This window comes from Flavobacterium riviphilum (assembly GCF_055231795.1).
In genome coordinates this window covers 1-92,596 of the sequence record NZ_JBUYSY010000012.1, presented here as the reverse complement: position 1 = coordinate 92,596, position 92,596 = coordinate 1, and the positions used below count along the sequence as shown (strand labels likewise).

The window sequence follows — 92,596 nt, the reverse complement described above, 5'->3', positions numbered from 1 at the left end:
AAAACTTTTGAAAAGGAATGGGGAAAAACAAAAAAACGATACTAAAAAATTAGTATCGTTTTAAGTGAACGCAGAAGGAACCCTAAAACAACGCCAAAGGCACGTGTTTATTGACTTTATTTTTTATTCGTGGCTTTTTTGTGCCAAATATTCCTTGATATTTCGTAATTTCTCTTCTATTATTTCTATATCTGCCAGTACATTGTGATTAGCAGCGTATGATGATTCTGGTTCTTTGAGTATATCTCCTGTATTGCTTTCTTCGCTAAAAATGTACTGTAGGTCTATTTCTGGGAATTTCTTCACCAACACAGTTATAAAATCTGAATTTACTTTATCGGATCCTTTTAAATATCTGCTAATCATATTAGGGCTATAACCTAATATTTCTGCTATTTCTTTCTGTTTTAAGTCCTTACTCTTGAAAAATAAACGCAACCTTTCGTTATACATAAATTAGAATCGTTATAAATTAATACTTAAAATACATTTTTGTATTTCAAAATGTACTACGAGTACATTTTTATACTACATTTGTGACATAAATACCGAAGTTATGACAAATATACCGAAAAAAGGCAAACACGATGATGTGCATTCGCATATCACTCAGGCAAGGGAAATTATAGAACGATACTTGCCAAAATTCTATGGAGAATTGGTGATAAATAAATTACCAAATACTGGAGTAACTCGCGGAACTATCAGAAACGTTCGAAGAGGATTCTCTGATAGACTAGATGTTCTTAATGCAATGGTCGAAGTAGCATTAGAGAACAAACAAGTAATTGAAAACCTAAAAAAGAAAATTCAAGAAAACTAAATCACAACTACCATGACAACCAATGTAATGCACAACAACCTTTATCCCGGTATGGCTTGTAACGCCATCGAATTCTTCTTGCAAAACAATGAACTAAGGATTATTCAAAACGCAAGAATATTACCCTTTTGCGAAATATCATTTGCAACTCAACAAATACTTCAAGAAGCCATAGATCAAGACCTAGAAGTCAAACTAGCTCTTCATGACATGCACCCTACTTCCAATGTTAGACGTTTGGAACAATTTGCAAAATGCCGATTTGGTGGGCTGGACTTTCAAGGCGATATCAAAGACGGAAAATTACAAGAAGGAGAATATTGGCCTTGCCCCAATCGAGGGAAATGCCAAGCCGAAGGTGTTCTTTGTAAGCTCCCTAGCTTCAACAATCAACAATTATCCAACCAAGACATTCAATTATTGCAGCTTATGGCTACCAACAAAAAAAACGAAGTCATTGCTGGTGATCTTCAAGTTTCTTTTGGCACGCTACACAAGCTCAAGAAAAATCTATACGAAAAACTAGGAATCCAAACCAAACAAGAAGGCGTTTTGATTTCGATGTTTCTCAACCTTATCCAGTTGTAAGCTGGTATCACGTTCTTACCAATTTTATGTGCACAAAACCATCCGCTTTGGGTGGATGGTTTTTTCTCTAATCTAATCAACCATTACCATGTCAAAAGATATTCTCCAAAACAAAATCGCACTACTCGAAGAGCAAATCGAGAACCTAGAGCGAAGCGGTTTTTTTACCGAAAAAGAAATAGACAAATACAGTGTGTTTTATCGCAATGAATTAGAACTTTTAAAATCAGCTCTTGCAGTGACTGTTTTTTGCGAAAGCATTGAAAACGCAGCAAATAAATTCAAAGAAACTTCCAACGCTTTTAATTTCTTAAAAGAAGCAAAAGCCCTTAGCATCAATGTTCACGAACCAAATATATTAACCCAAAACAATAGGAGGTCATCTTTATGAGCTATGTAAAAGACACTGATATTTTCGATGCTACCGACGGTGGACTGGATGTAATCAAAGCTTACTATCCAAACTGCTTAGATGTATTCGAAAAAAGAGAAAAACAATTCAAAATTAGAGGAACAGAAAAAACAGCCTCGGCATCATTAAAAAAACTAGAAAACGGAGTATGGGTTGTTACTGATTTTGGTGGCGATCAAAAATCACGCAACTGTATACAGATCTGTATGGAAGAAGAGTCAGTTTCTTATGGTGAAGCTTGCTCCATATTAGGTGCAAGATACCAGATAAAAGGAGCAGCACTACAAGTGCATAAACCTGTGATTCAAAAAAGAGCCTTAGCCAAAAATGAAACGCCCAATTCCTACCACTTTGTTTACAAAGAATTTACAGAAAAAGAACTGTTTATTCTAGGCCCTAGAGTAAACAAATTGCATTGCGAGGCCTTTCATTTACGCTCTTGTCAATCGTTTACCTATTGCAAAGAAAACGAAACAATTGTGACTGAATCAACAGAGGACTATCCAATATTTGTTTTCGACTTTGGCACATGGCAAAAGATTTATCAACCCAATTCCTATGATAAACAATTCCGTTTTCGATATGCTGGCGAAAAACCAAAACGCTACGTGTTTGGAATGGACCTTTTGCAAAAAGAGTTTGAATTGAAAAAGAAAGCACAGGAGAAAGACGATTATCCAGATATGGATATGGATTACGATGAAGACGAAAAACCAGCCAAAAAATATGACCCAAGAGTAGATGCTGCTTTTATCATATCAGGTGGAACCGACGGTCTTAATCTGTACAGCTTTGGAAAATTTCCATTGTTTACCAATTCAGAAAGTGATCAGTTAGATTTTGATGAAATTAAAAAAATAAAGATGTGGGCAAAAGAAATTTATTACGTAGCCGATTTAGATGCTACAGGAGTGAAACAAGCCTTAGCTATGGGATTGAAATTTCTAGACATCAAATTGCTTTGGTTGCCAGAAAAATTAAAACTATACCGCGACAAGCGTGGCAATCCGTGCAAGGATTTTAAAGATTATGTAGAAAAGTTCTATCATCCAAAAACAAGTACTGCATTCACCAACGGACTCGACAAACTCATCGCCAACGCATTGCCTTTACAGTTCTGGACGGAATGGTTCTCAAACAAAAAAATGAATTACAATTTGTCTAATACAAGGCTGTATCATTTTTTGAAGCTCATGGGTTTTGGCCGATACGAAAGCGAAAATCTAAAAGAAGGTTTCCTGTACATCCGAAAAGTGGGTTCTATTATCAAGATTTTGCACCCCTATGAGATTGAAAACTTTGTTCACGGATTTTTGGAAGAGCGCCAAATGAATCCAGACTTGAGAGATTACATCTACAACTCACCAAGGTTAAAAGAAAACTCATTGTCTAAGCTACCCAAATTAGATATTGATTTTACCGATGCCGACAAGCACACGCAGTATTTATTCTTCTCCAAAAAAGTATGGAAAATAACAGGAGAAGAAATCGTAGAGTTCAAACAAGGAGAGGTTGAAAAATATGTTTGGGAAGACAAAATAATCGATTTTGACATCAAAAAAGAAGACGATCATTTCAAGATAACAACCGATGCCGATGGCGATTTGGATATTGAAGTAGTTAATAAAAACAATCCGTTTTTCAATTATTTGATCAATGCTTCTCGAGTACACTGGCGTAGAGAGTTAGAAGAATCTTTTGAAGGAGGTCTTGAAAAAGAAGCCGAAGAATACTTTCAGAAAAACAAATTCAATATAGCTGGTAGTCGATTGACGGATGATGAAGTGTATGAACAAAAACTACACTTGATTAATAAAATATATGCCATAGGCTATTTGTTGCACAAATACAAAGACGATGCAAAACCATGGTGTTTGTTTGTGATGGACAACAAAATATCCGAAACAGGAGAAAGCCACGGAGGGAGTGGGAAATCAGTAGGATTTGGAAACATGAATCACATTCTGAAAAGAAGATTCTACATCAAAGGGAGAGATCCAAAAGTAACCCAAAACGACTTCATTTACCATGGAGTTACAGAGGACACAGATTTTATCCTTATTGACGATGCCAATCAATATTTAGATTTTGGGTTTTTCTATTCCGAAATCACAGGTTCTTTGAAAGTAAACCCAAAAAATGGGCAACCGTATGAAATACCGTTTAGCAAATCGCCAAAGTTTGTAATTACCTCAAACTTTACCATAAAAGATGATGGCCCATCAACAGCAAGAAGGCTCTTGTTTTGTTCCTTCTCAGATTATTATCATGAGAATAAAGATGGCGAATATCGCGAAGCCAGAACAATATCTGATGATTTTGGAGGGCGCAACTTGTTTCGAGATTTCACTCCAGAGGAATGGAACGCCTTTTACAACTTTTGCGCACAGTGCTTGAAGTTTTATTTGTCGCATCCAGCCAAAATAAACCCGCCAATGGATAACGTGACCAAGCGAAGTTTGAGAGCCGAAATGGGCGATGCGTTTGAAGGATGGGCCGATGCGTTCTTTGCAACGCGAGAAACTAATCCAGGCACATTAGAAGAAGGAGATAAGAAATACTTAGACCAGTATTTTCCAAAAGATTACGCTTTTGATGAGTTTATGAAAGCCACCAAGTCAAACAAGTGGAGTTCTCAAAAGTTTAAAAAAGCGATGAAAGCCTACTGTAGTTTAAATGGGTACCTATTTAATCCAAAGGACCTTCATAATACCGGAGGAAGGATCATTCAAAAGTTTGACGGAAAAGCACAAGAAATGTTTTTTGTAAGAACGATAGAGAATCCAGAAGTATTCAAAACAGTAGACGTACAAGTATACAACAACGAAGAAGATATTTTTAAATAAGAGATAATTATGAAAAAAACATTGATAATAACAGGTAAAAATAAAAGTGGAAAAACAACTGTAGCAGGTGCGCTAATATCTTCTTTGAAAGAAGAAGAAAAAACAGTAGTAAAAGTAGATAGTTTAAGATCAAAATTTTCATTTGCTCAATGCACTGACAAAACAAAAATAATTGTTGTGGATGAAGTTAAGGACATTAAAGATTTAATACCATTAATCTACCATGCAACAGAAGGGGTTGACGTTGAAAAACAAGGGCATAAACCTTTTACGATTTATCCAAAAGTATTAGTTGTATGTGATGAATGCATTACAAGAACCAAAATTGAAGAACTCGGCAACTGTATTTTAAGAAGATTAGAAATAATAGAAACCATTAGTTAATCTGTCAAAACCACACAGCTATGATCATAGAATTTTGGACACAACAATTAAATCCTATCACCTGTTATCAGGCGACCAAGGATTTCAAGAAAAAAGAAAAGGCAGAAGTGAAAGCGCCTACTTTGAACGAGAAAATACAAAAGGAAAGAAGTACTAAAGCTACTAATAAGCAAGCCGTAACTATAGAAGATGACTCCGGTCAGAAAATAGAGTTTGACACCGTAATTGAAGCCGCTGATTTTTTGCAGCTCAAAAAAATACAACTCTATAACATCTTGAATAATCGCATGAAAAACAAAACCAAATACAAAATTTATAAATCTTAAATACTTTAATCAAAATGGAAATCACAGCAGTAGTAAAAAGAGTAACCGAGACCAAAACCGTAGGAACTAACGGATTTGAAGTAAGAGAAGCCGTAGTAACCACCGAGGAACAATACCCACAAACCCTCGAAATCAAATTCACACAAGGGCGTGTCAACCTCCTTGATGGAATTGTACCAGGGCAAAGAGTGAAAATAGCCGTGAACCTAAAAGGGCGCGAGGTGACAAAAGAAGACAAAGTAATGGTGTACAACTCCATCGAAGGATGGAAAGTAGAAAAGCTTGCGTAATGAAACCGCAAACCAAAACGCTCTCGGTAATAGAGAGCGTTGCTAACACCCTGATAGGCTTAGCCACAAGCTTCGGTATACAGTTGTTTATTTTTCCCTACTTCGGAATCATCATCAGCCACACGACCAACGCCAAAATAACACTCCTGTTCTTTGTCGTTTCCTTCCTTAGAAGTTATCTCATTCGTCGATTTTTTAACCAAATAAGAGCGTAGTTATGTATACCGACAAAGAAATCATAACCATTTTCCAGAACTGTAATAATTGGGAAGAGTTACAAGGTGTATGTCATTGTTTTTTGTTCCTGATGGATATTAACGAACTTACTATTTCTCAGCGTTTGTTTATTCCTGTGCTCTCTACCATAAGATTTCGTGAAATAGAAAAACTATAGTGCATGTCTACTCGATATTTAGAAGTCCGTACCGCTTTGCGTAGCGCCTCCAAGAGCGATTTGTTTACTGGTGATGTAAACGACATGCACAGCAAACAAGCTGTAAAAGAAAATGTAGTGGTGTTTTATTTGGATCAAAACACAAAGCAAATAGCAGGGCCGTTTTACACACATTCGGGTTCCGACTTTTTGCAGCTTTACACCCGTTACGCTTTCAACTTGGTTGGAACCGTGCAACCGATAAGCAACACCCTCGGCAACGAATTTATATTCGATATGGTACTCAGAGAAGCCACCGCCGATGATGTAAAAGAAGCAGTGAAATTCATCAAGCTGCATCAGATATACTACGTTTTTGATGGGCACAGCATTACAGGGCCGCTTTATATCGACAATAGTGTAACGGTTTTATATCTCGACAATCTTTTGGCCAAAAAACAATTATTTGTACCCAATGAGCGTCAACATTTCAGAAAAAAAGAACACCAAAAATCAGCCTAAAAACTTAGTTATGAAAAAATATGTAGCCTATAAGTACGTCTCGGCATCCACCAACGAAGACATTACAGCACCAGATAAAACCGATTTGAGAGTAACCCGCATGTTGTGGTTTATTCTTGGGTTTTGTAGCTGCTTAGTCATTGTATACCTCCATCTTTTATTTTGTTAAGTATGAAAAATAATTATAAACCCATATTGTTTAGCACCCCAATGGTGCAAGCAATTCAAAACGGAACCAAAACACAAACGCGCAGAACCAAAGGATTGGAATTTGTAAATGAAAATCCTGACAACTATCGTTATGGAATCGTTGATGATGAAAACGACTCTTGTTATGGGCTTCGTTTTTTCGAGAACTTAAATAAACAAGTCCATCCTAAAGAAAAATACACTTTTGAAGAAGGCCCTTATAACATTGGTGATATTCTTTGGGTGAGAGAAAGCTTTTACACAGCCGAAAACTTTGATCACTTCAAACCTAGAGATTTGCCTTTTTACGGTATCAAGGTTTATTATTTGGCCGATGATGACAACGACTATATTCCTAAGCCATTGTATCGAAGTAAAATAAAGCCTAGTATTTTTTTACCAAAAGAATACGCAAGGATATTTTTAAAAATAACCAACATTCGAGCGGAAAGGCTTACAGACATAAGCGAAGAAGATGCAGTTTGTGAAGGCGTTGAACAACAATTTAGCAATTTATTCAACGAGAAAAGATATAAAGACTATGCTAATGTAAAAAGCGATTGGCGTTCGGCGATTAGTTCTTTTCAATCCTTATGGGCAAGTATAAACGGCTTTGATTCCTGGAGCAAAAACCCTTGGGTTTGGGTAATAGAATTTGAAAAAGTAGAACGACCAAATGATTTTATACCATGATTACCATAGTAGAAAAATGGGGAGCGATGTACCTATGTTTTGACCAAAAGGTAAAAATCAGCAAGGCAACGCTCACCACTACCGCAGGAACCACGATTGCTCCAGGGGAGAAAATCACCAAGATAGGGAGTAAAAAAAGAACCTCGTTTGCTTTACAAGAAGGCGTTTACATGGAATACGAAGGCATTTACAAAGAAGGCAATGTGAAGTATGCCGTTTTCAATTGTCCTGACCACGATGACAAACCCAATGTGCAGCTCGAGTTGTTCTCTGCTCCTAAGAAAGAAATGCAATACCGCTATGTTTTTAGCTGTGTCATTGTCAAAAAGAAGCTACATGCTTTTTTGATCCACACCAAAAACGGCAGCAGAGACATTGATATATCAACGATAAGCAAAATCAACTAAAAAAACAGGAGAAAATGAGAGTATATATTAACGGAATATGGTATGATGCAGAGCAAACACCTATTCAAATTGAGTTGTCAAATGCAGATAAAAAGAATATTGCAAATATGCATGAAGACGCATACAATTACATATGTTTTCCAGACAACATGGAATGGGAGGCAGTCAAAACACAATTAAGTGACACTCCTGTTGATGGAGGAAGTTCTTTTAAGACATAAAAAAAATCATGCTCTTAACGTTCCAGTATAGCGAGTAATGCAAAACCGATATTTAATTAAAAACAAAAGCCATGAAAAGAATACCAATAGAAAAAGCAAATGAACATAGGTTTGATATGGAAGAATTAGCCTGTGTTATCCTAGGAATAGATTATGACGAAATAGATGCCGATTCGGAAACAATAGAAGATGAATTGTTAGATCAAATTGGAGTTGATTTAGAACAATTTGGAGAAATTGTAAACCGATTGTTGCCGCTTATTGATATTGGAGAAAGCCCATTAACAAAAGAAAGATTTAAAGGTTTTTCAACAGGTCAAATGTGGTTAGCAAAGATTCCAGTCTAATTGCTGATAACGTCCGTCAGCCTAGCTAGATTGAGGACAATTCAAGACCCAAACACGCAAACAAAAAATTAACTTTAAATTTAAAAACAATGATTTCAAACACAAAATTATCCCGCAATCTTGCCAAAATAATGTTAGTGACTGTTTTATTTGTTGGTTGCAAAAAAGACACTAGTATTAAATATCCTATTTACTCTAAAGTGCAAGTAAAATATATTCCTGATAGTCTAAAAGTAAAACATAGAGAATGGATAAAAGAAACCGTTAGAGCTTCCAACCAACATTTATCAGCAGGAGATTATGAGGACGTTGACCAAACTATTATTCAAGCTAAATGGACGGCTAACGAATTGTTTGAAGTTAGAACTTGGGGACTTAGAGTGCAGTTAAGTGATCGTAATTTTGATCATATAGACTTAAATCCAAATGAGCTTAATTATTATGAAAAGAAGATTCTTGATAGTTTGGTTAATAACCACTAACCGTTGCGTGTTGCTTTTCGGCTGAACTAAGAAAGCCGATTCACATCCGCCACAAAACAATGACAACAAACACAAACAAATAAAACGATTAATAACCAATGCCGAAATACCCTAGTGCTTTGTACTAGATGTTATGAGATGGCTTTATAAACACAAACAAAATGGACTTAGAAAATTTTATGAATGAAAAATACGTGACTCATTGGGCAGAAAAATTACAATTAGGCGATAGATGCTTAGCCACAATAAGACACGAAACAATAGGAGAGTTAAACAGGCATAACGTTCCTGTTATTGTTATAGAAAACATTATCTCTGAAAAAAAGATTAAAGGTTCTTTTTTTGATGAAGTAGGATTTATCAATTATTGCGAATTGACAGCTATTGGTTAAGCTATCTCATAACGTTTGTGCTATGAGAGGATTTTCGGATTAGCGCAAAACCTTGCTTCCAACTTGTAAAAAATCTTTACAAGTACAAAACAATAAAACGATTAATAACCAATGCCGAAAATCTCTTATAGCACTTGTTAGGCAATCGGTTATTTTTTCACAACATTAATTAAAAAATAAAAAAATGATACAAATTAATGAATTAAGAATAGGTAACCTTATTTCTCTAATTGGAAAAATAGTTACAAAAGTAGAAGGATTTGATATTTACGATAATATGATTTTAACTTCTGATTTTGCTGAAAGAGAAAATGATTATTTTGAGGGAATACCAATAACTCAAGAATGGTTATTGAAGTTAGGATTTGAAAAAATAGGCTCATTTTATAGAATTAGAAACAGTAGATTTGTAGAAATTCTTACACACGATAGTGGAATAGATGTGTGTAATCATTCGGTTTGTTTGCCACATATAAAATATGTTCATCAACTTCAGAATTTATACTTCTGTTTAACGGGTGCTGAGTTAACTGTTGCCTAACTCACCGCTACAAGTAAACTAACTTATGCAAAACATTGAAAACAAGATACTTATAAAATTTAAAATATACGATCATATCGTGTGTTTGAACGATGGTTTATTGTATCAATTGGAGCATTGTCCGCGCAAGAGAACCAAAGTGTTCCGGAAACTCACCTACAACGAGAAACGAAAGGCCTATTACATCAATGGAACCTTGGTCACCAAGAAACGTCTACATCAACTAAAACTCCCGTAAATGGACAAACAACAAAAAGAAAACAAGCTCAGAGCCATCAAAAACGCTATTTGGTTTTGGCAAATGCGTTATAATGGCCATCAATTTTGGTATGACAAGAAAACCTACACCAAAGAATGGTGCCTTAAACAGATCCAGTATTTCGAGCAAATGCAACAAGCTGCCGAAAAAGAATAACCACTCCTTCCCGAGTGGTTTTTTTGTTTTCCTAACGCCTGAGAATCGCGTATATGAAAACGAAATGCATATTGGGCCAAATAAGCAAAAAAATACACAACACCACTACCCTTTTCATTTCCTACAAAAAACAAGCGCACTACACTACCTCAAATTACAATTATTGCACAGGCTAAAAATGAAAAGCGCGAAATGTATTACACGATACTACACCCCACACCCCAATAATATAAAACCCTGTAAAATTTTGTAACTTTGTAACAATATGCTCAAAGGTCAGGAAAATGGGCAAAAAAACGTTACAATTCTATTTTTTTTTTGTAACACTTGTTACAAAAAAATTGTAACAAAAAAAAGGGTTACAAAAATGGTTTTTTCTTTCATCTTCTCGTTACAAAATGGTTGTAAATAAAAAACCCTTATTCTATAAGGGTTTAAAGCTTGTTTTTGGGGTCGGTTACAATGTTACAAAAATTTCTAGGTTTTTTGGGATTTTTAGAAAATACTAGAAAAAAGAAATACTTTACTTTTTACATAAAAATATACTTTAAATACATTTTTATTCTTACAAAATATACTATTAATACATTTTTTTGAGTATATTCGTAGAAACAAAAAATAGTATGCAACTGCTTGATAAAGTATCGTTTAACCCAAACATTTGCGGGGTCGAATTGGCCTTTCGTGGTGAGTTATCCCCGTCCAGTATTCCGGAATGGCAGCCGTTTTATGATTCGGCTATGTTTGCTGTTGATTTTACCAAAACATATATAGGCTTAGGATCTGTGGCTTTTGCCGAGGAATCTAAAGAGAATCCAGCAGGAACCTCATACAAACAAAGCCTTACCATACGTTTTCCTGCATCCGATGCAAAACGTTCTGAAAGAATAGCCTTGATGAACCAGGTGCGTTTTATCAAAATAAAACTCACCTCGGGCAAAAACATAGTAATAGGGCGTAACGATATGCAGCAAAATGCCCGCCCGAAAATTAATATAAAAACAAATATTAAATCCGCCGAAGTAGAATTTGAAACCGTATCAATATTTCCTTCAGGATTTGTCTCAGACGAAAACGCAATTGGCTTACCTACATTAATTCCTATATCCTTATACTTATGAGCGCAGATTTACCAATAGAATGGGCAGACAAAAAAAACAGCCCATTACTAGCAGATTTTATAGAAAAATACGGAGCCGAATATTGTATGACGGCCGAGGAAATTAACCAATTAAAACGAGCGGTTAATGAAATGGCTACCATACAACAATCCGTTTACCTAGGTGCCATAGAACCCACCTCGACACCCACAGGAAACGGGCGCGCCTATTGGACCGCTATTGCTCCCGGTACTTATACAAATTTTGGTGGCGTTGTGGTAAATAGTAACTCATTTGCTGTCATTTCTAGAAATGCTGCGGGTGCGTTTAGTGTGAGCCAGACGGCGTTGGATTTTACAAATTTAGTAACTAAAAAAGAATTCAAAGATATAGGCAAACAATTGTCTGTTGGAGGGTCTGTTTCTTTTTTTTATGAAGGCGGGTACGTTAATACTAGTGGAGGAATTAATCCTGCGGATATTAATGATTATAAATTAGTTGTTTTTCCTGTTCATCCTGGGGAGGAATATATAGTCTATAGTGATATATCAAACGAGTTATGTGCTTACATGTCTTCTGATTCTGTTCAGCAGTCTAGATTTACATTGAAGTTAGGCAGGAATGATATTAAGATACCTGTAGGGTGTAATTTTTTGGCTATTACATTGGAATTTACAACTGGTGGCGTTAAATATGGAGATTGGAAAAATGTAAAGGTTGATTTAAAAACGCCTCTTGTTTCTGAATTTATTGGAGCAGCGAGTAAGGCTAGTGACGCTTTTAGTGTTGTTGAGGAGGGGAAAAATTTGTTCAATCCTTTGTCTGTTTTAAATGGGTACTATATATCTACTACAGAAGGGTTTTTAGTTGCTGAAAGTTCGTGTGCAGTATCATCTATGATACCTGTAGTTGGAGGAGAGATGTATTATTTGTCGGGTAGAAATAATGGAGGCTTGACTGAAATTAGATTTGTTAATGCATTAGGCGTCAATTTGAAGCCTTTGAATCCAGATACTGGAGTCGAGTTGTCTAATTACTCTCTTGGTTATATGAATGGAAGGGTGTTGGCTCCTTCTGAAGCTGTGTATTGTCAGTTTACAATAAAATTTTTAGGCGTTGGTGTTTTTAATAATATTCAATTCGAAAAAGGTAGTGTTGGTACATTTTTCGAAAGTTTTGGTTTTAAAATTAAGCGAGAAGCTTTAGAACCATTTTTGTTGGATAAAGGAGTTCGTTTGAAAAAAGATGGGGACATGGTGTATATCGCTTCTTCGTGGGACTCTAATTTTGATTTAGTCAAGTCTGTACATGTAAGAAATATGTCTACTTATCTTAATAATCCAAATGTTAATTTTATCAATGAGTATTTGTGTGAAAAAGGCGGGGATCCTTCTGTGGTTTCTTTATTTTTAAAAGGTTCTGGTGATGATATCTGTCCTGCATATGTCAATGGTTCGTATGTAGGAGGAAATCATTCTTGGACGCAAGGTTACAATGTGTCTATGATTGGTCATGGTAAGGTTTTGTCAGATGTGGGAAGTGTTTATAAAAATGCGTCTAACGTGGAATTTGTAATTGCAAGAATTGTCGATGTTGATAATATCTGGATGATTTCTAAAAATCAAGCAGTTGATGGTTATAGTTATTCGTTTGCTCAACCTCTAGGTGTCTTGACTTATTATAGTAACGGTGCCAACACTGGAAATATAGTGGTATCAGCTTCTTTTGGGTTAGGTAATACTTATACAACAGTTGCTCCTTCTGCTGTCAATATTCTAATTGATGGAAAAAAAGAAATCTCCGAGGATGGTACTTATTATGGCAAATTTATTGATATAATAGAATCTTATGATGTGTTGGATCTTCCGAGTATTGTGCAACAGTTAATTGCTAATAGACCTGTTGGAGGGTATTCTTCCAGTCCACAGCTTAATAGTCTGCCTGGCACGCAAAAAATATTTAATCATTCTCTTAATTACAGGTTTACAAGAAACGGAAATACGGTTGTGAATACTACTTTTCGAGCGTATAAAAAATTAGTTTTTAATTTTCATGGCTTTGTTCAATCTGGTCCATTGGCTAATGGTTATCTGTACGTTCCAAAATCTCTTCCTATTTCAGATAGTTCTACTGTATATGACCTGCGTAAAATTTGTAATTGGACTAATCCACCCGCTTCTCCTTTGAATTTAACCCCGTCATATTGGGAAAATCCTACTAGTCCTCCTGATAGAGTGGTGAATTTTAACTCAAAAGTTTCAGTTATGCTTGGATATTTGACTGATAGAGGTGTGCATTCTGATAGAAAAAATGTCGTTCATAATTCCATGTTTCTGTATACTTCTAGAAAACTATATCCTATGGGTGTAAGTAGTCAGAACCCTGTTGTTATAGAGCCAAACTCATTTTATTCAAGCGTTGCTTACAGGGCTTATACAAATCCGGAGAATAATCCTTCTGGACGAACAAATTATGTATTTGTTGAAGTCGGCAGTGATGTTTTTCTATTCTTAGATTATCATGGTTCATTGAGTGACGTAATAAATGTTGAATCTGAATGGATAGGTAGATCTATCAAGGTATATGAAAAAAATAGTAAGTGTGTACTTATAGGTGATGTTATTAATGGTAAGATAGAAGTTGTTAGTACAGCTAGTGAAAATGAGCCGGGTTACATCGTTTTGAAAATTTCGTAAAAGAAATGGAATCCCTAAGAGTCCTCTTCGCAATAGTCTTCCTGATGACGGCAGTGATGTACGTGAATCGGGTGGTGTCGCAAATCCTTAGCGAGCGGCTTGTGTTGTTGCGCATAGTGATTCTTTTCGTCACCACGCTGTTGTGCTTGTACGTGGTAGATATTGTCATCTACTTTGAGCGGCCACTCCTGCGTGTAGAATCCAGAGATAAGATTATTGAAATGATCAAATATCTTCTTGCTGGGATGGGGGCGCTGTTTTTTTATAATAATCAAAAGAAGTAAACCAATAAAACCAAAAACTATGTCAGTAGTTCCAATAGCCATTCGTCCGCACTTGATTCCTTTTTTCTTCAAAGAATGCGAAGGGAAAGAGGTGAGTTATGGTAACCGTAAGGTAAAAGCGGTCTTGTTCTCTCCTCAGTTTTCATCCCTGGGGCGCATGATCCGTTTGTTGATGGTGAAAGCGGGTCGCCCGCTTAACGTGGATCACTTTAATTTATACATGAGTGTGGTAGACGAAGGTGGTTCTAAGCGTTATCAAGGTAATTTTTATAAATACGAAAACGGGCGCAATTCCTTTTTGCAGCTTCCTAAAGAAACAACAGAGGATATTAACGACTTGATGGAGGATTTATTCCGAATGTCTTTTGTTTCATATGTAAACGGTTGTGTAGAGAATAATTGCGATGGTGTTATTGTGTCTGCTATAGATAAGTTTATCGATAAATATGATTTGTTAGAATGTGGATTTTCTAACGAAACGCTGCGAAGATTGTACTATAGAGAACGAAAAACAGATAAGATAGCGTGTCGGTTTCAAAATAAAAAATCGCCAAACGTGGTGCGTTTCAACGCGTAAATACATGTCACATTAAAGTTTAGGGTTGTAGGCTATTTTTGATTAAATCAAACCCTAAATCATGAAAACACTCAATTACTTACTCAAAGGCTTTGGTTATGATAATCTACAGGATTTCAAAACCACCATGTTCAAAATTTTCTATCAAGACAAAGCAGGTTTGTATCTAGCCATGAGCTGGATACTTGGAACCATTAAGACTTTTATCGAAACCTCTACAGGATTAGATATTGCCATCTATGTGGCTTTTGTGTTCTTGATCGTGGCCGAAGTGCAAACAGGCATAAAAGCCTCGGTAAAAGTGAATAAAGAACGCATTAAGTCTAGAAAAATAGGGCGAATGATACTGAAAATAGGCGTGTATAGTGCTATTCTTTATGTGTTGTTCACCTTTTCATCAGGTATGCCTGCTCCTGTGGTTCTTGGATTAGAGGTAAATCCGTTTGTGTGGTTGTACTATGTGGTGTTTACCGCTATAGTAATGCAATTGCTGATTTCATGGTTAGAAAACTTAGGTACATTGGGGTATAAAGAAGCTGGTGGTGTGGTTGGTATTATACTAAGAAAATACAACCGCTGGTTTGAGTTTGATGGGAGTAAAAACGCTGATGCTGTATAGATATGAACAGAGCTAAAAACATTCGCTACATCGTGGTGCATTGCCAAGCAGGACACGGAACGTTAGAAAGCATGAAAGCTTTCTGGAAAAACAGTTTAGGTTGGAAGTCTCCAGGTTATGCCACATGGATAGACTATGACGGTACGGCTCATAAACTAGCCAACTACAATACACCTACCAATGGTGTACAAGGGTTTAATTCGCAATGTTTGCACCTGTGTTATCGTGGTGGCGTATTACATGAAGATGTAAAAAAAGCAGCCGATACCAGAACGCAAGCGCAAAAGAATGGATTGCTTCAAGAGATCCTATCAATGATGAACTGGCTGCACGACAACGGCAATGATTTGCAGAACGTGATGATTGTGGGCCATTATCATTTCTCGAATGATAAAAACAAAAACGGAGCGATTGAACCTTGGGAGCGTATAAAGGAATGTCCTTCGTTCGATGCGTACAAAGAATACGAGGATTTGATGTTGAAAGAGAATCCGATGTATCACAAACTAAAACTGCCTAGAAACCGATAGTTATGGATCCAGAAGAAATGATTTGTTATTATTCCGGTAATGAGACTTTAGAAAAAGCCAAAGCATTTGCCGAAAACCTAGACGAAAAAATTTTAGAGAGAGGTATTAAAATACGTTTTGTGCCTATGGAAAGTATAGAAAAGGGCCGAATCGTGCTGAAGGGGGATAAAGAAACTATGAAACAAATGGGATTGCGACTACTTAACACAAAAAAACGATGAGAAACGAAACATTAAAAGCGTTATTGTTTTGGTTTGTGGTTCTTGCCTTTGCTATTATGGTCAATAGCTGCGGCAGTACCAAAAAACGCCTGCAGGAACAAAGCTCACTGATACAAAACGAATCGCTTGTGCGCAAAGAACAGTCGGAGCAGCAAGAACTCAATGTGAAAATTGAAACATCAAAGGTTACTGATGCTGTTGCTAATACCATAAAGATCAAGAAAACCTACACTCCTATCCTACCCGACAAAAAAGCAGTAGCAATAGACAGTCAAGGCAAGCGTGTGGAATTGGAGAATGCTTCGCTAGTAGAGGAAACCACGCTTCATCAGGATAAAGAGCAAGTGCGTCAGGCAGGAAAGTCAGAAGCGGTGGAAACCAAAGGGAAACAAGCTAAAGAGGTCGGTAAATCCAAAGCTATCGAAAAAGCCAATGCACAGGATAAAATCATAGATAGAAAAGCAATTCATTTTTCAGTTTGGATTTGGTTAATACTCGTTGCTTTTGTTGTCTTGGTAGTAACTTACTTAAAGTATCGCTTTAAGTGGATTTTTAATGTCACAGGCTTATTAAATAAATAAAATCAACTTCGTAAAAAATATACACCATGAGAGTAGACAGAATGTTAATGGATATGATGCGCTCCGATTGGCTTATGAGTCAAGAGGGTATTTTGTCCTATGCGCCCATAGCTCATAAAATCATTACCGGTAATGCTGTGGACATGGCGCCCAAAACGCACGCTATTATGAGTGTGATCAATGAAAACGGCAAAAAGGTACAGCCTGACGAAAACGGAATGATTACCGCTCCCAAAGGATCGGTAGCCGTTATTGATATGATAGGACCCGTAATGAAATACGGCGACTGGTGTACCTATGGTGCTGACGAAATTGTGGGAGCTCTTAAAGCCGCCGACAAAAATCCAAACATTGTAGGAACGATTTTTAATATCGATGGTCCAGGGGGAAGCGTATCGGCAATTGGTGGATTCTTAGATTTTGCTAAAGTAAAAACCAAGCCTGTAGTAGCTATTGCAGATCAATGTGCCTCGTTGCACTATTGGGCTATGTGCGCTGTAGCTGATTTAAAAATGGCCGATAATGATGTGTCTGCGCTTTTCGGTTCTGTGGGCGTTACGACTTCCTTTGCGGACAATCGTAAGTATTTGGAAAAACTAGGTTATGAGTTCCATGACATCTATCCTGACGAAAGTGAGCATAAGAACTTAGCGTGGCGAATGGCTTTGGAAGGTAAATATGATATGATCAAAGAAGAGCATTTGTCTCCTTTGGCTATCAAGTTCCAAGAGGCGGTGCGTGCCGCTTGCCCTAATTTGAAAGAAGAAGTAGGCGTATTGACCGGTAAAACTTTTGGGGCCGACAAGGCTTTGGAGTACGGCATGATCGATGCCATTGGTACGCTAGACCAAGCCATTCAACGGTTACATGTATTGAGTGAAACGAAACACTATATCTAATTTTTAACCCCTAAAATCATTTATTATGAAATGGAAATTAATGGCTAAGACGGTCGCAATGTTTACGGCGCTGCTTGGTTTGAAAGAAATTCCGATTGATGGCGAAGCACAGCAAGTCAATTTGGATGATGCGCAACGACAAAAAATTGTCGATGCCCTCGGCGAAGATTTGGCCGAAAAAGCGATTAACGGTATCAATTCCGAGATTAAAAACATGGCGCAGCACAATCTGGACTTGAAAGCCATTCAAGATGAAGTGGATGCCTTGGTGCAAGAATCGAATCTTACTGAAGAGGAGATTAAAAACATTGCTAAAGACGAAAAAGGCGACTCTGCTACTTTAGCTTCTTTAAAAGCCATTGGAGAAAAGCAAAAAGAAATGGCACAAACGATTGCAAAATTAATTAATGATCCCGAAGGTGATGCTCCGCTAGCGGTAATCCACGGCAATAACAAAAACATGAAACACTCAGCAACACACTTGTTTGGTAGCGGAAAAAGCTATGATGCCTTTGAAGGTGGCCGTTCTTGGAATGCTCGTATGAGAGATGGAGGCGTGAAAGCTACAGACTTTAATCAAAGTGGTGTCATTCCGTTATTGCAAAGCGATATGGAGCATTTTGTGGAAGAAAACAACGGAGTATTATCTTCTTTGTTCAATGACTTCCGTGATTTGCCAAGCCAATGGAGCCGTAAAACGGGCGTTTTGGATCGTGTGAGTGATGGTTATATCATTCCTGCCGAAATCGTGCAAGGAAGAGCCAAAGGATGGTCTCCTAAGAACAAATTCAAAATTGCTTCCGAAGAAGGTAGAGTGTATCGCAAGAAAATAGATATCACTTTTGATGGTTACGAATTGCAAGAAATTGAAAACACTTGGATCAGACAATACAACGCCAACGATGGTTCTCATCCTTGGAAAATGTCGTTCATTGGGTTCTTGTTGTCTGAAATTGTAAAACGTCAAATGCTGGATGATCGCAATGCGCAAATCAATGGTATTTTCGTAGAGTCTCCAGAAGGTGATGGCAAACCAGGTGCAGCAGTGAACTCGCAAAACGGGTTACGTTTCTTGTACTGGTACCACAAAGAAATCTCTAAAAAATTCCGTCCGTTTGACATTGGAGCGCCAACCGATGCGAATATCGTGGACCACATCAATACCTTAATCGAGTTGATACCTGAGATTGAAAGAAAAGAGCAAGGATTAGAAATTCAATTGTCCTCTAGATGGTTGAAAGCGTATATGAAACGTGCGGGCGAATTGTACCCAAAATTATACAGCACTGATCAAGGGAAAATGAATTACTCATTGATGAGTCCGATTGATTACCCGAACATCATTTTCCAAGAAATCATTGACCAAACCAAATCAGATTTTATTGCGATCACGCAATCTAAAAACATTGAAATCTTGGATTACAATGTGTCTGAAAAAGGGAAGTTTACGATTGTTCACGACAAGAGAGATACCAACATTTTTGCAGATTACCGTTTGGGAATCCGTATCAAATTTGTGGGAACTAAGTTAGAAGCGGGTGACCCAAGAGAATTTGAAATGCAAAAAGTATGGTCGAACAACATGCCTGTATTTGGAAACGATGTTTTTGCCCCAACCTTTGACATTGACAATTCTGGAATTGTAAAAACAGCTTTCTCAAACATCGAGGTGGATGCTGCTTGGAAAACTGATATTGTTAATATCGAGTATGCAGGAAAAGGAACAGTAGTGCGTATCAAAGGAAACACAGGATTGGCAGCCGCCAAAGCGGTGAAAAGCAACGCTAACTTATTGTTGACTGCTGATTTCCCATTAAATTCAGGTGGAACCTTGGTATTGTTTGCGCAAGAAGACGGAAAATTCAAAGAATTATCTCGTACTACTACGCCTCCGGTTGTGCCAACGGCTGATGTTAATTTCACTTCAGGAATTATTGATTCTAAAGGGGGAACAGTATTCAGATTTGCTGGAACAGCTACACAAGCGATCGGTAACATATTGAGCGGTGTAGAGGGTAAAACAATCAAGATTTACGGAACCGATACGGCTTCAGTAGACGTGACTTTATCTGATGTTGGAAATATCAATGTAGCTAGTGCAGCCACATTAGGAGATAGCAACGATTACGTGCAGCTGACTTATGTTGATGCCGTATGGGTAGAAACTGGAAGAAGTATAACTGTTTAATACCAGATAAAAAATGGGACTTTATATTAAAAAAAATGTGTTGAAACCAGCGGGAATATCCGCTGGTTCGGCAGCAGCCAAAGAACCAAACGTAACCATCATTGATGTAGAGGATATTTTATTCTTTCCGCCTAGCGATGACAATGGGGTTAGGTTAGTAGGTAACTTTGGGTTGAAGGCAGGTGCAAAAATGTACCAGTTTTATTCTACCAAATCCAAAATATCTGCGCCTTATGAAAGCGAAGGTGATGAGGATTCTGTAAGCATCACACAAACGTTTGATGCGCAACATCCGGGTAATGAATTGGAGATAAAAGAATTCATTCAGAACTGGATGGGCAAAAACGTGATCATCATTCATGGGACTTGTCAAGAAGCTTGGAGAGAAGTAATGGGAACACCTTGTGCGCCGTTGCAATTGTCGCCAAGTAAACAAGACAATAACGATGGGCGTTTTCATATGTTGAAATTCAAATCGTTTGCCAAAACGTCTTTATTGCCTAAGCATTACGAAGGAGCTTTATTGTTAGGTGCGCCTCATGCTGTGGCTTTGAGTACTGCGGTAGCGGTAAATACTGCAAATGGTGCGTTCTACAAACTTCCAAGTTTGGCCACTACTGCAGCTATTGGATTCTCAGAAGTGTCATTGCCTCACGGAACTGTAATACAGTTGATAGGTGGCGGTGGTGCTGATCCTGCAACATTGGCTACTGGTGTAACCGATAAGAAAGCCATCTTGAAAAATGGTGCTACTTGGACAGGATTAGAAAATGCATTTATCAATTTAAAAGTGTTCACTGCTGGAGCCATGACCTTCTTAATTGAAGAATCTAGAGGATAGTTGGTTTGTTTAGTTAATTATTATTTTGGTAAAAAGCCACTGTTTTTGCAGTGGCTTTTTTCATGTCACAACATTTTTGGTAGGTAATTACCAATTTTACAATCACCTTAAAATAATTAAACGAAAAGCCATGAAACAAAACGTAATTGAGTTCTTAAAGAACCTCCCCGAGAGTCCTTATGATCAGTTTAATGAGGCGTATGAACTGTACCGAAAATCAGACGGAAAAAACATTCATGTTGAACGCTCCTTGAATACCGCTGGGTTTTCTGAATCGAGATTAGAAAACCTTTTGTATGATCTGAAAAAAATTCACGATATCAGCGATATCGAATTGGTTGAAACGCCAGTTATTGAATTGGCCAATGAAACAGGGCAAGAAGTTGCTGCAGGCGAAGGAAGCGAAGATACTACTAACAAGGCTGCCATCACTACTCCTGAATTGCTAGAGCATAAGGACGAGAAAACAGGTTTGTCCGTTCGTGAGGAATTTCCATTCTTGAACGATAAGGATTGTCCAGATGAATTAAAGATTCTTGTGGCCGATAAAATAACGGTTTGGAAGATTTACGTTGAAGCTCACGAAAAGTTAGGGCAAAAAGAAGCGGGTACGCTTGAATTGACTCCTGAAGAAGAAACCGAGTTGGTAAAAACAGCAGCGGAAGCTTTTGAAGAAAATCAAAAGATCTATGCCGAGTTGAACGCTTACAAAGAAACGGGTAAGATTTTGGGCGAACATCCTATCTTCAAAAAATTGCAGTTTGCTCGTGAAGTAGAGGAAATGACCAATGAAGAATTGTTTAAGTACAAAAATGCTTCGGCAAAATATTTTACCGACAACAAAAAGCAGTTGGAAAAAGCTATTGCCGACAACAAAGAAGAGCGAGTGAAAGAGATTGAAGCTCGTGTTTCTGATCGTGAAATTAAGTTGGCTTTGGTCAATAAAAAGTTAGGCATTCAAACCAAGTAATATGCTTTTTAATTACAAAGAACTCGCCCCTACATCGTCTCCAAAAGAGAAGGAAAAAGGGAGCGAGTTATTTACCTCAAAATACTTGGCTGCGCATTACCAAAAGGTATCGTGCTTAGAGGATGATTTGTTTAGAGTGCCTACACAGGAGGAGTTTTTCTTTTTGCAAAGCGACACGGCTTTTAATGCGTTCACTTTTATTCCGTTAATTGCTAAAGCACATCCAATAAAAGAATTACATGCCACTACTTACAGTATTAGTAGAAAAGTAATTGAAGCTTTAATCGAGATGCACGACAGCGGTAGTATTGAGCGCATCACGTTGTTGATTTCAGATAGCATGATCAAGCGCAATCCAATTGTAATAGACAATTTGATGGCGATGGCGCAAAGCCGTCCGAATTTAACGGTGCTTTATGCTTGGGTACACGCCAAAGTGTGTTTGATGCAAACGCACGACAATTATTTTGTAGTGGAAGGTTCTGGGAACTGGAGCGAAAACGCACACTATGAGCAATACACATTTGGCAATAGCAAAGGCTTGTATGATTTTAGAATGAAACTTTTTACAGAAACGAATTTGAAAAAGTATTAAAGCCCCCTAGCCCCCGAAAGAGAGAATTATTAACTGACTTAAAACAAACCTATGGTACCAATCCCTTTTAAAGAATCGAATATTGAACTAAAAAAACCCGCTTCAATGACGGATGAAGAATGCGGTAGCTTGCCTATTTTTCAATCAGATGACGGTACTTGTATTTCTTGCTGGACGGTTTCGTTTTGGAAAAGACTAGCGTTTTTATTCCATGGAAAAATATGGCTTGGGATTCATTCTGGAAAAACTCAACCTCCTGTGTGGTTAGATTGTACAAAAACAGTATTCTTAAAATAAACCTATGAAATCATTTTTAAAATTATGCCTCGGCACGCTGTTGGTTTTCATTGCCATGATCCTTGTGATTGGGTTGGTGCTTAGCTTTTCGGGTGTGGCGGTGGCTTTGGGAATTGTCGCTTTAGTGGTGGCGGTTCCTGGACTGATAGTCCATTTTTTTACCAAAAAAAGAAAATTAGTATGAAAAAAATAGGCTATGCTTTGATAGTGGTTTCATTTGCCATAGGAATTGCTTCAGAGCATTTGCCTAAAAGTTTTGATGTAGCGCCTTTTGTTGTCTTGGCTTTTTGTTATCAACTGTTGGGATATTATGTTTTAATACTGGATAAAAATGAATAGCGAGTTGTATTTCGGAATGTTTGGATTTCTTCTAGGGGTGCTGTTTGGTTTTCTGATATATGCAGTAATTATTTTTTATACAAGTCCTTCAGGAGTTCCAAAATATCCAAATCCGCCAGCTCCTCCTGTTTTAAGAAACAAGGAATTGGTGTGTTATAAAGAATGTGGTAATACCATTATATCTTCCTATAAGAGGGATGCAATCTGTTTAAATTGTGGAAGTAGCATTGTAAAACCTGAAATTTCTAAAATTAGAAAAAATGAAACTACTTGACCTTAAATTTTCCGAAGAGGAATTTACAGCAATACATGATTTAGCAGGCAATAATTATGCGCCTGAAAAGATTGCCCTGTACTTGGATGTGGATAAGAAAGCGTTTATGAAGCTCTGGTACGACAAAGAAAGTACCGTGAGACAAGCGTATGAACGAGGGAGATTGATTGCCGAATTTAACGTGAACAACAAACAAAAGGCTTTGGCTGAAAGTGGCAATATTACGGCTGCTCAAATCTTTTTGAAGGAAGCCGAAAAAAACGAAATCAATAACATTAGAAACCGAATATTGTATGGCGATGACTATTGATCAAATTGACCTAAAAGATATTTACGAATTCATGGAAAAGGGCAATGTGAATAATGCCCCTGCTCCTATCGTGGAATATTTGGAACTGCTGGACAAGGTGCGGGCTATGTTTTTGCGCATTGATAAATTTGGAAGTAAAGAAATGATAGTAAAACACCTAATGACGGTGGATAAGCTATCGCGCTACAAAGCCATGCAGGTGTGCGATGAAGCGCAGGAATATTTCTATTGTGATAGCCGAATTTCGAAAGCCGCTTGGAAAAACATCTACGCTGATAAAATGGATAAGATGATCAACTTTTCGATGCAACTGGTCAAAGATGTTTCTGATGCGCAAAAAGTGGTTAAAATGCTGTTGGATGCTTCCGTACTGCGTGGCGTGAACGAGCCAGATGTGGAGGAACTGCCAGCCGAAGTGTTTCAACCGCCATTTGTGGTGTATAGTTGCGATGCTGAATTTTTGGGTATGCCTAAAGCGAATCGCCAAAAACTATCCGAAATGATAGACAAACTCCCCGAACTGACCGAAAAAGAAAAAATACAAATCAAGCGTGAAGCTTTGGTTTTACCTTTAAAAGCATTCCCAAATGAGCAGGAAAACGCACGTAAGTCTTAAAGATACCGATGTAGAAGGCCGTTTTGCCAATTGGGTAAAAATGGTTGTTTTTTTGATTGCTCCTAAACATTTGCGCCTTGTGGCTGGTCGTGCCATGGCAAAAACTACGGATATCATTGCCGAAAGGTCGCAAAACATCATTCACGATATGCCGAAAAGCTATCAAGTATTGGTGTCTGACACCTATACGAACTGCTTGAAAAACATTGCTCCTGCCTTGCTTGAAGGTTGGAACCGTAAAGGCTGGCGCGAAGGGATTCATTATGTGACCGATAAACGACCTCCCTCCCACTTCAAACTACCTTACAAGCCTGTGGAAACGTATAAGCATACGATTTCCGTATTCAATGGCTGCTTTATCAATTTGGGTTCGCTGGATCAACCGGGAGGATTGGCGGGTGGTTCTTACCAACACATGTACGGCGATGAAGCGCGACTGCTCAAACAACAAAAATTAAAGAAATTGACGCCTGCCATTCGTGGGGAATACACCTTGTTTGGTCATTCCGTGTACTATCGAGGGACTACGTTTACTACCGATATGCCCAACATTATCGATGGCGATGATGATTGGATCATGCAGGACGAAAAGAACATGGACTTAGACCAGGTGCGTTTGGCGCTGGAAGTGGGTTTAGTCTTGAACGAAATCAAGAAAGAAATTTTGTCGCACAAGCAAGTGGGCGATTACGAAGCCATAGAAAAACTCAAAGCCAACTTAGTACGATGGACTGAAAAATGGATCAGGGTGCGCAAGGATTTGACGTTTTTTTATGTCGTGAGCTCGTTTGCTAATGTGGATATCCTGACCGAAGGCTATTTTGCGGATAGCTTGAAAGCTTTGGGGATTGAAGAGTTTAAAAGCGCTATTCTATCCTTGAAAGTCAACCTAAAGAAAGGCGAAAAGTTTTATGGTAGTTTAGGCGAACATCATTTTTATGACGATGGTGTGATTACTTCCTTTTACGACCAGTTTTCGTTGACGGAGGAAATAGAGGAAAGCAGTTTGGCTTTGCGGTACGTGGACCACAATGCGAAACTAGAGGGCGGTATGGACTTTGGAGATATGTGTAGTTTGATCATTGGGCAAAGCCGAGGGAACTACTTATATTGCCAAAAAGAGTTCTATACTTTGGCTCCAGAAAACGAAATCCACATGGGGCGTAAATTCTGTGAATTCTTCAAACATCATAAAGTAAAAGTGTTGGACTTGTACTATGACCGCTCGGGGAACCAAAACAGCAAAACCAAACGCGATTGGGCGAATGCCATTAAAAGAGCGATTGAGTTTGATAATGGCGTGGCCACAGGTTGGCTCGTGAACTTAATGAGCGAAAATCAATCTACGATTTACCAAGAAGAGGAATATGCGTTTGCCAAAGAAATGATGTCCGAAACGAACAAGGAATTGATGAAAATCAAGATAGATAAGTTTCAGTGCAAGTGTTTGAAAAGCTCCCTAGAACTGACCAAAATCAAGATAAAAACCGATGCCAAAGGCAGTAAGTCGATGCACAAGGATAAATCGACCGAAAGCCTACCGCTGTACTTGCGCCCGATGTTCTCGACGAACTTCTCGGATGCGTTCAAATATTTCATCTATCGTCGTAACTGGGTGGCTTTGGTGAATGATCACGATGAGTATCGAGGGGAAGATCCTGGGGTGATATAATTGTTTATATTGGTTATAAATAACAAAAAAAGTGATTGTTTTGTTTGTATATATGTATCTTTTAGCATACATTTGTAAAACAAAATCACAAACAGTCCGGCGCAGGACGGTAAAGTCTGCATTAAGATTATGGAAAATTCAACTTACATTTTCGTTCCTTATGCTAGTTCCAATAGAACAGCATTTCTTTCTAAACTTGTAGAAAGAACAGAAAACAATTTTAAAGATAAAGATGCTAACGGCGTGTATCCTGTAGCTCCTTTTGAATTTTGGAAACAAGATGACAAATACTTTTCTGAAAACCCAAATTGCTGTACTGCATATCTTTTGGTTGAAGCTCCTGAATGGTTTAGTTCAAACGATCTTGAAACTCTTGCTGCTGCTGTTGAAAAAGGATTGGGAAAAGATTATGGTAATTCTCCTATTCGTGCGATAAAAGCCAGCAGAGAGCATTTAATGATCGAAATTATCGAAATGATGTCTAAAATTAGAGAGTCAATTGAAAACAATAAAGAAATTGATTTTGCTTCTCCGATGGTCTTAAGAGGTTTAAAGTTGGATTATTTTGTTGCTTTCAATAAAATATACATCTATCAGGAATCTTCAAACAAATACGTTAGATTCTAATGAAAAGTTTATGTTATTCGGTAAGACTGGAAAGCCTTACCGTTGTATCTGACAAATGCTATAAAGCTATCGCTTTTGATGGTAGCGAAGCATTGATTCCCAAAAGTCAGGTATTCGGGCAAGACTACAGCGTACAGAAAAGCGAAGCGTACTGGATTAGTGAATGGATTTTGAAGCAAAAAAGCCTTCAATATTCAGCCAAAAAGCAAGCGTACTTTGATACGGTGACCAGAAAAGAAGTGCCGCATTATGTGGTTACCAAACACACACCACAACCAAAAGAAGCCTTAGACAACAACACCATAAACGAGTTGAAGAGATGACAGGCCTACTCCCACAACAAACAGCTGTAAAAACAAAACTCCTGCCGAACAAGGTAGGGGCTTTGTTTATGAAGCCCGGAACGGGTAAAACCCGACCGACATTGGAAATTGTGAACTCGGTGGAAGATGTCGATTTGGTGGTGTGGATTGGTCCACTAAGAAGCATCAAACCAAAGGATGGGTTGTCTAGTATTATTGACGAAATCAACAAATGGGGCGGTTTCAATTGTCCAAACGTAGTGTATATGGGTATTGAAACTTTGCAATTATCAGACCGTGCTTATTTGCAGTTATACAAACAAATTGCCTCGGCTTGGCGTTGCTTTATGGTAGTGGATGAAAGCATAAAGATGAAAAACTTTGACGCCAAACGTACCCAACGCATGCTGGAACTGGGTAAGATGGTCGAGTATAAATTGATTTTGAATGGTACGCCTATCACCAAGAATTTATTGGATTTATGGAGTCAGATTCAGTTTTTGTCGCCATTGATTCTTAGAATGGATTACGGGGAATTCAAGAATACTTTTCTGAAGTATACTCAGGTTACCAAGCATTTAAGCGGTAAGCGTAGTTATACCAAGGAATTCATTACGGGGATTGAAAATATTGATTACCTCTATTCGCTGATTGGGGAGTATATTTTTGAGTGCGATTTGAATTTGGATATCAAGCAATACTGGAACAATTATAGTTACACGCTATGCGACGAAACTAAAGACGAATACGACTACTTGAAAGAAAAGTATCTGGATGATAAAACATTAGAGGAAAAAAACAACAATATTTTCCTTGAAATGACCCAAAAAATGCAACATACATATTGTTGCACTGCGAATAAGTTTGAAGTTTTGGAGGAGCATTTTAAAAAGTGGCCACAAGAAAAGCACATTATTTTTTGCAAGTTCGTGCGCTCTCAGGAGGAAGTGAAAGCTGCATTCCCAAAAGCTCAGGTGTTGAGTTACCAAAAGGAATCGATGAGTTTGAATCTTCAAAATTATCCTTATACCATTTTTTGGGATAAAAATTTTGATTGGGGATTGCGAGAGCAAGGCACGTTTCGTAACTACAGAACTGGAAACCTAGAAGATTGTTATTATTGGGATATGACTGGAAATGTAGGGCTTGAAGCATTGTTTGACAAGAACGTGAAAGCCAAAACAAGTATGGTAGAGTATTTTAAAAAAGTAGGTAGAGAAAATTTAAAGAAATTGTTATGAGCAGCAACAGAGAAAAATTAGTAAATCAGCTTTTTATAGGAAAGGTAGCAGATGTAATTGGAATTGAAGAAGTAATAAGGCTTAAAAAAGAAGCCGAAGAAACTTTTCCAAAAGAAAAAAGTTTTAAGAGCCCAGTTTATAATGTGATAGCTGTGCCAATTGACAAAATTGAAGCAAACGATTATAATCCTAATCACGTGGCCAAAAGAGAAATGGAGTTATTGTATCAAAGTATTAAATGCGATGGGTACACGATGCCGATTGTGTGCTTTTATGATAAAGACCGCGATAAGTATGTAATTGTGGATGGTTTTCACCGTTATACCATCATGTTGCGCTACAAGACTATTTTTGAGCGTGAAAATGGGATGTTGCCTGTATCGGTCATTGAAAAAGACATTTCTGATCGTATGGCATCGACCATTCGCCACAACCGAGCAAGAGGGAAGCACGAGGTAGAGCTGCAAGCTTCACTGGTTGGAATGCTCAAAGCTGGATGGGATGAAATTAAGATTATGAAGGAGTTGGGAATGACTCTCGAAGAAGTACAGCGTTTGATTGGCTTGAAAGGAATTGCTAGTGAAATTCAAGGCGTTCCCTACTCCATCGAACGACAAATTAAAGAAGTGGAAGAGGACGTGCAACCTGATTTTGAGTAATGGCTAGAACGGTAGTTAGAGGGACAGTTGATGTACTGGAAGCAGTTGAGAAAAGAATTTCTTTGTTGTTTGATTTGTACGACAACATTTCGCTGTCTTTTTCGGGAGGAAAGGACAGTACGGCTTTGTTTCATTTGATCAATGCCGAAGCTAAAAAAAGAGGTCGGAAATTTATTCTTTACTTTCAGGATCAAGAGGCCGAATACCAAGGGACGATTGATTTTGTGGAATGGGCGATGTCTCAGCCAAACGTTATTCCGTTGTGGTATCAGGTTCCTATTTTTATGACCAATGCAGCAAGTCAGCAACAATTGTTTTTGTGGGCTTGGGGCGAAGGCGAAGAATGGATAAGGGAAAAGCATCCGATGGCGATTCATAGTATTGACAGAATGTATCCAAAAAGGTTTCATAAATTCAATTTGTGGGTAGGTCAGAACTTGGAAAAGAAAATGAAAGGCAAAAGCGTTTCCATAATCGGACTGCGAGCTGAAGAAAGTCCAGACAGGCGATTTGTGATGTTTGGTGAAGATTCGGAGTTGTTTTGGTTGAGACGAAAAAACAAGCCGCACAAGGCGTATCCGATTATTGATTGGAAGTACACAGATGTTTGGAAGTATTTGATTGAAAACAATCTAAAATACAATCGGATTTATGACAAAATGTACATGCTTGGTGGAAATTTGAAAACCTTTCGAGTGTCGAATTTGGTACACGAAAAAGCGTTTCGATGCCTTACCGACCTGCAGGAACTAGAACCTGAAACCTATGATAAATTAGAAAAGCGATTACATGGCGTTCATACTGCAGCCATTTATGGTAAAGAAAATTTGATGTATTCCATTAAATCTTTGCCTGAGAACTTTAAAACTTGGAAGGAATACAAAGAGTTTTTAATGTGTTCTATTCATCCTGATTTAAAGCGAATTTTTGATTATCAATGGTTGCGACTGCAACATGTGGAGGATGAAGATTGTTTCAAGTATATGGTCAAAAGGATTTTACTTTGTGATTGGGAGGGAAATATTACCAGCAAGAAGTGGACGTTTGGCGAAAATGTAAATTACACCAAAGAACAACTTCTTGAGCGAAACGGCATGAGAAAAAGTGATGAAATAATACAGAAATGGATGCAATTATTATAATTAATTATAACTATGAAAGAACCAGACAATGTAGTGGCGTCGATGCTTGTGGAAAGCAAACGTCAAAAAGTGGCGCAAATTATCCAAACTGCCCGAGTGCAAAAAGGATGGACGCAGGAGGAACTTGCGGAACGCCTAGGAATTAGAAGGCTAACGATTATAAAAATAGAGGGATGCAAGTATTCACCCAATGCGGATATTTTATATTCGATATTAGATTGTTTAGAAATACCTTTAAAAATTGGCAATGAAAAAGTTTGAGTTTACCCAGCCTGATTTCCTTTTTTGTGAAATCGTAATCAAAGATGATACGCAAAATGATGATCGCATTTGGATTTATCATCGTCCTAGTCTGTCACTTATTGAATTCATCAATGTAGATGATTTCAAGGATTTTCAGTTTACTGGTAAGCAGGACCGTTTTGAGTATTTGGACGAAAATTGGTTTGGCGTTTTTGTTCAGGATAATTGTGAAGCCACGGATCATAATGCTGATAAAGTTTTGAAAGCTGCGTGGCAATATCTGGAGGATTATTTTGTTTGGGAGGATGAGCAGGAGTAGTAAATAATTGATTATATTTACAATATGAAAGCAAAAAAATATCCAGAAGTTACTGTAACGATTATTAATTTTGAAGATGTCAAAAAAATATCTAATGAAGAAATCGTTCTAAAACGAAAATATGGCAAAAAGGAACGTAAAATATTGACCTTTAAAGTTGTTGATACTACTGATAAAATTAAATTATAAGTGAATTTTATGAAAAGACCAATATTTATAGAAAGCGAAAGAAGGAATTGGTTAGTTCCTGAGTTAGAAGTTCTAAAAATGAAGATCAGAAGATCAATTGATAGATCTTGGTATGGTAAATTGAATTATAAAATATTAGATTGGCTTTCTTATAAATTGAATTAAAAAAACGATAGTTTTTACACAAAAAGAAAAGAGAAAGAAAAACACAACGCCGCCCGGAGGGCGGAATTTTTTTTGAGCATAAAAAAACGCATAACTTCTAGGTTTGCGTTTAATTATTTCCTTCTTCCAAACGGAAAGATGAACTCTTTGCAAATATATAAAAAAAAACGCCCTTTTATTGGGCGTTTTCTTGTTTAGTAAAGTTTTGTAAAAGTTCACAGGCTAAAACTGTTTTTAATTGTACGTAATAGGCTTTTTTTTGCTCCTGTTGCTTTATTGCTTCGGTTATAAGATGTAAAGCATTTAATTTTTTTTGTGCGCTTACATCGTCTTTAATAGGGTTTTCTAAAAGTGGCTTTAATAGTTTTTTGTACTCTCTCAAGCTCAGAAAAGGAATAACAGAACCGCGAATGTAATATTTTAAGGTTCTGGAGGTGTAAAGCATGAAACAAATTTCGAAAGCGTTTTTTATATCGGTTTGCACTTCCCAACTGTTGGGAATTGGGTTTTTTAGGGGTCGCCCTGCGTGGAGTCCGTGTGATTGAATATAAAAAACACTTTCCCCAACCTTGGCGCGGTTGGGGTTGTATTTTGATATTTTCATAGTTCCCCGTTATCAGCAAATGAATAAAAATTTTCGTCTGTTATAATTAAGTGGTCAAGAATTTCAATATCTAAAAATCGGCTTGCTTCCTTAATTTTTCGGGTTATGGCTCTATCGGATTCGCTGGGTTGGAGTTTTCCGCTTGGGTGGTTGTGTGCTATGATTATAGCGGTAGCCAAACAATTTAAAGCGGTGGTAAAAATGGTTCGAACGTCTACGACTGTGCTTGTCATGCCTCCGCTAGAGAGTTTATAAAATCCTACTACTTTGTTTGAGTTGTTCAGGCAAAGCAAAATAAATTCTTCGGACCAGTGGAACGTATCAGCATTAAAAACTCGCTGAAAAATATGATAGGCATCTTTTGAGGATGTGATTTTTAAAAGTTCTGATTTTTTCAATTTCTTATCAAATGAAACTGAAATTTTAATTTCGGGTATATTGTGAATCATGGCGTATAGATTAAAAAATGTATTCGTTATAGTCGCTAGTGTTGTTGCTAAAATTGTCCTGTATAAACAGTTCCGCTATGGCTTGCGCTTTGTTGAATGCTTTTTTAACCTGTGCTTTGTAGTATTTGTAATCCTGGTAATTGAAAATTTTGGAGTATCCTCTGGCGTGTAGTGTTTCTTTTACTTGTTCAGACAATTTAAAAGATGTATTTTTGCGGCTGTTAGAATTTATTGGCGTCATGGCTTATAGATTTTAGTTTTTATAACTCCTGTACTCTTCGACCAGTACAGGAGTTTGTTTTTTATGGGTTATATTTCAAAGGTTAAAATTTCGTTTTCGGCTTCGCTTAGTAAAATGTTTAATTCGCTTTGCATGGCGTCACGAACTTTTTTAATTACGTTGGAGTTGCTCACGCTAAACTCAAAGCCTGATGAATTTTTGAGGATAATTTTTGCGTTGGTTTTGTCGTTGCCTGCATCAAACATTTTTAAATCGTTGTCTTTTTCTTTGAGTTGTTTAAATCTTCTGGAAACGGCTTCAAAATGTTCTATTCTGTTGATTCTTTCCTCTGCGGTTGGTTTTGGTTTGTCTACAAACTTTTCGATTAGGGCGTTTAAGGTTGTTTTTTTCTCTTCTGTGGTAGGTTCTGCCGTTTGAGCAATTTTTAAGTTTTTTGTAATTACCTCCGCTTTAGTGGCTTGTTTTTGTGTGTTCATCTTATTGATATTTAAGTTATTATTACTACTTAAAGATACAAAAATCCGTATATATACGGAAATATTAAGCCCTTTTTTTGAGTGTTTTTTTATGGTTTTTATAAATATATAATCATTCTAAATAAGTAATTTGTTTATTTTAAATATCTAATTTTTACAATGTTACAGAAAAAGAAAAATAGCAAAAAGACTGAAAAACAACAAATTAACCCAAATAAAAAAGGGGTTAAATGTGTTTTTGTCTTTGAAAACACCGTCCCGCTCAAAACTCTTTTTCTCTTTACCAATGACCCAAAATAAAAGAGATATGAGGGCGACCGACCGCCAGCACCGCACCACCGCACCACCACTAGCCCACCGCAGGTAACCATATACCTCATATTATACTCATGTCACACCGTAACTACTAGTGTTATAGTATCATTGTGGTATAATAAAACAGGTAATTACATGCAGCCCACCATTAAAATACATGAAGCTGTTAAGCGAATGCGAACGCTTACTGAAATTGGTGTTCCATTCTCCTTCTCGTTTTATTCTTACAATGCATCAAAAGGAACTACAGAGGGAGTGAAGCATGTAGAGAATGCACAGTTGCGCAAAGGATATCGAGATGATCAAAGCAATAAAGCCGATATACTCGTAGGGTATGTGAACACACACCAACAGAGCAGATGGTTCTATCTACCATTACTCTTGACATTCAACGGAATCAAAATAAAGCCATAGTTATGAATATAGAATATGTAGGCAATGGTGCTATAGTAGAAGCAGAACAAGTAACGTTTACTTATGAAGTAAGCGATACACCTCGTGATTTCTACAAACAAAAAACCAGTTCAGACAAACTAGATTGGAATAATCAAACCACTTTTGTTGGTGATTATCTTGTCTTTCCTTATGGTCAAAATAATGATCTTCCTGATGAAATCAAGAAGGTAGTTCAGACTAACTATATCGCTCCGGGTATCATTAAAAAGAAAACACAATTACTTTGGGGTTTAGGTCCTTTATTGTATACAGAAAAGATAGAGAATAAAAAATTGATTCGCAATTGGGTAGACGATGAAGAAGTGAAAACATGGTTAGAATCATGGGATTATGAAAACTACCTTGTGAAAGCCATTACTGATTTTCATCATATTGAAGGAGTGTTTACTAAATTTTATCTGAACAAAGGCTCTCGTATTGGTAAGCCATTAATAAGTAAATTAGAACATATCTATCCTGATAGAGCTAGGTTGGCCATACAAAAGAACAACCGAAATAAAGAAGCTACTCACGTAGTAACTTCCGATTGGTCCTATAAAGACGTGCAACAATTGTCAGAATTCAAGGCTTATCCCCTATTCGATTTTAGGGCACCTTTTCAACACAAAAACGCCATACTGTATTCTAACATGTACAGTTTTTGTACGGACTATTATACTGTGCCTGATTTGTACGGTTCTTTGGAGTGGTTGAATCGTTCTACTGCGGTACCGATAATATTTGCAGCACTGTCCAAAAACAGTATCAATCTAAAATACCACATTGTTTCTCCTCAAGCATTTTGGGACAAGAAAAGAAAAGATATCGAAGCCAATTGTACTACTAGAGGTGTAATATTTAAGGATTCGATGCTAGAGGAATACAAAGCCAAATTCTTAAAGAAAATAGGCGAAGTACTTTCAGGTGATGCAAATACGGGTAAGTATCTGCACACCACTAAGAGCTTTACAGTAGAAGGAACCAATCTCATTGAGCATGGTTGGGAAGTTAAAGTAATTGATCAAAACATCAAAGATTTCGTTGAAGCGCAAATCAAGATATCACAACGTGCCGATCATGCGCTTTCAGCTGGAATTGGCTTGCACTCTGCTTTGGGTAATGTATCCGAATCAGGCAAAAGCGACAGCGGTTCAGAGCAAATATATGCGCTCAAAAATTACCTCATGACAGGAATTGACATTCCCGAAATGATCGTAATGAAAGCCGTCAACTTTGCTCTAAAAGCCAATTTTCCTAGCAAGAAACTAAAACTAGGCTTCTATCACGAAACGGCCGAAAAAGAGCAAGATGTAAACCCAAAAGACCGACTAATAAACAAAGTATAATGAAACTGCTATTCAACACTACAGGAACCACAGGTAACACCGAACTTAAAGAATTGTTAGGTTTTATCGATGCCGATATCAAACTGAAAAACATCCTTTCAGACATCATCACTTCAACCAATGAAGTAATTGATTTGATAGGAAAAGAAGTTTATGATAAAGCAGTTGCAGCCTATAATGAAGGAGATTATGCAGAGGCAGATAAGATGTTTATTTACGCCGTTCGCTACCCTATTGCGGTTAATTCTTATCGGCTTTATGCTCCTTCAAATGACATCACCCACACCAACAACGGGCGTAAAATGCGCCAAGACGAAAATCAAAAACAAGCATTTGAATGGATGATTGATCGCGATAACGCTTCGTTAGAAAAAAGATACTACCGCGCATTAGACGATTTGATAAGTTTTTTAGATAATTCAAAAATTGAAAGCGAAACACCCGAAACGCTATATACATTATGGACCAAAAGTAATGCCTTCAAGGCTACTCATGATTTGTTCATCAGAACTACAGCAGATTTCGACAAATATTTCCCTCTAAAATCAAGATTACTTTTAATAAAACTAGCCCCTGGAATTTCGGATTGCGAGCACTATGAGATAAGACCCCGAATCGGTCTCGAAAAAACCAACGCATTGAAACAGGCGCTAAAAGAGAATACACCACCCACCGATGCCACAGATTTGGCGTTGATTCGACTGATTCAAAAAGCATCGGTGGCGTATTCCTTTGCATGGGCTATGCCAAGACTTTCAGTACAGCTTTATCCAGAAGGCGTTTTGCAACACGTAACCAGCGATAGAGCCACGACCAAAGGAGCAAAACCCACGCTAAAAACAGAAACACAAGAAGCGGCTCAGGCTTGGAAACTCGATTACGAACGTATTTTTACCGAAATCGAAAATCTTATTACGCCACCAGCACCAACCGAAGAGGTGACCATTCCTACTCAAACCATAGACGATAACTTTATTTCACTCTAAACCATTATACATGAAACTTTTTGTAAAAATCAATCGCTTTTTTAGTTATCTATTCAACTTTAGAAAAATTCAAACATTCAAGAAAGTCAACAAAAAGCTAGAAAAAAAACTAGCAGATAGAGAGGTTGATCGTATTATACTTAAAGGACAAATCATCAAAATGGTACGCAAATACCTTAGAATTGATGCCAAGTCGGAGTACATTCCAAGAGAATCAAGAAACAACACCGAAATCAGAGAAAGAATATTGGCTGAGTTTGGGGATGCTATGAATAAACATGGAGTAAAAATCAATAGTAAACTAGAATTGATTTAAGATGCACACCATAGAAATTCCAGAAGCCAAGATACGCCGATACATACCTTCGGATCTATCCGAGTGCGATGCAGAGCAATACATTGCCATGTGTCAATTGATTTTCTTGTTTCAAAACCAAGAAATCAGCTATGATGTATTTCGAGTACATGCCGTGTACAAACTCATGAAAATGAAACCAAAAGTCCAAAAAAGCGAAGAGGATTTGGATAAGTTTGCCAATGTATACACCCTAAGCGAGCTCATAGACGATTTCTTCGAAATAGACGAAAACGGACAAAAAACCATCAAACAATACTACATACACAATCCGGTACCAAGCTTCAAACCGCTCTTTACCACTTTGTATGGCCCAACAGACAGTTTTATGAATATAACTTTTGGTGAGTATACCGATGGATTGCGTTTGTTTCATGATTTTCATGCCACAGGCGATATGCAGTTTTTGAAGCTCTTATGTGCTTTGTTTTACCGACCCAAAAAGCGTTTTCATTGGTTCAAAAAACGTCAAGCCAATTATAATGGCGATCTGAGAAAAAAATACAACTCTGCAACACTAGAAGCAGATGCAAAAAAACTACAACACGCCCCTATTGGCTTTGTTTATGGTTTCTATCTTCTTTTTGCGAGTTTTCAAAAATATCTTGTTGATGCCAAAATTATGTGGGGAGGCAAAGAACTCGACTTCTCCATTCTATTCAAAGGAGATGGAACCACCGACCCCGACACCACCACGCCCGACATTGGTATGGACACCATTGTCTTTACACTGGCCGAAAGTGGTGTGTTTGGAAAAGTAGAAGAAGTACGCAATACCAATTTTTGGGAAATACTCATCCGTATGTACGATTTACGAAGAGCCGATTTAGAACGTCAAAAACAAGAACAACATGCTCCCAATACCTAGAATACTCGAATACCAAGCCGAAGTAGCCGATCAGTTGCGAGACGAAACCGGAAAAAAGCTATTCAATTACGTCGATATGATTATCGACAAACAAGAACTAGCCAACGTGCTCAAAGAACGTGTGCCCGAAGAAAACAGTTATCTCATTTCCGTAATGCCGGATTATGCCATCAATGGTGACGAAGACAATGCGAAATGGGAAAATATCCTGCAATTCTTTATCCTGGACAAAACCGATTATAGTGAGCATGACCGCGACAGCTTCCGTAATATTTTCATAAGCACCCAAGCCAAGGCGCAAGCATTTGTAGAAAAACTACTCGAAGACAAAGCCAATGTAGACGGAATATTTTGTGGGTTTCTTTCATGGCTCAAAGAAGATAGTATAACGGTTCGCCCTGTGATGTATCTAAACGATTGCAACGGATGGACGATTGAAATAAATTTGGAAACAGGTTTATAAATCCGTATATTTACGGAAAAAAACCATGACACCAACAGAAATCGAAAAACTATTTTTCCAAACCATCGAAGAAAAAGCCGTTTACAAAAAATTAGAAGGCATATCCGAAGACAAAATCTACAATTGGCGCAAAGGTCGAGGCGCCAAACCCCACGTAGGCGAAATGCTTCAAGTGTTGTACCAACTCAAACTAATCAAAGTAACCCATGAACCTAGCTGAATCCCGTGAACGCTTTGCCGATGATATCCTAGAGCGCCGTTTCATTCGTAGAGTGATGCGCGACAGCAGTAAGGACATTGACCAAGCGCAACGCAAATACATCTCCAGTCGTGGTTTTGAAAACGAAGATTGGAACTCAGGCCGTGGCTTCCTCATTGCCGATGATGGCATGGAATACACCCACTACAAGAAGCATCGTTTTGTAGACATGCGCGCCCGCAACACCAAAAAAGGCAAACAACGCAAGAAATCCCACCCCATACACAACCGCATTATTTGGGGCCACTACAACAACATCATCAAGGAGCTGCACTTTGGCTTCACCCACGCCATCAAAGAAGAATTGATGAAAATACAGGATTAATTTTGTAAAGAATTTTGCAAACGAATGTCAAGAAAGTGGTAAAAAGTTGTAAAAAGTGGTGGTTAATAAAGTAAAAACTATATATTTGTCGTGTACAATTGCCAAAACAAATGTACATAACAAACGTATTTAGATTAAAGATGAACAAAAACCATCATATAAACGTTAATTTCAAAAACTCGGAAGCAAAAGTCAAAGCAAACATTGTTTTGATTTCTTTTAAAGAATCAGATAATTATATCGTTTATTCTCCACATCTTGAAGTAACCGGATATGGTAAAAGCGAAGATGAAGCAATGAGTTCTTTTAACCATTGTCTAGGTGTTTTTCTGGATTACACTACAAACAAAAAAACGTTGCACAAAGAATTAAGTCGACTAGGTTGGGAACTAAAAAAAGGTAGTGTTAAGCGGCCAAAAAAAATTAGTGCTCCATCAATGACAGATTTAGCAATGCATAATCAGCAATTAAAGGAATTATTGAATAAACACGATATTTCTACAATTCAAAAAGAAGTTGCTATACCTGTGTAATGAATGAATACCTATAAGCTTAGCAATATTCCTCTAAAAACTATGATATGGTTTTTAGAACACAACGGATTAAAACATATAACAACAGAAGGAGGACATGCAAAATATACACGTTCTGATTTATTAAGACCAATAGTTATTCAAACCCATATTTGTCCAGTACCAGAATTTATAGTCTCTCAAATATTAAAACACTTAGGTTATAACAAAAAATCTTTTCATATTTACATTCAAAAAAATTATTAAATCCCTCAATATCGAGGGATTTTCTTATTTCAGGCCCTTAATTTAAAATTTTAATTGTGTAAAAAATGTACTCACAGTACATTTTTATGATATATTAATGTATATTTGTAATCGTAATCCACAACTTACATATACAGTATAGGTAATTTATTTACCAAAACAAACCCTTAAGAGTGCGTTGTGGCCTCTTAGGGGTTTTGTTTTATAACACCTCAAAGAGTTTAATTATAAAAATACCTGCGTACCGCCAAAAAACACACAAACCTTTATAAAACAACTACTTATGAAAGAATTAGAGTTTAACCAAGAAAAAATGCTTTTCACTTATCAAAACAATGAGTATTATATTGCGATAAAGCCTATATGTGTTGCGCTTGGCGTATCTCATAAGCATCAATACGAAGTCATAAAAGCAGACGATATTCTAGGAGCTGAATACCGTAATTACGGTATTCAGGTAGAGAGTCAAAAACGTAAATTTTTATGTCTACCTGAATATTTAGTTTATGGATGGCTATTACAAGTGAATTCGTCGGATCCAAAATTCAAAGAATTTAGAATAGAATGCCATCGCGTATTACATGAATACTTTAAAGGAACTGTTTTGGGTAGAAAGTCATTAATAACCCAAAAAGCAAATCTTATAACTACAAACCAAAAAATAGAATTAAAATTAATAGCAAATCCTGAATTTAATAAATGGAAAGAAAACGAAAAGAAAATAGAAAAAATTAACGCATTGCTTCGTAATCAGGACAAAACAATAATGAAAGGAGTCATGACGTTGTTTGACTAACCCACCCACCCAAACATTTCCCACTCTCTATCCCTCAATATCGAGGGATTTTCTTATTTTTACCACTTAACCTTTAAAATTTTAATTATGTTTTGGATTATTGTTGTTTTCGTAGTTATTCTTTTGTTTTTTGCGCTTGGTTCTGAAGCAAACGCTAATACTGATAAATTTGAAAAAAGATATAAAAAAAAGACCTCTGACCTAGTTGCTGCAGGTACTTATGTTTCAGGACATCCGAGTCTTGATAATTCATTAAAAGAGACGAAATTATTATTGAATGATGATGTTGTTAAAATATTCACCGTTGACCATACAGGTTTTGTTTTTAGAGCCAATATTGAAAAAGATTCTATTGAAAATGTTGTTATGGAAGATGCTTCTTCTATTCAAAACAGAGTGACGGTTGGCAGATTGTTACTTACAGGAATATTTGCTTTTGCTTGGAAAAAAAAGACAAAACAAGAGTGCGCTTATTTGGTTATAGAATGGAATCAAGGAAAGTTTAAAAACGAAACTATTTTTGAATTTGAAGGATCAGGTTCTGTTCAGAAAGCCAATACATTAAGGAATAAGTTTATTACTTACTTATCGTAATTACCAAAAATAAAGTATGCATTCGCATACTTTTTATTTTGCTCAATCAATTTATATTTGTACGTTTGCTCTGCAAAAATACCTAACGGAGCAATCCACTGAAACTTTTTTAAAGTTAACATAAGCGAATCCTCGCCATGATGTCCCATAGGAAACGAAGGGAAATCTATCCGTTAAGGGTATTTTTGCACATCTAAAGCGAGGATTTCGTGCGTTTAATATTTTCGATTATGCAAAAAGAAAAGATTACCCCAAGCACCCAAGCCGTTATTACGGCTTTAACACAATTTACAAACGATCAGTTATTTGCTGATAGTTTGGTAGAACTTCCTGTAGACATGCAGGACATTGTAGAGCGATTGCTAGAGACCGAGCACGCTAATGAGCTAGAGGTGCGCCTCAAAGCCTTGCGTTGTCTTAAGTTCCTTAGGGACTTTAGCAATGCCATGAGTCCGTTCTCTCATGACGAAATTGCCATAGCTACTCACTATACACGCACGAGTCATGTCTAAAGTAGCCCTAACCGTGTATTATGCCAAAGGCATACGAGTAGCTCTCAAAGACAAAACCTTTAAAGAAGCCATGCAGCTCATTTGGCGAACCCAAAACTTTGGAGAATACGAACCTCTCAAAATGGTATTTACCACCACTAGCAAAGTATTGTTTATGGATCGTAATGCGTTTCATGCTTACCTCGAAGGTGACCTAAGCATGGCGGAACTCATTGAACTCACCGAGTGCGACGAACTCTATCGTAACAAAAAAGATTTCATTTTCGAAAACGGCTTGGTAGTCGATGCAGGCGCACTCTGGAAAGCCCACCGCAAACAACTCACTCTTATCGATGATGACAATGTATTCAGTACCGAAATTGATTTAACCATTTTTGAAATAGCAGAATAATTATGGAGATAACAAAAAACAAACCTATAGTTATAGGTTCTTATGAAGGTGTTGATTTTCATTATGTATTTAATGAAAACGAAAGGTTTTTAATTAATGCTTCAGACATTGCAAATCATTTTAATCTAAATCTAAGTGAGTTTTTAGAAAATAAAGATACTGACAGACACATAAAGCATTTGTTGAAAACCGAGAATACAATAGGTCAAACAAGAACATTAGACGATGTTATTTTAATTGATGACGGAGTCTATTATTTTCATAAGTTTTTAATTTATGATTTATGCAGAACGATTCATCCATTTTATTGGTGGATAGATGGTTTTTTCTATGATCTTATGGTTGAATATCAAAGTCCACTCAATTAATATTAAAAGTCACGTTATGTGACTTTTTTTGTTAAAATTAATTTTAACTATTTGATATACAAATATTTATGATATATTTGTAAAATAAAACTTATTAAAACATATATTTATGAGTACAGAATTAATTTCTACAATCAACAACGAAAAAATTGTAATTGTAATCGACGAAGATGGGCAAAAGTTTGTTCCAATAAAACCAATTTGCGAAGCACTAGGTGTGAATTACACATCGCAATTAGAAAAGCTAGAAAGTGATGAATTAATCGAGGGAACTATCCCCCTGAGGGGTACAGTTGGTGCTGATGGAAAAACTAGAGAAATGAAATGTATTCCATTAGAATTTGTACTTGGTTGGCTTTTTTCAATTTCTCCAAAAAACGTAAAAGAAGAAGTCAAAGAAAGTTTAATTAACTACAAAAGATTATGTCATAAAGCACTTTATTTGTATTTCACAGAACATTCGTCTTTTATTGAAGAAAAGGAAAGAAAATTAAATGAATATGTAGACAAAGAAGCGGAAGCTAGAAATAATTTTAAAAATGCTGAAAAGCTTTTAAAAGAAATAAGAACTGAACGAGATGTTTTTAGAAAAACAACATTTGAACAATGGAGGGCAAATAATAATCAATTAATAATAAATTTTATAGAATAATTCCAAAAACCAAATACCAATCCTAAAGCCCCGAATTTCGGGGCTTTTTTATGTCACATGATTTTCCTTTTTTATAAGCCAATTTTACTGAAAATCAGTAGAAAATGGCAAAAACTATCTCCGATGAGCAAATGAAAATAACCATGATTATCAATGGTAATGAAGCTCAAAAACAACTCCTTGATTTAGAAAAAAGTACCCGTTCGCTTAATGAGCAGAACAAAGAGAACTTACGCATAAAGAAATTGCTTGAAACACAAGGAAAAAAAGACACCGAGGAATACAAGCAACTCACTGCAACAATTAAAGCTAACACCGCCGAAATCAAAGCAAACAAGGATAAAATGTCCGAGTTGCAAAAAGAAATCGGATTGACGGGGTTGACTATGTCGCAATTACAAAGCAAAGCGACTATGCTACGAAACACCTTACGTAATATGGTGCCAGGTTCTGATGATTATAAAAAATACCAAGCCGAACTATCGCAAGTCAATTCCAGACTAGACGAATTAAGAGGGCGTTCGCAAACCGCGCGATCCTCAATAGGCTCCCTTGCAGATACCTTCAACCGCTACCAAGGTATAGCCGTAGCCGCTATTGCATCGTTAACAGGTGTGGCATTGTCCATTCAAAAAATCATTGACATCAACGGCAAACTTTCCGATGCGCAATCCGATGTAATGAAAACCACCGGAATGACTAAGGATGAAGTCGACGAGTTAACCAAGTCTTTTGGACTACTCCAAACCCGTACTTCTAGAATCGACCTCTTAGGCATAGCCGAGCAAGGTGGGCGTATCGGTATTGCCAAAGAAGAAATTGGCGATTTCGTGAATGTCATGAATAAAGCTGCAGTAGCTTTAGGCGATTCCTTTACAGGCGGTGCCGAGGAAGTGTCGAACAAACTCGGTAAAATCAAATTCTTATTCCAAGAAACCAAGGATTTGAACGTTGACGAATCCTACAACGCTATCGGTTCTGCCATCAATGACCTTGGTGCCAATGGGGTAGCGAGTGAAAATAACATTGCCGAATTTACCACTCGTATTGGTTCGCTAACCGATGTATTGAAACCTACCATACAAGAAACCTTAGCCCTTGGAGCCGCCTTTGAAGAATCAGGTATTGAAGCCGAGGTGTCTTCTCGTGCCTATGGTATCTTCATGAAACAAGCCAGTACCGAGAGTGCCAAGTTTGCCCAAGTAATGGGAATCACCCAGGGCGAAGTTGAGAAAATGATCAATACCAATCCGCTCGAATTCATGCTCAAATTCTCCGAAGGCATGAAAGGAATGGACGCCACCAAAACCGCAAAAACTTTAGATTACCTGGGCATTTCTGCCGATGGTGCCAATAAGGTAATTGGGGCGATGGGAAACAATACGGCTCGTTTCCGTGAATTGATCGATCTATCAAACAATTCCTTTGCCGAAGGAACCTCATTGATCAACGAGTACAATGTAAAAAACAACAATCTAGCCGCTACGCTAGAGAAAATTAGCAAAACCGTATCAGGCTGGTTTTCTTCTGAAACGTTTGTAAAATGGTTAACAGGAGCCGTTGATTGGTTGGCTAAATTTATTGGAGCTACTGAAGATGCGGACGGTCAAGTTAAAGGCTTTAGGAATATATTGATTTTGTTTACAAAAACATTAATTGTTCTGGTAGCTTCTTATATGTCATATAGTGCATCATTAAAGTTTGTAGCCTATTGGTCTAAAACTGTTGAGGGTTTACAGAAATTGTTAAACGTAGCCAATGGTAGAGGAAAATTTATATCTGACTTGTTAAGAGGAAGTACCTTGTTGCTGTCATGGGCGTATAATTCCTTAACAGGGAATACCATTCGTGCAAATGCAGCAATGAAGCTTTTTAATACAACAGTTAAAATATCTCCTTTAGGGATATTAGTGACAACGGCAATTGCGCTTGGAGTTGCTTTTTTTGCATTCAAAAAAAGTGCAGACGATGCTGCTAAATCAATTAAAAAGGTTGGTTCAGAATCAAAATTAACGGAAGAAATAACTAAAAATTTAAACTCAAATTTTGCAAAAGCATCAACTGAATTAAAGTCAAAAATAGAGCCTTTGATTGCTGTTTTGAATAACCAAAATGTTTCTCTTGAAACAAGAAAAAAAGCTTATGAGCAATTAATAAAAATTTCGCCAGACTTTGTAGGGACTGTTGACAAAGAGTACAGAGCCACTGACAAATTAAAAACCGTCTATACTGATTTGCTTGCAAAAATGCAGGAAAAAATGAGGTTTGAATCTATGAAATCGGTACTGCAATCAAAGTATGATGAAGAAGCAAAAGCATTAGATAGGTTAATGACTGCGGAAACAAAAGTGGCAAAAGAAAAAGCAAAACTAGATAGAATTGAAAAAGAAATAGCTAAATCTAAACAAGGAGGTAGAATTGCTTTTATCAGAGATGATTATAATAAATCCTTAGAAGAACTGACCAATGCTCAAAATAATTATGCTGTAGCTCAAAAAAACATTAGTATTGTTGAAAGCTATAGGACCAAACAGATTGAAAACTTAACGAATCAACAAAAGAAATTAGCTAAAGACTCTAAGGAGTGGCTTGCGATACAAGCAAAAATCAATGCTTTAATAGGTACACAAACGACGACTGATGAAGTTGTAACTCCTGCAAATACACCTCTTGGTAAACCAGCGGGTAAATCAGACGATGCAAAAAAGAAACAAGAAGACAAAGCCAAAAAACTATTAGAAGATACTCGCAAACTCATAAGCGAAAGGTTAAAGCTAGAGCGTGAAGCCGAGGATATCCGTTTGTCTCAAATGGAGGAAGGCGCACGCAAAGAAATCATTATTGAGCAAGTAAACCTAGACCGTAAAATAGCAGACCTAGAAGCTGGATTAATCAAGGAACAAGACATAAAAGAAGCATTTGCCAAAGCCAATAATACCAAAAACGACCAAGTAACCCGTGATTTTTGGCGCGCACAAGCCAATGCTTGGCGAGCAAATAATGATAGCAATAATGAAGAAATGGAAAACGCTGTTGTGCTTCATAATCTCAAAGTAGCTACCATAAAAGAAAAGTATGCGAAAGCACAAATAGAAAAAGAAGAGGAACAATATGAACTAGAAAAAGTACAGCGAGAAACCGCTTTTAACAACGAATTAAATGAGCTCGGTCTTAATGACGAACAACGAAAAAAACGTCAAGAAGAGTTTGATAAAAAAGAACTCGTTATTCAAAAGGCTCATCTTGAAAAACGTATTGGTCAATTAAAAAGTCTTTTGGCAGAGGGTATTCTTACTCCTGAAGCTAAAGAAAAGCTTTTAAAAGATATTGCTTTTCTCGAATTGGCTGCATCCAAAATACAATTAGCCAAAAAAGGTAAAAGCAAAACAGGATTAGAAGAAATTGGTGATGCTGCTAAAGGTGCTTTTGGAGATGTAGATATTCTTGGTTTTACTCCTGAACAATGGGAAACTACATTTTCTAACCTAGATACTTTAGCAGGACAATTGGCAGCTGGAAATCTGATAGTTGCTGCTCTACAAAACGGTTGGGCTCAGTATGCAAATTATCAAAATGCAGTAGAAGCTAAACAGTTAAGTAATTATGAGAAAAACAATAACGCAAAAAAGAAAAAGTTAAAAAGCATGTTGGATCAAGGGGTTATCTCTCAAGAATCCTACAACAAAAGAGTTGAAAAGCTTGATCAGGAATATGAAAAACAAAAAGCAGAAATAGATTATAAGCGCGCCAAACGTGAAAAATCAATGGCTTTAGTTGGAGCCATTATTAATACTGCTAAAGCGGTAACGGCTGCGTTGCCTAACTTAATTTTATCAGCTTTGGCTGCTACAATGGGGGCTCTTCAAATTGCGACAATCTCAAAACAACCCCTCCCCGCCAAAGGACACGAAGAAGGCTTATACCCAGAGTATGTAAAACGCACCCAAGATGGCAAAACGTTTCGCTCTCGTTATGGCGGTAAAACCCGCTCAGGGTTGGTGAGTGATACCAGCCACTTCTTGGTAGCCGAGAACGGCCCCGAAATGGTCATCGACAACAAAGCATGGCGACAAATGGATCCAGCGGTAAAAGATGCTCTAGTGCGTAACCTGCAAGGCATTAAAGGCTTTGAACAAGGCTTGTATAATCAAGATACTTTGCGTTACGAGGTGCCTGCAACTTCTACCGCTCCTGCTACCACGGCCAACGATGCGCAATTGTTGCAAATGGTGTTGGCTGTCGTGCAAGAAAACACAGCGACCATGAAGTACCTTCAAGAAAACGGAGTCTACGTGACCAACAAAGACCTCAAATCCATGAAAAACCTAAAAGAAGGGATTCAGGACTACGAAAATTTAAGAAACAAATCAAAAAACTAACACCATGCCTGTACTTAATCAAGAATGGGGACCAATCCCCGCTATAGCGGAATACACCTACAACAATGGCGTGCTTACCCCAGCCATGCCATCGCAAGTAAATTTTCAAATTAAAGATGCTAGTAGTATTTTATCCATACTAAATGAATACAATGATCCTAAATATTCTGACACTTCTCTAGGGTGTACAATGAAATATTATGGGAGTTCAATTGAGTGGGTTAATCCCAGTTGTTATACAGGTAAAGGATATCCAATAAACGAAGGGGTAAAAGACTTTCATTATGATGGAATGACTTTTTCTTATACTCCTTTGTTTCAAAACTTACATTTATTACCGGTTGGTGACCATATGTTTACTCATAATTTTGTGGTATATGGTTTAACCTTTTTAGGCAATGTTTGGGAAGAAGCTTCAACATATACTTTTCAAACCATTTTGCACGTAACAGGAACTACACCTCCTCCTAGTGGCACGCCTACTGCGTTCACTCCTGAAACATTGGCTTTCAAGCATTCTAAAGGAGATGTGTTGCCAATGAAAACCATCAATATATCAGGTAGCAGTTGGAAACTTGAGGGGAAACCAAATTTTGTTTTTTCTTCTCCTACTCCTGGAGTTACCATTGGTAATATATCTGATGGTTTAGGCACACGTATGCAAGCCACGGGAACAGGTAGTGCTGTAATTAATGTTACATTGGGAAGTTTCTACGAAACATCAGATAATTTTGATTTATCCGACTTGAATACACAATTCAAAGTAAACGACTTGGAATTGGCTACTTTCACAATGATGAACGTTCAGGTGACAGTAGTAAAATTGTCAGATTTTCTAGTGGTGCCCTACGTACCTAATCGGGATGCTTTTACTTTGGACCCTTTGTTTTATGAAGTCAAAACGCAGGTGCCTGACACGTATTTTCAGTTGGATGCTATCGTGAAAACCTATAATTATTTAACACATGAAGAATCCGAAACTTTAATACCACAACGTGTTGTGCCTTTTAAAGGAAGAGGAAAAGTCAATTATGGCAAATTAATCCATCGTTTAATGCATCGCATTGATGCCGTGAATGAAACCGAATTACAGTACCAAAAAGCAACATTATCGCTTACTTGTACAGAGAAATATCTTTCTACTGATGCAGTAGTGAGAACAGGAACAGCACCATTACTTGATTTTGTAGCAGGACTGAGCCGAGGGTTAACAAACTATGGATTTCTTGATTTTAATCCTCTTCCAAATCGTGTAACACAAAACAGTTTTGCTTATCTCAATATTTGGGTAAACGAACCCAATTATGAACTTAGAATATTGAAAAACGGAACCGAAGTAAACGCTATTCTTCTTCCTGATCCTAGTGATAAGTTGATAACCAAAAAAATAACATTTCAAGACTTTACGAAAGGGGATGTTATTGAAACTGTACTGGCAAAAGTTGGCGAAACTAATCCAGAAGCACCCACTAAGAAGTTTGTAGTATTCCCTGATTCCTTCTACTCCTGCCATTTAGTTTGGGAAAATGAATTCAAATTACAATCGGCCATAGAATGTACCGGAACCGCTTCCATTAAAACCGATTTTGAAACGATTGAACAGACGTTGTACATAAATCTAGTAGAAGTTATCGAAACCCTCGAAACCTCTAAGGAAGTAAAACTAACCATCAATACAGGTTGGTTATCAGAAAACGATGTGGATACGGTCGAAAGTTTGTTGCGCTCCCGACGTATTTGGATGACAAAAGAAGATAAAACCATTGCTTTGCGTTCCAAACCCAAATATATGCTCAATCGAGATTACGAAAGAGAGCTAATCGAATATACTTTTGAATTCACCATAAACAGAGCCTACGATGAGGAAACTTATACACTCTAGTTTCGAACTAGATTTATCTACCTTCAAAATAAGTGATACAGAGGAAAACTCGTGGTTTTCTGACGTGTTTTTCACCAAATATACCTTTCCTTTTGATATTGATTTGGAAGATGATTTGGATAAAGCATTTGGATTTATCTCGCAATACAACACCCGTCCACTAACGTATTACGAAGTGAAATATGTGCACAATAATAAAATAGAAGATGCCATTTTTGAAATAGAATCGCACGAACAAAAACTAAGTTGCGTGCTGCGTTTTGGAATAGAACAATTGCCAAGTTTTGACAAAAAACTATCGGAATTGCCTTTGGATAAATTTGATTTGCCTGCTGGAACCACTATATTTCAACATGCCGAAACGGTAATCCCTCAAGGTTTTCCTGCTGTAAATTACAATTTTCCTCAAGTACACGTTGACAAATATGATCCAGAAGATGGACTTTGGACAGGCTTCGAAAAGATAATCAACAACCGAAAAAACGGCGTTTTTCTAGAAAACACAGTCGATACGGTAAACGATATTACGTACAACAGAAACGTAATGCAACCACTGCCTTATTGGATTCACGTTTTACAAAAAGGAATGGAAGCTTCAGGTTTGACTTTGACAGGCAAAATAATGAATGATCCGCGTTTGCTTAAAGCTTGCTTGTTTGGTGATGTAGACTATTTTAAAAAACCAAGTTACGAACAAGAAATAAACGTGTTGCAAATGTCCGAAGATGCTGTAGAAACATGGGGGAACAAATTTCAGCGTTTTTATAGCAAAACCACGCTAACATCACCAGGGAAATATAATATTGACGGAGTGATTAAAAGCCTTAGATGGTCCAATAATAAGTGTACGTTTACGATCAAATATCGAAATACGGTTCTGTTTAGTCAACGTTCCTACCCTACAGATATGTTTCATGGTACAACATGGCGAGATTACACGGTTGACGTGTATTTTGAAACGGTAGCCGATGCTAATCCTCACGAAATCATCATTGAGGGAGGTGTAGATTATTCGGTTGAACAACCAATAATTGACGTTGGGATATATCTAATTAGATTGAATGATATTACAGGGGCACCCGTTCCTAGTGTTATCAACGAAAACAAAATCGATTGTACTAAGGCGGTGCCAAATGTTACTTTTGGCGATTTTGTAAAGGTGGTAAAAAATTGGTTCAACTATGACTTATCAGTCAGTGGTAAAAACGCAGTCATGAATCCAATTGAAGACGAAATCAATTATCAGGAAGCAATTGATCTTCAATTTACCGAAATAAAAAGACCAAAAAGAGACTTTCAACAAGGTATGTCGTTCCTGTTGAAATTTGAAGAAATAGATAACAAAGAATTCAAATTCCTGCCCGTGTATCAAGATCGCGAACAGGTATTGAATGCCAATTTTAAAGAAGATGATAAAACCGTGCCTATAGAAATAAATGCCTTGCCTTTGCCTTTATTCACTCGCGAAAATGTACAAACCGCCTATGCTTTAGAAAATAATGACTCAAAAGTCTACCTAGTGCATTATGACGGTTTGGTTAATGGGAATAACTATGCTAAGACAGAAGAACCATACTTGTTGCCTTCAGTACATTTAGATTACTGGGTCAAATGGTTCAACTTCAGAATTAATGCTCACAAATTCAGATGGACATTCAAGGCTTGGCAGGAAGACATTATTAACTTAAAAGTGAAAGCAAAAAGTTACGCTTACAACCGATTTCATATCATAAAAACCATAAATCGTACCGAAATCAAGCCTGATTTGTACGAAATAGAGATAGAAAGCGAAGGATTAGAATAGATTATCTAATAGGAAAATTTCCGAGTTAGCATCTGCTTGAACAATGTGAACATAGATCATCGTTTGTTTTATATCGGTATGCCCTAATAAGCGTTGCAATTTTTCCACCTTTCCACCGGCACGCAAGAAACTAGTTGCAAACGTGTGTCTTGCCACGTGAAAAGTTACGTTTTTAAATATTTTCAATTCTTTCATAATCTTCTTCAGCTCATCGTTGATATGCTGGTCTGCAAATTTCTTTTCAAACAACAAAGGCTCGTGATTAATAATTTCACGGGCTTTTTCGTTCATCGCAATAGTTTGATCCAACTTTGTTTTTTGGGCCACGAATGAAATGTAATTATCCATAAAGTTATTGCGAGTCAATTTCTGAACATCAGACAGTCTTAGTCCTGTCATCGTACTAAAAAGGAAATACCCCATAATCAAACGATGAGAGTCGTTAAGAGTATTACCATAATAACATTCAAAGCAGCGTTTTAATTCATGAATAGTTAGCGATGTACGGTTTCCTTTAGTGCTGCCTACTTTTATTTCGTCTATGTTTAAGCTCAATTTAATGCCGTGCTTCACGGCAAGGTTTAAGAACTTTTTAATAGCAGCAATATTATTAGCGATAGTTGTTGATGCGTTTCCTTTTTTGCGATAATACTTAATGTATTTATCTAGCCAAAGCTGGTCGATATCGGCAAAAGTGACCTCGTTATCAAAAGCCTTGATTTTTTCCAATACCGCTTTGTATCTTCTATAGGAACCTGGTTCCATCAGCACCTTCTCTTCTTCCAGCATCATTTTGTAAAAAGCCGTAAACAGAATTCTAGGCATTCCGTTTAGGAATTCATTCTTTAATGCTTCCGTTGAAAGCGTTCTATCTGCAAGCCGATAGGATGTTTTGATAGCTGTCAACTTCGATTTGATGTTGTCCAGGATCAAGTTGATGTCTTTATTTTCTTTTGAAACCGGCAAAAGCATTTGTGTTTTGGGGTTCCATTGTTTGCGGTTAACGTAAATATCCAACGCGATACGTTGTTTTTTTTGATTCGCAGCAGTTATGTTGAGATACATTGGAGCAAGTCCATTTTGTACATCATACTCTCGCAACATAAATTTTTCTTTCATTGACACGTAAATTTTGTTCGTGTCCACTAGCGTGTCAAAAAGACGATCTGATTCAGTAAATACAGGCATATAATAAAAAGGTTAAAAAACAAAAAAAGCGCACAAAATCAGGCCTTACGCCTTTTATGTGCACTTTGTTTTTTAGCTAATTATAGCCATTTGTGAACGCAGAAGGATTCGAACCTTCGACCGCCTGCTTAGAAGGCAGGTGCTCTATCCAGCTGAGCTATGCGTCCAGTGTAGTCGGGGTGGCAGGATTCGAACCTGCGGCCTCCTGCTCCCAAAGCAGGCGCGATAACCGGGCTACGCTACACCCCGAGTTGCAAAAGCGGAGAGACAGGGACTCGAACCCTGGCGACGATTGCTCGTCGACAGATTAGCAATCTGCTCCATTACCACTCTGGCACCTCTCCTAAAGCAAGATTACTATCTCGTTTTGCGGTTGCAAATTTAAGGCATCTTTACGGTTCTTACAACTTTTTGGATGCTTTTTTTTAATAATTTTTTATTTTATTTTTAAAAGTCTTCATAATCAGTACAATATGTTGTAATTTTTTTTTTTATAGGATTGTTTTTTTATAAAATTAAATTTAAAAGCAAAAAAATAACAAAAAAGGTTAAATTTGCTTTAAAACAAACCATTATATAAATTATGAGTAAAAAAGTAGTAATTGTATCTGCTGTTAGAACCCCTATAGGGAGTTTTATGGGAGCACTTTCAACTATTCCAGCTCCAAAATTAGGAGCTGCAGCTATAAAAGGAGCCATTGATAAAATCAACCTTAATCCAGCCCTAGTAGATGAAGTATTTATGGGTAATGTTATACAAGCCGGAGTTGGACAAGCACCTGCTCGTCAAGCGTCCTTGTTTGCTGGACTTTCTAAAGAAGTAGCCTGTACTACAATCAATAAAGTTTGTGCTTCAGGAATGAAAGCCGTGATGTTTGCGGCACAAGCCATTCAATGTGGAGATGCAGAAATTGTTATAGCTGGTGGAATGGAAAACATGAGTTTAATACCTCATTATACACACCTTCGCACTGCAACAAAATTTGGCCCCACTACTCTTGTTGATGGCATGCAGAAAGACGGGTTAACTGATGCCTATGATAATAATGCCATGGGAGTAAGTGCCGATTTATGTGCAAAAGAATATCAAATTTCACGTGAAGAACAAGATCATTTCGCTATTCAATCGTATCAAAGATCTGCTCAAGCATGGAAATCGGGTAAATTTGCCAGCGAAGTGGTTCCTGTTGCGGTTCCACAAAGAAAAGGTGAACCTATACTTGTGACTCAAGATGAAGAATATACAAACGTCAATTTAGATAAAATTCCAGCATTAAATCCTGTATTTACTAAAGAAGGTACTGTAACAGCTGCCAATGCTTCTACCATAAATGATGGTGCGGCTGCAATGGTATTAATGAGTGAAGATAAAGCTAAAGCTCTTGGGTTAACTCCATTGGCCTATATAAGAGGTTATGCTGATGCGGAACAAGAACCTCAATGGTTTACTACAAGTCCTGCAAAAGCGTTACCTAAAGCCTTAGCTAAAGCCAACTTGTCATTGACTGACGTTGATTTTTTTGAATTTAACGAGGCTTTTTCAGTGGTAGGGTTGGCTAATGCAAAAATTCTTGGTTTGGATAATGAAAAAGTAAATGTGAATGGTGGTGCGGTGTCTCTTGGTCATCCTCTTGGCTGTTCTGGAGCTAGAATTATCGTAACCTTGTTGAATGTTTTAAATCAAAACAACGCAAAAATAGGAGCTGCAGCTATCTGTAATGGCGGAGGTGGTGCTTCTGCTATTGTGATAGAAAGAGTTTAATCACTTGAATTATATACATAAATAACTATAGAATAATGTTTGGCATTTGCAATTTAGCCGTTATACCGCTCCGTTTTGAACCAAGTGATAAAAGTGAAATTACCTCTCAAGTTTTATTTGGCGAACATTTTGAAATAATAGACACGCATAATCAATGGTCTAAAATTCGTGTACAGTTTGACAAGTATGAAGGATGGGTAGATTCAAAACAATATCAATTAATATCTGAACAAGATTTTAAAAATCTCTCAGAAGATACAATTATTCTGAATGGCGATTTTGTTGAATACATAACAGGTCCGAATAACTTGTTATTACCGATTACTTTGGGGGCTAGTTTGTCTTTTTTACATTATCCTGAAATCAACACCAGTCAATTTGGATTTGAAGGGATAAAAGAAAGTGGATTAAAGGACAGAAACAATTTGATTAAGACTGCTTATAAGTATTTAAATGCTCCTTATTTATGGGGTGGGAAAACCCCTTTTGGTATAGATTGTTCTGGTTTTACTCAGATGGTGTACAAACTTAATGGAATTGCACTTCTTCGTGATGCCTCTCAACAAGCGCTACAGGGCGAAACTTTGAGTTTTATAGAAGAGGCACAACCTGGCGACTTGGCATTTTTTGACAATGCAGAAGGAAGGATAACACATGTTGGAATCATTTTACAAGATCATTATATCATACATGCTAGTGGTAAGGTACGAATTGATAAGCTTGATCATTCTGGAATATTTAATGAAACGACCCAACAATATACCCATAATTTAAGGGTAATCAAAAAAATAATCTAAAAAAAAAGTTGTTCAATTTTGAACAACTTTTTTTTTGAAGAATAAAATTCTATTCTTACCCTTTGGCTTTAAGAGCTTCATATTTGTCCATCATATCTTGAGAACGATACAAGTTTAATAATAATTTAGAAACATCTTTATTGTTGGGATCAATATTAATGGCTTTTTCTAAGTAAGAAATGGCTGATTTAACTATTTCTTCTTTTTTTGCATTTAAGGCATCATATTGTTTCATGTCTTCGTTGGATGTGCCTAAAAGAGACATTTTTCTAACAATTTCTTTTCGGATTTCCATTTTAACGTAGGCTATATCAAGATATGCTTCAACATTTTTTGGGTTTTCATCAATAATGGCTTTGTAATTCAATTCTGCATTTACAACATCCCCTTTTTCCCCATACAAATAAGCAAGATACTTAAATATTTCAGCTTTTTTGGAAGGAGCAACTTGGTTTCTTGGTTTTTCATGCGAGCCTTGTTTTACCCCTAAATCACGGTTTTGTGCCGTGGTGAAAATTTCTTCTTGCTTTGTTGTTTTATTGGTGGCGAAGTAATTTATTCCTTTTCCTGTGTACTTTAACTTTTTTAATAATTCAAAACTTTTAATAGCTTTATCGTATTCTTTTGAATTCAAATAATTAGAAGCTGAATTGTATAAATTGACAGTGTCTTTAGGGTCCATTTCGTATAAATATTGAAACTTATATGCAGCTTCGGAATATTTTTGAGTATTATTATCTGCGATTGCTTTAGATTCTAAATCGTGTTTCAATTGAATGATACTTTGTCGTGCAACAGCAGCATATTTTAAATTTCCAGCATCCACTTCTTGAAGAATTAATTCATTATAACAAGCCACAGCTGATGCCATATTTTTTGGGGCATCCATGTTTTTGTTGGCCAATTCGGTATGGGTCTTGGCTTTTGTAAAGTAATATTCTGATTTCTCTTCAATTTTGGCATTGGTAATTAAATACTCAATGTCGTTTAATATTTTCAAGGCCGCTTCTGCATTTTTATTTTGATTTAGTTCTATCTGAGCGTTTTTAATTTGCTCTTTTTGTGCGGTCCCTAAAAAAGAAATACTTAACAAAAGTAGGGTAAGAAAGTAATTTTTTTTCATGGTATTTATTGATTTGGTTAAATTGTATTCTTGGATAGTTTGTCTTTGTGTTAAATAAGTATTAAAATTTAATGCACAATATATAATTATAAATTGAAAAATCAATGAGCAAAAAGTTAAAATTTCACACATATTTGACTGTATTTATTGAGTTTTTTATCTAATATGATCAAATTTAATAACATATGTGTATTTTTGTTTTAATTGTTAAAATGTTAATTTAAATAAAAATAATCTTAAAAGATGCAAGGATGGATCTATAATGTTATTTACATAGTCAATCTTTATTTTATATATTATAACAGGTCTTTATTCTATTATTTCACGGAATGCAATTACTGAAATCACAGTATAAGCTAAACTTAATCTTAAAAAAAAATCCCTGCTTTATGCAGGGATTTTTGATCTATCTGTTGGATAGTTAGCTAGTTAAACTTATAAAAAAAAATTAAACTTTGACTTTTAGAGCTTCATATTTATCCATCATATCTTGTGAACGATAAAGGCTTAATAAAAGTTTAGCAGCATCTTTATTATTAGGATCGATTAGTATTGCTTTTTCTAAATAAGGAATAGTAGATTTGATAATTTCATTTTTTTTGTTGTTCAACTTGTCATATTCTTTCATTTCCTGATCGGTAGTACCTAGAAGCGACATGCTTTTTGCAATTTCTTTTCTTAATTCCATTTTAAAGGTGATGATATCAAGATATGCTTCAATATTTTTAGGATCTTCTTCAATATATGCTTTGTAATTATTTTCTGCGTTAATAAAATCTCCTTTTTCGACATATAAATAACCCAAATATTTCAAGATTTTCCCTTTTTTGGATAATCCAATTTTATTAATAGGTTTTTCATGTGTACCTTGTGTTATAGCTAAATCTCGATTTTTAATAGAATAGAAAGTTTCTTCAACTTTTGTAATTTTGTTTGTAGCGAAATAATTCATTCCCTTTCCTGTATATTTTAACTTCTTTAATTGCTCAAAGCTTTTTATGGCTTTTTCAAATTCTTTACTTTCTAGATAATTTGCTGCAGCATTATAAAGTTGGATTGTGTCTTTTGTATCCATTTCGTAGAGGTAGAAGAATTCATTTGCAGCTTCAGAATATTTTGAGGTGTTATTGTTTTTAATAGCCATGGATTCTAATGAATTTTTTAGATCAACAATTCCTTGACGAGCTGCGGCAGCATATTTTAAATTTCCAGCATCCACTTCTTGAAGAATTAATTCATTATAACAAGCCACAGCTGATGCCATATTTTTTGGAGCATCAACTTTTTTATTGGCGAGTTCAGTAAATACTTTTGCTTTGGTAAAGTAATATTCCGATTTATCTTCAATTTTTGCATTGGTAATTCGGTACTCTATTTCATTGAGTATTTTTAAAGCAGCTTCAAAATTTTTGTTTTGATTCAATTCAATTTGAGCATTTTTAATATCCTCTTTTTGAGCCATTCCTATCAAGGGAATCAAAATACAAAGTAGATTAATTAAGTAATTTTTTTCATGGTATTTAATATTTGAGTTAGTGTTAAATTTGGGAATTTCTAAAAAACAACACCTAAAATTATTAAATTATTAACATCTGTAAATTATAATTATAATTTTAAATTAACAAGGTAAAAAAAGTTAAAATCACATTTTTTTTGAATGAATTTAAGTAGGATATAATTAGTAGTTTGTTTAATTCTCTTACATTCGATCAGGATTCTTTTTCCTCTTTAAAAAAATGATTAATTTTGCGGTTCTAAAAACAAATTGTCATGCCGAATAAAAAATATAAAATAGCGGTTATTCAACTCAATCTTAATGATGTTGCTGAAAATAACTTAAAAAAATGTCTTAAATGGGTTCGAGAGGCTGCTGCAAAAGGAGCCGAAGTAATTTCTTTACCGGAATTGTATAGTAGCCATTATTTTTGTCAAAGTGAAGATGTGGATAATTTTGCGTTAGCAGAACCATTGTATAGTACTTCTTTTACGGCTTTTAGTGCATTGGCTAAAGAACTAGGAGTTGTTATTATAGTGCCATTTTTTGAAAAGCGTATGGCGGGTATATACCACAATAGTGCTTATATTATCGATACAGACGGTTCAGAAGCAGGATTGTATCGTAAAATGCACATTCCAGATGATCCTCATTTTTATGAAAAATTCTACTTTACTCCTGGAGATATTGGTTTTAAGGCCTTCCCTACTCAAAAAGGAAAAATAGGAACACTTATATGTTGGGATCAATGGTATCCTGAGGGAGCTCGTTTAACTGCCTTGCAAGGAGCAGAAGTACTGTTTTATCCGACAGCCATTGGATGGCATCCTTTAGAAAAAGAGCAATATGGTGTGAACCAACATGGGGCTTGGATGAATGTGATGAAAGGACATGCTGTAGCTAATGGTGTTTATGTTGCTGCTGCTAATCGAATTGGATTAGAACAATACATAGAAGGTACTGCGGGTATTGAATTTTGGGGATCTTCATTTATTGCAGGCCCTCAAGGGGAAATCTTGGCACAAGCTTCTCATGATAAAGAAGAAATTTTAATAGCCGAAGTTGATTTAGATTTACAAGAAAATGTGCGCCAAAATTGGCCATTTTTCAGAGATCGCCGAATTGATGCTTTTGGGGATATTACTAAAAGAGCAATTGACTAACACCAATTAAAATCTAAAAAAGTTGCTAAGATCATGGTTCTTAGCAACTTTTTTTTATGGAATATTTTTACTGCAGTTAATCCAAATAATCGGGTTGGTAAATCTTAACAGAGCCATCCCCTTCACTGCTTACAACTAATAAACTACGTTTGGTTGGACTTTTATCTGCCGGTATGAATAATAGTCCTTCAGGGGCGTCACCAGTTTTTAGGGTTTGTAGATACATTGGATAATTTGGATTGCTTATGTCGAATATCAGGATGGCATCGGCTCTTTCTAAGCCTACAAACAGAATTTTTTGTTCTCCCATAGTAGCAACATATACGGCTTCTGGTTCGGTACCTTTGTCGTCACTTCTATTATCATCATAAAGTCCCAATTCAAAGGCTTTTTTATCCAATTCGTTTTTACTATCATACACCAACTGACCTGTGTTTCCATTCCAAATGGAATAAGAACGCGTACCAAAACTCACTAATTCATCCAAATCGCCATCACCATCTGTATCGCCCATTTTGGTATTTATATTAAGTCTTCCCATACTGATATCAGCTTTAAGTGCTGCTGCATTGGGAAAAATTGTAGGATCTAAAATGACAGATGAATGATTAATTCTTCTAACATCTACAAAAGCACTATATTCACGAGCATCGCCTTCGTTTGCGGTTACAAGGTATGGAATTGAGTTGATCTCAAAATAACTAATCGCATCAGGTTGAAACATGCCTTTTAATTTCCAATTGGTAAAGGCCACAGTTCCGTCTTTATCACTTATGTCAATAGCATTAGAGGGTAAATTAAAATCTTTAAAACCTAAAGGGAAAATATTGGTGATTTTTTTGGACCCTAAATCAATCTTTGCAATTCCATTATTTTCTTGCAAAGTGACCCAGGCTGTTTTTGAGTCATTTGAAATGGTTATGTATTCAGGTTCTATGTCTGTGTTAAAAGCATTAGTTGGGCTAGCAATTCGAAAACCACTTGATTTTAAAGCAGTGAGTTGAGTGTTGAATCCGTCAAAATTAAGTGTGGTTACCGAATAGCCATTAGATACATCAATAATAGACACTGAGCCTTCAGGATCAAGAGTATAGGTGTCATTTGGCTCTCCTTCATTTGCGGTAATTATGTATTTCCAATTAGGAGAAAATGTAATCATATCTGGCAAGGCTCCTACTGATACTTCTTTCAGTAATAGGTAACTTGCAGTGTCAAATACAAGTACTTTACCATTGTCTTGTTTGTTTAATTTTGATTCTACGGCAACAGCTAATTTTCCATTGCTAACTGCTAAACTATTAGCTGCTCCATTGTATTTACTTAAATCTATACTTGAGAGTAGTATGGGTTGTGTTGGGTTCGATAGATCAATAACGTCAATTTTGTTGATAGAACTATTGTTTACCGTAAATAAACGTTTTGTTTTTTCATCATAAGCACTAATTTCAGCAGCACCAGTGCTTCCAATAGTGATAGCGCCAATTTCTTTGAAAGTGGCTGGATTTTCTAAGATCATTTCTTCGTCTGTACCTCCTGAGTTGCTCGTGTTTTCGCAGCTATACAGCATAAGTAATGCAAGAAGTATTAGTAAGTTGTTTTTAATCATTGGTATAAGATGTTTAGTTTTATTCAAAATTAATCGGCTATTACTTACTTATAATTATCAAAGTATTACTAAATCTTTAAACTAATCGATTGAAAATCTTAGTTACATATTCAAATGTTAATGAAACGTTTATAAAAGGTTTTCTTCTTGACAACCATTTTAGATAATGCATCATGTTACCCGATTTCTTTATCAGAGGAATGCTTATATTTGCAATGTTTTATTAATAACATTTATTTATGAATACGACTTCTAGACGATTTCCTGCAGAGTGGGAAAAACAACAAGGAATTTTATTGTGTTTTCCTCACAATGGAAAAGATTGGCCTGGAAAATTTGAAGCAATACAATGGGCATTTGTAGAATTTATTAAGAAAGTAGCAGCCTACGAAACTGTATTTTTGGTTGTGGCTGATGAAAAATTGAAAGAGAAAGTCACTGCATTGCTTGAAATGGCTACTGTGGATTTAGATAAAATTTCATTTATCGTATTCAAAACAAACAGAAGTTGGATGCGTGATTCCGGGCCGATTATCGTTAAAATGGGTGATCAATTGGAAGCTTTAAATTTTAATTTCAATGGTTGGGCAAAATATAAAAATATCAATTTAGACAAACAGGTACCAAAAAAGGTTGCCGAGCATTTGCAGTTGCCCTTAACACAAGTAATGTACAAAGGAAAACCCGTAATTGTGGAAGGCGGTGCTATTGATGTAAACGGGCGAGGTACCTTGTTAACGTCAGAAGAATGTTTGATGCATCCAAATATTCAAGTTAGAAATCAAGGTTTTACCAAAGAAGATTATGAAGCAGTTTTTAAAGAATATTTGGGAGTTACCAATGTGATTTGGCTGGGAGATGGCATAGAGGGAGATGATACCCACGGACATATTGATGATTTATGTCGTTTTGTAAACGAAGATACAATTGTTACTATTGTTGAAACCAATCCAGAAGACAATAATTTCAAACCTCTTCAAGATAATTTAAAGCGATTACAAAATGCGAAGTTAGAAAATGGAGCTACTCCAGTAATTGTAACCTTACCTATGCCGAAACGCATAGACTTTGATGGTTTGCGATTACCAGCTAGTTATGCTAATTTCTTGATTCTGAATAATTGTGTGTTAGTACCTACTTTTAATGATGCTAATGACAGAGTGGCTTTAAATATTCTATCGGAATGTTTTCCTGATCGCGAAGTTATCGGAATCAGTGCTATTGATTTCATTTGGGGATTTGGAACGCTACATTGCTTGAGCCAACAAATTCCATTTTAATACTATAGGTAAAAGAAAAAGCAGGCTTAAAGCCTGCTTTTGAGTTATTCTAATACTGTTTTAATAACCAATTAAATAGATCAAGAATAACTTGTATTGTTTGTGATTTTAATAGGAAAAAATCGGTTTATGTAATCAAATATAAATAAAAAATGTTAATATAAAAGTTTTTTTAAGCTTTCTTTGAGTGACTTTTATAAAATATCCAAACTTCCTTTTCCTTCTCTTACTACAATTGGTTCATAATCAGACAAATCGATTACTGTTGAGGCTAGATTGTCGCCATATCCGCCATCAATAACCACATCAACTAAATTTTGCCATTTTTCAAATATTAGTTCTGGATCAGTTGTGTATTCTATTACATCATCATCATCGTGTATAGAAGTAGATACTATAGGATTCCCCAGTTGTTTTACCAGTTCTAAAATAATAGAGTTGTCAGGAACTCTAATACCAACAGTTGTTTTCTTTTTAAATTCTTTGGGCAGATTGTTATTACCAGGTAAAATGAAAGTATAAGGACCTGGTAAGGCTCGCTTTAATATTTTGAAAGTGGCTGTGTCAATTTGCCGCACATAATCCGATAAATTACTTAAATCATGACAAATAAAAGACCAATTGGCTTTCTCTAACTTGATCCCTTTTATCTTGGCTATTTTTTCTAATGCTCTTGAATTGGTAATATCACAGCCTAACCCGTAAACGGTATCTGTAGGATAAATGACCAAGCCGCCGTTTTGAAGTACTTTGACTACTTTCGCTATGGCCGCCTCGCTGGGTTTGTCCTCGTATATTTTAATAAACTGTGCCATGATACAATAATTTTATGAAAAATGGTACTACTAATTTAGTGATAATCTATTACAAATACTTAATTATTAGCCAATGATTTCTAATTTGGCAAAACGCAATAAGAGTTTTTTAATACCTCCTACTTCAAATTGTATTTCTGCTTTCTTGTCTGCTCCAGCTCCTTCTAGGGCTAATACACGACCTTTGCCAAAACGTTCATGAAGGACAACATGATCAACTTGTAAACTGTTATCAAATAAATTTGAAGAGCCAGAAACTGTATTATTTCCAACAGGTTTCAGCTTTCTGATTGCTGATCCATTTTGAGGTCCCGATGCGCTTGATTTAGGCGGAACACTCGAAACGGGTTTGGATAACCTAAGTTTAGACTTGTCGATATCTCCAAAGATATCAGCATCAATTTGAGGCTTGTAACGATAACTGCTTTCTTGAACACTCAAGTATTCCAAGTATTGTGAGTCAATTTCTTCTATAAATCGTGAGGGTTCACTGTCGGTCAGTTTGCCCCAACGGTACCTAGATTGGGCATAAGTTAGATACGCTTGATGTTCAGCACGGGTTAAAGCCACGTAAAACAAACGACGTTCTTCTTCTAGCTCACTTCGAGTACTCATACTCATAGCACTAGGGAACAAATCTTCTTCCATACCAACAACAAATACATGTGGGAATTCTAGTCCTTTGGCCAGATGGATAGTCATTAAAGCAACGCGGTCTTCATCGCTAGTGTCTTTATCTAAATCTGTAGCCAAGGCAACATCTTCAAGAAATTCGGAAAGTGCACCTCGAGCACCGTCAATTTCTTTTTGCCCTTCAGTAAAGTCCTTGATACCGTTCAATAATTCTTCAATATTTTGAATTTTGGCCATTCCCTCTGGTGTGGCATCTTTTTTCAATTCTTGCACCAAACCTGTTTTTTTGGCCACATGATCGGTTATGTAAAAAGCATCCTGATTTTCATTGATAACCTGAAAGCTTTGAATCATAGTAACAAAGTCGGCAATTTTATTCTTGGTCCCCGAATTAAGTTTCAGGTCTATTTTGTCCACATTTTGCATCACTTCCCAAATAGAACGTTTGTAGTGATTAGCGGCAATAGTCAATTTTTCAACAGTGGTATCCCCTATTCCTCTTGCTGGGTAATTGATAACGCGTATTAAAGCCTCTTCATCTTTAGGGTTAATCACCAAGCGTAAGTAACCCAAAACGTCTTTAATTTCCTTACGTTGATAAAAGGACAATCCACCAAAAATACGATACGGAATATCTCGTTTTCTTAAAGCATCTTCCATAGCTCTAGATTGAGCATTGGTTCGATACAGGATGGCAAATGCGCCATTAGGTAATTGGTGTTGCATTTTTTGCTCAAAAATGGTACTAGCTACAAAACGTCCTTCTTCAGCATCGGTCAAACTGCGGTGCACTTTTATCTTAGGACCAGAATCATTGGCGGTCCAAACCACTTTGTCTAATTTGGTTTTATTCTTGTCTATAATGGTATTGGCGGCTTCTACTATGTTTCGGGTGGAGCGGTAGTTTTGTTCTAATCGGTAGGTTTGAACTCCCTCATAATCTTTTTGAAAATTCAAAATATTATTGATATTGGCTCCTCGAAACGCATATATACTTTGAGCATCATCACCAACTACACAAATGTTTTGAAAACGATCCGATAAGGCACGTACAATTAAATATTGTGAGTGATTGGTATCTTGGTACTCATCTACGAGTATATAACGGAATCGATCTTGATATTTGGCTAAGACTTCAGGAAAACGAGTTAATAACTCATTGGTTTTAAGTAACAAATCGTCAAAATCCATCGCACCTGCTTTAAAGCAGCGTTCTACATAAGCTTTGTAAATGTCACCTAATCTAGGTTTTTTAGACATGGCATCAGCCTCCATCAATTCAGGATTATTGAAATAGGCTTTTACTGTAATTAAACTATTCTTGTAATTCGAAATTCGTCCTAAAACTTGTTTGGGCTTATAAATATCCCGATCCAATTGCATTTCTTTGATGATGGCCGAAATTAATCGTGCGGAATCTTGAGAATCATAAATACTAAAATTGGAAGGATATCCCAAATGATGTGACTCGGCTCTTAAAATTCGAGCAAAAACGGAGTGAAAAGTACCCATCCAAAGGTTTTTCGCTTCACCAGATCCTACAATCTGTGCAATACGATTTTTCATCTCACGTGCTGCTTTGTTAGTAAAGGTCAAGGCCAATATATTAAAAGCATCTACACCTTGATGCATCAAATAAGCAATACGAATGGTTAAAACTCTTGTTTTTCCAGACCCAGCGCCAGCAATTATTATCATTGGGCCATCTTTTTGAAGTACGGGTAAACGTTGTGCTTCGTTGAGTTGATCGATATATTGATGCATGATTTTTTGAATTTTAGAACGACAAAAATAGGTATTTAGCAAGGAAAAGAAAAGGGAACCTAAAAAACAAATCCAACCCTCTTAAATTGATAGTATTCAAGAGGATATATTGGGGCTAACTCTAGATACTTTGATGAAAAAATAAAGCTTAACGATGTTATGAAATGCTTTTTCTTCATTCTATGTTTAGAAATTCCTATTTTTTTTGTAATTTAGTAAGAATATTGACAATAGGAACAAAAAAACAATAGCTATGAAAAAATTGAGTATACTGTCTATTATCGGACTCTGTATCGTTGCTGCAAGTTGCAAAAAAGAAGTAGAACCAACTGTTAAAACTGAAGAAAAACCAGTTGCTACTGCGTGTTATCAAGCCTTGTATGAACAAGATACAATTGATTTGAAAATTAACACCTTAAAAGATGGAAGTATTACGGGGTCAATGGTGATGAAAGTGTTTGATAGACCTGCGAGAGAAGGTGAAATTGAAGGTACATTCCACGGTGATACTTTATTAGTTGATTATTCCTTTAAAATGGTAACCAATGATAAAGTGACTTTTAAAAACCCTATGGCTTTACTCAAAAAAGGCGAAGAATTAGTCCTTGGAAATGGCGAGATAGAAACCTATTTGGGTAAATCATTTTTCAAGAAAGGTGTGCCTATTGATTATGAAAACGTAAAATATAAATTTAAAAAAACGGAATGTGATAAATAAGTTAATAAACAAGGAGATCAAAAGTCTCCTTTTTTTGTCTCAAATAAATAGTTAAGGTGACGGTATCACTTATAAAATACATCATAGCCAAAACGAATAAGTGTACCCACAACTACAATTAAAAAGAAAATACGAATAAAAGCATTGCCTTTGTTGATGGCTAGTTTGGCGCCTAACCAACCTCCAAAAGAATTACATACAGCCATTGGTAAAGCAATAGACCAAAGTATTTTTCCTTTCAACATAAATAAACAAATGGAACCAAAATTTGTGGCTAAGTTGACCATTTTAGCATGGGCAGAAGCATGTAAAAAATCAAATCCCATAATTGCTATAAAAGCTACTACCAAAAAGCTTCCGGTGCCTGGACCAATAAAACCATCATACATACCTATCACAAAACTAATGGTGATAGCGTTAACAATTTGTCGACTTGGAGATATGTTTTTTATGGAATGTTGCCCGAAATTTTTCTTTACATAGGTGTAAATTACCAACATAGAAAGTACAACAAGAAGTAATGGTTTCATAAAATCATTACTAACATAGGTTAATAAGGTGGAGCCTAGAAAAGCAGAAGGAAACGCCAATCCCATCATAATTCCTAATAATTTCCAATTTATATTTATTTTTTTGAGATATTGAAAGGCAGCAAATGAGGTACCGCTAAATGCGGGAACTTTTAACGTACCAATAACCGTAGCTACAGGTAAATTGGGCAGTAAAATCAAGCCTATGGGAGTTTGAATCAATCCGCCTCCTCCTACTATAGCATCGATAAATCCTGCTGCAAATGCAGCTAAACAGAGAAAAACAAGTAAGGAAATATCCATGGAAGCGTATAGATTAGGTGGTTTTGATCTTAGCAAAAATAGTTTGGGAATTTGGATTTAGCAATTTTATTAAAAGTGTTTCAAACGAAAAAAATGTATTTTTGCCCTCAATCAAAAAGAATACCTATGGATGCCTCAAAAATTATAGAATTAGCCAGTTATACTTTACCCGCTTTGATAACAGGAGTTGTAGCTTACCAATTTTTTAATTTACACACTCAAAACGAAAACAAACGACGAAGTTATTTGTTACATAAAGATGCTCAAAAAACAGCTTTGCCACTACGACTACAAGCTTACGAAAGAATGACCTTGTTCTTGGAGCGCATCAGTTTGAATCAATTGCTGCTTCGTATTTCTCCAATTTCAAATCAAAAAGCAGATTATGAGCAATTATTAATAGCTCATATCGAACAAGAATTTGAACACAATTTGACACAACAAATTTATATGTCAGATGATTGTTGGGCCATCATTTTAACCGCCAAAAATGCCACAATTCAAATGATCCGAATGGCTGCTAAAAAAGAAACAATTGAAGACGCCTTTCAAATGCGGGAATTGATTTTGAATGACTTATTGGATAAGTCCTCTCCTACTACCACTGCTTTGGGATATATCAAAGAAGAAGTAGGTCAATTATGGTAGTAATTCGCGAAGCAATTTCGTCTTTTACTTAGACTGTATTTCTGTCAGTAGACGGTTGAGTTGTTGTTGTTCAACTTCATTTAGCTTGGGTAATAGTTGCTCAAAAAGGGTTCTGTGAATAGGATTTTGAAGTAGTTTTCGAATTGTATCTCTACCATATTTGGTAAATTGCCACATATGATGCGTAGTTGCATTGACTAAATTTTTTACTACATCGGGTGTGATTATTTGAAATGCTACCAAGTATTCCAAAGCATTTTGACGGGTTGATGCTTCGTATTTTGGAGTGGAATAGGCAATTAATTCTTGGTATAGTAAATCGGGATTACTACTATAACTTGGCGTTTTTAACGCTAAGGCAAGCCATAAAATCCTTAAGTTGTAATCATTAAACCCTTTCCAATTTTGAGTTTGATCCAAATAACGAAAACGGTCATTAGGAAAATTTTGCCATAATTTAAACAAGGCAATCTCTTGTGTTTGATAGGAAGGTTCTTGTAACAACGTTTCATACTTATTCTGGAAAGAAGGAGGAATTATGGTAAACCATGAGGCGATGGTTTGACGAATGGAAGTGTCTGAAGTAGAAAATGCAGCGTCGATAATGTCTTTACAGTCTTCAAAGGCTACATTTCGAATCTGTTTGAGTAGACTTTCTTTTACTTTGAAATAGACATCGGATTGCATTAGTTTTAGTAAGGTGTCTTTCTTTTCACTAAAAGGTTGGAGTTTCAATTTGTCCAATTGCAACTGTATAGCTGTATTTTTATTTTTAATTAATAATGTATTGGCTTCTAAGGCATTAAAGCGGTAATCTTCAAGCCATACTTTAGTAAATGCTGTCGTATCAAAGTCGCTAACTTTTTCGATTTCTTCAAGAAAATCTTTGGTTGAAACTGTTTGAAAGGCATTGTTTTGTAAAAACTTCTTGACGGCTTTCTTAAATTGTGCATCACCCAGTTTTTCATGTAAAACAAACAAAGCCCAAGCCCCTTTTTGATAAAAAGTTAACGAACTTGCTTTTGGGTGCAGCAAAGGAATGGTATCGCTTCGAGAAGCAAATTTGAGTTCTTGTGCTTTATCGTATAAATAGCTGTAAAAGTAATCTGCTCCATACAATTCCTTTTCAGCCAAAAGCGCATAATATGTAGCAAAACCTTCTTGTAGCCAATGATGTTTGCTATTTTCTGCGGTAATTAAATTACCAAACCATTGATGTGCCAATTCATGGGCATTGACATTTATATAATTTCGATCGAAAAAACCAATGGAATCAACAACATACCGATTGGAAAAAGTAGTTGCTGTAGTATTTTCCATCCCAGCATACAAGAAATCACGAACGGGAACTTGTTTGTAAATACGCCATGGATACTTAACTCCAATTTCTTTTTCCAAAAAATCGAACATTCGTTTAGAATTTCTAAACGTAGGTTCAAACTTGGATGTATCATTGGTTTCTAGGTATAATTCAAGTGGGATTTTTGACTTTGAATACTCTATTTGCTTTTTATATTTTCCTATGGCCAACATTAATAAATAGGAACTCATGGGTTTGGTCATGGCATATTCCCATGTGGTGAAAGTATTGTTTTGTTTTTTTTCTTTTAAAATCCCATTGGATATAACGTCATACCCATTTTTGAATTGGATTTTAAGGTTAAAGATGACTTTTTCATTTACATCATCAAAACTTGGAAACCAGTGGCTGGTATATTTTCCCTGTCCTTGGGTCCAAATTTGCAAATTTGCATTCGCTTCTGATCCTATAAAGTAAAGGGCTTGTTTAGGACGAGCTTCATAGGAAAACTGAATTTTGTTATTTCCTTTTGAAAAAGGATGAATCAATACCAATTGCTTACCATTAGAAAAAGACGGAATAGGTTTTCCATTGAAAGTTACATCATAAAATTGCATAGATTGCGCATCAATTTTTATAGTATCAATGGGGTGAAGAATATCCACTACATAAGTCACGGTCCCAGATACACTTTTGTTTTCTGGAAAAACCTGTAGTTCAGCAGTAGCAGATTTAAAATCAACCGAATGGGATGGTTGCGCAAATACAAAAGCAGTTAAAAAAAGCAAAAAATATTTCATGTGGACCATTTTACTATAACTAGTAGCATTCAAAGTTACAAACCTTTGCTTTACGAATGGTGCTAAATTTGTATGTTTACAATCAAAATACCCATCATTTGAAATCAAAAGCTATATTTAATTGGAGTAGCGGCAAAGATTCGGCTCTTGCTTTATTCAAAACGCTACAAAATCCAGAGTTGGAAATCATAGGTTTATTAACTACGATAAGTAAACAATATCAAAGAGTATCGATGCATGGCTTGCGACTTGAGTTGCTAAGGAGACAAGCCCAAAGTATAGGACTGCCATTAGAGATTATAGAAATTCCAGAAATGCCAACCATGGAAGCCTATGAGAATGCAGTGACAACTAAATTAAAAGAATTACAAAACAGAGGCCTTACCCACTCTATTTTTGGTGATATTTTTTTAGAAGATTTACGTCTGTATAGAGAAAGTAAACTTTCCATTTTAAAGTTACAGGGTGTTTTTCCTTTATGGAAAATACCTACGAATGATTTAATTCATGAGTTTATCCACTTAGGTTTCAAAACTATTGTGGTTTGCGTAAACGAACAATATTTAGATCAAAGTTTTGTGGGTAGAGTAATCGATCATCAATTTATTGAAGATTTACCAGAGGATGTTGATGTTTGCGGGGAAAATGGCGAATTTCACACCTTTACTTTCGATGGCCCCATTTTTTCTAAGCCTATTGAATTTGAAATAGGCGATACAGTATATCGTAAATACGAAAGACCCGAAACAGAAAGTAGTACCTCTGATTCCTGTACTACTGCTGCTTCGGATCCTTATGAATATGGATTTTGGTATTGTGATTTGATACCAAAATAATATAGGAAAATTTTAATTTGAGTTGTTTTTAAGCCATTCTAGCTTTTTTTGATCTGGCAATTGTTTTACTTGAAAATTTTCGAAAGAAGCTTTAAAACCTTGGCCATCTGGAGAAGCCGCCATCAAACCTACTTGTACAGGAATATTATCTTGTAGCCAAGCCAATCGCATCAAGGTGTAGTTTTTATCGTCATAGGAATAAAAAAACTCTACAGCATCCAATCGTCTAACGGCTTTAATCCACAAGTAAGGCACTGCTTTTTCTAAAGTAATAACACTCCAATCGGATGTATTATGAGTTACAACAGTACTAATGTTGTTTTTCCCATCTACATACAATTCCGGCTTTGATGTAATGATTGTGATCAATACGCAGCATTATTCCGGCTTGATCAAATCGTGTTTGATAATTTCCTGATACTTTTACCTTAGTTTCAAATTCACCGCCATAAGTAGCATAATAGAATGGAGCGTCATCCACAGTAAAACCGTAGTGAGATTTTCTCCAATAATCACTTTGTGGTGTAACTTGCATCTGCAATGTGTTGTTTTTTATACTCCAAGAAGTAGGCTCATTAAACCATTGCATTTTTTCAAGTGTTTGTGCAAAAGAACCAAATGTTACCAATAGTGAAGCGAGAAACGTAGCTGTTTTTTTCATTTTTTGTTGGATTTTAATGTATGATAAATAAATGACCATTTTTAGATGGTGGAGAATAGGGTACTGTACTCAAAAAATTAATTTTTATTTAATATTTTTAAGGATCAATTACTCTCCAATATTTATAAGCAAAAATACAACAGCTTGAAAGAGTGGTAAATACTGATTAATAACCATTTTTAGCCTTGGAAAATAAAAAGAAAATAAGCAAAACATTTATTTCACAGGAGTTTAAGCCAGAACCTTTTTTTTTCTGAAAAACTTGACTATTACAAAAATGTAGCCAAGAAATATGCAGAAAATGAAAATGCGATAGCGGTGCTTAGTGATGTAAGATCAAACAAAAGTTATATATATTTCGGTAAATTTTATAATGAATTTCAAAGTGCTCAAACTGAAAACACGCAACATATCGATTCGATTTGGGAAGAGGAATTATTTCAACGGATTCATCCTGAAGATTTAAATGAAAAATTTATTCAAGAATTGCTTTTTTATCATCATATCAAAAAAATACCTAAAAAAAATCGATTTGATTATTACTTGATAAGCAAACTTAGTATGCAAAATAAATACAAGGAATACCTTCATGTGTTGCACAGAATGTTCTATTTCCCTGACTCTAAATCAAATTTGGTTTGGTTGTCCTTGTGTTTGTATAATCCTTTAGTGTTTGATTTTCCAGGGAATGAGTATGCTGTAAATTCAAAAAATGGGTTAAAAATCGAATTAAGCAGAAAAAAAGATACTAGTATCTTGACTAAAAGAGAAGTTGAAATTTTACAACTTATTGATAAAGGAATGATGAGCAAAACTATTGCAGAAATGCTGTCAATAAGTATCAACACGGTGAGCAGACATCGACAAGATATTTTAGAGAAACTTCAAGTAAAAAATTCGATTGAAGCCTGTAGAGTAGCTAAAGATTTAAAACTAATCTAAGGAAGTACGATTGTTAAAAATTTGTAACAATTGCGTCACAGTATTCCAATTACGAATGGTGGCGATAACATTTAATTTTTTTTCAATGTATTTTTGATCCAATCTAGTTTTTCCAGCGCCCACAGCATACTTGATATAAATTCTATTGGCGTCAATTTGCGCTTCATCGGGTTTGACTTGACTCATTTTTAAATCATTAATTCTTTCATTTTTTAATTCCATAGACAGAAAGGCTACGTATAGTTTTTTCTGGTCTACTTCTTTTACTTTAAGAAAGGGATTGTTTGCAAAACAAGCTTCTAAATCACTTTTCCCAATGACAACTACAGGAACTTCAAGGCCTAAAGTTTTAAAAATGGCTTGTTTAATGGTAAACCCTACGGCTGCAGGGTTTACTTCCTCGGTGTCTACAAAAACATTTCCGGATTGAATATAGGTTTGAACGTTTTTAAAACCAATGGCTTCTAAAGTGGATTGTAATACTTCCATTTTAATCATATTATGCCCCGAGACATTTATTCCACGTAATAAAACCAAATGCGTTTTCATTTGTATTGCGTTAGATTTTTACTTTTACCACTACTTTTTTTACTTTAGAAACTTTGTCTGCTTTGACACAAGGTCGATGCAAATCTTCCGGAAAGAACAAAGTAAACATCCCTTCTTCTACTCTAAAATAAGAAGTGTCTCCTTGGTACAAAGTATAATCCTTTTCAAGATTTTCTTCCACTATTTCTTGATTGGTCAAGGGGGTATATCCCATAAGTTCCACGCCACTGATAACATATTGTATGTCGATGTACTTTTGATGTCCTTCAAGTACACATTCGGCTATTTCTTTGGTGTCGTATTCTTGTACTATGGCAAAAACTTTGTCTTTATGAATTTCATAGGTACCTGCTTCAAGTGTTTTCAAATCGGTAGAAACAAGATATTTGAAGCCTTTTGCTAATCTTTTTGTCAATTGACTGTATAATTTATAATTTTCTAATTTATCGATGACCATTTTTCAAAATTTATTTTTTCCAAATATATCCTAAATTAAAGGAATATCCTAAAGAAGTGATTTCCGATTTTCGAAACATTCTAGTATCTTCGCAAAACCCATAACCAAGAAACTGAAAACTGATAACCGACAACTCACAACTCACAACTGATAACTGAATAATGTCCAATAATCTCCTAGAAACTTCCATAGAATATTTAAAAGGCGTTGGTCCAGCTCGTGGCAGCTTGCTACGTAAAGAATTGGGTATTCATAAGTATGGAGATTTGGTTAATTTTTATCCAAATCGATACATTGATCGAACACGTTATTATAAAATTAATGAACTGCAAGGAGTTGCTGCCGAAGTACAAATTGTGGGAAAGATTATTCATATCAAAACGGTTGAATATGGTAAAAACCAAAAACGTTTGGTGGCAACTTTTGTTGACGAAACCGGACAGTTAGATCTTACTTGGTTTCAAGGGCATAAATGGATTAAAGAGTCTTTACAACTCAATGTGCTAATGGTAATTTTTGGTAAGTGTACATCCTACGGAAACCAATATAGTATGGCGCATCCTGAAATGGAATTGCTCTCGGAGCATCAACAAAGTTTGCGTTCGGCCATGCAACCCGTTTATCCTTCTACTGAAACCTTGAACAATAGAGGTATTAGTAACAGGGTTATAAATAAAATGATGCAACAATTGTTTTTAGAAACGCAAGCATTATTTTCTGAAACACTACCACCTTATTTATTGGATGAACTCAAACTCATTCCAAAAAATGCAGCTTTATTCAATATCCATTTTCCCAAAAGTGCCGATATATTAGCCAAAGCACAATTCAGACTCAAGTTTGAAGAATTGTTCTACATTCAATTGCAATTGATAACTAAAAACTTGATTCGCAAACATAAAATTAAGGGACATGCCTTTACAACTGTGGGTAAATTTTTTAATGATTTTTACCAAAACCATCTACCCTTTGATTTGACCAATGCACAAAAAAGGGTGATTAAGGAAATCCGAACAGATATGGGTAGTAATGCGCAAATGAACCGTTTGTTGCAGGGTGATGTTGGTTCTGGTAAAACAATTGTGGCTTTCATGAGCATGTTGTTAGCCTTGGATAATGGGTTTCAAGCCTGTTTAATGGCACCTACAGAAATTTTGGCTAATCAACATTTTTTGGGATTGTCAGAATTTGCAAACACCTTAAATATCAATATCAAGATACTAACGGGTTCAACTAAAACAGCTGAACGAAGAATTATTCATGAGGAATTAGAAAATGGACAATTACAAATCATAATTGGTACTCATGCCCTACTCGAAGATAAAGTGAAATTTCAAAATCTAGGTTTGGCCATAATTGATGAACAACATCGTTTTGGAGTAGAACAACGTTCAAAATTATGGAAAAAGAATAGCATCCCTCCTCACGTTTTAGTGATGACGGCTACTCCAATTCCAAGAACTTTAGCGATGAGTTTGTATGGCGATTTGGATGTTTCGGTTATCGATGAATTACCCCCAGGAAGAAAACCCATTCAAACCGTACATCGTTACGATGCAAATAGACTCAAAGTATGGAAATTTATTCGAGATGAAATTGCTTTAGGCCGTCAAATATATATCGTTTATCCTCTAATTCAAGAATCCGAAAAAATGGATTTTAAAGATTTGATGGACGGTTATGAAAGTATTTCTCGCGATTTTCCTTTACCTCAATATTCGATTTCAATTGTACACGGAAAAATGAAACCGGCCGAAAAGGAAGCCGAAATGAAACGTTTTGTAGAGGGAAAAACCAACATTATGGTGGCAACGACTGTCATAGAAGTTGGGGTGAATGTACCCAATGCAAGCGTTATGATTATTGAAAGCGCTGAGCGATTTGGTTTATCTCAGCTCCATCAATTGCGGGGACGTGTAGGTCGAGGGGCTGATCAGAGTTATTGTATTTTAATGACTTCTTATAAATTGACAGCGGATAGCAAAACTCGTATGGAAACGATGGTGAAAAGCAATGACGGTTTCGAAATTGCCGAAGTGGATTTGAAACTCCGCGGCCCTGGTGACATAATGGGCACTCAGCAAAGTGGCGTGTTAAATTTACAAATTGCCGACTTGGTTAAAGACAAAGACATATTGGTAGTGGCTAGAAATTGTGCTTTCAAAGTTTTGAAGGATGATCCTGCTATGGAAAAGCCTCAAAATGCTATCCTTAGAGCAGTATATATGGAATTGAGCAAAAGAAAAAACATTTGGAACTACATAAGTTAAGGTTGTGGTTCTTTCTCGCTTTTATAGAAGGATACTTTAAGGAGGAAAAATGTTTTTTAACAATAGTATTATCAATAGAAAAAATCTATCTCAAGTTGTTTCGTATTTCTCATTAATTTTTAACTTTTGCTGTCATTTTTTCTAAAGGAAAGGTTTTTTTGATGATATTTTTATTTAGAATGTTAAATATAATTTCATAACATATCTTTCTTACAAAACCATTATTTTTGTTATTTATACCTAAAATTCATTGGTTGTTCTAGACCATCAAATCAATAAACCCAAATATGAAACCAAAAAATCTTATTTTAACTTTATTTGCTATTGCATTAAGTGGTGGTATTGTTTATCGTATCGTTTCTAATTCTCAAAAAAATGGGGAATCGAAAGACAAAGGCGGAAAAGATAAACCTACAAAAGTGAGTGGTATGATAGTACAATCTCAAGCATTTGATAACAAATTGTCGCTCTCAGGAACAATAGAAGCCAACGAACAGGTTGAAATTAGAAGTGAAGTTTCAGGTACAGTTACCTCCATTTTGTTTGATGAAGGAAGTACGGTAAAAAAAGGCCAAGTTTTGTTTAAGGTTAATGACTTAGAATTAAAAGCACAATTATTGCAAGCCTCCACTAAAGAAAATTTGGCTGCTGAAAATGCGAGAAGAGCTAAGTTATTACTTCAAAAAGAAGCCATAAGTCAAGAAGAATTTGATGTTGCCAAAGCAGAGCATCAATCTACACAAGCTCAAGTTCAATTAATCAAAGCACAAATTGCCAAAACTACAGTAAGAGCTCCTTTTTCGGGTAAAATTGGTTTACGTTCTATTTCTCCGGGAACCTATATTACTCCTACTACCTTAGTGGCGAATTTAGTAAATGTTGAAAAATTAAAAATAACCTTTTCAATTCCTGAAAAATACGCTTCCCAAATTCAGTTGAATACCTGGATTACTTTTTCTGTTTCTGGTTCTGCTCAAAAATATACTGCCAAAGTTTACGCCATTGAACCCGGAATAGCCACAGCAACCCGAACCTTGCAAGTAAGAGCTCTAGCGGATAATAAAGAAGGAAAACTTTTTCCTGGGACATTTGCTAATGTAGAATTAGCATTAGAACATATGAAGGATGCCATTTTAGTGCCCTCTGAAGCCATAATTCCTGTACAAAACGGTAAGAAAGTTTTTGTTGCATCCAATGGAATGGCCAAAGAAGTAAAAGTTGAAACCGCTACGAGAACAGCTACATCTATTGTAGTACTTTCGGGTTTACAAGTTGGAGATACGTTACTTACTACAGGAGTCATGTCGCTAAAAGACGAATCGCCTATTATGGTAAAAATCATCAAATAACGCTTCTTAGAATGAAAATTCTTTTTTGTACAATCTATTAATTTTTTTCTATGAGTTTGTCAACCATAAGTATCAAGCGTCCTGTTCTCACTATAGTTTTAAATTTAACCATTATCTTATTTGGAGCTATTGGTTATACTTTTTTGGGGGTTCGTGAATTTCCATCAATCGATCCGGCACAAGTATCTATTCGTACCAATTACACAGGAGCTAATTCTGACATTATTGAATCTCAAATTACCGAACCATTAGAGAAAGCGATCAACTCCATTGATGGTATTCGAAATGTTACTTCTTCGAGCATACAAGGAAGTAGTAACATTACTATTGAATTTGATTTGAACAAAGACTTGGAAGAAGCGGCTAATGATGTACGCGATAAAGTTTCGCAAGCCGTTCGAAACTTACCACAAGATATTGATGCACCCCCTGTAGTTTCTAAAGCCGATGCCAATGGCGAATCGATCATTTCAATGACGGTTCAAAGTGATACCCGTAGTAGTTTGGAACTAAGTGATTATGCCGAAAATGTTATTGGTCAAAGATTAGAGACCATTCCTGGCGTTAGTGGCATTCAAATATGGGGTCAAAAACGTTATGCAATGCGCTTGTGGATAGATCCTGTAAAATTGGCCGCCTACGGTTGTACGGTAGCAGAAATACGCACAGCCTTAAACAAACAAAATGTAGAACTTCCTTCTGGAAAACTGACAGGAGCCAATACAGACTTGACAGTAAAAACCGTTGGAAATTTGTCCAAACCCGAAGAGTTCAACAATATTATTATCAGAACTGAGGGCGACAAAGTAGTGCGTTTTAGTGATATTGGAAATGCTTCTTTGGAAGCCGAGAATTTAGAAACAAAATTGAGTCAATCCGGTAAACCATTAGTGGGTGTGGCAATTGTACCTTTGCCTGGTGCAAATTATTTAAATATTTCCAAAGAATTCTACAAAGTGTATGATGCTTTGCAAAAAGATCTTCCCAAAGACATCCATTTAAATATCGCCATTGACACGACAGTTTTTGTAAAAAAATCCGTTATGGAAGTGGCAGAAACATTGGGGATTTCAATTTTGTTAGTGATTTTGATTATTTATCTGTTTTTTAGAGATTGGGCTATTGCTTTTCGACCTTTAATAGATATCCCCGTTTCATTAATTGCTACTTTCTTTATCATGTGGTTGTTGGGTTTCTCTATCAATGTATTGACACTTTTAGCAATTGTATTGGCAACAGGCTTAGTGGTGGATGACGGTATCGTGGTTACCGAAAATATTTTCAAGAAAGTAGAAGAAGGCATGACGCCAATAGAAGCTGCCATAAAAGGATCAAATGAAATTTTCTTTGCGGTCATCTCTATTTCTATCACTTTAGCCGCAGTTTTTCTTCCAGTAATATTCTTAGAAGGATTTGTGGGACGCTTGTTTCGAGAATTTGGTGTGGTGATTGGTGCTGCTGTATTGGTCTCTGCCTTTGTGTCCTTAACTTTAACCCCGATGCTTAATGCTTATTTGATGAAAAGTGGGGTTCAAGAAAAGTCAAAGTTTTACGTGATGACGGAGCCTTATTTTGAACAACTCAATAGCAATTATGCCAATGCTTTACAAAAATTCATGCAAAAGAAATGGTTGAGTTTCCCTATTCTAATAGGTTGTTTTGCTTTGATTTACTTGTTTTTTAATATTCTAAAGAAAGAAACCGCTCCTTATGATGACAGAAGCGCTGTGGTCATGACTATGACCACTCCCGAAGGCGCTTCTTATGAGTACACAGACCGATTCATGCAGGAAATTTCTAAAATTGTAGATGATTCTATACCAGAAAAAAAAGTTTCATTGATTATCACTTCTCCAGGATTTGGGGCATCAACAGTAAATAGTGGACGTGTTCGTATAGCTTTAAAACCAACAGAGGAACGTAAACGATCTCAAAAAGAAATTGCCGAACAGTTGACCAAAATCACGAAGCAATTTCCTGAAGCAAAAACAGCTGTTATTGAACAACCAACTATTGCCGTGAATAGACGTGGTGGTTTGCCTATTCAATACATTATTCAAGCTCCCAATTTCAAAAAGTTAGAAGAGAAAATTCCACTTTTTATGGAGGAAGTAAGTAAAGACGAAACGTTTTCTACTTCCGATGTGAATTTAAAGTTCAACAAACCTGAAATAAATGTCACTATCGACAGAGAAAAAGCAGAAAGTCTAGGGATTTCGGTTTTAGATATCGCCCAAACTTTACAACTTTCCTTAAGCGGACAACGTTTTGGGTATTTTATGCAAAACGGAAAACAATATCAAGTTATTGGGCAATTCAATCAAGAAGATCGTTCCAAACCGCTAGATATCACTTCGATGTTTGTTAAAAATAATAAAGGAGAATTGATTCAAATGGATAATGTAGTTACTATTGAAGAACAAAGTAACCCTCCTCAGTTGTATCATAACAACCGATACATGTCGGCAACAGTTTCTGCAGGATTGGCACCTGGCAAAAGTTTAGGAGAAGGAATAGAAGCCATGGACAGAATCAAAGCCAAAGTATTAGATGATTCATTTACCACTGATTTAGCCGGAGAATCACGTGATTTTGTGGAAAGTAGCTCCAATACAGCTTTTGCTTTTGGTCTAGCTTTACTCCTCATCTTTTTAATATTAGCAGCTCAGTTTGAAAGTTTTATTGACCCTTTTATCATAATTCTTACTGTTCCAATGGCAGTAGCTGGTGCCTTGTTTTCTCTATGGTTATTCAATCAAACATGGAATATTTTTAGTCAAATTGGAACCGTGATGCTTATTGGCTTAGTAACAAAAAATGGAATTTTAATTGTAGAATTTGCCAATCAATTAAGAGAAAGTGGAAAATCCAAATACGAGGCCATTATCGAAGCATCTGAAGCGCGATTACGCCCCATTTTGATGACAAGTTTAGCCATATCATTAGGTGCTTTGCCAATTGCACTTTCACTGGGTGCAGCGTCAACTAGTCGAATTGGTATGGGTGTTGTAATTGTTGGAGGTACTATATTTTCGTTAGTTTTAACCTTATTTGTAATTCCAGCTTTGTATTTGATGTGGTCTAAAGCTAGAAAACATTATCCCGAATTTGATCATATCGAAGAATATGAAAGTGAAGCTTTAAAGCATTAAATTAAAAATCAAGATGTTCTTGAAATCATACCTTATGAAGAAACAAATTTTTATAGTAATACTTACCCTATTTTCAACAGTTGCATTTGCTCAGCATATTTTAACTATAGAAGAAGCAGTAGCCATTGCACTAGAGAATAATTTCGAAATTAAAATTGCTGCCAATAATTTAAGCATTGATAAAATTAATGTTTCTGAAGGGAATGCTGGAATGCTTCCCGTTATTACAGCAAGTATTAATGACAACAAAAGAGTTCAAAACAGTTCTCAAACACTACAAAATGGACAAGTAAATTCGTTGAAAGATGCCAAAAACAACCTACAAAGTTATGGGGTAAGTTTGGATTGGACTATTTTTGATGGCCTTAGAATGTTTGCAAGATACGATCAACTGAAAGAGTTACAAAAATTAGGAGAAGCTCAGTTAAAGCAAACCATTCTTCAAAAAGTTGGCGAAGTGAATGCAACCTATTTTGATTTGGTACAACAGCAACAACAACTAATGGCCATCGACAGTACACTTTTAATTTCTAAACAAAGATTGCGTTTGGCCGAAAATCGATTTAAAATTGGTAAAGCATCAAAACTGGAAGTATTAAATGCCCAAGTGGATTTGAATACAGATAAAGTTGTCTTGCTAAAACAAAAAGAAATTTTCGCCAATACGAAAATTAAACTCAATCAAATCTTAGCCAGAGAGGTTACTACTGATTTTACTGTTTTAAAGCAAATACAATTGGACAAGTCTCTTATATTGAATCAATTGCTAGAGTTGGCTCAACAGCAAAACCCTCAATTGCAAAGTCAGATTATTGCTAAGAATATATCGGAGTTACAACTCAAACAAGTTAAAGCAGCTAGATATCCAAACGTCCGTTTTAGTACCGGATATAACTTGCAAAATACAGAATCTAGTTTAGGGTTTGCAAGAGAAACTTCGGCTAGAGGTTTTACTTACGGCTTAAGTGCTTCGATAAATTTATTTAACGGTTTTGTACAAAATCGAAATGAAAAAATCGCAAAACTCGAAATCGAAAATTCTAAGTTGGCCATCTCTCAGCAATCACAATTACTAGAATCTCAACTGGCTAGTTTTTATCAAACCTATTTAACCAATTTAGAATTGGTACAATTGGAGGAAAACAATGAAGCTATTGCCAAGCAAAACCTGAGTATTACTATTGAAAAATTAAAAATTGGAACTATAACCACTATCGAATTTAGAGCAGCACAATTAAATTATGTGAATGCAAGTGTTCGATTTAGTAATGCACAGTATTTGGCAAAATTATCAGAAATCGCCTTAAAAGAACTAGCAGGAAACATATCGTATTAGGAGCTCCATTTACAAAAACTAAAAAATGTTTCTCTCTCCAAACTGCAATTCTTATATTTGCAAACTTATATAATTTGACAAATGAAAATATCATATAATTGGTTAAAACAATTCATCAAAATTGATTGGAATTCAGAAGAAACTGCTGCATTACTTACAGATTTAGGCTTAGAAGTAGAAACTGTTGACAAATATCAATCCGTAAAAGGAGGTTTAGAGGGAATTGTAGTAGGACATGTTCTTACGTGTATTCCACATCCAGATGCTGATAGATTAAAAGTAACTACTGTTGATTTAGGAGATGGAAATCCTGTACAAATCGTATGTGGAGCTAGTAATGTTGCAGCGGGTCAAAAAGTTCCTGTAGCTACTATTGGTACAGTATTGTATGATAAAGAAGGAAACGCTTTTACTATTAAAAAAGGAAAAATTCGTGGTCAAGAAAGTTTTGGGATGATTTGTGCCGAAGACGAACTAGGTCTTGGAGAAAGTCACGATGGAATCATGGTACTTGACGAATCCTTACTTCCAGGTACAAAAGCGGCTACGGTTTTCAAAATTGAAAATGATGAAGTATTCGAAATTGGACTAACTCCTAATCGTGCTGACGCTATGAGTCATTATGGGACTGCACGAGATTTAAGAGCAGGTTTGTTGCAATCTGGAGTAAATGTAGAGTTAATCACACCGCCTGTTAGTAATTTCAGAGTGGATAAAAGAACCTTGAAAATTGATGTCGATGTAAAAGATAGTAAATTGGCTCCAAGATATTGTGGTGTTACTATCTCTGGCATAACCGTGAAACCTTCTCCTGAATGGTTACAAAATAGGCTTAAAGCTATTGGCATAAATCCTAAAAATAATATTGTCGATGTGACCAATTATGTGTTGCACGATTTGGGTCAACCTTTACATGCGTTTGATGCCAATAAGATCAATGGAAAAATTCATGTGCAAACACTTCCAACCGGTACAAAATTTACCACATTGGATGAAGTTGAAAGAACTTTGCATGAAGAAGATCTAATGATTTGTGATGACAAAGGTCCTTTATGTATAGCAGGTGTTTTTGGTGGTGCTAATTCTGGAGTAACCGATAGAACAACGGCTATTTTCTTAGAAAGTGCTTATTTTAACCCTGTAAGTATTAGAAAATCAGCAAAAAGACATCAATTAAGTACCGATGCTTCCTTCCGTTTTGAACGCGGGATAGATCCAACGATAACAGAGTACGCATTGAAAAGAGCTGCTTTATTAATACAAGAAGTTGCAGGTGGTGAAATTACTTCGGATATAATTGACATTTATCCAAAGAAAATTGAAGATTTTACAGTTTTTCTTAATTTCTCTAAGGTGGCTAAGATTATTGGTCAAGAATTACCAAAAGACACCATCAAACAAATTTTAGCTTCTTTAGAAATTAAAGTGAACAGTGTGACGGATGCTGGTCTTGGGCTTACCATTCCTTCGTACAGAGTAGATGTTCAAAGAGAAATTGATGTTATCGAAGAAATATTGAGAGTCTACGGTTATAACAACATTAGTTTTTCAAAAAAATTAAATGCTTCTGTAGCCAATTCGCCAAGAACCGAAGATTTTAAAGTTCAAAATACAGTAGCTGCTCAATTAAATGCACATGGTTTTCATGAAATGATGGCCAATTCTTTGACAACTGCTAATTATGCAAAACTTTCAGAAGTATTGAAAGAAGAACATAATGTTGCTATGTTAAATCCATTGAGTAGTGATTTGGCTACAATGCGTCAATCATTGTTGTTTTCTGGTTTAGAGGCTATTGCTTATAATATAAATAGAAAAAATGCAGATTTAAAATTGTTTGAATTTGGTAAATCCTATCATAATTTTCCTAGTGGATATGAAGAAATCAAACATTTAACATTATTTCAAACAGGAAATAGGGCTCCCGAAAATTGGACCATGAGTTTACAACCATCTAATTTCTTTATGTTTAAAGGTTATGTTATGACAATTTTAGACAAACTTGGAATTTCCAAATCTAATGTAGCGCCTGTTACTTCCGATGTGTTTTCTGAAGGAGTTGCTTTAAACATAGGTCAAGATTTGTTGGTAGAATTTGGAGTAGTTAAAAAATCCATTTTAAAAGCTTTTGGAATTAAGCAAGAAGTTTTCTATGCCGATTTTAATTGGGCTTTGGTATTAAAATTGGTTACGACTAAAGTGAAATATACTGACATTCCAAAATATCCAGAAGTACGTAGAGACTTAGCTTTATTGCTTGATGAGTCTATTACTTATGATGCTATATATAAAATTGCCCGTCAGTCTGAGAAGACCTTATTAAAAGAAATCCAGTTATTTGATGTTTATCAAGGAGCTAATTTACCTGAAGGGAAAAAATCATACGCTTTAAGCTTCTTGCTTCAGGACAATACAAAAACATTAGAGGATGCGCAAATCGACAAAATTATGTCAAAATTGCAAAAAAGTTTCGAAACGCAATTAGGTGCTTCTTTACGATAGCAAGTTGTAATGATAATTTATTTAAAATCCCTTATCTCATTTGAGATAAGGGATTTTTTTATTATAAGAAACTTATTATTCCCCCAATCATTGCTATGAGAAAAATAAATCCATACAACAGTAAAACAATTACAGTAAAAACACCTAAATATTTGTAATGTGATTTTAAGTATTCAAAAGAAAGGCACAGTTGTTCGTTGTTATTTTCTGCCAAAGCATTTTTAGCTTTAGAAGAAAATTGAAATAAGTAATAAACGGGGAAGAAATACAGTAAACCAAATGCTAGATAGATAAAGCTAATCAATCCACTTTCTAATATTGGATTCGATTCGCTTCCCATGCTCATCGCTTGTAATTTACTAAATATAAATCCAGCAAATATCGCCAGCAAAACTATTAAGCCTATTCCAATAAAGCCCATGATGGATAAGAAATAAGCCCATTTACTAGTTTCTTTAAGAAAAGCTACGGCATCTTCAGTTAATACAAGTTGAGAATTTTCTGTTGTAGAGGTGGTTTCCATTTTTATTTTTTTGGTTAATAAAAATAAAAATAGATAAAAAATTTGTAAAAAAAAAGCCTCACAATTTTGTGAGGCTTAAATTTATAAAATCAAGAAATTATTTTTTCTCAGACTTTTCCATTTTAGCTTTCAAAGCAGCTAAAACATCATTGTTATCTCCTAGAGTGGCAGCAGGTGCATTAGTAGAAGTGCTTGTTGATTCAGCAGCAGCTTTTACATTTTTCTCTTCTTCTTCTCTAAAGATAGCAGTGTGAGAAGCTACTACTCTTTTGAATTCTTTGTTGAACTCGATAACTTTGAACTCAGCAGTTTCACCTTTTTTCAACTTTTTACCGTCTTCTTTATCCAAGTGACGAGTTGGGATGAAAGCAACGATATCGTCACCAAATTCTACAGTAGCTCCTTTGTCAACGATTTCAGAAATCTCTCCTGTGTGGATAGTTCCAACAGCAAAAGAATCTTCATATTGATCCCAAGGGTTTGGAGTAGTTTGTTTGTGACCTAAAGATAATTTACGTCCTTCAACATCTAACTCTAATACAACTACATCTAATTTTTCACCTACATTAACAAACTCAGATGGGTGTTTAATTTTCTTAGTCCAAGAAAGGTCAGAAATATAGATTAATCCATCGATTCCTTCTTCTAATTCTACGAAAATTCCAAAGTTTGTAAAGTTTCTAACGATACCTGTGTGTTTAGAACCAACTGGGTATTTAGAAGTGATATCAGTCCATGGATCTTGAGTCAATTGTTTGATACCCAAAGACATCTTACGGTCATCTCTATCTAAAGTTAAGATAACTGCTTCAACAACATCACCTACTTTTACGAAATCTTGAGCAGAACGTAAGTGAGTAGACCATGACATTTCAGAAACGTGGATTAAACCTTCAACACCTTCAGCTACTTCAATGAAAGCACCGTAGTCAGCGATAACTACTACTTTACCTTTCACTTTGTCACCAACAGTTAAGTTAGCATCTAAAGCATCCCATGGGTGAGCGTTTAATTGTTTCAATCCTAATTGAATTCTTGTTTTCTCGTCATCGAAATCAAGGATTACAACGTTTAATTTTTGGTCTAATTCAAGAACTTCACTTGGGTGGTTGATTCTACTCCAAGAAAGGTCTGTAATGTGAATTAATCCATCAACACCACCTAAGTCAATGAACACACCGTAAGAAGTGATGTTTTTAACTACACCTTCTAATACTTGTCCTTTTTGTAATTGACCGATGATTTCTTTTTTCTGTACTTCAATATCAGCTTCGATAAGCGCTTTGTGTGATACTACAACATTTTTGAATTCGTGGTTGATTTTTACCACTTTGAATTCCATCATTTTGTTTACGTATACATCGTAATCTCTAATTGGTTTAACGTCAATTTGAGATCCTGGTAAGAATGCTTCAATTCCGAAAACATCAACGATCATACCACCTTTAGTTCTGCATTTCACAAAACCATTAACAATTTCACCTGTTTCGTTTGCAGCAATAACTCTATCCCATGATTTAATAGTACGAGCTTTTCTGTGAGATAATACCAATTGACCTGTTTTATCCTCACGGATGTCAATTAATACTTCTACTTTGTCCCCTACCTTTAAATTTGGGTTGTAACGGAATTCGTTCAATGAAATAACACCTTCCGATTTAGCATTAATATCAACGATTGCGTCTCTTTCTGTGATTCTAACAACTACACCTTCAACAACTTCTTCTTGATCAGTTGCGATAAAAGTTTTAGATACTAGTTCTTCGAATTCTTGTAAGTTTTTCTCATCTACTGCATCGATTCCTTCTTCGAAGTTATGCCAGTTAAAATTTGCTAAAAACTCTTCTTGTGATTTTAATTGTTCAGACATGCTGATTAAAAATTTGTATTCTGTTTTTCTTGAGTTTCATCATGCAATAGAAATAACAGAAGTTGTTTTACATAAATAGTTGATACCTAAAGGAAACTCTTACTTGCCAAAAGGTGTGCAAAATTATAACTAAATATTGATATTGCAAAATATTTTCTACTTGATATTAAGGGATTTTGCATATATTTTATCTATGTTTCCAATTGATTTAAAAAGTAAGCGCGTTATATTAATTGGTTCGTGCTTCAAAAATTTAACAGGTAAACATAATTTACTGATAACAAGAGGAATATGGTTTTGTTGAATTTTAAAAAATCGTTATTGTTGACAAAAAATAAATTCTCAAATCGAAAAAACGAACAAATAAACTATATTTGCTTTTGATTGAACAATAGAAAATGGAACAATTTATAGTATCTGCACGAAAGTATCGACCACAAACATTCAAAGATGTAGTGGGACAAAAAGCAATTACCAATACCTTGTTAAACGCTATTGAAAACAATCATTTGGCCTCGGCATTACTCTTTACAGGGCCAAGAGGAGTTGGTAAAACAACCTGTGCCCGAATTTTAGCTAGAAAAATTAATCAGCCTGGCTATGATAATCCTGACGAAGATTTTGCATTCAATGTTTTTGAATTGGATGCGGCTTCCAATAACTCGGTAGATGATATTCGAAATTTAATAGACCAAGTTCGGATACCTCCACAAACCGGCCAATTCAAAGTTTACATCATAGACGAGGTGCACATGTTGTCTTCGGCTGCATTTAATGCGTTTCTTAAAACTTTAGAGGAACCACCAAAGCATGCAATTTTCATTTTAGCGACTACTGAGAAGCATAAGATTATACCCACCATTTTATCGCGTTGTCAAATATTTGATTTTAAAAGAATTACTGTTAAAGACGCCAAAGAACATTTAGCAGAGGTAGCTCAGAGTCAAGGAGTGCAATTCGAAGATGATGCCTTGCATATTATAGCGCAAAAAGCAGACGGTGCTATGCGTGATGCTTTGTCAATTTTTGACCGAGTAGTTTCTTTTTGTGGTACCAATTTAACCCGTCAAGCCGTTACGGAAAATCTAAACGTTTTAGACTACGAAACCTATATCAATATCACGGATCTTGTTTTAGAAAATAAAATCCCTGAATTATTAATAGCTTTTAATGAAATTCTTTCCAAAGGATTTGATGCTCACCATTTTGTGTCTGGCTTAGCTTCTCATTTTAGAGATTTATTAGTCGCCAAAACTCCTTCTACCCTATCCCTTTTGGAAATGGGAGAACAAGCCATTCAGTTGTATGCTAAACAATCCCAACAATGTAGTGCGGAATTTCTTTTAAAAGGAATTCAATTAGCAAATGATTGTGATTTGAAATACAAAGTAAGTCAAAACCAGCGATTATTAGTAGAATTATGTTTAATGCAATTAGCCTCTATCACTTTTGATGGAGAAAAAAAAAAGCTGAATCATTTATAATTCCTCCTACCTATTATAAAAGACAAGAGTATTCTATTACTGAAAAAATTGTTGAAAAACCCTTTGTAGAAACTAAAAGTGTTCCTGAAGTTTTAAATTCAGTCAAAGAAACGACTGAACCAATAGTTCAAAATATTGAAACTAACCAAACACAAAACCAAAGTAGCAAGGCGATATCGCAACCCGATTCGCCCAAAGTGTCGGCTTTTTCTTTAAAAAGTATACAAGCAAAAAAGGCATTGGAAGAAAATGCTAAAACCACTATCAAAGACGTTGGTCATCAGCCTACAGAGGCTTTTACCGAAACTCAAATGTTGTTACAGTGGACTAAATATGCTGAAAAATTAGGCAACAAAGGATATAAAATTATGGAATCCCTACTGTTGCTTAATGACCCAAAATTAGAGGGCACCAAAATAACTTTTGAATTACCCAATGAGGGGTCAAAATTAGATTTTGAAAGCGAAAAACACGGATTATTAGGACACTTAAAAGGTCATTTACACAATCACGAAATTACAATTGATGTAATTGTTAATGAAAGTATTGAAATTAAAAGGAACTTAAATGATAAAGACCGTTATAACCGATTGAAGGAAATTAATCCTGCAATAGAGGTTTTACGAACTACTTTTGGCCTTCATATCGATGCTTAAGAAAATAAAATGTCTTAATTAAGGCATTGTTTTAAATAACTTTAAATAAATAAATCATGGAAAAAAAATTAGCAAATCCCGCTCCTTTGGGTTTATTAGGCTTTGGAATGACAACAATTTTACTTAATATTCATAATTTAGGATTTTTTCCTGTGAGTGCGGTAATTATTGCCATGGGAATTTGTTATGGTGGTTTAGCACAAATCATCGCTGGAATTATGTCCTATAATCAAGGAAAAACTTTTGCGGGTACCGCTTTTACTTCTTATGGATTTTTTTGGTTGTCGCTTGTGGCAATATGGCTTTTTCCAAATACAGATTTTGAAATGGCAGGTTCAACTCCAGCTCCATTCTTTGGGTGCTACTTAGTTTTATGGGGACTTTTCACCGCTTTTATGTGGTGGGGCACTTGGGGAGGTAGCAAAGTACAACAATTTATATTCTTATCTCTTACAGTACTTTTCTTTGTTTTAGCGCTTTCAAAATTTTTAGACAGCGAAGCAATCAACCAAGTTGCTGGCTTTATAGGAGTAGTATGCGGATCAAGTGCTTTTTACTTGGCAATTGCTGAATTATTGGAAGAAGTAAAAAATAAAAGAGTGTTGCCGTATTAATTCAGAACAACTGAATAAATAGAAAACCAAACGAGAAGTGTAATTTTCTCGTTTGGTTTTTTTTTATGACATTACATTATATTTTACCAAAGTACATGGCTTTAACAATACCGTCTGAAAGTCCTATTTTTGGAACATAAATTTGTCTTGCTCCACTCCACTTCATAGCATTCAAATAAATTCGTGTAGCAGGTACAATTACGTCGGCACGGTCTGAATTCAATCCTAACTCTGTAATACGCTGTTCGTAAGATAAAGAACTTAAAAACGAATACTGAGAATTTATATAAATAAAGGAAAGGGGTTTTTCTTGTGGTTTCCCAGACATTTTAAATAGTTTATTGATATTTCCACCTGACCCAATTAAAGTAACTTCATCATAATCAGCAGTATTGGTTCGGATCCATTTTTCAATTTCATTCCAAACTACATCGTGGACCATTTGATTGAGCAAACGAACGGTACCTACTTTAAACGAACGTGAAGTAACCATTTTACTATTGGAAAATAAAGTAAATTCGGTACTACCCCCTCCTACGTCTACAAACAAATAGGTTTCATCCGTTTTTAACAAATGATGTAAATCAGTTGAAGCTATAATAGCCGCTTCTTTTTTACCATCAATAATCTCAACTTTTAAATCGGCTTTTTTCTTTATAATACTTACAACTTCTTTACCGTTATAAGCTTCTCTCATAGCAGAGGTGGCAAAAGCTCTATAACTTTCAACTTTATGTACTTTCATTAAAAGCTGAAAAGCTTTCATGGCATCGCACATACGTTCAATATTTTCATTTGATATTTCACCAACGGTAAAGGCGTCTTGACCTAAACGAATGGGCACACGTACCAATGAACTCTTGCTAAACTGAGTTTCTTTTCCTTCTTGCTCTACAATATTCGAAATCAACAACCGCATGGCATTCGATCCGATATCAATTGCGGCATATTTTTTAATTTTTATCATAGGTAATCTTTCTCCTTAATTCAATAATTATTTAAATGAATCCTCTACAACCACTTCAAGTTTGTTTTGATAATACTTATAAGTCTCCAGTTGCGCTCTAAAAACAGGTGCGCCATTTGCTCTTCGGTATTTGTTGTCAAGCTCTTTAGAATGTATTCTTGCTTTGACATTACCTCTCCATCCAATATCAAAATTTTCAATTAATTCATTTTTAATATCTAAATCATAAATAGGACAAGTAACTTCTACTCTAGCATCTAAATTTCGAGTCATGAAATCAGCAGACGAAATAAATACTTCCGGTAAACCTGCGTTGCCAAAAATATAGATTCTAGAATGTTCCAAGTAATTGTCTACTATGCTAATCGCCTCAATATTTTCACTTAATCCTTTAACTCCAGGAATCAATGAACATATTCCTCTAACTTCTAATTGAATTTTCACCCCTGCTTTGCTTGCCTCATACAATTTATCTATCATTTCAAAATCAGACAAACTGTTCATCTTTAACTTGATATAGGTTTTTCTACCAGCTAAAGCATGTGTTATTTCTCGGTCAATTAACTTAACAAAGCGACTGCGAGTATAATGTGGGGAAACAATCAAATGCTTGTAACGGTGTACTCGGTAATTAACATCAAAGAAGTCAAAAATTTTAGTAATATCTTTTAAAATTTGTTGATGACAAGTAAAAAGTGTAACATCGGTGTATACTTTTGCCGTGGATTCATTGAAATTTCCTGTAGAAATGAAGCCATAGCGTTTGATTTTGTCTTTTTCCTGTCTTTCGATGACACAAATTTTGCTATGTACTTTTAATCCTTTAATACCAAAAATTAACTCAATACCTTCGGTTTTCATTTGTTCGGCATAGGATATGTTAGACGCTTCATCAAAGCGTGCCTGCAGCTCAATTTGTACCGTCACTTTTTTACCGTTTTTGGCGGCATTAATCAAAGAACTTATGATTTGAGAATTTTTGGCCAAACGATATAGGGTTATTTTAATTGATAACACTTTGGGATCCAATGCCGCTTCTCTTAAAAATTTGGTCAAATAAGAGAACGACTGATACGGTGCATTCAATAAATAATCTTTAGCACTTATTTTCTCTAATATACTCCCTTCTAAACTCAATCCAGGAATCGGCAGTGGTACATTGGACTGATATAATAAATCATACCTTCCTAAATTTGGAAAATCCATATAATCTCTCCTATTATGGTACCTACCTCCTGGGATAATACTATCAGTAGATTCAATATGAATTTTGTTTAAAAAGAAAGATAGAGTATCTTCTTCCATTTCTTGATCATAGATAAATCGAACAGGTTCACCGATGCGTCTATCTTTGACACTCAAAGCAATTTTTTCGATCATGCTTTTAGTTAAATCACTATCGATATCCAAAGAAGCATCTCGAGTAATTTTTATCATGTGTGCCGATATACTTTGATAATCAAATATATTAAAAATGCTACTCAAATTTTGACGAATAACATCGTCCAAAAGGATAACAAATTGTTTGTCTTCTTTTGGAGGTAAAACGACAAAGCGATTAATCGTTTTAGGAATTTCAACTACAGCATACCGAACTTCTTCTTCCTTTTTTAGCACCAATTTTATGGCTAAATAACCATAAGTATCTTTTAGTAATGGAAATTCAGCTAAGTCATTTAGAATGATGGTAACCAATTCAGGGCTTACTTTTTGTATAAAAAATTCCTTTAAATAATTTTGTTGATCCTTATCTAAATCGTTTTCATTAATGATGAAAATATTTTCCTTTTGAAGTTTTTGTTCGATGTCATGCAAAATTCGTAAACTTTCTGCTTGGTGTTGAATGACAATTTGTGTGATATCACTCAACAATTGTTGCGCCGAAATACCTCCCAAGAATTTCTCGCTAGAAATACCTGAAAGTACTAACTTACGAATGGTAGCAAATCGTACTCTGAAAAACTCGTCTAGATTGTTTGAAAAAATTCCTAAAAAACGTAGACGATCCAACAATGGTACTGAATCATCTGCAGCCTCTTGTAATACACGTGCATTGAATGACAACCAACTTTTTTCTCTATCAATATACTTATTCATTAATGTTTTATTGTTTTAAATCATTCGGGACAATTATCTTTAGCGTCTTCCCTTTTTCTATAGACTGCCAATCCTCTACATCAAATTGTAGGGAGACAAATCCTGCTGTGGGGACATTCTCAATAAAGACATCCCCAAATTTATTAACAAAATTCGTAATGGCATCATTGTGACCAAAAAGAATTATGCTTTCAAATTCATTTTTACACGATTTGATTACTTTGGTTAATTCTCTCTCATCAAAGGTATAGAGCTCTTCTTTAAAAAGGATACTTTCTACAGGGTAAGCCAAATTTTGGGCAAAAACAATAGCAGTTTGAGACGCTCTTTCTGCTACACTGCTCCAAATTAAATAGGTTTTAGGCAAATAACTCGAAATGTGACTTGAAACCAAATGTGCCGCCATTACCCCTTTTTTGGATAAAGGTCTGTCTTTATCCATCAATGGTGTTTCCCAACTTGATTTGGCATGCCGAACTAAGATCAAATTTTTCATGTTTTGACAGTGTTAAGTTTAAAGAACACATATACAGTGAGTTACGGCATATGTTTGTTTTAAAGATAAGTATTTTTAATATATCTCAAAACTACATCATTAATAAATTAACATCTGTTCAGAGTTTTTTCAATCTTCATAAGTTTTAAGAGAACTTTACCTTAAAAATTCCTTTTAGTTTTAACTGTAAAAATACTATAAATCAAGTGGTTAGGTAATTTATCGTAAGAATATAAATCAGAATAAATGTTAATGTGATTAAATGTTTCTTAAGAGAATTGTAAAAAATAGCATTTAAACGAAAATCTATGTAGTTGAAAGGAAAAAATAGATTACAAATACTTAAGTATCTAATTTTGATTAGGTTAATTTTTGTTTAATGTTCTTCATAATTATGATTTATAGTACAAACAAAAATTGAGAATAGGAAAAAATCATAATCAATTACAAATCAAACCCTGTATAATATTGAAAAGATTTGTAAATGCATTGTAAACTAATAAGTGTAGTGTTGAATAACCCGATTTAAATCAAATCATTATGCAAACGAATTTTACTATTACTACAAAATTTCTCATGTTTTTAGCTTTAAGTTTATTTTTTAACTCAATAAAAATAAATGCTCAAGACACATTTGATGGAGATTATTGCCCAGGTCCAGGAAAAGCAGGAGATGAATACAACACAGGAGTAGTTTTTAATCAACTAATCAATGCTAATGCTTCATCTACTTGTGAGATATATAAAATTTGGGCAAAAGTGAATACTCAATCACAAGAGTTGCGATTAGGATTAAAAATTGGGAACTCTGGAGCAGCATTATTTAGATTGTATTTGGATACTGATAATAATGCAGCAACAGGATTAACATCAGATCAGTTTGGTGGACCACTACCAGTTTCTGGTGCTGAATATGTTCTAGAACTAAATGCGAAGAATAACGCAACATTTACTTTGTATTCAGGGAATGGTTCAACGATAACACCTATTACCGGTACAGCTTTTAGTGCTACAAATGGTGATTCTGATTGTACCAATGCAGTACCAAATGGAGATGGAAAATTTCTTGAATTTTATGTACCATTTGGTAGTATTGGAATAAATATTTGCGATCCAAACAATCAAGGTTTTATTAAAATTTCACAAATTGCCTCTGTTAGTGGAGGGTCACCAACATCATCAAGATGTAGTGCTACTTCTTTAACATTTGGAATACCCTTAAAAGGAGCGGTTACACCAGATTCGACAGTATGTTATGGAACCAATAGTACTAATTTATCTGTAAATGGTTTAACTGCTGGAGCTTCAATAGTTAAATGGCAATATTCTGTTAATAATGGTAGTACATGGATTGATATTGCTAATACAAGTACTACGTATACAGCCACAAATTTAACGACCACAACAAAGTACAGAGCAATAATTTTAAATACTGGGTTGTGTAGTAGTGCATTCGCTTCTTCTCCTGCAACAATAACGGTCAATCCCCCTATAAGTGCTGTTGTAAGCAAAACGGACATTCTGTGTTTTGGAACCAATAACGGAACAATAACAATCACTAATCCATCAGGTGGATCAGGGAATTATGAATATCGTTTAGACAATGGAAATTGGCAATCTAGCGGAAGTTTTACGGGACTATTACCTAAATCTTATAGTGTTCAAATTCGTGACGCTGCAAATACGAGTTGTGCTACTGTATTAGGAAACATTACCATCACTGAACCAGCCGCTGCGGTCACCGTAACTAAAACCCAAACTGATGTGTTGTGTTTTGGAGCAAAAACCGGAGCTATCAATATTACTGCTACGGGAGGTGTAGCGCCTTATACATACGCATGGACCGGTACTGGTGTAGTGACAACGGCCGAAGATCAAACTGGC

General features: G+C 35.7%; 101 protein-coding genes, 3 tRNA genes and 1 pseudogene. 81 read left to right on the top strand and 24 right to left on the bottom strand.

Annotated elements, in window-relative coordinates; genetic code table 11:
* Positions 1 to 123: 123 nt before the first annotated feature.
* Positions 124 to 453, bottom strand: a complete 330-nt coding sequence (locus ACZIX2_RS11215) for a helix-turn-helix domain-containing protein (protein ID WP_463340178.1) — start codon at positions 451 to 453, stop codon at positions 124 to 126.
* Between the two features lie 103 nt (positions 454 to 556).
* Here ACZIX2_RS11215 and ACZIX2_RS11210 point away from each other — a divergent pair, with 103 nt between their 5' ends.
* The 46 genes from ACZIX2_RS11210 (at position 557) to ACZIX2_RS10985 (ending at position 30,582) form a co-directional block, all read left to right on the top strand.
* Positions 557 to 823, top strand: coding sequence for a hypothetical protein (locus ACZIX2_RS11210; RefSeq protein ID WP_463340177.1), 267 nt, complete (start codon positions 557 to 559; stop codon positions 821 to 823).
* A 12-nt stretch (positions 824 to 835) separates the two neighbouring features.
* Positions 836 to 1,411, top strand: a complete 576-nt coding sequence (locus tag ACZIX2_RS11205; protein WP_463340176.1) for a helix-turn-helix transcriptional regulator — start codon at positions 836 to 838, stop codon at positions 1,409 to 1,411.
* An 88-nt stretch (positions 1,412 to 1,499) separates the two neighbouring features.
* A complete protein-coding gene (locus tag ACZIX2_RS11200; RefSeq protein ID WP_463340175.1) occupies positions 1,500 to 1,802 on the top strand; it encodes a hypothetical protein in 303 nt (100 codons plus the stop codon).
* Entirely contained in the window at positions 1,799 to 4,669 is a 2,871-nt protein-coding gene (locus ACZIX2_RS11195) for a primase-helicase family protein (protein WP_463340174.1), read from the top strand. The genes ACZIX2_RS11200 and ACZIX2_RS11195 overlap by 4 nt, the downstream gene beginning before the upstream one ends.
* Before the next feature lie 9 nt (positions 4,670 to 4,678).
* Positions 4,679 to 5,053, top strand: a complete 375-nt coding sequence (locus ACZIX2_RS11190; RefSeq protein WP_463340173.1) for an nSTAND3 domain-containing NTPase — start codon at positions 4,679 to 4,681, stop codon at positions 5,051 to 5,053.
* 20 nt (positions 5,054 to 5,073) lie between these two features.
* Positions 5,074 to 5,379 carry a hypothetical protein gene (locus tag ACZIX2_RS11185; protein ID WP_463340172.1) on the top strand — a complete coding sequence of 102 codons (306 nt, stop codon included), beginning with the start codon at positions 5,074 to 5,076 and terminating at the stop codon, positions 5,377 to 5,379.
* Between the two features lie 14 nt (positions 5,380 to 5,393).
* A complete protein-coding gene (locus tag ACZIX2_RS11180) occupies positions 5,394 to 5,669 on the top strand; it encodes a DUF3127 domain-containing protein (RefSeq protein WP_463340171.1) in 276 nt (91 codons plus the stop codon).
* Positions 5,645 to 5,884, top strand: a complete 240-nt coding sequence (locus ACZIX2_RS11175; RefSeq protein ID WP_463340170.1) for a DUF7220 family protein — start codon at positions 5,645 to 5,647, stop codon at positions 5,882 to 5,884. The genes ACZIX2_RS11180 and ACZIX2_RS11175 overlap by 25 nt, the downstream gene beginning before the upstream one ends.
* Before the next feature lie 182 nt (positions 5,885 to 6,066).
* Positions 6,067 to 6,564, top strand: a complete 498-nt coding sequence (locus ACZIX2_RS11170; protein WP_463340169.1) for a hypothetical protein — start codon at positions 6,067 to 6,069, stop codon at positions 6,562 to 6,564.
* 10 nt (positions 6,565 to 6,574) lie between these two features.
* Complete coding sequence (locus tag ACZIX2_RS11165; protein WP_463340168.1) at positions 6,575 to 6,733, top strand: hypothetical protein; 159 nt, start codon at positions 6,575 to 6,577, stop codon at positions 6,731 to 6,733.
* Positions 6,734 to 6,735: 2 nt separating this feature from the next.
* Complete coding sequence (locus tag ACZIX2_RS11160; protein ID WP_463340167.1) at positions 6,736 to 7,446, top strand: hypothetical protein; 711 nt, start codon at positions 6,736 to 6,738, stop codon at positions 7,444 to 7,446.
* Positions 7,443 to 7,853 (top strand): hypothetical protein, encoded by a 411-nt coding sequence (locus tag ACZIX2_RS11155; protein WP_463340166.1) that lies wholly within the window; start codon positions 7,443 to 7,445, stop codon positions 7,851 to 7,853. Before ACZIX2_RS11160 ends, ACZIX2_RS11155 begins: the two co-directional genes overlap by 4 nt.
* A 14-nt stretch (positions 7,854 to 7,867) precedes the next feature.
* Positions 7,868 to 8,074 (top strand): hypothetical protein, encoded by a 207-nt coding sequence (locus ACZIX2_RS11150; protein ID WP_463340165.1) that lies wholly within the window; start codon positions 7,868 to 7,870, stop codon positions 8,072 to 8,074.
* 71 nt (positions 8,075 to 8,145) lie between these two features.
* Entirely contained in the window at positions 8,146 to 8,421 is a 276-nt protein-coding gene (locus ACZIX2_RS11145; protein ID WP_463340164.1) for a hypothetical protein, read from the top strand.
* 89 nt (positions 8,422 to 8,510) lie between these two features.
* Positions 8,511 to 8,903: a hypothetical protein gene (locus tag ACZIX2_RS11140; RefSeq protein WP_463340163.1), complete on the top strand. Its 393-nt coding sequence runs from the start codon at positions 8,511 to 8,513 to the stop codon at positions 8,901 to 8,903.
* A 161-nt stretch (positions 8,904 to 9,064) separates the two neighbouring features.
* Positions 9,065 to 9,295, top strand: coding sequence for a hypothetical protein (locus tag ACZIX2_RS11135; protein WP_463340162.1), 231 nt, complete (start codon positions 9,065 to 9,067; stop codon positions 9,293 to 9,295).
* Between the two features lie 184 nt (positions 9,296 to 9,479).
* On the top strand, positions 9,480 to 9,836 hold the full coding sequence (locus ACZIX2_RS11130) for a hypothetical protein (protein ID WP_463340161.1): 357 nt from the start codon (positions 9,480 to 9,482) through the stop codon (positions 9,834 to 9,836).
* Between the two features lie 25 nt (positions 9,837 to 9,861).
* Positions 9,862 to 10,074, top strand: a complete 213-nt coding sequence (locus ACZIX2_RS11125; protein WP_463340160.1) for a hypothetical protein — start codon at positions 9,862 to 9,864, stop codon at positions 10,072 to 10,074.
* A complete protein-coding gene (locus ACZIX2_RS11120) occupies positions 10,075 to 10,251 on the top strand; it encodes a hypothetical protein (RefSeq protein ID WP_463340159.1) in 177 nt (58 codons plus the stop codon).
* A gap of 623 nt (positions 10,252 to 10,874) precedes the next feature.
* Positions 10,875 to 11,372, top strand: a complete 498-nt coding sequence (locus ACZIX2_RS11115; RefSeq protein ID WP_463340158.1) for a hypothetical protein — start codon at positions 10,875 to 10,877, stop codon at positions 11,370 to 11,372.
* Positions 11,369 to 14,047 carry a hypothetical protein gene (locus ACZIX2_RS11110; protein WP_463340157.1) on the top strand — a complete coding sequence of 893 codons (2,679 nt, stop codon included), beginning with the start codon at positions 11,369 to 11,371 and terminating at the stop codon, positions 14,045 to 14,047. The genes ACZIX2_RS11115 and ACZIX2_RS11110 overlap by 4 nt, the downstream gene beginning before the upstream one ends.
* Positions 14,048 to 14,052: 5 nt before the next feature.
* Positions 14,053 to 14,331 carry a hypothetical protein gene (locus ACZIX2_RS11105; protein WP_463340156.1) on the top strand — a complete coding sequence of 93 codons (279 nt, stop codon included), beginning with the start codon at positions 14,053 to 14,055 and terminating at the stop codon, positions 14,329 to 14,331.
* A gap of 19 nt (positions 14,332 to 14,350) precedes the next feature.
* Entirely contained in the window at positions 14,351 to 14,908 is a 558-nt protein-coding gene (locus ACZIX2_RS11100; RefSeq protein ID WP_463340155.1) for a hypothetical protein, read from the top strand.
* A 61-nt stretch (positions 14,909 to 14,969) separates the two neighbouring features.
* Complete coding sequence (locus ACZIX2_RS11095; protein WP_463340154.1) at positions 14,970 to 15,527, top strand: phage holin family protein; 558 nt, start codon at positions 14,970 to 14,972, stop codon at positions 15,525 to 15,527.
* Between the two features lie 2 nt (positions 15,528 to 15,529).
* Positions 15,530 to 16,057, top strand: coding sequence for a peptidoglycan recognition protein family protein (locus ACZIX2_RS11090; RefSeq protein ID WP_463340153.1), 528 nt, complete (start codon positions 15,530 to 15,532; stop codon positions 16,055 to 16,057).
* A 2-nt stretch (positions 16,058 to 16,059) separates the two neighbouring features.
* Positions 16,060 to 16,278 carry a hypothetical protein gene (locus ACZIX2_RS11085; RefSeq protein WP_463340152.1) on the top strand — a complete coding sequence of 73 codons (219 nt, stop codon included), beginning with the start codon at positions 16,060 to 16,062 and terminating at the stop codon, positions 16,276 to 16,278.
* Positions 16,275 to 16,859, top strand: coding sequence for a hypothetical protein (locus ACZIX2_RS11080; protein ID WP_463340151.1), 585 nt, complete (start codon positions 16,275 to 16,277; stop codon positions 16,857 to 16,859). Before ACZIX2_RS11085 ends, ACZIX2_RS11080 begins: the two co-directional genes overlap by 4 nt.
* A gap of 26 nt (positions 16,860 to 16,885) precedes the next feature.
* Positions 16,886 to 17,758, top strand: a complete 873-nt coding sequence (locus ACZIX2_RS11075; RefSeq protein ID WP_463340150.1) for a S49 family peptidase — start codon at positions 16,886 to 16,888, stop codon at positions 17,756 to 17,758.
* 25 nt (positions 17,759 to 17,783) lie between these two features.
* Positions 17,784 to 19,946, top strand: coding sequence for a hypothetical protein (locus tag ACZIX2_RS11070; protein WP_463340149.1), 2,163 nt, complete (start codon positions 17,784 to 17,786; stop codon positions 19,944 to 19,946).
* 13 nt (positions 19,947 to 19,959) lie between these two features.
* Entirely contained in the window at positions 19,960 to 20,787 is an 828-nt protein-coding gene (locus tag ACZIX2_RS11065) for a hypothetical protein (protein WP_463340148.1), read from the top strand.
* A 130-nt stretch (positions 20,788 to 20,917) separates the two neighbouring features.
* Complete coding sequence (locus tag ACZIX2_RS11060; protein ID WP_463340147.1) at positions 20,918 to 21,757, top strand: hypothetical protein; 840 nt, start codon at positions 20,918 to 20,920, stop codon at positions 21,755 to 21,757.
* 1 nt (position 21,758) lies between these two features.
* On the top strand, positions 21,759 to 22,352 hold the full coding sequence (locus ACZIX2_RS11055) for a phospholipase D-like domain-containing protein (protein WP_463340146.1): 594 nt from the start codon (positions 21,759 to 21,761) through the stop codon (positions 22,350 to 22,352).
* A gap of 51 nt (positions 22,353 to 22,403) precedes the next feature.
* Positions 22,404 to 22,649 (top strand): hypothetical protein, encoded by a 246-nt coding sequence (locus ACZIX2_RS11050; protein ID WP_463340145.1) that lies wholly within the window; start codon positions 22,404 to 22,406, stop codon positions 22,647 to 22,649.
* Between the two features lie 4 nt (positions 22,650 to 22,653).
* Entirely contained in the window at positions 22,654 to 22,833 is a 180-nt protein-coding gene (locus tag ACZIX2_RS11045; protein ID WP_463340144.1) for a hypothetical protein, read from the top strand.
* Positions 22,830 to 22,988, top strand: coding sequence for a hypothetical protein (locus ACZIX2_RS11040; protein ID WP_463340143.1), 159 nt, complete (start codon positions 22,830 to 22,832; stop codon positions 22,986 to 22,988). The genes ACZIX2_RS11045 and ACZIX2_RS11040 overlap by 4 nt, the downstream gene beginning before the upstream one ends.
* Positions 22,989 to 23,248: 260 nt before the next feature.
* A complete protein-coding gene (locus ACZIX2_RS11035; RefSeq protein ID WP_463340142.1) occupies positions 23,249 to 23,572 on the top strand; it encodes a hypothetical protein in 324 nt (107 codons plus the stop codon).
* Positions 23,556 to 24,188, top strand: coding sequence for a hypothetical protein (locus ACZIX2_RS11030; protein WP_463340141.1), 633 nt, complete (start codon positions 23,556 to 23,558; stop codon positions 24,186 to 24,188). The genes ACZIX2_RS11035 and ACZIX2_RS11030 overlap by 17 nt, the downstream gene beginning before the upstream one ends.
* Entirely contained in the window at positions 24,160 to 25,860 is a 1,701-nt protein-coding gene (locus ACZIX2_RS11025; RefSeq protein ID WP_463340140.1) for a hypothetical protein, read from the top strand. Before ACZIX2_RS11030 ends, ACZIX2_RS11025 begins: the two co-directional genes overlap by 29 nt.
* A 129-nt stretch (positions 25,861 to 25,989) precedes the next feature.
* Positions 25,990 to 26,487 (top strand): hypothetical protein, encoded by a 498-nt coding sequence (locus ACZIX2_RS11020; RefSeq protein WP_463340139.1) that lies wholly within the window; start codon positions 25,990 to 25,992, stop codon positions 26,485 to 26,487.
* A complete protein-coding gene (locus tag ACZIX2_RS11015; protein WP_463340138.1) occupies positions 26,487 to 26,810 on the top strand; it encodes a hypothetical protein in 324 nt (107 codons plus the stop codon). Before ACZIX2_RS11020 ends, ACZIX2_RS11015 begins: the two co-directional genes overlap by 1 nt.
* Entirely contained in the window at positions 26,807 to 28,030 is a 1,224-nt protein-coding gene (locus tag ACZIX2_RS11010; protein WP_463340137.1) for an SNF2-related protein, read from the top strand. The genes ACZIX2_RS11015 and ACZIX2_RS11010 overlap by 4 nt, the downstream gene beginning before the upstream one ends.
* Positions 28,027 to 28,689 (top strand): chromosome partitioning protein ParB, encoded by a 663-nt coding sequence (locus ACZIX2_RS11005; protein WP_463340136.1) that lies wholly within the window; start codon positions 28,027 to 28,029, stop codon positions 28,687 to 28,689. Before ACZIX2_RS11010 ends, ACZIX2_RS11005 begins: the two co-directional genes overlap by 4 nt.
* A complete protein-coding gene (locus ACZIX2_RS11000) occupies positions 28,689 to 29,831 on the top strand; it encodes a phosphoadenosine phosphosulfate reductase domain-containing protein (RefSeq protein ID WP_463340135.1) in 1,143 nt (380 codons plus the stop codon). The genes ACZIX2_RS11005 and ACZIX2_RS11000 overlap by 1 nt, the downstream gene beginning before the upstream one ends.
* A gap of 12 nt (positions 29,832 to 29,843) precedes the next feature.
* On the top strand, positions 29,844 to 30,092 hold the full coding sequence (locus ACZIX2_RS10995) for a helix-turn-helix transcriptional regulator (RefSeq protein ID WP_463340134.1): 249 nt from the start codon (positions 29,844 to 29,846) through the stop codon (positions 30,090 to 30,092).
* Positions 30,079 to 30,393, top strand: a complete 315-nt coding sequence (locus ACZIX2_RS10990; RefSeq protein WP_463340133.1) for a hypothetical protein — start codon at positions 30,079 to 30,081, stop codon at positions 30,391 to 30,393. The genes ACZIX2_RS10995 and ACZIX2_RS10990 overlap by 14 nt, the downstream gene beginning before the upstream one ends.
* A 24-nt stretch (positions 30,394 to 30,417) precedes the next feature.
* Positions 30,418 to 30,582 (top strand): hypothetical protein, encoded by a 165-nt coding sequence (locus tag ACZIX2_RS10985; RefSeq protein WP_463340132.1) that lies wholly within the window; start codon positions 30,418 to 30,420, stop codon positions 30,580 to 30,582.
* A gap of 340 nt (positions 30,583 to 30,922) precedes the next feature.
* On the opposite strand, the gene ACZIX2_RS10980 is transcribed toward ACZIX2_RS10985, so the two are convergent.
* The 4 genes from ACZIX2_RS10980 to ACZIX2_RS10965 form a co-directional block, all read right to left on the bottom strand.
* A complete protein-coding gene (locus tag ACZIX2_RS10980) occupies positions 30,923 to 31,351 on the bottom strand; it encodes a DUF6943 family protein (RefSeq protein WP_463340131.1) in 429 nt (142 codons plus the stop codon).
* Complete coding sequence (locus ACZIX2_RS10975) at positions 31,348 to 31,800, bottom strand: JAB domain-containing protein (RefSeq protein WP_463340130.1); 453 nt, start codon at positions 31,798 to 31,800, stop codon at positions 31,348 to 31,350. The genes ACZIX2_RS10980 and ACZIX2_RS10975 overlap by 4 nt, the downstream gene beginning before the upstream one ends.
* Before the next feature lie 10 nt (positions 31,801 to 31,810).
* Positions 31,811 to 32,041, bottom strand: a complete 231-nt coding sequence (locus ACZIX2_RS10970) for a hypothetical protein (protein ID WP_463340129.1) — start codon at positions 32,039 to 32,041, stop codon at positions 31,811 to 31,813.
* A gap of 68 nt (positions 32,042 to 32,109) precedes the next feature.
* Entirely contained in the window at positions 32,110 to 32,517 is a 408-nt protein-coding gene (locus tag ACZIX2_RS10965; RefSeq protein ID WP_463340128.1) for a hypothetical protein, read from the bottom strand.
* A gap of 450 nt (positions 32,518 to 32,967) precedes the next feature.
* On the opposite strand from ACZIX2_RS10965, the gene ACZIX2_RS10960 reads away from it, so the two are divergent.
* From ACZIX2_RS10960 to ACZIX2_RS10875, 18 genes are all read left to right on the top strand, one after another.
* Positions 32,968 to 33,246 (top strand): hypothetical protein, encoded by a 279-nt coding sequence (locus tag ACZIX2_RS10960; protein WP_463340127.1) that lies wholly within the window; start codon positions 32,968 to 32,970, stop codon positions 33,244 to 33,246.
* Positions 33,247 to 33,248: 2 nt separating this feature from the next.
* Positions 33,249 to 34,613, top strand: coding sequence for a hypothetical protein (locus tag ACZIX2_RS10955; RefSeq protein WP_463340126.1), 1,365 nt, complete (start codon positions 33,249 to 33,251; stop codon positions 34,611 to 34,613).
* Positions 34,613 to 35,599 carry a DUF6712 family protein gene (locus ACZIX2_RS10950; protein ID WP_463340125.1) on the top strand — a complete coding sequence of 329 codons (987 nt, stop codon included), beginning with the start codon at positions 34,613 to 34,615 and terminating at the stop codon, positions 35,597 to 35,599. Before ACZIX2_RS10955 ends, ACZIX2_RS10950 begins: the two co-directional genes overlap by 1 nt.
* A gap of 10 nt (positions 35,600 to 35,609) precedes the next feature.
* Positions 35,610 to 35,915 (top strand): hypothetical protein, encoded by a 306-nt coding sequence (locus ACZIX2_RS10945; protein ID WP_463340124.1) that lies wholly within the window; start codon positions 35,610 to 35,612, stop codon positions 35,913 to 35,915.
* Position 35,916: 1 nt separating this feature from the next.
* Complete coding sequence (locus ACZIX2_RS10940) at positions 35,917 to 36,822, top strand: hypothetical protein (protein WP_463340123.1); 906 nt, start codon at positions 35,917 to 35,919, stop codon at positions 36,820 to 36,822.
* Positions 36,806 to 37,285 (top strand): hypothetical protein, encoded by a 480-nt coding sequence (locus ACZIX2_RS10935; protein WP_463340122.1) that lies wholly within the window; start codon positions 36,806 to 36,808, stop codon positions 37,283 to 37,285. Before ACZIX2_RS10940 ends, ACZIX2_RS10935 begins: the two co-directional genes overlap by 17 nt.
* 25 nt (positions 37,286 to 37,310) lie before the next feature.
* Entirely contained in the window at positions 37,311 to 37,505 is a 195-nt protein-coding gene (locus ACZIX2_RS10930) for a hypothetical protein (protein ID WP_463340121.1), read from the top strand.
* Entirely contained in the window at positions 37,492 to 37,869 is a 378-nt protein-coding gene (locus ACZIX2_RS10925) for a hypothetical protein (RefSeq protein ID WP_463340120.1), read from the top strand. Before ACZIX2_RS10930 ends, ACZIX2_RS10925 begins: the two co-directional genes overlap by 14 nt.
* Positions 37,870 to 38,009: 140 nt before the next feature.
* Positions 38,010 to 38,402: a hypothetical protein gene (locus tag ACZIX2_RS10920; protein ID WP_463340119.1), complete on the top strand. Its 393-nt coding sequence runs from the start codon at positions 38,010 to 38,012 to the stop codon at positions 38,400 to 38,402.
* A 529-nt stretch (positions 38,403 to 38,931) separates the two neighbouring features.
* Complete coding sequence (locus ACZIX2_RS10915) at positions 38,932 to 39,444, top strand: phage antirepressor N-terminal domain-containing protein (RefSeq protein ID WP_463340118.1); 513 nt, start codon at positions 38,932 to 38,934, stop codon at positions 39,442 to 39,444.
* Positions 39,445 to 39,531: 87 nt separating this feature from the next.
* A complete protein-coding gene (locus ACZIX2_RS10910; RefSeq protein ID WP_463340117.1) occupies positions 39,532 to 40,038 on the top strand; it encodes a hypothetical protein in 507 nt (168 codons plus the stop codon).
* A gap of 209 nt (positions 40,039 to 40,247) precedes the next feature.
* Positions 40,248 to 40,550, top strand: coding sequence for a hypothetical protein (locus ACZIX2_RS10905; RefSeq protein WP_463340116.1), 303 nt, complete (start codon positions 40,248 to 40,250; stop codon positions 40,548 to 40,550).
* Positions 40,543 to 40,941: a hypothetical protein gene (locus tag ACZIX2_RS10900; RefSeq protein WP_463340115.1), complete on the top strand. Its 399-nt coding sequence runs from the start codon at positions 40,543 to 40,545 to the stop codon at positions 40,939 to 40,941. Before ACZIX2_RS10905 ends, ACZIX2_RS10900 begins: the two co-directional genes overlap by 8 nt.
* A 2-nt stretch (positions 40,942 to 40,943) precedes the next feature.
* The gene (locus ACZIX2_RS10895) at positions 40,944 to 41,309 is read left to right on the top strand and encodes a hypothetical protein (RefSeq protein WP_463340114.1); all 366 of its coding nucleotides are present in this window, start codon (positions 40,944 to 40,946) and stop codon (positions 41,307 to 41,309) included.
* Between the two features lie 109 nt (positions 41,310 to 41,418).
* Complete coding sequence (locus tag ACZIX2_RS10890; RefSeq protein WP_463340113.1) at positions 41,419 to 41,961, top strand: phage antirepressor N-terminal domain-containing protein; 543 nt, start codon at positions 41,419 to 41,421, stop codon at positions 41,959 to 41,961.
* A gap of 104 nt (positions 41,962 to 42,065) precedes the next feature.
* Positions 42,066 to 46,340, top strand: coding sequence for a phage tail tape measure protein (locus tag ACZIX2_RS10885; RefSeq protein WP_463340112.1), 4,275 nt, complete (start codon positions 42,066 to 42,068; stop codon positions 46,338 to 46,340).
* Between the two features lie 4 nt (positions 46,341 to 46,344).
* On the top strand, positions 46,345 to 48,222 hold the full coding sequence (locus ACZIX2_RS10880) for a hypothetical protein (RefSeq protein ID WP_463340111.1): 1,878 nt from the start codon (positions 46,345 to 46,347) through the stop codon (positions 48,220 to 48,222).
* Positions 48,200 to 50,026, top strand: coding sequence for a hypothetical protein (locus tag ACZIX2_RS10875; RefSeq protein ID WP_463340110.1), 1,827 nt, complete (start codon positions 48,200 to 48,202; stop codon positions 50,024 to 50,026). The genes ACZIX2_RS10880 and ACZIX2_RS10875 overlap by 23 nt, the downstream gene beginning before the upstream one ends.
* On the opposite strand, the gene ACZIX2_RS10870 is transcribed toward ACZIX2_RS10875, so the two are convergent.
* The 4 genes from ACZIX2_RS10870 to ACZIX2_RS10855 form a co-directional block, all read right to left on the bottom strand.
* Entirely contained in the window at positions 50,018 to 51,145 is a 1,128-nt protein-coding gene (locus ACZIX2_RS10870; protein ID WP_463340109.1) for a tyrosine-type recombinase/integrase, read from the bottom strand. The two genes, ACZIX2_RS10875 and ACZIX2_RS10870, sit on opposite strands and share 9 nt — an antisense overlap.
* A gap of 162 nt (positions 51,146 to 51,307) precedes the next feature.
* Positions 51,308 to 51,381, bottom strand: a tRNA-Arg gene (locus ACZIX2_RS10865).
* A gap of 7 nt (positions 51,382 to 51,388) precedes the next feature.
* Positions 51,389 to 51,463: transfer RNA gene (locus tag ACZIX2_RS10860), tRNA-Pro, on the bottom strand.
* Between the two features lie 11 nt (positions 51,464 to 51,474).
* Positions 51,475 to 51,558 (bottom strand) — tRNA-Ser (locus tag ACZIX2_RS10855).
* 239 nt (positions 51,559 to 51,797) lie between these two features.
* On the opposite strand from ACZIX2_RS10855, the gene ACZIX2_RS10850 reads away from it, so the two are divergent.
* Positions 51,798 to 52,976, top strand: coding sequence for an acetyl-CoA C-acyltransferase (locus tag ACZIX2_RS10850; protein ID WP_463340108.1), 1,179 nt, complete (start codon positions 51,798 to 51,800; stop codon positions 52,974 to 52,976).
* 35 nt (positions 52,977 to 53,011) lie between these two features.
* Entirely contained in the window at positions 53,012 to 53,773 is a 762-nt protein-coding gene (locus tag ACZIX2_RS10845) for a C40 family peptidase (RefSeq protein WP_463340107.1), read from the top strand.
* A gap of 55 nt (positions 53,774 to 53,828) precedes the next feature.
* Here ACZIX2_RS10845 and ACZIX2_RS10840 read toward each other — a convergent pair whose 3' ends face one another.
* Entirely contained in the window at positions 53,829 to 54,896 is a 1,068-nt protein-coding gene (locus ACZIX2_RS10840; protein WP_463340106.1) for a tetratricopeptide repeat protein, read from the bottom strand.
* A gap of 448 nt (positions 54,897 to 55,344) precedes the next feature.
* Positions 55,345 to 56,358: a tetratricopeptide repeat protein gene (locus tag ACZIX2_RS10835; RefSeq protein WP_463340105.1), complete on the bottom strand. Its 1,014-nt coding sequence runs from the start codon at positions 56,356 to 56,358 to the stop codon at positions 55,345 to 55,347.
* A 308-nt stretch (positions 56,359 to 56,666) separates the two neighbouring features.
* On the opposite strand from ACZIX2_RS10835, the gene ACZIX2_RS10830 reads away from it, so the two are divergent.
* Positions 56,667 to 57,554, top strand: coding sequence for a carbon-nitrogen hydrolase (locus ACZIX2_RS10830; RefSeq protein WP_463340104.1), 888 nt, complete (start codon positions 56,667 to 56,669; stop codon positions 57,552 to 57,554).
* A 76-nt stretch (positions 57,555 to 57,630) separates the two neighbouring features.
* Here ACZIX2_RS10830 and ACZIX2_RS10825 read toward each other — a convergent pair whose 3' ends face one another.
* Positions 57,631 to 59,160: a choice-of-anchor I family protein gene (locus ACZIX2_RS10825; protein ID WP_463340103.1), complete on the bottom strand. Its 1,530-nt coding sequence runs from the start codon at positions 59,158 to 59,160 to the stop codon at positions 57,631 to 57,633.
* Between the two features lie 239 nt (positions 59,161 to 59,399).
* Between ACZIX2_RS10825 and ACZIX2_RS10820 the strand changes: the two genes are divergently transcribed.
* A complete protein-coding gene (locus ACZIX2_RS10820; protein ID WP_463340102.1) occupies positions 59,400 to 60,440 on the top strand; it encodes an agmatine deiminase family protein in 1,041 nt (346 codons plus the stop codon).
* Between the two features lie 194 nt (positions 60,441 to 60,634).
* Here ACZIX2_RS10820 and ACZIX2_RS10815 read toward each other — a convergent pair whose 3' ends face one another.
* The gene (locus tag ACZIX2_RS10815; RefSeq protein ID WP_463340101.1) at positions 60,635 to 61,255 is read right to left on the bottom strand and encodes an L-threonylcarbamoyladenylate synthase; all 621 of its coding nucleotides are present in this window, start codon (positions 61,253 to 61,255) and stop codon (positions 60,635 to 60,637) included.
* 66 nt (positions 61,256 to 61,321) lie between these two features.
* Positions 61,322 to 63,652: an ATP-dependent helicase gene (locus ACZIX2_RS10810; protein WP_463340100.1), complete on the bottom strand. Its 2,331-nt coding sequence runs from the start codon at positions 63,650 to 63,652 to the stop codon at positions 61,322 to 61,324.
* A gap of 253 nt (positions 63,653 to 63,905) precedes the next feature.
* On the opposite strand from ACZIX2_RS10810, the gene ACZIX2_RS10805 reads away from it, so the two are divergent.
* Complete coding sequence (locus ACZIX2_RS10805) at positions 63,906 to 64,370, top strand: hypothetical protein (protein WP_463340099.1); 465 nt, start codon at positions 63,906 to 63,908, stop codon at positions 64,368 to 64,370.
* A 65-nt stretch (positions 64,371 to 64,435) separates the two neighbouring features.
* Here the strand turns inward: ACZIX2_RS10805 and ACZIX2_RS10800 are convergent, their stop codons facing one another.
* On the bottom strand, positions 64,436 to 65,203 hold the full coding sequence (locus tag ACZIX2_RS10800) for a sulfite exporter TauE/SafE family protein (RefSeq protein WP_463340098.1): 768 nt from the start codon (positions 65,201 to 65,203) through the stop codon (positions 64,436 to 64,438).
* Positions 65,204 to 65,329: 126 nt separating this feature from the next.
* Here ACZIX2_RS10800 and ACZIX2_RS10795 point away from each other — a divergent pair, with 126 nt between their 5' ends.
* On the top strand, positions 65,330 to 65,851 hold the full coding sequence (locus ACZIX2_RS10795) for a DUF7935 family protein (protein WP_463340097.1): 522 nt from the start codon (positions 65,330 to 65,332) through the stop codon (positions 65,849 to 65,851).
* 24 nt (positions 65,852 to 65,875) lie between these two features.
* On the opposite strand, the gene ACZIX2_RS10790 is transcribed toward ACZIX2_RS10795, so the two are convergent.
* A complete protein-coding gene (locus ACZIX2_RS10790) occupies positions 65,876 to 67,951 on the bottom strand; it encodes a M1 family metallopeptidase (RefSeq protein ID WP_463340096.1) in 2,076 nt (691 codons plus the stop codon).
* A 98-nt stretch (positions 67,952 to 68,049) separates the two neighbouring features.
* On the opposite strand from ACZIX2_RS10790, the gene ACZIX2_RS10785 reads away from it, so the two are divergent.
* The gene (locus ACZIX2_RS10785; RefSeq protein ID WP_463340095.1) at positions 68,050 to 68,787 is read left to right on the top strand and encodes a Dph6-related ATP pyrophosphatase; all 738 of its coding nucleotides are present in this window, start codon (positions 68,050 to 68,052) and stop codon (positions 68,785 to 68,787) included.
* 12 nt (positions 68,788 to 68,799) lie between these two features.
* Here ACZIX2_RS10785 and ACZIX2_RS10780 read toward each other — a convergent pair.
* A pseudogene (locus ACZIX2_RS10780) lies at positions 68,800 to 69,448 on the bottom strand (DUF1349 domain-containing protein).
* Between the two features lie 318 nt (positions 69,449 to 69,766).
* On the opposite strand from ACZIX2_RS10780, the gene ACZIX2_RS10775 reads away from it, so the two are divergent.
* Positions 69,767 to 70,390: a response regulator transcription factor gene (locus tag ACZIX2_RS10775; RefSeq protein WP_463340094.1), complete on the top strand. Its 624-nt coding sequence runs from the start codon at positions 69,767 to 69,769 to the stop codon at positions 70,388 to 70,390.
* On the opposite strand, the gene ACZIX2_RS10770 is transcribed toward ACZIX2_RS10775, so the two are convergent.
* On the bottom strand, positions 70,382 to 70,939 hold the full coding sequence (locus ACZIX2_RS10770; protein WP_463340093.1) for a DUF1697 domain-containing protein: 558 nt from the start codon (positions 70,937 to 70,939) through the stop codon (positions 70,382 to 70,384). The two genes, ACZIX2_RS10775 and ACZIX2_RS10770, sit on opposite strands and share 9 nt — an antisense overlap.
* Before the next feature lie 10 nt (positions 70,940 to 70,949).
* Positions 70,950 to 71,396 carry a NanQ anomerase/TabA/YiaL family protein gene (locus ACZIX2_RS10765; RefSeq protein WP_463340092.1) on the bottom strand — a complete coding sequence of 149 codons (447 nt, stop codon included), beginning with the start codon at positions 71,394 to 71,396 and terminating at the stop codon, positions 70,950 to 70,952.
* A 161-nt stretch (positions 71,397 to 71,557) separates the two neighbouring features.
* Between ACZIX2_RS10765 and recG the strand changes: the two genes are divergently transcribed.
* The 5 genes from recG (at position 71,558) to pheT (ending at position 82,005) form a co-directional block, all read left to right on the top strand.
* Positions 71,558 to 73,666: an ATP-dependent DNA helicase RecG gene (gene recG / locus ACZIX2_RS10760; protein ID WP_463340091.1), complete on the top strand. Its 2,109-nt coding sequence runs from the start codon at positions 71,558 to 71,560 to the stop codon at positions 73,664 to 73,666.
* Positions 73,667 to 73,953: 287 nt separating this feature from the next.
* Positions 73,954 to 75,015 (top strand): efflux RND transporter periplasmic adaptor subunit, encoded by a 1,062-nt coding sequence (locus tag ACZIX2_RS10755; protein WP_463340090.1) that lies wholly within the window; start codon positions 73,954 to 73,956, stop codon positions 75,013 to 75,015.
* Between the two features lie 50 nt (positions 75,016 to 75,065).
* Positions 75,066 to 78,167: an efflux RND transporter permease subunit gene (locus ACZIX2_RS10750; protein WP_463340089.1), complete on the top strand. Its 3,102-nt coding sequence runs from the start codon at positions 75,066 to 75,068 to the stop codon at positions 78,165 to 78,167.
* A 34-nt stretch (positions 78,168 to 78,201) separates the two neighbouring features.
* Entirely contained in the window at positions 78,202 to 79,503 is a 1,302-nt protein-coding gene (locus ACZIX2_RS10745; protein ID WP_463340088.1) for a TolC family protein, read from the top strand.
* Between the two features lie 81 nt (positions 79,504 to 79,584).
* Positions 79,585 to 82,005 carry a phenylalanine--tRNA ligase subunit beta gene (pheT, locus tag ACZIX2_RS10740; protein ID WP_463340087.1) on the top strand — a complete coding sequence of 807 codons (2,421 nt, stop codon included), beginning with the start codon at positions 79,585 to 79,587 and terminating at the stop codon, positions 82,003 to 82,005.
* Positions 82,006 to 82,066: 61 nt separating this feature from the next.
* Here the strand turns inward: pheT and ACZIX2_RS10735 are convergent, their stop codons facing one another.
* Both ACZIX2_RS10735 and rpsA read right to left on the bottom strand, forming a co-directional pair.
* Positions 82,067 to 82,528: a hypothetical protein gene (locus ACZIX2_RS10735; RefSeq protein WP_463340086.1), complete on the bottom strand. Its 462-nt coding sequence runs from the start codon at positions 82,526 to 82,528 to the stop codon at positions 82,067 to 82,069.
* Between the two features lie 97 nt (positions 82,529 to 82,625).
* Positions 82,626 to 84,398, bottom strand: a complete 1,773-nt coding sequence (rpsA, locus tag ACZIX2_RS10730; RefSeq protein WP_463340085.1) for a 30S ribosomal protein S1 — start codon at positions 84,396 to 84,398, stop codon at positions 82,626 to 82,628.
* 398 nt (positions 84,399 to 84,796) lie between these two features.
* On the opposite strand from rpsA, the gene dnaX reads away from it, so the two are divergent.
* The 3 genes from dnaX to ACZIX2_RS10715 all read left to right on the top strand — a co-directional run bounded on the left by dnaX (position 84,797) and on the right by ACZIX2_RS10715 (position 87,152).
* Positions 84,797 to 85,882: a DNA polymerase III subunit gamma/tau gene (gene dnaX / locus ACZIX2_RS10725; RefSeq protein ID WP_463340084.1), complete on the top strand. Its 1,086-nt coding sequence runs from the start codon at positions 84,797 to 84,799 to the stop codon at positions 85,880 to 85,882.
* A gap of 197 nt (positions 85,883 to 86,079) precedes the next feature.
* Positions 86,080 to 86,538, top strand: coding sequence for a DNA polymerase III subunit gamma/tau (locus ACZIX2_RS10720; RefSeq protein ID WP_463340083.1), 459 nt, complete (start codon positions 86,080 to 86,082; stop codon positions 86,536 to 86,538).
* Between the two features lie 56 nt (positions 86,539 to 86,594).
* Positions 86,595 to 87,152, top strand: a complete 558-nt coding sequence (locus ACZIX2_RS10715; RefSeq protein WP_463340082.1) for an acetate uptake transporter — start codon at positions 86,595 to 86,597, stop codon at positions 87,150 to 87,152.
* A 76-nt stretch (positions 87,153 to 87,228) separates the two neighbouring features.
* Here the strand turns inward: ACZIX2_RS10715 and ACZIX2_RS10710 are convergent, their stop codons facing one another.
* The 3 genes from ACZIX2_RS10710 to ACZIX2_RS10700 are packed head-to-tail and all read right to left on the bottom strand — an operon-like array spanning position 87,229 to position 90,712.
* Positions 87,229 to 88,119: a Ppx/GppA phosphatase family protein gene (locus tag ACZIX2_RS10710; protein ID WP_463340081.1), complete on the bottom strand. Its 891-nt coding sequence runs from the start codon at positions 88,117 to 88,119 to the stop codon at positions 87,229 to 87,231.
* Positions 88,120 to 88,146: 27 nt separating this feature from the next.
* A complete protein-coding gene (gene ppk1 / locus ACZIX2_RS10705; RefSeq protein WP_463340080.1) occupies positions 88,147 to 90,216 on the bottom strand; it encodes a polyphosphate kinase 1 in 2,070 nt (689 codons plus the stop codon).
* 7 nt (positions 90,217 to 90,223) lie between these two features.
* Positions 90,224 to 90,712: a SixA phosphatase family protein gene (locus tag ACZIX2_RS10700; RefSeq protein WP_463340079.1), complete on the bottom strand. Its 489-nt coding sequence runs from the start codon at positions 90,710 to 90,712 to the stop codon at positions 90,224 to 90,226.
* Between the two features lie 540 nt (positions 90,713 to 91,252).
* Here ACZIX2_RS10700 and ACZIX2_RS10695 point away from each other — a divergent pair.
* Positions 91,253 to 92,596, top strand: a 1,344-nt coding sequence (locus ACZIX2_RS10695) for a SprB repeat-containing protein (RefSeq protein ID WP_463340078.1), incomplete at its 3' end; no start/stop codon positions are given.

Bases quoted from the DNA above. Each gene is read 5' to 3' on its own strand.
- ACZIX2_RS11215 (WP_463340178.1), bottom strand. From the start codon at position 453: ATGTATAACGAAAGGTTGCGTTTATTTTTCAAGAGTAAGGACTTAAAA.
- ACZIX2_RS11210 (WP_463340177.1), top strand. From the start codon at position 557: ATGACAAATATACCGAAAAAAGGCAAACACGATGATGTGCATTCGCAT.
- ACZIX2_RS11205 (WP_463340176.1), top strand. From the start codon at position 836: ATGACAACCAATGTAATGCACAACAACCTTTATCCCGGTATGGCTTGT.
- ACZIX2_RS11200 (WP_463340175.1), top strand. From the start codon at position 1,500: ATGTCAAAAGATATTCTCCAAAACAAAATCGCACTACTCGAAGAGCAA.
- ACZIX2_RS11195 (WP_463340174.1), top strand. From the start codon at position 1,799: ATGAGCTATGTAAAAGACACTGATATTTTCGATGCTACCGACGGTGGA.
- ACZIX2_RS11190 (WP_463340173.1), top strand. From the start codon at position 4,679: ATGAAAAAAACATTGATAATAACAGGTAAAAATAAAAGTGGAAAAACA.
- ACZIX2_RS11185 (WP_463340172.1), top strand. From the start codon at position 5,074: ATGATCATAGAATTTTGGACACAACAATTAAATCCTATCACCTGTTAT.
- ACZIX2_RS11180 (WP_463340171.1), top strand. From the start codon at position 5,394: ATGGAAATCACAGCAGTAGTAAAAAGAGTAACCGAGACCAAAACCGTA.
- ACZIX2_RS11175 (WP_463340170.1), top strand. From the start codon at position 5,645: ATGGAAAGTAGAAAAGCTTGCGTAATGAAACCGCAAACCAAAACGCTC.
- ACZIX2_RS11170 (WP_463340169.1), top strand. From the start codon at position 6,067: ATGTCTACTCGATATTTAGAAGTCCGTACCGCTTTGCGTAGCGCCTCC.
- ACZIX2_RS11165 (WP_463340168.1), top strand. From the start codon at position 6,575: ATGAAAAAATATGTAGCCTATAAGTACGTCTCGGCATCCACCAACGAA.
- ACZIX2_RS11160 (WP_463340167.1), top strand. From the start codon at position 6,736: ATGAAAAATAATTATAAACCCATATTGTTTAGCACCCCAATGGTGCAA.
- ACZIX2_RS11155 (WP_463340166.1), top strand. From the start codon at position 7,443: ATGATTACCATAGTAGAAAAATGGGGAGCGATGTACCTATGTTTTGAC.
- ACZIX2_RS11150 (WP_463340165.1), top strand. From the start codon at position 7,868: ATGAGAGTATATATTAACGGAATATGGTATGATGCAGAGCAAACACCT.
- ACZIX2_RS11145 (WP_463340164.1), top strand. From the start codon at position 8,146: ATGAAAAGAATACCAATAGAAAAAGCAAATGAACATAGGTTTGATATG.
- ACZIX2_RS11140 (WP_463340163.1), top strand. From the start codon at position 8,511: ATGATTTCAAACACAAAATTATCCCGCAATCTTGCCAAAATAATGTTA.
- ACZIX2_RS11135 (WP_463340162.1), top strand. From the start codon at position 9,065: ATGGACTTAGAAAATTTTATGAATGAAAAATACGTGACTCATTGGGCA.
- ACZIX2_RS11130 (WP_463340161.1), top strand. From the start codon at position 9,480: ATGATACAAATTAATGAATTAAGAATAGGTAACCTTATTTCTCTAATT.
- ACZIX2_RS11125 (WP_463340160.1), top strand. From the start codon at position 9,862: ATGCAAAACATTGAAAACAAGATACTTATAAAATTTAAAATATACGAT.
- ACZIX2_RS11120 (WP_463340159.1), top strand. From the start codon at position 10,075: ATGGACAAACAACAAAAAGAAAACAAGCTCAGAGCCATCAAAAACGCT.
- ACZIX2_RS11115 (WP_463340158.1), top strand. From the start codon at position 10,875: ATGCAACTGCTTGATAAAGTATCGTTTAACCCAAACATTTGCGGGGTC.
- ACZIX2_RS11110 (WP_463340157.1), top strand. From the start codon at position 11,369: ATGAGCGCAGATTTACCAATAGAATGGGCAGACAAAAAAAACAGCCCA.
- ACZIX2_RS11105 (WP_463340156.1), top strand. From the start codon at position 14,053: ATGGAATCCCTAAGAGTCCTCTTCGCAATAGTCTTCCTGATGACGGCA.
- ACZIX2_RS11100 (WP_463340155.1), top strand. From the start codon at position 14,351: ATGTCAGTAGTTCCAATAGCCATTCGTCCGCACTTGATTCCTTTTTTC.
- ACZIX2_RS11095 (WP_463340154.1), top strand. From the start codon at position 14,970: ATGAAAACACTCAATTACTTACTCAAAGGCTTTGGTTATGATAATCTA.
- ACZIX2_RS11090 (WP_463340153.1), top strand. From the start codon at position 15,530: ATGAACAGAGCTAAAAACATTCGCTACATCGTGGTGCATTGCCAAGCA.
- ACZIX2_RS11085 (WP_463340152.1), top strand. From the start codon at position 16,060: ATGGATCCAGAAGAAATGATTTGTTATTATTCCGGTAATGAGACTTTA.
- ACZIX2_RS11080 (WP_463340151.1), top strand. From the start codon at position 16,275: ATGAGAAACGAAACATTAAAAGCGTTATTGTTTTGGTTTGTGGTTCTT.
- ACZIX2_RS11075 (WP_463340150.1), top strand. From the start codon at position 16,886: ATGAGAGTAGACAGAATGTTAATGGATATGATGCGCTCCGATTGGCTT.
- ACZIX2_RS11070 (WP_463340149.1), top strand. From the start codon at position 17,784: ATGAAATGGAAATTAATGGCTAAGACGGTCGCAATGTTTACGGCGCTG.
- ACZIX2_RS11065 (WP_463340148.1), top strand. From the start codon at position 19,960: ATGGGACTTTATATTAAAAAAAATGTGTTGAAACCAGCGGGAATATCC.
- ACZIX2_RS11060 (WP_463340147.1), top strand. From the start codon at position 20,918: ATGAAACAAAACGTAATTGAGTTCTTAAAGAACCTCCCCGAGAGTCCT.
- ACZIX2_RS11055 (WP_463340146.1), top strand. From the start codon at position 21,759: ATGCTTTTTAATTACAAAGAACTCGCCCCTACATCGTCTCCAAAAGAG.
- ACZIX2_RS11050 (WP_463340145.1), top strand. From the start codon at position 22,404: ATGGTACCAATCCCTTTTAAAGAATCGAATATTGAACTAAAAAAACCC.
- ACZIX2_RS11045 (WP_463340144.1), top strand. From the start codon at position 22,654: ATGAAATCATTTTTAAAATTATGCCTCGGCACGCTGTTGGTTTTCATT.
- ACZIX2_RS11040 (WP_463340143.1), top strand. From the start codon at position 22,830: ATGAAAAAAATAGGCTATGCTTTGATAGTGGTTTCATTTGCCATAGGA.
- ACZIX2_RS11035 (WP_463340142.1), top strand. From the start codon at position 23,249: ATGAAACTACTTGACCTTAAATTTTCCGAAGAGGAATTTACAGCAATA.
- ACZIX2_RS11030 (WP_463340141.1), top strand. From the start codon at position 23,556: ATGGCGATGACTATTGATCAAATTGACCTAAAAGATATTTACGAATTC.
- ACZIX2_RS11025 (WP_463340140.1), top strand. From the start codon at position 24,160: ATGAGCAGGAAAACGCACGTAAGTCTTAAAGATACCGATGTAGAAGGC.
- ACZIX2_RS11020 (WP_463340139.1), top strand. From the start codon at position 25,990: ATGGAAAATTCAACTTACATTTTCGTTCCTTATGCTAGTTCCAATAGA.
- ACZIX2_RS11015 (WP_463340138.1), top strand. From the start codon at position 26,487: ATGAAAAGTTTATGTTATTCGGTAAGACTGGAAAGCCTTACCGTTGTA.
- ACZIX2_RS11010 (WP_463340137.1), top strand. From the start codon at position 26,807: ATGACAGGCCTACTCCCACAACAAACAGCTGTAAAAACAAAACTCCTG.
- ACZIX2_RS11005 (WP_463340136.1), top strand. From the start codon at position 28,027: ATGAGCAGCAACAGAGAAAAATTAGTAAATCAGCTTTTTATAGGAAAG.
- ACZIX2_RS11000 (WP_463340135.1), top strand. From the start codon at position 28,689: ATGGCTAGAACGGTAGTTAGAGGGACAGTTGATGTACTGGAAGCAGTT.
- ACZIX2_RS10995 (WP_463340134.1), top strand. From the start codon at position 29,844: ATGAAAGAACCAGACAATGTAGTGGCGTCGATGCTTGTGGAAAGCAAA.
- ACZIX2_RS10990 (WP_463340133.1), top strand. From the start codon at position 30,079: ATGAAAAAGTTTGAGTTTACCCAGCCTGATTTCCTTTTTTGTGAAATC.
- ACZIX2_RS10985 (WP_463340132.1), top strand. From the start codon at position 30,418: ATGAAAGCAAAAAAATATCCAGAAGTTACTGTAACGATTATTAATTTT.
- ACZIX2_RS10980 (WP_463340131.1), bottom strand. From the start codon at position 31,351: ATGAAAATATCAAAATACAACCCCAACCGCGCCAAGGTTGGGGAAAGT.
- ACZIX2_RS10975 (WP_463340130.1), bottom strand. From the start codon at position 31,800: ATGATTCACAATATACCCGAAATTAAAATTTCAGTTTCATTTGATAAG.
- ACZIX2_RS10970 (WP_463340129.1), bottom strand. From the start codon at position 32,041: ATGACGCCAATAAATTCTAACAGCCGCAAAAATACATCTTTTAAATTG.
- ACZIX2_RS10965 (WP_463340128.1), bottom strand. From the start codon at position 32,517: ATGAACACACAAAAACAAGCCACTAAAGCGGAGGTAATTACAAAAAAC.
- ACZIX2_RS10960 (WP_463340127.1), top strand. From the start codon at position 32,968: ATGCAGCCCACCATTAAAATACATGAAGCTGTTAAGCGAATGCGAACG.
- ACZIX2_RS10955 (WP_463340126.1), top strand. From the start codon at position 33,249: ATGAATATAGAATATGTAGGCAATGGTGCTATAGTAGAAGCAGAACAA.
- ACZIX2_RS10950 (WP_463340125.1), top strand. From the start codon at position 34,613: ATGAAACTGCTATTCAACACTACAGGAACCACAGGTAACACCGAACTT.
- ACZIX2_RS10945 (WP_463340124.1), top strand. From the start codon at position 35,610: ATGAAACTTTTTGTAAAAATCAATCGCTTTTTTAGTTATCTATTCAAC.
- ACZIX2_RS10940 (WP_463340123.1), top strand. From the start codon at position 35,917: ATGCACACCATAGAAATTCCAGAAGCCAAGATACGCCGATACATACCT.
- ACZIX2_RS10935 (WP_463340122.1), top strand. From the start codon at position 36,806: ATGCTCCCAATACCTAGAATACTCGAATACCAAGCCGAAGTAGCCGAT.
- ACZIX2_RS10930 (WP_463340121.1), top strand. From the start codon at position 37,311: ATGACACCAACAGAAATCGAAAAACTATTTTTCCAAACCATCGAAGAA.
- ACZIX2_RS10925 (WP_463340120.1), top strand. From the start codon at position 37,492: ATGAACCTAGCTGAATCCCGTGAACGCTTTGCCGATGATATCCTAGAG.
- ACZIX2_RS10920 (WP_463340119.1), top strand. From the start codon at position 38,010: ATGAACAAAAACCATCATATAAACGTTAATTTCAAAAACTCGGAAGCA.
- ACZIX2_RS10915 (WP_463340118.1), top strand. From the start codon at position 38,932: ATGAAAGAATTAGAGTTTAACCAAGAAAAAATGCTTTTCACTTATCAA.
- ACZIX2_RS10910 (WP_463340117.1), top strand. From the start codon at position 39,532: ATGTTTTGGATTATTGTTGTTTTCGTAGTTATTCTTTTGTTTTTTGCG.
- ACZIX2_RS10900 (WP_463340115.1), top strand. From the start codon at position 40,543: ATGTCTAAAGTAGCCCTAACCGTGTATTATGCCAAAGGCATACGAGTA.
- ACZIX2_RS10895 (WP_463340114.1), top strand. From the start codon at position 40,944: ATGGAGATAACAAAAAACAAACCTATAGTTATAGGTTCTTATGAAGGT.
- ACZIX2_RS10890 (WP_463340113.1), top strand. From the start codon at position 41,419: ATGAGTACAGAATTAATTTCTACAATCAACAACGAAAAAATTGTAATT.
- ACZIX2_RS10885 (WP_463340112.1), top strand. From the start codon at position 42,066: ATGGCAAAAACTATCTCCGATGAGCAAATGAAAATAACCATGATTATC.
- ACZIX2_RS10880 (WP_463340111.1), top strand. From the start codon at position 46,345: ATGCCTGTACTTAATCAAGAATGGGGACCAATCCCCGCTATAGCGGAA.
- ACZIX2_RS10875 (WP_463340110.1), top strand. From the start codon at position 48,200: ATGAGGAAACTTATACACTCTAGTTTCGAACTAGATTTATCTACCTTC.
- ACZIX2_RS10870 (WP_463340109.1), bottom strand. From the start codon at position 51,145: ATGAAAGAAAAATTTATGTTGCGAGAGTATGATGTACAAAATGGACTT.
- ACZIX2_RS10850 (WP_463340108.1), top strand. From the start codon at position 51,798: ATGAGTAAAAAAGTAGTAATTGTATCTGCTGTTAGAACCCCTATAGGG.
- ACZIX2_RS10845 (WP_463340107.1), top strand. From the start codon at position 53,012: ATGTTTGGCATTTGCAATTTAGCCGTTATACCGCTCCGTTTTGAACCA.
- ACZIX2_RS10840 (WP_463340106.1), bottom strand. From the start codon at position 54,896: ATGAAAAAAAATTACTTTCTTACCCTACTTTTGTTAAGTATTTCTTTT.
- ACZIX2_RS10835 (WP_463340105.1), bottom strand. From the start codon at position 56,358: ATGGCTCAAAAAGAGGATATTAAAAATGCTCAAATTGAATTGAATCAA.
- ACZIX2_RS10830 (WP_463340104.1), top strand. From the start codon at position 56,667: ATGCCGAATAAAAAATATAAAATAGCGGTTATTCAACTCAATCTTAAT.
- ACZIX2_RS10825 (WP_463340103.1), bottom strand. From the start codon at position 59,160: ATGATTAAAAACAACTTACTAATACTTCTTGCATTACTTATGCTGTAT.
- ACZIX2_RS10820 (WP_463340102.1), top strand. From the start codon at position 59,400: ATGAATACGACTTCTAGACGATTTCCTGCAGAGTGGGAAAAACAACAA.
- ACZIX2_RS10815 (WP_463340101.1), bottom strand. From the start codon at position 61,255: ATGGCACAGTTTATTAAAATATACGAGGACAAACCCAGCGAGGCGGCC.
- ACZIX2_RS10810 (WP_463340100.1), bottom strand. From the start codon at position 63,652: ATGCATCAATATATCGATCAACTCAACGAAGCACAACGTTTACCCGTA.
- ACZIX2_RS10805 (WP_463340099.1), top strand. From the start codon at position 63,906: ATGAAAAAATTGAGTATACTGTCTATTATCGGACTCTGTATCGTTGCT.
- ACZIX2_RS10800 (WP_463340098.1), bottom strand. From the start codon at position 65,203: ATGGATATTTCCTTACTTGTTTTTCTCTGTTTAGCTGCATTTGCAGCA.
- ACZIX2_RS10795 (WP_463340097.1), top strand. From the start codon at position 65,330: ATGGATGCCTCAAAAATTATAGAATTAGCCAGTTATACTTTACCCGCT.
- ACZIX2_RS10790 (WP_463340096.1), bottom strand. From the start codon at position 67,951: ATGAAATATTTTTTGCTTTTTTTAACTGCTTTTGTATTTGCGCAACCA.
- ACZIX2_RS10770 (WP_463340093.1), bottom strand. From the start codon at position 70,939: ATGAAAACGCATTTGGTTTTATTACGTGGAATAAATGTCTCGGGGCAT.
- ACZIX2_RS10765 (WP_463340092.1), bottom strand. From the start codon at position 71,396: ATGGTCATCGATAAATTAGAAAATTATAAATTATACAGTCAATTGACA.
- recG (WP_463340091.1), top strand. From the start codon at position 71,558: ATGTCCAATAATCTCCTAGAAACTTCCATAGAATATTTAAAAGGCGTT.
- ACZIX2_RS10755 (WP_463340090.1), top strand. From the start codon at position 73,954: ATGAAACCAAAAAATCTTATTTTAACTTTATTTGCTATTGCATTAAGT.
- ACZIX2_RS10750 (WP_463340089.1), top strand. From the start codon at position 75,066: ATGAGTTTGTCAACCATAAGTATCAAGCGTCCTGTTCTCACTATAGTT.
- ACZIX2_RS10745 (WP_463340088.1), top strand. From the start codon at position 78,202: ATGAAGAAACAAATTTTTATAGTAATACTTACCCTATTTTCAACAGTT.
- pheT (WP_463340087.1), top strand. From the start codon at position 79,585: ATGAAAATATCATATAATTGGTTAAAACAATTCATCAAAATTGATTGG.
- ACZIX2_RS10735 (WP_463340086.1), bottom strand. From the start codon at position 82,528: ATGGAAACCACCTCTACAACAGAAAATTCTCAACTTGTATTAACTGAA.
- rpsA (WP_463340085.1), bottom strand. From the start codon at position 84,398: ATGTCTGAACAATTAAAATCACAAGAAGAGTTTTTAGCAAATTTTAAC.
- dnaX (WP_463340084.1), top strand. From the start codon at position 84,797: ATGGAACAATTTATAGTATCTGCACGAAAGTATCGACCACAAACATTC.
- ACZIX2_RS10715 (WP_463340082.1), top strand. From the start codon at position 86,595: ATGGAAAAAAAATTAGCAAATCCCGCTCCTTTGGGTTTATTAGGCTTT.
- ACZIX2_RS10710 (WP_463340081.1), bottom strand. From the start codon at position 88,119: ATGATAAAAATTAAAAAATATGCCGCAATTGATATCGGATCGAATGCC.
- ppk1 (WP_463340080.1), bottom strand. From the start codon at position 90,216: ATGAATAAGTATATTGATAGAGAAAAAAGTTGGTTGTCATTCAATGCA.
- ACZIX2_RS10700 (WP_463340079.1), bottom strand. From the start codon at position 90,712: ATGAAAAATTTGATCTTAGTTCGGCATGCCAAATCAAGTTGGGAAACA.